This is a genomic window from Gordonia sp. 852002-50816_SCH5313054-c (assembly GCF_001665925.1).
GTDB classification, from domain to species: domain Bacteria; phylum Actinomycetota; class Actinomycetes; order Mycobacteriales; family Mycobacteriaceae; genus Gordonia; species Gordonia jacobaea.
The window spans coordinates 1-115343 of sequence record NZ_LZTE01000025.1 but is presented as its reverse complement, the minus strand read 5'-3'; the positions used below and the strand labels follow the sequence as shown (position 1 = coordinate 115343).

General features: G+C 65.4%; 98 protein-coding genes, 4 tRNA genes and 1 pseudogene (1 of these 103 running past the window's edge). 41 read left to right on the top strand and 62 right to left on the bottom strand.

Features of this window, described 5'->3' with window-relative positions; genetic code table 11:
* Both A5788_RS03470 and A5788_RS23780 read right to left on the bottom strand, forming a co-directional pair.
* Positions 1-74, bottom strand: partial view of a hypothetical protein gene (locus A5788_RS03470; protein WP_064864684.1) — the beginning only. 499 nt of this gene lie to the left of the window's left edge; the window shows 74 of its 573 coding nt (coding positions 1-74); it begins with the start codon at positions 72-74; its stop codon lies off the left edge, out of view.
* A complete protein-coding gene (locus A5788_RS23780) occupies positions 71-277 on the bottom strand; it encodes a hypothetical protein (protein WP_156525439.1) in 207 nt (68 codons plus the stop codon). The genes A5788_RS03470 and A5788_RS23780 overlap by 4 nt, the downstream gene beginning before the upstream one ends.
* 100 nt (positions 278-377) lie before the next feature.
* Here A5788_RS23780 and A5788_RS23775 point away from each other — a divergent pair, with 100 nt between their 5' ends.
* Positions 378-641: a hypothetical protein gene (locus tag A5788_RS23775; RefSeq protein ID WP_156525438.1), complete on the top strand. Its 264-nt coding sequence runs from the start codon at positions 378-380 to the stop codon at positions 639-641.
* Between the two features lie 53 nt (positions 642-694).
* Here the strand turns inward: A5788_RS23775 and A5788_RS03460 are convergent, their stop codons facing one another.
* Positions 695-883 (bottom strand): hypothetical protein, encoded by a 189-nt coding sequence (locus tag A5788_RS03460; RefSeq protein WP_064864691.1) that lies wholly within the window; start codon positions 881-883, stop codon positions 695-697.
* A gap of 111 nt (positions 884-994) precedes the next feature.
* Here A5788_RS03460 and A5788_RS03455 point away from each other — a divergent pair, with 111 nt between their 5' ends.
* Together A5788_RS03455 and A5788_RS03450 are read left to right on the top strand one after the other, a co-directional pair.
* Entirely contained in the window at positions 995-1525 is a 531-nt protein-coding gene (locus A5788_RS03455) for a helix-turn-helix domain-containing protein (protein ID WP_082938004.1), read from the top strand.
* Positions 1512-2618 (top strand): tyrosine-type recombinase/integrase, encoded by a 1107-nt coding sequence (locus A5788_RS03450; protein WP_064864695.1) that lies wholly within the window; start codon positions 1512-1514, stop codon positions 2616-2618. Before A5788_RS03455 ends, A5788_RS03450 begins: the two co-directional genes overlap by 14 nt.
* A gap of 58 nt (positions 2619-2676) precedes the next feature.
* On the opposite strand, the gene A5788_RS03445 is transcribed toward A5788_RS03450, so the two are convergent.
* The 4 genes from A5788_RS03445 to A5788_RS03430 all read right to left on the bottom strand — a co-directional run bounded on the left by A5788_RS03445 (position 2677) and on the right by A5788_RS03430 (position 4261).
* Positions 2677-2767: transfer RNA gene (locus tag A5788_RS03445), tRNA-Ser, on the bottom strand.
* A gap of 81 nt (positions 2768-2848) precedes the next feature.
* Complete coding sequence (locus A5788_RS03440) at positions 2849-3058, bottom strand: CsbD family protein (RefSeq protein WP_049700151.1); 210 nt, start codon at positions 3056-3058, stop codon at positions 2849-2851.
* 172 nt (positions 3059-3230) lie between these two features.
* Positions 3231-3500 (bottom strand): hypothetical protein, encoded by a 270-nt coding sequence (locus tag A5788_RS03435; protein WP_049700152.1) that lies wholly within the window; start codon positions 3498-3500, stop codon positions 3231-3233.
* Positions 3501-3622: 122 nt separating this feature from the next.
* Positions 3623-4261, bottom strand: a complete 639-nt coding sequence (locus A5788_RS03430; protein ID WP_049700153.1) for a TetR/AcrR family transcriptional regulator C-terminal domain-containing protein — start codon at positions 4259-4261, stop codon at positions 3623-3625.
* Here A5788_RS03430 and A5788_RS24480 point away from each other — a divergent pair.
* Positions 4182-4934, top strand: a pseudogene (locus tag A5788_RS24480) (hypothetical protein); the annotation flags it as partial. The gene A5788_RS03430 and the pseudogene A5788_RS24480 sit on opposite strands and share 80 nt — an antisense overlap.
* Before the next feature lie 481 nt (positions 4935-5415).
* On the opposite strand, the gene A5788_RS23415 reads toward A5788_RS24480, so the two are convergent.
* Positions 5416-5877 carry a nucleoside deaminase gene (locus tag A5788_RS23415; protein ID WP_082938012.1) on the bottom strand — a complete coding sequence of 154 codons (462 nt, stop codon included), beginning with the start codon at positions 5875-5877 and terminating at the stop codon, positions 5416-5418.
* Between the two features lie 50 nt (positions 5878-5927).
* Positions 5928-6470 (bottom strand): tRNA adenosine deaminase-associated protein, encoded by a 543-nt coding sequence (locus tag A5788_RS03415; RefSeq protein WP_005208124.1) that lies wholly within the window; start codon positions 6468-6470, stop codon positions 5928-5930.
* 115 nt (positions 6471-6585) lie between these two features.
* Here A5788_RS03415 and A5788_RS03410 point away from each other — a divergent pair, with 115 nt between their 5' ends.
* Positions 6586-7590 (top strand): prephenate dehydrogenase, encoded by a 1005-nt coding sequence (locus tag A5788_RS03410; protein WP_082938005.1) that lies wholly within the window; start codon positions 6586-6588, stop codon positions 7588-7590.
* Positions 7591-7594: 4 nt separating this feature from the next.
* Here A5788_RS03410 and A5788_RS03405 read toward each other — a convergent pair whose 3' ends face one another.
* From A5788_RS03405 to A5788_RS03385, 5 genes are all read right to left on the bottom strand, one after another.
* Complete coding sequence (locus A5788_RS03405; RefSeq protein ID WP_049700292.1) at positions 7595-8143, bottom strand: putative glycolipid-binding domain-containing protein; 549 nt, start codon at positions 8141-8143, stop codon at positions 7595-7597.
* Between the two features lie 151 nt (positions 8144-8294).
* A complete protein-coding gene (locus A5788_RS03400) occupies positions 8295-9044 on the bottom strand; it encodes a hypothetical protein (protein WP_049700293.1) in 750 nt (249 codons plus the stop codon).
* A gap of 134 nt (positions 9045-9178) precedes the next feature.
* Positions 9179-9940, bottom strand: coding sequence for an aquaporin Z (gene aqpZ, locus A5788_RS03395; protein WP_049700155.1), 762 nt, complete (start codon positions 9938-9940; stop codon positions 9179-9181).
* A 210-nt stretch (positions 9941-10150) separates the two neighbouring features.
* Positions 10151-10226, bottom strand: a tRNA-Arg gene (locus tag A5788_RS03390).
* Positions 10227-10266: 40 nt separating this feature from the next.
* A tRNA-Ser gene (locus tag A5788_RS03385) sits at positions 10267-10358 on the bottom strand.
* 189 nt (positions 10359-10547) lie between these two features.
* Between A5788_RS03385 and hisC the strand changes: the two genes are divergently transcribed.
* Positions 10548-11621 (top strand): histidinol-phosphate transaminase, encoded by a 1074-nt coding sequence (hisC, locus tag A5788_RS03380; protein WP_049700156.1) that lies wholly within the window; start codon positions 10548-10550, stop codon positions 11619-11621.
* 215 nt (positions 11622-11836) lie between these two features.
* Here the strand turns inward: hisC and A5788_RS03375 are convergent, their stop codons facing one another.
* On the bottom strand, positions 11837-12883 hold the full coding sequence (locus A5788_RS03375; RefSeq protein WP_231894224.1) for an alpha/beta hydrolase: 1047 nt from the start codon (positions 12881-12883) through the stop codon (positions 11837-11839).
* Positions 12884-13159: 276 nt separating this feature from the next.
* Here A5788_RS03375 and A5788_RS03370 point away from each other — a divergent pair, with 276 nt between their 5' ends.
* A complete protein-coding gene (locus tag A5788_RS03370) occupies positions 13160-13618 on the top strand; it encodes an acyl-CoA thioesterase (protein WP_049700158.1) in 459 nt (152 codons plus the stop codon).
* 11 nt (positions 13619-13629) lie between these two features.
* Here the strand turns inward: A5788_RS03370 and A5788_RS03365 are convergent, their stop codons facing one another.
* Together A5788_RS03365 and A5788_RS03360 are read right to left on the bottom strand one after the other, a co-directional pair.
* Positions 13630-14871, bottom strand: coding sequence for a hypothetical protein (locus tag A5788_RS03365; protein ID WP_049700159.1), 1242 nt, complete (start codon positions 14869-14871; stop codon positions 13630-13632).
* Between the two features lie 73 nt (positions 14872-14944).
* Complete coding sequence (locus A5788_RS03360) at positions 14945-16066, bottom strand: acyltransferase family protein (protein ID WP_049700160.1); 1122 nt, start codon at positions 16064-16066, stop codon at positions 14945-14947.
* Between the two features lie 70 nt (positions 16067-16136).
* Here A5788_RS03360 and A5788_RS03355 point away from each other — a divergent pair, with 70 nt between their 5' ends.
* Together A5788_RS03355 and A5788_RS03350 are read left to right on the top strand one after the other, a co-directional pair.
* Entirely contained in the window at positions 16137-17240 is a 1104-nt protein-coding gene (locus A5788_RS03355) for a magnesium transporter CorA family protein (protein ID WP_049700161.1), read from the top strand.
* A 99-nt stretch (positions 17241-17339) separates the two neighbouring features.
* Complete coding sequence (locus tag A5788_RS03350; protein WP_049700162.1) at positions 17340-17939, top strand: hypothetical protein; 600 nt, start codon at positions 17340-17342, stop codon at positions 17937-17939.
* Here A5788_RS03350 and A5788_RS03345 read toward each other — a convergent pair.
* Both A5788_RS03345 and A5788_RS03340 read right to left on the bottom strand, forming a co-directional pair.
* Positions 17915-18202: a hypothetical protein gene (locus tag A5788_RS03345; RefSeq protein ID WP_156525437.1), complete on the bottom strand. Its 288-nt coding sequence runs from the start codon at positions 18200-18202 to the stop codon at positions 17915-17917. The two genes, A5788_RS03350 and A5788_RS03345, sit on opposite strands and share 25 nt — an antisense overlap.
* A gap of 8 nt (positions 18203-18210) precedes the next feature.
* Complete coding sequence (locus tag A5788_RS03340; RefSeq protein ID WP_049700163.1) at positions 18211-18675, bottom strand: Rv2732c family membrane protein; 465 nt, start codon at positions 18673-18675, stop codon at positions 18211-18213.
* Positions 18676-18785: 110 nt separating this feature from the next.
* Here A5788_RS03340 and A5788_RS03335 point away from each other — a divergent pair, with 110 nt between their 5' ends.
* Both A5788_RS03335 and A5788_RS03330 read left to right on the top strand, forming a co-directional pair.
* On the top strand, positions 18786-19145 hold the full coding sequence (locus tag A5788_RS03335) for an ArsR/SmtB family transcription factor (RefSeq protein ID WP_197494539.1): 360 nt from the start codon (positions 18786-18788) through the stop codon (positions 19143-19145).
* 4 nt (positions 19146-19149) lie between these two features.
* Entirely contained in the window at positions 19150-19635 is a 486-nt protein-coding gene (locus tag A5788_RS03330; RefSeq protein ID WP_049700164.1) for an SRPBCC family protein, read from the top strand.
* A gap of 8 nt (positions 19636-19643) precedes the next feature.
* On the opposite strand, the gene A5788_RS03325 is transcribed toward A5788_RS03330, so the two are convergent.
* From A5788_RS03325 to A5788_RS03305, 5 genes are all read right to left on the bottom strand, one after another.
* Positions 19644-20000 carry a hypothetical protein gene (locus A5788_RS03325; RefSeq protein ID WP_231895423.1) on the bottom strand — a complete coding sequence of 119 codons (357 nt, stop codon included), beginning with the start codon at positions 19998-20000 and terminating at the stop codon, positions 19644-19646.
* A gap of 129 nt (positions 20001-20129) precedes the next feature.
* A tRNA-Ser gene (locus A5788_RS03320) sits at positions 20130-20214 on the bottom strand.
* A gap of 56 nt (positions 20215-20270) precedes the next feature.
* Positions 20271-21245, bottom strand: a complete 975-nt coding sequence (locus A5788_RS03315) for an NAD(P)H-quinone oxidoreductase (protein ID WP_049700165.1) — start codon at positions 21243-21245, stop codon at positions 20271-20273.
* 43 nt (positions 21246-21288) lie between these two features.
* Positions 21289-21759 (bottom strand): MarR family winged helix-turn-helix transcriptional regulator, encoded by a 471-nt coding sequence (locus A5788_RS03310; protein ID WP_049700166.1) that lies wholly within the window; start codon positions 21757-21759, stop codon positions 21289-21291.
* Positions 21760-21841: 82 nt separating this feature from the next.
* Entirely contained in the window at positions 21842-23038 is a 1197-nt protein-coding gene (locus A5788_RS03305; RefSeq protein WP_049700167.1) for a cysteine desulfurase-like protein, read from the bottom strand.
* A 138-nt stretch (positions 23039-23176) separates the two neighbouring features.
* Here A5788_RS03305 and A5788_RS03300 point away from each other — a divergent pair, with 138 nt between their 5' ends.
* The 5 genes from A5788_RS03300 (at position 23177) to A5788_RS03280 (ending at position 27540) form a co-directional block, all read left to right on the top strand.
* Positions 23177-23734, top strand: a complete 558-nt coding sequence (locus tag A5788_RS03300) for a bacterial proteasome activator family protein (protein WP_049700168.1) — start codon at positions 23177-23179, stop codon at positions 23732-23734.
* 76 nt (positions 23735-23810) lie between these two features.
* Entirely contained in the window at positions 23811-24680 is an 870-nt protein-coding gene (gene wzm, locus A5788_RS03295) for a galactan export ABC transporter permease subunit Wzm/RfbD (RefSeq protein WP_049700169.1), read from the top strand.
* 3 nt (positions 24681-24683) lie between these two features.
* Entirely contained in the window at positions 24684-25523 is an 840-nt protein-coding gene (gene wzt / locus A5788_RS03290; protein WP_049700170.1) for a galactan export ABC transporter ATP-binding subunit Wzt/RfbE, read from the top strand.
* A complete protein-coding gene (gene glfT1, locus A5788_RS03285) occupies positions 25520-26467 on the top strand; it encodes a galactofuranosyltransferase GlfT1 (protein ID WP_049700171.1) in 948 nt (315 codons plus the stop codon). The genes wzt and glfT1 overlap by 4 nt, the downstream gene beginning before the upstream one ends.
* 194 nt (positions 26468-26661) lie before the next feature.
* On the top strand, positions 26662-27540 hold the full coding sequence (locus A5788_RS03280; RefSeq protein ID WP_049700172.1) for a TIGR03619 family F420-dependent LLM class oxidoreductase: 879 nt from the start codon (positions 26662-26664) through the stop codon (positions 27538-27540).
* 127 nt (positions 27541-27667) lie between these two features.
* On the opposite strand, the gene A5788_RS03275 is transcribed toward A5788_RS03280, so the two are convergent.
* The 5 genes from A5788_RS03275 to A5788_RS03255 all read right to left on the bottom strand — a co-directional run bounded on the left by A5788_RS03275 (position 27668) and on the right by A5788_RS03255 (position 34166).
* Positions 27668-29224, bottom strand: coding sequence for a glycosyltransferase family 39 protein (locus tag A5788_RS03275; RefSeq protein ID WP_082938008.1), 1557 nt, complete (start codon positions 29222-29224; stop codon positions 27668-27670).
* Entirely contained in the window at positions 29211-31115 is a 1905-nt protein-coding gene (locus A5788_RS03270; protein WP_049700173.1) for a glycosyltransferase, read from the bottom strand. Before A5788_RS03270 ends, A5788_RS03275 begins: the two co-directional genes overlap by 14 nt.
* A gap of 248 nt (positions 31116-31363) precedes the next feature.
* A complete protein-coding gene (locus A5788_RS03265; RefSeq protein WP_049700174.1) occupies positions 31364-32791 on the bottom strand; it encodes a phytoene desaturase family protein in 1428 nt (475 codons plus the stop codon).
* 2 nt (positions 32792-32793) lie between these two features.
* On the bottom strand, positions 32794-33300 hold the full coding sequence (locus A5788_RS03260) for a GtrA family protein (protein WP_082938009.1): 507 nt from the start codon (positions 33298-33300) through the stop codon (positions 32794-32796).
* A 35-nt stretch (positions 33301-33335) separates the two neighbouring features.
* Positions 33336-34166 (bottom strand): aldo/keto reductase, encoded by an 831-nt coding sequence (locus A5788_RS03255; RefSeq protein WP_049700298.1) that lies wholly within the window; start codon positions 34164-34166, stop codon positions 33336-33338.
* A 167-nt stretch (positions 34167-34333) separates the two neighbouring features.
* On the opposite strand from A5788_RS03255, the gene A5788_RS03250 reads away from it, so the two are divergent.
* From A5788_RS03250 to A5788_RS03240, 3 genes are all read left to right on the top strand, one after another.
* The gene (locus A5788_RS03250; RefSeq protein WP_049700175.1) at positions 34334-36004 is read left to right on the top strand and encodes a phytoene desaturase family protein; all 1671 of its coding nucleotides are present in this window, start codon (positions 34334-34336) and stop codon (positions 36002-36004) included.
* 45 nt (positions 36005-36049) lie between these two features.
* Positions 36050-37495, top strand: coding sequence for an FAD-binding oxidoreductase (locus A5788_RS03245; RefSeq protein WP_049700176.1), 1446 nt, complete (start codon positions 36050-36052; stop codon positions 37493-37495).
* 99 nt (positions 37496-37594) lie between these two features.
* On the top strand, positions 37595-38356 hold the full coding sequence (locus A5788_RS03240) for a decaprenylphospho-beta-D-erythro-pentofuranosid-2-ulose 2-reductase (RefSeq protein WP_005208185.1): 762 nt from the start codon (positions 37595-37597) through the stop codon (positions 38354-38356).
* 27 nt (positions 38357-38383) lie between these two features.
* Here the strand turns inward: A5788_RS03240 and A5788_RS03235 are convergent, their stop codons facing one another.
* From A5788_RS03235 to A5788_RS03220, 4 genes are all read right to left on the bottom strand, one after another.
* Positions 38384-38800, bottom strand: a complete 417-nt coding sequence (locus A5788_RS03235) for a VOC family protein (RefSeq protein WP_049700177.1) — start codon at positions 38798-38800, stop codon at positions 38384-38386.
* A 66-nt stretch (positions 38801-38866) separates the two neighbouring features.
* Positions 38867-39223 carry a helix-turn-helix transcriptional regulator gene (locus A5788_RS03230; RefSeq protein WP_053117514.1) on the bottom strand — a complete coding sequence of 119 codons (357 nt, stop codon included), beginning with the start codon at positions 39221-39223 and terminating at the stop codon, positions 38867-38869.
* 59 nt (positions 39224-39282) lie between these two features.
* Positions 39283-40521: a glutaminase gene (locus tag A5788_RS03225; RefSeq protein WP_049700179.1), complete on the bottom strand. Its 1239-nt coding sequence runs from the start codon at positions 40519-40521 to the stop codon at positions 39283-39285.
* Between the two features lie 299 nt (positions 40522-40820).
* On the bottom strand, positions 40821-41516 hold the full coding sequence (locus A5788_RS03220) for a lysophospholipid acyltransferase family protein (protein ID WP_049700299.1): 696 nt from the start codon (positions 41514-41516) through the stop codon (positions 40821-40823).
* A gap of 36 nt (positions 41517-41552) precedes the next feature.
* Here A5788_RS03220 and A5788_RS03215 point away from each other — a divergent pair, with 36 nt between their 5' ends.
* From A5788_RS03215 to A5788_RS03200, 4 genes are all read left to right on the top strand, one after another.
* Positions 41553-42101: a TetR/AcrR family transcriptional regulator gene (locus A5788_RS03215; RefSeq protein WP_064864700.1), complete on the top strand. Its 549-nt coding sequence runs from the start codon at positions 41553-41555 to the stop codon at positions 42099-42101.
* Between the two features lie 52 nt (positions 42102-42153).
* Positions 42154-43860, top strand: a complete 1707-nt coding sequence (locus tag A5788_RS03210) for an HNH endonuclease signature motif containing protein (RefSeq protein ID WP_231894227.1) — start codon at positions 42154-42156, stop codon at positions 43858-43860.
* Positions 43861-43968: 108 nt separating this feature from the next.
* Complete coding sequence (locus A5788_RS03205; RefSeq protein ID WP_064864702.1) at positions 43969-45966, top strand: galactan 5-O-arabinofuranosyltransferase; 1998 nt, start codon at positions 43969-43971, stop codon at positions 45964-45966.
* Positions 45963-46715: an MBL fold metallo-hydrolase gene (locus tag A5788_RS03200; protein ID WP_049700182.1), complete on the top strand. Its 753-nt coding sequence runs from the start codon at positions 45963-45965 to the stop codon at positions 46713-46715. Before A5788_RS03205 ends, A5788_RS03200 begins: the two co-directional genes overlap by 4 nt.
* Before the next feature lie 67 nt (positions 46716-46782).
* Here A5788_RS03200 and A5788_RS03195 read toward each other — a convergent pair whose 3' ends face one another.
* Positions 46783-47643 (bottom strand): SAM-dependent methyltransferase, encoded by an 861-nt coding sequence (locus A5788_RS03195; RefSeq protein WP_049700183.1) that lies wholly within the window; start codon positions 47641-47643, stop codon positions 46783-46785.
* Positions 47643-48104 carry a type II 3-dehydroquinate dehydratase gene (gene aroQ / locus A5788_RS03190; RefSeq protein ID WP_049700301.1) on the bottom strand — a complete coding sequence of 154 codons (462 nt, stop codon included), beginning with the start codon at positions 48102-48104 and terminating at the stop codon, positions 47643-47645. Before aroQ ends, A5788_RS03195 begins: the two co-directional genes overlap by 1 nt.
* 128 nt (positions 48105-48232) lie before the next feature.
* Between aroQ and A5788_RS03185 the strand changes: the two genes are divergently transcribed.
* The 6 genes from A5788_RS03185 to A5788_RS03160 all read left to right on the top strand — a co-directional run bounded on the left by A5788_RS03185 (position 48233) and on the right by A5788_RS03160 (position 61384).
* Positions 48233-51598, top strand: a complete 3366-nt coding sequence (locus A5788_RS03185) for an arabinosyltransferase domain-containing protein (protein WP_049700184.1) — start codon at positions 48233-48235, stop codon at positions 51596-51598.
* Between the two features lie 63 nt (positions 51599-51661).
* A complete protein-coding gene (locus A5788_RS03180) occupies positions 51662-55027 on the top strand; it encodes an arabinosyltransferase domain-containing protein (RefSeq protein ID WP_082938013.1) in 3366 nt (1121 codons plus the stop codon).
* The gene (locus tag A5788_RS03175; RefSeq protein WP_197494540.1) at positions 55017-58385 is read left to right on the top strand and encodes an arabinosyltransferase domain-containing protein; all 3369 of its coding nucleotides are present in this window, start codon (positions 55017-55019) and stop codon (positions 58383-58385) included. Before A5788_RS03180 ends, A5788_RS03175 begins: the two co-directional genes overlap by 11 nt.
* A gap of 172 nt (positions 58386-58557) precedes the next feature.
* Positions 58558-59343: a VIT1/CCC1 transporter family protein gene (locus A5788_RS03170; RefSeq protein ID WP_049700185.1), complete on the top strand. Its 786-nt coding sequence runs from the start codon at positions 58558-58560 to the stop codon at positions 59341-59343.
* Between the two features lie 314 nt (positions 59344-59657).
* Entirely contained in the window at positions 59658-60098 is a 441-nt protein-coding gene (locus A5788_RS03165) for a hypothetical protein (protein ID WP_049700186.1), read from the top strand.
* A 119-nt stretch (positions 60099-60217) separates the two neighbouring features.
* Complete coding sequence (locus A5788_RS03160) at positions 60218-61384, top strand: DICT sensory domain-containing protein (protein WP_231894228.1); 1167 nt, start codon at positions 60218-60220, stop codon at positions 61382-61384.
* A 24-nt stretch (positions 61385-61408) separates the two neighbouring features.
* Here the strand turns inward: A5788_RS03160 and A5788_RS03155 are convergent, their stop codons facing one another.
* From A5788_RS03155 to glf, 13 genes are all read right to left on the bottom strand, one after another.
* A complete protein-coding gene (locus A5788_RS03155) occupies positions 61409-62959 on the bottom strand; it encodes an acyl-CoA carboxylase subunit beta (protein WP_049700188.1) in 1551 nt (516 codons plus the stop codon).
* A gap of 65 nt (positions 62960-63024) precedes the next feature.
* Entirely contained in the window at positions 63025-68403 is a 5379-nt protein-coding gene (gene pks13, locus A5788_RS03150) for a polyketide synthase Pks13 (protein WP_064864704.1), read from the bottom strand.
* Between the two features lie 204 nt (positions 68404-68607).
* Positions 68608-70527, bottom strand: coding sequence for a long-chain-fatty-acid--AMP ligase FadD32 (gene fadD32, locus A5788_RS03145; protein WP_064864706.1), 1920 nt, complete (start codon positions 70525-70527; stop codon positions 68608-68610).
* 274 nt (positions 70528-70801) lie between these two features.
* Positions 70802-71788, bottom strand: a complete 987-nt coding sequence (locus A5788_RS03140; protein WP_152930124.1) for an LLM class F420-dependent oxidoreductase — start codon at positions 71786-71788, stop codon at positions 70802-70804.
* Positions 71789-71998: 210 nt separating this feature from the next.
* Entirely contained in the window at positions 71999-73009 is a 1011-nt protein-coding gene (locus A5788_RS03135) for a cutinase family protein (RefSeq protein ID WP_049700192.1), read from the bottom strand.
* Positions 73010-73555 (bottom strand): DUF732 domain-containing protein, encoded by a 546-nt coding sequence (locus tag A5788_RS03130; RefSeq protein WP_049700304.1) that lies wholly within the window; start codon positions 73553-73555, stop codon positions 73010-73012.
* A gap of 202 nt (positions 73556-73757) precedes the next feature.
* The gene (locus A5788_RS03125; protein ID WP_420841307.1) at positions 73758-75281 is read right to left on the bottom strand and encodes an alpha/beta hydrolase-fold protein; all 1524 of its coding nucleotides are present in this window, start codon (positions 75279-75281) and stop codon (positions 73758-73760) included.
* 304 nt (positions 75282-75585) lie between these two features.
* Positions 75586-76602: an alpha/beta hydrolase gene (locus A5788_RS03120; RefSeq protein ID WP_049700194.1), complete on the bottom strand. Its 1017-nt coding sequence runs from the start codon at positions 76600-76602 to the stop codon at positions 75586-75588.
* 472 nt (positions 76603-77074) lie between these two features.
* Complete coding sequence (zomB, locus tag A5788_RS03115) at positions 77075-79426, bottom strand: flagellar motor control protein ZomB (RefSeq protein ID WP_053117511.1); 2352 nt, start codon at positions 79424-79426, stop codon at positions 77075-77077.
* Positions 79416-80333, bottom strand: coding sequence for a decaprenyl-phosphate phosphoribosyltransferase (locus A5788_RS03110; protein WP_049700195.1), 918 nt, complete (start codon positions 80331-80333; stop codon positions 79416-79418). The genes zomB and A5788_RS03110 overlap by 11 nt, the downstream gene beginning before the upstream one ends.
* Positions 80330-81070 (bottom strand): phosphatase PAP2 family protein, encoded by a 741-nt coding sequence (locus A5788_RS03105; RefSeq protein WP_049700196.1) that lies wholly within the window; start codon positions 81068-81070, stop codon positions 80330-80332. Before A5788_RS03105 ends, A5788_RS03110 begins: the two co-directional genes overlap by 4 nt.
* Positions 81051-83027 carry a glycosyltransferase gene (locus A5788_RS03100; RefSeq protein WP_231894229.1) on the bottom strand — a complete coding sequence of 659 codons (1977 nt, stop codon included), beginning with the start codon at positions 83025-83027 and terminating at the stop codon, positions 81051-81053. Before A5788_RS03100 ends, A5788_RS03105 begins: the two co-directional genes overlap by 20 nt.
* Positions 83028-84242: a UDP-galactopyranose mutase gene (glf, locus tag A5788_RS03095; protein ID WP_049700197.1), complete on the bottom strand. Its 1215-nt coding sequence runs from the start codon at positions 84240-84242 to the stop codon at positions 83028-83030. It lies immediately after the preceding gene.
* Positions 84243-84549: 307 nt separating this feature from the next.
* Here glf and A5788_RS03090 point away from each other — a divergent pair, with 307 nt between their 5' ends.
* Together A5788_RS03090 and A5788_RS03085 are read left to right on the top strand one after the other, a co-directional pair.
* Positions 84550-85389 carry a PIG-L deacetylase family protein gene (locus A5788_RS03090; RefSeq protein ID WP_049700198.1) on the top strand — a complete coding sequence of 280 codons (840 nt, stop codon included), beginning with the start codon at positions 84550-84552 and terminating at the stop codon, positions 85387-85389.
* An 86-nt stretch (positions 85390-85475) separates the two neighbouring features.
* On the top strand, positions 85476-86198 hold the full coding sequence (locus tag A5788_RS03085) for a GAF and ANTAR domain-containing protein (RefSeq protein ID WP_049700199.1): 723 nt from the start codon (positions 85476-85478) through the stop codon (positions 86196-86198).
* Positions 86199-86304: 106 nt separating this feature from the next.
* Here the strand turns inward: A5788_RS03085 and A5788_RS03080 are convergent, their stop codons facing one another.
* Positions 86305-87879 carry a SpoIID/LytB domain-containing protein gene (locus tag A5788_RS03080; protein ID WP_152930125.1) on the bottom strand — a complete coding sequence of 525 codons (1575 nt, stop codon included), beginning with the start codon at positions 87877-87879 and terminating at the stop codon, positions 86305-86307.
* A gap of 414 nt (positions 87880-88293) precedes the next feature.
* Here A5788_RS03080 and A5788_RS03075 point away from each other — a divergent pair, with 414 nt between their 5' ends.
* Positions 88294-88881, top strand: coding sequence for a peroxidase-related enzyme (locus A5788_RS03075; RefSeq protein WP_049700200.1), 588 nt, complete (start codon positions 88294-88296; stop codon positions 88879-88881).
* 78 nt (positions 88882-88959) lie between these two features.
* The gene (locus A5788_RS03070; RefSeq protein WP_049700201.1) at positions 88960-90129 is read left to right on the top strand and encodes an acyl-CoA dehydrogenase family protein; all 1170 of its coding nucleotides are present in this window, start codon (positions 88960-88962) and stop codon (positions 90127-90129) included.
* A 28-nt stretch (positions 90130-90157) separates the two neighbouring features.
* Here the strand turns inward: A5788_RS03070 and A5788_RS03065 are convergent, their stop codons facing one another.
* The 3 genes from A5788_RS03065 to A5788_RS03055 are packed head-to-tail and all read right to left on the bottom strand — an operon-like array spanning position 90158 to position 92655.
* Entirely contained in the window at positions 90158-91036 is an 879-nt protein-coding gene (locus A5788_RS03065) for an HAD family hydrolase (RefSeq protein WP_049700202.1), read from the bottom strand.
* On the bottom strand, positions 91026-91832 hold the full coding sequence (locus A5788_RS03060) for a lysophospholipid acyltransferase family protein (RefSeq protein ID WP_049700203.1): 807 nt from the start codon (positions 91830-91832) through the stop codon (positions 91026-91028). The genes A5788_RS03065 and A5788_RS03060 overlap by 11 nt, the downstream gene beginning before the upstream one ends.
* A gap of 55 nt (positions 91833-91887) precedes the next feature.
* The gene (locus A5788_RS03055; RefSeq protein ID WP_049700204.1) at positions 91888-92655 is read right to left on the bottom strand and encodes a lysophospholipid acyltransferase family protein; all 768 of its coding nucleotides are present in this window, start codon (positions 92653-92655) and stop codon (positions 91888-91890) included.
* 208 nt (positions 92656-92863) lie between these two features.
* Here A5788_RS03055 and A5788_RS03050 point away from each other — a divergent pair, with 208 nt between their 5' ends.
* From A5788_RS03050 to A5788_RS03040, 3 genes are all read left to right on the top strand, one after another.
* Positions 92864-94507: a Rieske 2Fe-2S domain-containing protein gene (locus tag A5788_RS03050; RefSeq protein WP_049700309.1), complete on the top strand. Its 1644-nt coding sequence runs from the start codon at positions 92864-92866 to the stop codon at positions 94505-94507.
* Positions 94508-94560: 53 nt separating this feature from the next.
* Positions 94561-95184, top strand: a complete 624-nt coding sequence (locus tag A5788_RS03045; protein WP_049700205.1) for a TetR/AcrR family transcriptional regulator — start codon at positions 94561-94563, stop codon at positions 95182-95184.
* A gap of 216 nt (positions 95185-95400) precedes the next feature.
* A complete protein-coding gene (locus A5788_RS03040) occupies positions 95401-96774 on the top strand; it encodes a lipase family protein (RefSeq protein ID WP_231894230.1) in 1374 nt (457 codons plus the stop codon).
* A 3-nt stretch (positions 96775-96777) separates the two neighbouring features.
* Here the strand turns inward: A5788_RS03040 and A5788_RS03035 are convergent, their stop codons facing one another.
* From A5788_RS03035 to A5788_RS03015, 5 genes are all read right to left on the bottom strand, one after another.
* Entirely contained in the window at positions 96778-98067 is a 1290-nt protein-coding gene (locus A5788_RS03035; protein ID WP_420841308.1) for a lipase family protein, read from the bottom strand.
* 56 nt (positions 98068-98123) lie between these two features.
* Positions 98124-98792, bottom strand: coding sequence for a hypothetical protein (locus A5788_RS03030; RefSeq protein ID WP_049700208.1), 669 nt, complete (start codon positions 98790-98792; stop codon positions 98124-98126).
* Between the two features lie 5 nt (positions 98793-98797).
* On the bottom strand, positions 98798-101383 hold the full coding sequence (locus A5788_RS03025; protein WP_049700209.1) for an ATP-dependent Clp protease ATP-binding subunit: 2586 nt from the start codon (positions 101381-101383) through the stop codon (positions 98798-98800).
* A 257-nt stretch (positions 101384-101640) separates the two neighbouring features.
* The gene (glpK, locus tag A5788_RS03020) at positions 101641-103146 is read right to left on the bottom strand and encodes a glycerol kinase GlpK (protein ID WP_082938011.1); all 1506 of its coding nucleotides are present in this window, start codon (positions 103144-103146) and stop codon (positions 101641-101643) included.
* On the bottom strand, positions 103143-103901 hold the full coding sequence (locus A5788_RS03015) for an IclR family transcriptional regulator (RefSeq protein ID WP_049700311.1): 759 nt from the start codon (positions 103899-103901) through the stop codon (positions 103143-103145). Before A5788_RS03015 ends, glpK (A5788_RS03020) begins: the two co-directional genes overlap by 4 nt.
* A 242-nt stretch (positions 103902-104143) precedes the next feature.
* On the opposite strand from A5788_RS03015, the gene A5788_RS03010 reads away from it, so the two are divergent.
* Together A5788_RS03010 and glpK (A5788_RS03005) are read left to right on the top strand one after the other, a co-directional pair.
* A complete protein-coding gene (locus tag A5788_RS03010) occupies positions 104144-104989 on the top strand; it encodes an MIP/aquaporin family protein (RefSeq protein ID WP_049700210.1) in 846 nt (281 codons plus the stop codon).
* Positions 104990-105039: 50 nt separating this feature from the next.
* Positions 105040-106557, top strand: coding sequence for a glycerol kinase GlpK (gene glpK / locus A5788_RS03005; RefSeq protein ID WP_049700211.1), 1518 nt, complete (start codon positions 105040-105042; stop codon positions 106555-106557).
* Between the two features lie 26 nt (positions 106558-106583).
* On the opposite strand, the gene A5788_RS03000 is transcribed toward glpK (A5788_RS03005), so the two are convergent.
* Positions 106584-107582 (bottom strand): sugar-binding transcriptional regulator, encoded by a 999-nt coding sequence (locus A5788_RS03000; protein ID WP_049700212.1) that lies wholly within the window; start codon positions 107580-107582, stop codon positions 106584-106586.
* 85 nt (positions 107583-107667) lie between these two features.
* Between A5788_RS03000 and A5788_RS02995 the strand changes: the two genes are divergently transcribed.
* Positions 107668-109395 (top strand): glycerol-3-phosphate dehydrogenase/oxidase, encoded by a 1728-nt coding sequence (locus A5788_RS02995; protein ID WP_049700213.1) that lies wholly within the window; start codon positions 107668-107670, stop codon positions 109393-109395.
* A gap of 510 nt (positions 109396-109905) precedes the next feature.
* On the opposite strand, the gene A5788_RS02990 is transcribed toward A5788_RS02995, so the two are convergent.
* From A5788_RS02990 to A5788_RS02975, 4 genes are all read right to left on the bottom strand, one after another.
* The gene (locus tag A5788_RS02990; protein ID WP_064864708.1) at positions 109906-110760 is read right to left on the bottom strand and encodes a DMT family transporter; all 855 of its coding nucleotides are present in this window, start codon (positions 110758-110760) and stop codon (positions 109906-109908) included.
* Positions 110761-110826: 66 nt separating this feature from the next.
* Entirely contained in the window at positions 110827-111741 is a 915-nt protein-coding gene (locus tag A5788_RS02985) for a hypothetical protein (RefSeq protein ID WP_064864710.1), read from the bottom strand.
* 56 nt (positions 111742-111797) lie between these two features.
* Positions 111798-113066 (bottom strand): serine--tRNA ligase, encoded by a 1269-nt coding sequence (gene serS / locus A5788_RS02980; protein WP_064864712.1) that lies wholly within the window; start codon positions 113064-113066, stop codon positions 111798-111800.
* A gap of 54 nt (positions 113067-113120) precedes the next feature.
* Positions 113121-113516: an ankyrin repeat domain-containing protein gene (locus tag A5788_RS02975; RefSeq protein ID WP_049700217.1), complete on the bottom strand. Its 396-nt coding sequence runs from the start codon at positions 113514-113516 to the stop codon at positions 113121-113123.
* A gap of 58 nt (positions 113517-113574) precedes the next feature.
* On the opposite strand from A5788_RS02975, the gene A5788_RS02970 reads away from it, so the two are divergent.
* Together A5788_RS02970 and A5788_RS02965 are read left to right on the top strand one after the other, a co-directional pair.
* Positions 113575-114876 carry a septum formation family protein gene (locus A5788_RS02970; RefSeq protein WP_420841309.1) on the top strand — a complete coding sequence of 434 codons (1302 nt, stop codon included), beginning with the start codon at positions 113575-113577 and terminating at the stop codon, positions 114874-114876.
* Positions 114877-114890: 14 nt separating this feature from the next.
* Positions 114891-115241: a metallopeptidase family protein gene (locus tag A5788_RS02965; protein ID WP_049700218.1), complete on the top strand. Its 351-nt coding sequence runs from the start codon at positions 114891-114893 to the stop codon at positions 115239-115241.
* Positions 115242-115343: the final 102 nt, after the last annotated feature.

The following is a 115343-nucleotide window of genomic DNA, read 5'->3' as shown; positions in this document are numbered from 1 at the left end:
ATCTGCGCTTCCTCGCCGCACTCTGCGCAGGTGAGGATCGTGGCGGCGCTGGTGTCCTTTGGCAGCGTGGTCATTCGGTCACCACCGTCTGCAGGACGAGACGGCCGTCGGCAATATCTCCGGCCAGTTCGGCGAGTGCCAGCAGATCCGTCACGTCGAAAGGCTCGATGTGCGCCATCGCGTCCAGCAGCGCGTCGCGGGCCAGATCGTCGTCGAGACCGAGCGGCATGGCTCGTCCCGTCGCTGTGAGGTGTCGCGGCAGGGGTGTAGCGTTCACGTCAGTTCTCCTCTTTCGTGGGGGTTGGAACGTCGCCCTCGGAGCCGGTGGCCGCCGGACCGGGGGCATCTTCTTGTCCGGGCCGATCAGCCCGAAGATCGTGGGATCGCGCGACATCGTCGGCGACATCCTTGGTGGCAAGAGCGAGGTCTCGCAGGCGACCGCGGTACTGGTCGGTCATGGGAGTCTCGAGCAGCACTTCGTGCAGCAGATCGGCCGCCCGCGTGAGCATCCCGACCCGGATCCGGATATCGAGGCGATCCTCGTCATCGCTGTGATCGGGACTTGCGAGCTGGGGCGCCGTCACAGCTACTCGACTCCGCTCCACCCTCTCGACCGGGCGCGTGAACCGGCGCATCTGTGATTCATCGGCACCGAGACCACAGTCTGAGTGCCCCTCGAACTGCTGGTAGCGATTCACGAAGCCGCCTGATCGGTGCGCTCGAGCGTGTTGGATGCAACCCACACGTCGATGTCCTCCTGGCGGTAGAACACCTTGCGGCCGACCTTCACGAACTTCGGCCCGTTGCCCTGAATACGGAGTTGTCCCCAGAAGCCGTCGGTCGTGCCGGGGAACCGCTCCTTCATTTCGCTCGCAGGAATCATGTCTGTTCAACTCTCCTCACCTGTGCGTGTTTCGTACCCACTTGTTTGGGTCTTGTTCAATCAGTACCGCACCACTCGACTGTTTACAAGTACCGAACTATTGTTTCGATCATGGCAACAAGACGGGTTGAGATCGGAGCTACAGGCGACACAGTGCGCCGCAACATCGCACGCATCAGAAATGACCAGCGACTGACACTGCGCCAACTCGCGGAACGACTGAACGAAACTGACCGACCACTGAGCTACACCACCCTCAGTCAGATCGAGAACGGAGCTCGCAGAGTCGACGTCGACGACCTCATGACACTGGCTGTGGCACTTGATGTTTCACCGGGCGCACTGCTAGTCAGCGAGTCCGACCAAACGACGTCGGCGACGGGACTGCCATCGGTGAGCAGCCGCGAACTCTGGCTGTTCCTCGAGGGCTACTGGTCGCCTCACGGAAGTGGCATCGACTTCGTACTCAGGTCAAGACCGGGCATGTTCCCCCGCATCAACCGATCGGTGTCCAGCACCGCGCGCAGTCTCGCTATCGAGCGGCGCGTACTCGTCGACCAGGACGCCGGGGTGCTCGAGAGCAACCGGATCGGCAATGCGGACTACATGCTCGAGGAGTGGGAGAACGATGGCGACGATTGAGGCGTACACGACGAAGGCCGGACGACGGTACCAAGTCCGTTACCGCACACCAGATCACACGCAAACGAAGAAGCGTGGATTCAAGACCAAGAGGCTCGCCGAGGCGTACGCCGCGACCGTCGAGGTCGAGAAGCTACGCGGTGAGTACATCTCGCCGACACTCGGGCGGATCACCGTAGGCGAACTCGCGCCGGCCTGGTTGTCACGCAAAGAATCCGACGTCGCGCCTTCGAACTACCGCACACTCGAATCTGCGTGGCGCACCCACGTCGAACCGCGATGGGGTCGTCGGCGCGTCACCGACATTGACGTCGGACAAGTCGAGCAGTGGATAGCCGACCTGAACCGAGATGGTTCCGGAGCGACGACAATCATTCGCGCCTACGGCGTTCTCGCCGCGATCCTCGATGACGCGGTGAAAGCGCGGCGCGTCGTAACCAATCCGGCCCGCGGCGTGGAGAACTTGCCACGCAAGACACGCAAACGACATATCTACTTGACCGCTGACGACGTCGCGCGTCTCGCCGAGGAGTCCGGCGATCACCGGGCAATCGTCCTGACCCTTGCCTACTGCGGACTGCGCTGGGGCGAACTCGTCGCGCTGCGGATCCGGGACGTCGAGTTCCTGCGGCGACGACTCACCGTCCACGACAACGCGGTACAGCTCGGTTCCGAACACGTCGTCGGCAGAACGAAGTCACGCAAAACCCGGTCGGTACCAGTCCCCCAGTTCGTTCTCGACGAACTCGCCGTCCAGTGCCGCGGACGCGATCTGACCGAACTCGTCTTCCCAGGGCCACGCGGCGGCTACCTCGCGCGACCGAAGTCAACGCGCGGATGGTTCGCCGGCGCGGTAAAGCGTTCAGGTGTCCAAACCATCACCCCGCACGACCTGCGACACACAACAGCAAGCCTCGCCGTATCAGCTGGCGTCAACGTCCTCGCGCTCGCACGGATGCTCGGACACACCTCCGCGAAGGTCACACTCGACGTCTACGCGGACCTGTTCGACGACGACCTCGACGCCGTGGCCTCAACATTGAACGCGCGTTACTCGCCGAGTGTGCCCAAAACGTGCCCACGCGAGGCCTGACAACTCCTATCCCAGGCAGCGAAACACCCCCTCATCTGCGTAGATGAGGGGGTGTTTCTGGCGGTGGCGGAGGGATTTGAACCCTCGGTACGGGGTTACCGCACACAGCATTTCGAGTGCTGCACCTTCGGCCGCTCGGACACGCCACCGCGGAAGACTGTACCGCAGCTGGCGTCTGACACTAAATCAGCAGGTCAGCGAAGCGCATGTCACTCACCGCGCCAAACGGCTCAGTGGCCGGTGAGCTTGTTCTTCAGGCCGTCGACGCCTTCTTTGACCTTGTCGGCAACCTCAGACACCTTCTGCTTGCCTTCGGCTACAGCCTGGTCGCCCTTGCCCTCATTCTTGAGGTCGTCGTTGTTTGTCAGGCTTCCGACAGCTTCCTTGCCCCGACCCTTGAGCTCTTCTGCCTTGTTCTGTGCATCATCAGTGGTTGCCATAGAACTCTCCTTCGCGTGTGCGAACCAGAGCGCGGTTTTCGCGTCTCCTGAAACCCACCGTACACACCGTCGAAGTACGCCTGTTAGATCGAAATCTGTCCGCGTCGAAGCCTGTCCGAATCACCCTCGCACACACCTGAACTCCGATGACGTTCTCGATCGAGGGCAGGTCTCACTTGCCGAGGAGCTTGTCCTTGATCTCGCCGAACTTCTCCTTCGCCGTGCCCACAGCGCCCTGAACTTTTTCGTTCTCGGTGAACTCGGTCAACTTCTCCTTCGCTGTGCCCACCGCATCCTGAACCTTCTCGTTCTCGGTGAACTCGGTCAACTTCTCCTTCGCTGTGCCCACCGCATCCTGAACCTTCTCGTTCTCCGTGAACTCGGTGATCTTGCCCTTGACCGACTCCACGGCCTCGTTGATCTTGTCGCTTGATTCACTCATGATGTCGACTCCTCGCCATGCAGAGCCCGATGCTCCACGCTCGGTTACCAACCTGCCACACCGCGGCGACTGTGTCTTTCGGTGAGAACCCTGGTTTGTGCACGTCTCGACACCCCCAGCGATCAGGTGGTAGCCCGCCGCAGCGCGTCGACGATGCCATCGAGGTTGCGCTCGAATCGCTGCTCACGATCGCCAAAGAGAACTCGACCGGCCTCCACGACCAGCGGGACGTCGTCCCCGAGCATCTCGGTCCGATCCGACAGTGAATAGCGCGGCTCCCCCGATTGAGCGCGCTCCTGCTCTTCGATGACGAATCCGACGACAAAAGCTGTCACGAATTCGACCGCGCTCACAGCCCTTTCCAGATCGACGCCCGACGCGACGAGTTGCTCGAGCCACGGTTCCTGCGCGCGCAGCACCTCCGGGTCGGTCAATCGCGTTCCGCTGAACGTGCGCGCTCCGTCGCGATGCGCGAGGTACTCGCGACGAAGTACGCGCGCGTAGGTCGCCACCGATTCGGGCCAAACCCCCATCGGTTGCGCACGGAGTTCGGCGATCACCCGACGTTGAATCTCGGTGCCCATCTCGTCGAGCAGCGCCTGCTTGTTCTCGACGTGCCAGTAGAGCGCGGGCGCCTTGACTCCGAGTCGGGTCGCCACGGCGCGGACCGTGACGGCGTCGATGCCCTTCTCGTCGAGGAGGTCCAACGCCGCTTGCACGATGTCGGCGCGGTTCAGCCCCTTGGGTCTTCCTGTTGGCACGGTTGACAGCTTAACAAAGTTAAGGGAGTCTGGATGCAGACCCGATTTAACAAAGTTAAGGAGACTCGTCATGAAGGCAGCAATCATCACCGACGCCGGACGGACCCCGGTGCCCGGAACATTCGACGAACCGCAGGTCGTCGCGGGAACCGAGCTCTTCGAGCTCGTGGGCGCAGGCCTGCACCAGATCGTCAGGTCATTGGCGGCGGGCCGCCACTACGGAAGTTCCGGCATATATCCCCAGGTACCCGGCATCGACGCCGTGGTGCGCGCAGCGGACGGTTCTCTGCGCTACACCGGACGCATCGCACCTCCGTGGGGCACGATGGCCGAGCGCATGGCGGCACAGGACGGATTTCCTGTTCCCGACGACGCCGACCCGCTCGCAGTGGCCGCAGGGGTCAATCCTGCGGGCTCCGGATGGCTTCCGCTGCACGCCCACCGCGACGCGCGCGGCAGTTTAGGGACCGTGCTGATCCTGGGCGCGACGGGGATGTCGGGTCGCCTGGCGGTTCAGAGCGCTCGGGCCCTGGGTGCCGAGCACATCATCGCCGCCGGCCGGAACCAGGCGGTGCTGCGCAGCCTGCGCGCGCCCGACGTCGACGTCGTCGAACTCGATGTCGACGATCCGGCAGGCGCGCTAGCTGAGGCCGTTGCCGCGTCGACGCCCGACCTCGTCCTCGACTACGTCTGGGGCCCGATCGCCGAGGCCACGTTCGCGGCACTCGGACGGCAGGGATTGCACGAAGACGACGCTCACATCTCGTACGTCCAGATCGGGTCGCTCGCCGGGGCGCATGCAGCCGTACCGTCGACGCTCCTGCGATCGCGGAACATCACCATCTCGGGCAGCGGGGCGGGTTCGGTGTCGGCCGAGCAGCAGATGCGCTCGATACCAGCGGTCATCGATGCGATCGCGTCCGGCGCCCTGCAGGTGCCCTACGCAGCGTTCGGGATCGACGACGTCGAGAAGGCGTGGAGCTACGACGGACCGGAGCGCGCCGTCGTCACGCCGGGACGGGAGCGGCCAGGGGCGCACCGTCGGCGGTCTCGAGCGCCCAGTCGACGGTCTCGAGCGCCCAGTCGACGGTCTCGAGCGCCCACTCGACGGTCTCGAGCGCCCAGTCGGCGGTCTCGAGCGCCCAGTCGACGGCTCAGCCCTCGCGACGCGTGTCGAAGAAGCCGACCATCAGCTCTCGACACTCCGCCTCCCGCACCCCGCCGCGGACCTGCGGGCGGTGGGCGAGGCGAGGGTCGCGGACGACGTCCCACAGCGACCCGACGGCGCCGGTCTTGGGTTCCCAAGCGCCGAAGACCAGTGAGTCGACGCGTGAGAGCGTGATCGCTCCGGCGCACATGGTGCATGGCTCGACGGTGACCGCGATTGTGCATCCGGGCAGCCGCCACCCGTCACCGAAGGCGCGCGCGGCGGCACGTAGCACGAGGATCTCGGCGTGGGCGGTCGGGTCGGCGTCGAGTTCACGGCGATTCCCGGCACGCGCGAGTTCGACGCCCGCCGGGTCGAAGACCACGGCTCCGATGGGGACGTCGTCGGGTCCGGAGGAGTCGACGGCAGCAGACAGCGCCTCACCGATCATCTGATCCCACAGGCTCATCTGATCCCGAACGCGCGACGCGTCACGCCCGCCGTTCACCTGCGGAGCCTTCAGTGTCCGAGCGAGTCGAGCACCTTCGACAGTTCGTCGGCGAATCCGAGTCGCGCGGCGATCATGCCGATCTGCTCGTCGGCGTAGAGGTCGGTATCGCCGACGATCACGCCCATCACCGCGTCGGGAAGTCCGAGGTCGGAGAGCACGCCGAGGTCGCCTTCCTCCCACGGGTCGATGTCGTCGAGCTCGTCGTCGTCGAGATCGGGGACGTCGACGTTGATGGCGTCGAGGACGTCGGCGGCGATGTCGTAGTCGATCGCGGCGGTCGCGTCGGAGATCAGCAGTCGCGCACCGCCGGGGGCCGGGCGGACGACGATGAAGAATTCGTCGTCGATGTCGAGGAGCCCGAACACGGCACCCGCTGCCCGCAGTTCACGCAATTGCGTCTCGGCGGCGGACAGGTCGGTCAGGGCAGACTCGTCGAGCGCCTTGACCTTCCAAGCGGCATCCTCGCGGACCACGGCTACCGCGAAACCCTCGATATCGTCGATCGCTTGCTGCTTGTTGGAGTCCGAAACCCCAGCGCCGGCACCTGCCATGACGCTCACGGTAGTCGAGAATCGACGCCCGCCCCAATCCCCTTCCGACTCAGGTCGCCTACACTCCGTCGCCACGCGCTCCGAGACCCGAGACCGATGTGCGAATCTGGACCTTGTGACCGAAGACAAGCAGGGCAGCCAACCGCAGACCGCGCAGGAATCACAGACGACGGCGACGACTCGACGACCGGTCTGCATCCTCGGCCTCGGACTGATCGGCGGGTCGTTCATGCAGGCCCTGGCGGCGGCCGGTCGTGACGTGTTCGGCTACAACCGCTCCGAGGCAACCGTCGACGCGGCGTCGAATTCTGGATACGACGCCTCGTCGGATCTGGTTGCGACGCTGCAACGCGCGGCAGCCGACGACGCGATCATCGTGCTGGCCACCCCGGTCACGACGATCGAGCCGCTGCTGAGTGCAATCGCCGAAACGGCACCGCGATGCCTGCTCACCGACGTCATCAGCGTCAAACAGGCTGTGGCGGAAAAGGTTTCGAGGCTTCATCCACACGCGCGCTACGTCGGAGGGCACCCGATGGCCGGGACGAGCCGGTCCGGATGGGACGCATGCGATCCGACGCTGTTCACCGATGCGATGTGGATGGTCACCACGTCCGACGACACGGACGCCGACGATTGGACCGCGGTGGCAGAGCTCGCGTTGGAGGTGTCAGCGGTTGTCGTCCCCGCGGCGCCGGACGCACACGACCGGGCCGTCGCGGCGATCTCGCACGTTCCACACCTGCTTGCCGCGGACACCGCCGCCGTCGGCGCGGGCGAGAGCAACCTTGCGTTACGCCTGGCAGCAGGCAGTTTCCGGGACGGGACGCGCGTTGCCGCGACCGAACCCACGCTGCAGCGCGCCATGATCGAGGCCAACGACATCGCCGTACTCAACGCACTCAGCGAGGCGATCGACCGTCTCGTCCAGGCACGCGACGAACTGCGCGACTCCGGCAGCGTTGCCGCTCTGATCGACGACGGACATCGCGCGCGCATGGCTTACGAGGAGATGGCGGCGCGGGGTCGGGAGCCGATTGTCGGGGTCAGCGTCGGCGCGCCCGGCTGGGCGTCGGACATGCGTAAACAGGCCCACGAGGGGCGAGTCTGGCTGGGGTGACCCCTCAGACGCGCTCGGCCAGTCCCGAGTAGTTCACGACGAAGCCGTTGTCGTCGACGGTGATCTTGGCCGTCGCGATCGGCGAGACGACGTCGATGCCGTCGGGTCCCGAGGTGTAGTGCATCTGCGCCGGCTTGACCTCGCCGGTCGGCAGGTAGACGTACGCCACCGGGATCTCGACGTCGGTCGGTGCTGTGTTCAGGCCGAATCGACGGATGGGCAGCGCGTTGAACATCGGCGACATGGCCAGGTCGACGTCCTGCGCGCCGTCGAAGTCACTGCGGATGGTGTCTCCGTTGGTGCGCACGAGCCAGAGGTTCTCGTCGTCGTGGGAGAGTCCGAGTTGGCTCTCGCCGCTCTCCCGGAGGAGGTGGATGGAGAGTCGCTTCGTCACGCCCGCGTCGTTGGTGATCAGCTCGTACGAGGCGGAAAACGCCTCCGAGTCGGCGGTAGCCGCCGAGATGATCCGACCGTATGCCTTGATGCGCAGCCCGGACACGTGCAGGCGTACCTGCTCGAGTCTGTCGACTCCGACACCACGCCAGGTGATCATCGTCTTGTACTCCCGAACCGGAGCGGTGTCGACCGATCCGCCGCTCGCTGCGGTGTCGTGATCAGGGGCTGGGGTTGTACTCACGCGTCTACGGTAGCGAGCGAGAGGCCGCTACACACATCGGATGCCGGTCTCCATCACTTCGTTACGGTCACGCGCGGCACGAAGCGGTCCGTCGGGCAGACCCTGCGTCGACCCGATCAATCGAGACGCTCTGGCCGTCGACCTTGATCTCACACGACGCCGAGCTGTTCTGTCCGGCGAGGACCAGCAGTCGTAGCGGCGCCGATCCCGCGGTGAACTCGAGGTGCCACGTGGGCGGTGGGGTGAACTCGCTGCGCAGGCCGACGTCGTCGACGTAGAGGATGGTCCCGCTGCCCTCGATGGTCGCGTCGTAGGTGACGGATCGGCCCGCGGTGTCGCTGTCGCGCGGTGCAGGCGTCGCGCCGGGCGGGAGCATCGGGTTGCCCGGCTGCTGTTGCTGGGTCGGGACGTCGGGAACGGTGGGGTCGACGATCGTCAGGGTCGCGGGCGCGTCCTGCGACTGTGCGCCGGATTGCCGTATCAGCGAGAATCCGTAGAAGACCAAACCGAGAACGACGGCTGCGACCAGCGCGAACACCACTCCCGTGCCGAACTTTCCCGGCGACTTCGGCTGACGCCGCTCGTCGTCGAAGTCCGTTGGGTCGGGTCCTGTTTCGTCGGGTGGGGGTCCACCGTGTGGGGGTGTCGCGCCTCCGGGCGCGGAGGTCTGGGGTCCGGCGGCAGTCTGCGAGGGCTGCTGGCCGGGCACGAACCGCGGCGTGCCGTCGGGGGCGAATCCGAGCGGCGGGTAGAGGCCAGGCATCAGCGGCGCGCGATAGAGGTCCTCGGGCCGCGGCCCCGCCTCCTGCTGTCCCATGCTGACGCTCCCGTCTCCACTGCCTGCCGACATCCCTGACGCCGCAATCCCTGATCCCGACGATACGGACCGCCACGACGACGCGACGGCCGGCCACGGGCATCGCGCCCGGGCCGGCCGTCGTGTGTGTTCGGTTAGACGGTGTTCTGCACGGGCGCGAACTTGAAGCGTCCGTCCTCGAACAGGAGCGGGTAGAGCAAGCCGCCGATGATGCCACCGACGAGCGGGGCAACCCAGAACACCCACAACTGTCCCGGTGCGCCGTTGCCGTTGAAGAAGGCGACGCCCGTCGAGCGTGCGGGGTTGACCGACGTGTTGGAGATCGGGATCGAGATGAGGTGGATGAGGGTCAGCGCCAAGCCGATTGCCAAGGCGCCCATACCCTTTGGTGCACGGACGTCCGTCGCGCCGAGCACGACGATCAGGAAGAACGCGGTCAGCAGGATCTCGGCCACGATGACCGCGACAAGCGTGTAGTTGCCGGGGCTGTGCTCGGCGTAGCCATTGGCAGCCATATTCCCCTCACGCGACCACCCCGGTTTGCCCGAGGCGATACCCCAGAGGGCGAGGCCCGCAAGCAGACCGCCGACGATCTGCGCGACCCAGTAGCCCGGCAGGTCGCGCCACGGAGTACGTCCGCCGACGCATGCACCGAGCGTGATGGCGGGATTGAAGTGGCCTCCGGAGATGTGACCGAGGGCGTACGCCATTGTGACCACGGTGAGACCGAAGGCGAGGGCGACGCCGAGGTAGCCGACACCCACCTGGATTCGGGTGCCGGTGTCGTCACCGACGGCCACCTCTTTCGCGGCAAAGATCGCGGTACCGCAACCGCCGAAGACCAGCCAGAACGTGCCGAACAACTCGGCAGTGATTTTTGCAATGGGCGAAGGCATAGAGTTCCTCTCGTCGTACGACTCGGGACCGGATGTCACATCAAGCACTTCTGCCACTTCAGTACATCACCGATGATTGCAGATTCTCAGTGTCCGATTCACAACAGTGACCTCGGCGAGACCATGTGCAGACCTGCGCTCCGGTCGACGCCGGACGCGATCCGTCGACGACAAACTCCCCGCCACCGAGTACCGGTGACGGGGAGTGTGTGGTGCGCCCGTAGGGATTCGAACCCCAAACCTTCTGATCCGTAGTCAGATGCTCTATCCGTTGAGCTACGGGCGCGTAGCGTTATTCAGTTCTCCGCGGTCGAGGCTGACTGCGGTGGCGGAGGCGAGAGGATTTGAACCTCCGGTCCCGTTTTAGCGAGACAACTCATTAGCAGTGAGTCCCATTCGGCCGCTCTGGCACGCCTCCTTGGCGGAGTCCTTTCGAACTGCCGAGTGGAAAGATTACACACGGTCATCAGTCCGAAGCAAACCGCGAGCTACGGGGCGCGACGACCTGCATGGACAGACCCTCGCAAAGGCGTCGTGGAGCACGGGCAGACGGCGTCTCGCATGAGCCGGTTTCGGCATGGGCACGCTCGCGTCCTACATTTGACGTGTGAGTTTCCGCCTTCGCCTTCACCTCGAAGAACTGCCCGTCTACGTGCCCGGTGCCACTTTTCCCGGCGCGATCAAACTCGCGAGCAACGAGGTGACGTTCGGGCCGCTGCCCAGCGTCGAGCAGGCCATCACCGACTCGCTGCAGACCATCAACCGCTACCCCGACAACGGCATGGTGGAGTTGACGGCCTCGCTCGCCAAGCGTCTGGGCGTGACCGAGGACGAGATCCAGGTCGGCTGCGGCTCGGTCAGCCTGTGCCAGAACCTCGTGACAATCACGTGCGAGCCGGGCGACGAGGTCTTGTTCGGGTGGCGGTCGTTCGAGACCTATCCCCTGGCGACCCGTCTCGTCGGAGCTGTGCCCGTGCAGATCCCACTGACCGACGAGCTCAGCTACGACCTCCCCGCGATGGCCGACGCGATCACCGACCGCACACGCCTGATCTTCGTCTGCAACCCGAACAACCCGACGGGGACCATCGTCGACGCCGACAGCCTGCGGACGTTCCTGGCGAAGGTTCCCAGCGACGTCGTCGTTGCTCTCGACGAGGCGTACTTCGAGTACATGCGACCGTCGCAGACGCAGGCGTACGACGCCATCGAACTGCACCGCGAGTATCCCAATCTGGTTGTGCTGCGGACATTCTCGAAGGCGTACGGACTCGCGGGGCTGCGCGTCGGATATGCGATCGCGCATCCCGAGGTCATCACCGCGCTCGGCAAGGCTCACGTACCGTTCTCCGTGAACTCGGTGGCCCAGGCCGCGGCCATCGCAAGCCTCGACGCCGACGACGAGCTGCTCGCGCGCACCGAGGCGATCGTCGAGGAGCGCACCAGAGTCGCAGAGCAATTGCGCGACATGGGATATCGCGTCCCGGCGACGCAGGCGAACTTCGTCTGGATCGAACTCGGCGACGCGACAACCGATTTCGCTGCCGCCGCGCGCGACGCAGGCGTGATCATCCGACCCTTCGCCGGCGACGGCGTGCGCGTGACCGTCACCGAGGCCGAGGATAACGACGCCTTCCTAACCTTCGCCACCCGCTGGGCCGAGGACCACTCGGCGGGATAAGGCGCACAGTCGACGGGATAAGACGCCCATTCGACGGTCTGGAGCGCCCAGTCGACGGTCCCGAGCGCACCGTCGACAGTCCCGAGCGCACAGTCGACGGGATAAGACGCCCAGTCGACGGTCCCGAGCGCCCAGTCGACCGTGCGGTCACCGTCGAGTGGGCGCCCCATACGGCCGAGTGGGCGCCTAAAACGGCCGAGTGGGCGCCGCGCGGCTCAGTACAGGCCGCGCGAGACGGTGCGCCAGGCGGCGGGGAGGTCTTGCTCCCAGTAGGCCCAGGTGTGCGTGCCGATCAGGCGGAAGCCGTCGGTGTAGCGCACGTTGTTGGCGCGCATCGTCGCGGCGAACTCCAGCGAGCAGCGGTAGGCCCCCAGCTCGAGCGCCGACGACGACGCCGTCACGGCCTCGGGTGGGCCCTCGTCGGGTTCGATCCGACGCTGCAGGTCGAGCGGGCCGATGGCGCCTGATCCGGCGGCCAAGAATATGTCCTTGCCGCGCAGTGCGTCGAGGTGCTTGGCCGGATCGTGAGCGTCCCAGCCTGCGGAGCCGAACGGGCCCCACATGTTCGTCGCGTCGCCGCCGTCGCGGCCGACCGTCGTGCGTACGTATGCCTCATTGGCAGCGCCGGAGACCGGCGGACAGCCCGACAGCGAGGCGAGTCCGCTGTAGGTCGACGGATGACGGATGGTGAGTGCGAAAGCCGCCTGGCCGCCCATCGACAGGCCGATGATCGCGTTGCGCCCATTGCCGTCGAATTTCTTGTCGACCAGCGGAGGGAGCTCCTTCGCCAGGAAGGTCTCCCACATGGGTTGTCCCACTTTGGGATCGCGCTTTTGCCAGTCGGTGTAGAAGCTGCCCTTACCGCCGGTCGGCAGCACCACGTTGACATTCTTGCCCGCGAAGAAGCGGCCCGCGTGGCCCTTGGTGATCCAGTCGCTCACGTCGCCCTCGGCTCCGGCGCCGTCGAGCATGTAGACGGTTGGTCGCGGACCCGACGCATTTGCGGGGGTCAGCACCGACAGCTTGATCTTCGTCTTCATCGACGGCGACGTGACCCAGACGTCGGTCCTGAGCGGTCCCAGCTTCTCAACCTTCGCGATCTTCGCGACGGGCACGGGTGCTGCGTCCGCCACGGCGGGAACGCCGGTGAGTAGCGCGGAGAATCCGACAAGCGCGGTCGCGAGCACGGCAGATCGTCGAATCACCGACCCACTACCTCCCGTGCGCCGACGCGCAGCCGTGATCCTCCAACGCCCACCCATGCAAGTGTCTCCTCGAACTCTTCGGAGTGCACCGACCATCCAGGTCGGGCACTCGCGATCGTGCGCATCTCATCGTCGTGCGCACATCTTGAAATGTCAGGACGGCCCGCATCAGTGGGTTCCCCTCCCACTGCGGCCGGTGTCGTCCACAGGGTACGTGTCGTTCCTGGCAACCAACATCCCCGAACCGTCTTCGCGCAACGTCGACATAAGGTTGTTATTGTGACGACACCAAAGGATCTGGATAGTTCGACGAAGTCCGCAGGTGAGCGCGGTATGGGTGTCGGAGATTTCGCATTCGTCGCCGAGGTCCCCGTGCGATGGTCGGACATGGATGCCTTTGGTCACATCAACCACGCGCGGATGGTCACCCTCATGGAGGAGGCCCGCATCCAATGGTTGGTCATGGCAACCACTCTGGCTGCTGAAGCCGACACACCGACCGGGTCCCAGGCGGAACTGATCAAGAGCGCGATGATCGTCCACGTCGAGATCAGATACCAGAGCCAACTACGGCACGACGATTCGCCGTTGCGGATTGGCATGTGGATCAAGGGTTTTCGATCGGTCGACTTCACCATCGGCTATGAGATCCGCGGCGCGCACGCCGAGGACGATTCCAAACCCGCCTGTGTCGCGAGCACCCAGATGGCCGTCGTCGACGTTGAGGCACACTCGCTTCGACGACTCACCGGCGTCGAAAAAGATCACCTGCGGTCCTGGTCACGCGCCTGAAGCGACGCGGGTCAGGACGGCTCGTAGCGGGCGGGTAGCTCCCGCGGCACGGCAGGCGAAATGCGTGCGATGTTGCCCTCGAGGACGTCGCGGTAGATACGCAACTGCTCCTCGCCGCTGCGCACCTGCTCGGTCAGACGTTTGGCGTTGTCGACGGAGATCTCCCGGTCGCCCGACCTGGCGATGAGCGCGTCGATCCGGTCGTCGATGGTTGCGGCCCTGTTGTATTCGGACAGGATCTGCAGTTCGACGGCGGCCGACTCGACGACGTACGCGACGTCGCCGAGCGCCTGCACACGGTCGATGAGCTCGGTCCAGACCGGCCGCAATACCGTTTCACGACGATCGATCTGGGCGGCGAACGAGGCGTCGAATCCGCCGTTTCGCTTGGCGCGGTCGAGGTCGATCCGCACCGAGCGCAGCGCGATGACGTCGGCGACGATCTCGGCGAGTTCGGCGTGCAGATTGACCTGCGTGCGCTGCACGGCGAAGTGGTCGGACCGCCACGCCGGATTGCGCATGATGCGGTCGTAGTAGTGGGCGGCGAGGAACATCAGCGTCTCGTAGCCGTCGACGAAGTTCGCCACACCGGACAGCGGTGAGGCGGGGTTTCTCGGCGAAGCGGGAGTTCCGTCGACGGCGGCGACGCGGTTAGCCCACTCCCCGGCCTGCGGATATCCCGAGCGGGCGGCGACCTGTCCGACGACGCCCGCGATCCGTTCGACAGCCGCCGTTCCCGCACGACGCATCGGGTTCGACGTGTTCACGTTCGGGGTCGGTGTGCAGAGCAGTCCGGCGAACAGGCGCTCCCGCTCTTCGATCTCGAGGTACACGTTCTCTCGACGTTCCCTACGGATGGCGCGCGTACTACCTGCGAAAACACCCTTCGCGGTCACGATCAGCTTGCGCGAGTCGTCGCGCCGACGCAGCAGCCCGTTGAGACGCCCGCGCATCAGCGTCACGACCATTCCGGGCACCATCGGGGCGTCGAGTTGGCTTTCGAGCTGGACGATCGCCCGCTGGAGTCGACGCAACTCACCGAAACCCGTGGGCAGCGTCGGTACAGGCAATCCGGAAGAGATTCGGCGGACCAGGATCGCCCGGCCTGCCGGGGTGAGATACCCCGACGCCACGAGCAGTGCGGCGGCATCGGAGAGTTCGGGGCGTTCACCGGCGACGGCCGATCGCTCACACCAGCTGCGGATCTGAGCACTGCTGTCGCCACCCCGCTGGGCCGCGCTCTTGTCGATCATCGTCGTAACGCCTTTGGTTCGGGACCGTCTTGCGGGCGAGAGTAGTCAGTTCACCCCGCCGCGTTCCCAGATTCTACCTGCGCAATTCGGGTGCCCGAGGCGTCGGCGCACGCCACAGCGGTCGGGTCGCGCGGTGCAGCGCCCACGCGACGGGGATGCTGATCGCGGTTGTCACCACGAACGCCACCACGACGTTGCCGCTGAACACGCGATAGTTCAGCAGGTCCATGACCACTTCGAGTACGAGTACGTGCACGAGGAAGAACTCGTAGGAGATCTCGCCGAGCCACACGACGGGACGGCTGCCGCACAGCCGAGCCCACGGCGACGACTGGTCGGTGGCGGTGAGCGGACCAACCATTCCGACGGCGATGACGAGGTAGAGCAGATGCTTGACGATGGTGGCCGACGCCGTGCTCGGCGTGATCGTCGGCTCTCCTGCCAGCGGCAGACCCGACACGAGGAACGCGACACCCGCGGCCGTGAGCCAGAACCAGGTGTTCCACTTGGCGACGAGCGGCGCACAGACCGCCAGGACCATGCCGGCGACGAACCATCCGAGGAAAGCAGGCGCCCAGAGTCGGGCTGTCGGATCGGCGTCGGGATTGCCGTCGACGAGCACCGACCACACCGGACTGACCAGCCCGATCACGAGCAGCCCACCGATGAGCAGATCGGGTCGCCAGCGACGTCGGCACACGACGACGATCAGCAGCCAGGCGATCACCGGCAGGAGCAGGTAGAACACGACTTCTGCTGCGAGACTCCACATCTGGGTCAGGCCGGCATGCAGGTGGCCGATGCCGTAGACCTGCGTCAGGGTCATGTTTCGCCAGAAACCCGACCAGCCAACGCCTGTCACCGCGGCCTCGCCACCCGGCGAATACCAGCCGTAGATGAGGTAGACCGCGATCACCGTGATCCAGTACGCGGGCAGGATTCGCCGTGCGCGATGCCAGAAGTAGCGTCGAGTCGACGGTGGGGCCGAGCCCTTCTGCAGCGGCCGAATCCACTCCGAGAACAGCAGAAACCCCGAGAGCACGAAGAAGATGGCGACGCCGACCTCGAACCGAGAGAAGAGGCGTCCGACGTAGTCGTCGGTGTAGTTGCCGGTCCAGAAGGCCGCATGTGTCAGGCAGACCGCGGCCGCAGCCAGCGCACGCACTCCGGTGAGAGACGGGATGCGGTGGGCCATGGGCCGATCCTGCCAGGTCGAGCGAGCGCGGCAGCGTCGAGGACCTCTCGTCGCGTGGCAGGATGACGTCATGGGAGACGAGCGCATCCAGGGCCAGATCTGGCGCGATGGCAAGAAGGTCGACGGATTCTCCCTCGAATCGGTCTCCGACCTCATCGGCGAGTCCGACACCGTCGTGTGGGCCGACCTGCAGTGCCCGACCCATGAGACGCTCTCTTCGCTCGCAGACGAACTCGGGTTGAACAAGTTCGCCATCGAAGACACGATCTCGGCCGCCGAGCGCGTCAAGACCGTCACCTACAGCGACCACACCTTCATCATGGTGTACGGCATCGAGATGAAAACGTCTGCGACACAGAATGTTCGACGCTCCGACAGCGATTCCGACGACGACGCTGACGACGACTCCGACGATCCACCACCTCCGAGGTCGGGGGTGGTCGCCAACAACGGGCAGAATCAGCGCGCCAAATCCTTTACATTGCACCGCATCTCGATCTTCATCAAGGACAACGCCGTCATCACGGTGCGTATGCATCCGGGCGACGGGATCAAGACCGTGGTGGAACGCTGCGAGGACACGAACGCCGCGTCGCTCGGGGTCGGCGGGTTGCTCTACGTGGTGCTCGACGTCGTGGTCGACGGCCACTTCGACGCGGTCCAGGTACTCGACGACCAGATCGAGGAGCTCGAGGACTATTTGTTCGACGAGTCCGTTCCCAACGTGAGTCTGCAACGTCGGACGTATGACCTGCGCAAGGATCTCGTGGTGCTGCGGCGGGTGGTGCTCCCGATGCGCGAGGTGGTCGGCACCATCCAGCGACACCGCTACCAGGATCGCGGAGAACACGCGGCCGAGCTCGACCCCAACTACTCCGACCTCTACGACCACGTGCTGCGCGCCGCCGAGTGGACCGAGTCACTGCGCGACATGCTCAGCAGCGTCTTCGAGACGAACCTCTCGTTGATGGACGCGCGGCTCAACACCGTGATGAAGAAGTTGACCGCGTGGGCCGCGATCATCGCTGTGCCGACCCTCATCACCGGCTACTACGGACAGAACGTGCTGTTCCCCGGATACAGCACGTCGTGGGGTGTCTGGGTCAGTGCGATCCTGATCGTCGGGTCTGTCATCGTGCTCTACATCAACTTCCGCAAGCGGGATTGGCTGTAGTCACGCGGGGTGTCGGTGTGCGACACGCTCGAATTGGAATCTGAAACCTCTTGTCCCGTATTGTTTTCGAACGTGCTCTCCAGAACTGCCGAAGCTGTCGTGACCGAAAACACTGCCACCCCGTGTGAGTGGTGCTCCTCCACCGATGACGTCGCGGACTTCCGTGACGAAGTGCGCTGCGGCAAGTGCCGCGAGCTCGAGGTGACGATCACCGAGGCGCGCAAGTTCTTGGGTTTCTACGGTCTGCGCCCGCTCGGCGGCTCCGTGGAATGCGACGACGAGGAGGAGCGCGAGCACCGTGTCGGCGCTCGCGACGCGTACACCGAGTTGAACCGGATCCGCACGAGCACCCCTGCTCCTCGACCCAAGCGATCCGCGTCGCGAACGTCTGCGGCCGCGGTGAAGTCGAGCGCTGTGAAGTCGGGCGCCGTGAAGAGCGCGGGCGACAAGGCGAGCACGGCAACCACGAGCCCGACACGACGCAACGACGTTTCGCGGCCCGACCGCGCGGAGCTTCTCAGCCGCGCCGAGGGTCTGCTGAACGAACTCACCGACATCGACGGGCGCCTGGCCGCCGCCGAGCAGGAATCGGGACTCTCCGCCAAGGCCCGCATCGCCGACCTGACCTCGCGTCGCGAATACGTACTACGCACCCTCGCCGCGCTCGAGAAGGCTCAGCGCGCCATGGCCCCGTCCTGACGACCGCCGGTACGTACACAACTCGTACCTGAGCGGACCGCCGAGGAGATTATTGTGATGGCGCCGCGCTCACGACCGAGTTGTGTAGGCGCCTCGCGCCGATCGAGCGGCCCCTCGCTGATCGAGCTCGTCGAGATCACCCCGCTGATCGAGCGCCCCTCGCTGATCGAGCGCCCTTCGCTGATCGAGCGCCCTTCGCTGAACGAGCCAAACCCGCCGATCGAGCGGCCCCTTCGCTGATCGAGCTTGTCGAGATCACCCACGGCCACAGCTACGAGGCGTGACCTCCGTTGTGCCCCGCCGGCGGGCGCACGCACTGCACCCAGTTGACCACGAGCGCGATGTGGCACAGCGCGGCCACCAACAGCCCAAGCGAAGTCTGTTGGCGCGCAGTCTGATCCGCCCAGTAGCCCAGAATCGAGATCGGCACCGCGACGGCGCTGACCGCTGCTGCGATCCAGCAGGGTGCGAAACGTCGAACAATCACCGCGACCATGGACAGCACCACGGCGGCGGCGCCGAAGATGACGGCGAGTTCCGAGAGCGGCGTCGACGTTCCGGTCAGGGCAGTCACGACGCTCATGCCCGCGAGTACCACGACGGCCACCCAGATGGCGGCGACCGCACGCCCGCGGAGCGGGACCTCTGCCATGACCCTGCGTTCGATTCCACGAAGGGAGTCCGCGAGCCGAGGGTCCAGTTCGTCGCGGTCTACACCTCTCCCGTCGTCGCGCATCCCACCAGTGTCCTCCGCTAGCGCTCGGGGCGCAGGACCCGGGGTGCGCAATACAGGCCAATTTCACGAAAGGGTAGACACGTACAACCAATCAGTTGTACGTTTGCATCGTGAGCACAACGGCAGAGGACCAGGCAGACGCACTGTTCCACGCACTTGCCGATCGAACCCGCCGCGACATCATGCGGCGCGTGCTCGCGCAGGAGCAGTCGGTGTCGACACTCGCCGCCGACTACGACATGAGCTTCGCCGCGGTACAGAAACACGTCGCCGTGCTCGAACGCTCCGGACTGCTGACAAAACGTCGCCGAGGGCGTGAACAACTTGCCTCCGGCGACGTCGAGGCCGTGCGCGCCGTGTCGGACCTACTCGACGAGCTCGAGCAGGTCTGGCGCGGCCGGATCGACCGAATCGACGCACTACTTGCTGTCGACGACACTCCGTCGACAGCTGCCGACAAAGAGGAGTAAGACAATGCCCGTCATCGACGTCACCAAGAATCTCGACGACCGATCCCTCACCATCACAGCCGAGTTCGCAGCTCCGGTTGAACGCGTCTGGCAGATCTACGCCGATCCGCGTCAGCTCGAGAAGGTCTGGGGCCCACCGGAATACCCCGCAACGTTCGTCGACCACAACCTGGCGCCGGGCGGGCGTGTCACGTACTACATGACCGGACCCGACGGCGAAAAGTACGCGGGCTACTGGCTCGTCGACTCCGTCGACAAGCCGTCGAACTTCAGCTTCCGCGACGGCTTCGCCGACGAAAACTTCACGCCGATCGATTCACTTCCGTTGTCGCACAGCACATACTCGTTCGCCGACAACGATGGCCGAACCATCGCCACCTACGTGAGTACGTACGAAACGGTTGAGGGACTGCAGAAGGTCCTCGACATGGGCATGGCCGAGGGCGCGACGCAGTCGCTCAACCAGATCGATCAGTTCCTGGCAGGTTGACCGCGCGCTCAGCGCTTGCGCGTCAGAACGAACTTGGCGATGACCTTGTTGCCCTGATACTGCGAGCCCGCATATCCGTTGCGCGTCTTGTACATCTTGAGTCCGTTGCCCTGGCCCATGTTGACGTACTCGTACTTGCCAACGGTTGTGATGGGGTAGCCACGGAAGCTTGGGGTGACCCCTAACCGGTGATTGCGAACCGTCATGTCCGAACACCACGGCACCGGAACGTGGAAACCCTGGAACTCGGTGTTGCAGTATCGATAGTTGCCAGGCGAGACGTCGGCGTGCGCCGCTCCGCCACCCACGAGAACTCCTGCGGCAGCGGCGCCGCCGATCATTACACTTGCTATCAGCTTCTTCACAGGCCGGAATTGTGCCATAAGGTCTCAGCGATTACTTGGACCCGTCGTTCGCCGAAATGAGGTTCAGTTGCGTGGGACGCAGGGGTACAAAAATGCCCCTCTGGATCCCACGCAACTCGGCCTCTTCTGCGGAAGCGGAGGGATTTGAACCCCCGGTGGTTTTACCCACGCTCGCTTTCAAGGCGAGTGCATTCGGCCGCTCTGCCACGCTTCCCTGCCGAAAAGGGTACGTGACCCGCAGCGCGAGACCACCATCAGCCCGTTCCCTCATCAACCAACGCGCAGCAGCACCTTGCCGATCGCGTCGCCGCTGTTGAGTCGCTCGTGGGCGGCCTGGGCGTCGGCGAGCTCGAAGACCGAGTCGGTCACCGGCACCACAGAGCCGGCCTCGATCAACGGCCAGGTTCGCGTGTAGGTCTTCTCGACGATCGACGCCTTGCCGTCGGCCCCGGTCACCGGCCTCGAGCGCAGCGCGGTGCCGTACACCGAGAGCCGCTTGGAAATCATTGCGCCGATGGGTAACTCACCCTTGACGCCGCCCTGCATGCCGATGATGACCAGGCGCCCTCCCGTGGCGAGAGCCTTGACGTTGCGCGGCAGATAGGCCGCGCCGATGATGTCGAGGATCACGTTGGCGCCACCGTGCCCGGAGATCACCTCGACGAAGTCCTCCGACGAGTAGTCGATGAGGATCTCGGCCCCGTACTCCGCCGAGCGCGCCAGCTTCTCCTTCGTCCGCGCCGTCACCGCGACCCTGGCTCCCAGCGCGCGACACAGCTGCGTCGCATGGGTGCCGATCCCGCTGGAGCCTCCATGAATGAGCACCAGCTCGTCAAGCTGCAGGTGCGCCGTGAGCAGCAGGTTCGAGACAACCGTGCACGCAACCTCCGGCAGTCCCGCTGCCTCGATCAGGTCCACATTCGACGGCTTCGGCAGCACCTGCACGGCCGGAACCACCACCAGCTCGGCGTACCCGCCGCCCGCGAGCAGGGCACACACCTCGTCGCCGACGGACCACTCCGTCACCTCTGGACCAAGTTCGACGATCCGGCCCGACACCTCGAGACCGAGAATCTCCGACGCCCCAGGCGGCGGTGGATACAGGCCCTGTTTCTGGAGTAGGTCGGCACGGTTCACGCCGGCTGCCGCGACCTCGATGAGCACCTCGCCGGGTCCCGGCGTCGGATCGGGTACTTCGGCGACAGACAATGTGGCGGTATCGGACTCGACGGTGATTGCACGCATGCCATCGATGCTGCCCGAAAGTGGCGTCGAACGGGCGTAACCGTCAGGACCAGGAGCCCCGGACCTTCCGCATGGCGAGGCAGATGGTGGTGAAGCCTTCCTCGCCCAGGACGTCGAAGACGTACTCGCGGATCACGCCGTTGCGCACCCGCGAGATCCGGGCCAACGTGCTGCGGCCGGTGTCGGTGATGCGGACGAGTCGGTGTCTGCCGTCGAGGTCCGAACGTACGCGGACGACGTCGCCGGTGTCGATCAGTCTGCCGATCTGACGGGACATGGTGCTGACGCCCATGTGCACGGTCGCCGCGAGTTCACTGATGCCGAACTGCTCACGCGTCGCGAGAACTTCGAGGATGCGCAGGTCGGTTGTAGTCCAGCCGTTTGCGCCGAACGTGCTGTTGACCTGAGCCATCAGCGCCCATCCGCCATCCACGAACGAGTTCCAGAGCGCGACCTGATCGGCGGTCAGCTCCGGTGTATCAGGCGCGGGAGGGCGGGGTTCGGGGTCGTTCACATTGGTCAACTTAGTATGCGTTGTAGCTAAATGCGAAACCGTGTGGATCGGTCGACCCACACGCAATACGCTGCGACGTTGCCTAACCGAGCGACCCGAGAGTTCTGACCAGATGGTCAACTTCGTACGGCGTCGAATAGGGTCCGAGACCGACGGTCACCGCGCCGCCGAAGTCGCTTGCACCCATGCGTGTCAGCGCTCGGCACGGGAGGTCGGCGAGCGCACAGATCCCGTTGTCGGAGAGGCGTCGAACCACCTTGTCCGCCGAGACCTGATCGAAGGTGAAGCTGAGCGTCGGGACGCGGTTACCAGGCGTCCCGACCACCGAGACCTGACTGAGCTGCTCCAGAGTCGTCGTGAGGTAGACCATCAGCCGGTCGAGATACTCGTTGACCGCGTCGAGGGAGGCGACAAGTCGTCGGCGCCGCTTGCCGATCGCGTCGGCGTCGAGCGAGGCGAGATGTTCGATCGACGCGACCAGCCCGGTCAGCAGTCCGCCCTGTAGCGGTTCGAGTTCGAGACGTGCGGGGCCGACCGCACGCGGGTCGACCGACATCGGGACGAGCCGATCGATGACCTTCGGATCCCGGAACACCATTGCCGCGACCCGCGGACCGCCCCACCGCTCGGCGGACACCACGAGCACATCCGCACCGAGTTCGGCGATGTCGAGCGGCATGTAGGGAGCAGCATTCGTCGCGTCGACGACGAGCATCGCACCACGTGCGTGTGCGAAGCGGGCGATCGCGGGGATATCGGTGATGGCACCGAGAGTCGACGACGCCAAGGTGACGGCGACGACTGCCGTTCGCGCACCGACGAGATTCTTGTACTGCCACGCGGGCAGCTCACCCGTCTCGATGTCGAGTTCGGCCCACCGCACAGAACCGCCATAGCGTCCGACGACCCGCAGCCACGGCACGATGTTCGGCTCGTCGTCGGCATGACTCACGACGACGTCGCCGCCGAGCCAGGTGTTGGGGGCGATCGACTCCGCCAGGGTCCACACGAGCGCCGATCGGGAGGGTCCCAGGACCACTCCCGCGGCCTGCGCGCCGACGAGATCGGCGACCGCTCGACGTGCGCCGTCGATGGCTTCGGTGGTGCGGACCGCACCCGGATAGACCCCGCCCGGCGCCGCGCCGAGCTGGCGGAATCCCGACGAGACCGCGCTGGCAACAGAGTCGGGGATGAGCATCCCGGCCTGCGCGTCGAAATGAATCCAGCCGTCGCCGAGCGAGGGGAACAGTCCTCGCACGGCGGCGACGTCGAGACTCATGCCAGCCACGATAGACGGCCCGCCCTCGACGAACGGACGGGTTGTCGCCGAACGCCGCGCGGCGACGGCGTCCCCTGGCGTCGGGAGCAATACCGACTACTGCTGACGGGTGTCGGCGGCTTTCGGCACAATGGGGACATGGCTAGCGAAGGCACATCGTCCGGAGCGTTTGATCCCCGCGGTTTCGGTTCTCCGGCAACCGCCGACGAGAACATCGTGGTTGTCGGGCCCGACGACCACGAGACCGGGAAAGACGCCGAATCCAAAGACAGTGTGGCCGACATGGTCGAGCAACCCGCCAAGGTCATGCGGATCGGCACGATGATCAAGCAGTTGCTCGAGGAAGTGCGGGCAGCTCCGCTCGACGAGGCGTCGCGCAACCGGCTCCGCGAGATCCACCAGACGTCGATCAGCGAACTGGAAGACGGCCTCGCCCCCGAGCTGCGTGAAGAGCTCGAACGCCTCGCACTCCCCTTCTCCGACGACTCGACGCCTTCCGATGCCGAACTGCGTATCGCGCAGGCACAGCTCGTCGGGTGGCTCGAAGGACTCTTCCACGGGATCCAGACAGCGCTGTTCGCCCAGCAGATGGCAGCGCGTGCGCAGCTCGAGCAGATGCGACAGGGCGCTCTGCCTCCCGGAATCGTGGGTCCAGGTGGTCCCGGCGGCGGACCGAGCACCGGTCAGTACCTCTGAGTATCGGGCCGCGGACTCCTCGCTCGACACCGCCCGTTCCGGATCGTCGAACTGCTCGCTTGTATGCTGAATCCCCGTGTCAGCGGTAGTCAACGAGCGGGAAGTTCCGCCACCACCCACGACGTCGGATTCGAGGTCGTTTCGGCGGGCGTTCAAGGACCTCTCGGACGGACTCCGCGCGAGGGAGCTCTGGGCGCTTCTCGGATGGCAGGACATCAAACAGCGGTATCGGCGTTCGGTGCTCGGACCGTTGTGGATCACGATCGCGACCGGCATCACGGCCGTGGCGATGGGTCTGCTGTATTCGCAGCTGTTCGACGAGGACATCACAACGTTCCTGCCGTACGTGACGCTCGGCTTCATCTTCTGGGGCTTCATCGAGGGATCGATTCTCGACGGCTCGGAGGTGTTCGCCAAGAACGAGGGGTTGATCAAGCAGATCCCGTCACCGCTGTCGGTGCATGTCTACCGACTCGCGTGGCGGCAGCTCATCATCTTCGCGCACAACATCGTCATCTACCTGGTGCTGCTGGCGATCTTCTGGAAGCACATCCACCTGAGCTGGACCGTCGTGCTGATCATCCCGGCGATGATCCTGTTCGTCATCAACAGCGTGTGGGTCGCGATGGTCTTCGGCATCCTGACCACCCGATTCCGCGACATCGGACAGCTACTCAGCACCGCCGTGCGCCTGGTGTTCTTCATGACGCCGATCATCTGGAGCGCGTCGTCGCTGCACAAGGTCACCGGAGAGGGCTCGTCGCGGGCACGGATCTTCGAGATCAACCCGATGTTCCACTATCTCGAGATCACGCGCGGTCCGCTGCTCGGCGAATCGGTCGCCTTCTATCACTGGGCGATCGTCATCGGCTGCACCGTCGCGGGATGCCTTCTCGCCCTGTTCATCATGCGCAATTACCGCGCCCGAGTTCCGTATTGGGTGTGAGTCGTGACCAGCTCCAGAGAACCTGAGATCAAGAACGACGCCGTCCGCGTCGACACCTGGGACGCCTGCGTCGACTTCCCCATCTTCGACGCCAAGACGCGGTCGCTGAAAAAGTCGGTGCTCGGTGCCGCGGGCGGCGTGATCGGCGCCAATGCGTCGAACGTGGTGGTTGTCGAAGCACTCAAGAACATCAACCTGCACCTCGAACACGGCGATCGCGTGGGGCTCGTCGGTCACAACGGTGCCGGTAAGTCGACGCTGCTGCGCTTGCTGTCGGGCATCTACGAACCGACGCGCGGCTCATGTCGGGTGAAGGGTCGCGTGGCCCCGGTCTTCGACCTCGGCGTCGGCATGGACCCGGAGATCTCCGGCTACGAGAACATCCTCATCCGCGGCATGTTCCTGGGCGTGAGCCGTAAGGAGATGCTGCGCAAGACCGACGAGATCGCGGAGTTCTCCGAGCTCGGCGACTACCTCAACATGCCGCTGCGCACCTACTCGACCGGTATGCGCGTGCGCCTCGCCCTGGGTGTGGTGACCAGCATCGATCCCGAGATCCTGATCCTCGACGAGGGCATCGGAGCCGTCGACGCGGAGTTCATGAAGAAGGCGCGTACGCGGCTGCAGTCGCTGGTCGAGCGCTCGGGAATCCTGGTTTTCGCCAGTCACTCCAACGAGTTCTTGGCCCAACTGTGCGACCGCGCGCTCTGGATCGACCACGGCGAGATCCGGATGGACGGCGGGATCGAGGAGGTGGTCGGCGCCTACGAGGGTCCGACCGCCGCAGCGCACGTGCGCGAAGTGCTCGACGAGATGCATCGGACCGACGGCAAGCCCGCATGAGCGACTCCACGGGCTCGACCTCGCGCGTCATTGCCTCGCGTGTCATTGCCGTTGTGGTGACCCATCGTCGAGCGGAGTTGCTCGCCGAGTCGCTTGCCGTGGTCTCCGCACAGTCCCGACCTGTCGACCACCTCGTCGTCGTCGACAACGGCAACGAACAACAGGTCGCCGACCTCGTTGCCGCACAACCCATTCCGACGACCTACGTGGGTTCGCAGCGCAACCTCGGGGGCGCGGGCGGGTTTGCGCTCGGCATGTTGACCGCGCTGTCACTCGGCGCCGACTGGGTGTGGTGCGCCGACGATGACGGACGCCCTGAGGACAGCGAAGTTTTGTCGACGCTGCTCGAGTGCGCCGCACGTCATCGGCTCGACGAGGTCTCACCCGTCGTCGTCAACATCGACGACCCCGACACCCTCGCCTTCCCGTTGCGCCGCGGCGTGGCGTGGCGGCGCAAGCGGTCGGAGTTGTTCGAGGGCGACGGCGAGCCCGACGGCGACGACGACCTGCTGCCGGGCATCGCGTCGCTGTTCAACGGCGCACTGTTCTCTGCGCACGCGCTCGACGTCGTCGGCGTCCCCGACCTCCGGCTGTTCTTCCGCGGCGACGAGGTCGAGGTGCACCGCCGCCTCGTGCGCTCCGGTTTACGTTTCGGCACGTGCCTGACCACGGCATATCTACACCCGTACGGCTCCGACGAGTTCCGCCCGATCCTCGGCGGCCGCATGCACACGCAGTATCCCGACAACTCGGTGAAGCGCTTCTTCACCTACCGCAACCGCGGCTTCCTCATGAACCAGCCCGGCATGCGCAAATTGCTCCCACAGGAGTACGCACGATTCGGCTGGTACTTCCTGGTGCAGCAGCGCGACGTCGCGGGCTTCCGCGAGTGGTTCCGGCTGCAGCAACTCGGCCGCCGCGAACGGTTCGTGCGGCCCGACTGACGTCGATTGGGCGCTTCGTCGCGTCGAGTGGGCGCTTCGTCGTGCCGAGTGGGCGCTCTAGCCTGCCGACAGTGCGCTTCGTCTCATCGACTGGGCGCTTCGTCGTGCCGAATGGGCGCAATTCGCCGACCACCCTCGCCGAAACTAGAACGTGTTCTACTCTGTGATCAGACACCGATCCACAGGGGAGACACATGCGGTTCACCTTCGCCGAGGCGATGACAGATCCCAGCTTCTACGCACCACTCGCCCAGGCGGCCGAGGAGGCCGGGTACGCGGGGTTCACGATTCCCGACTCGCTCGCGTACCCAGAGGAGTCCGACGCCACCTATCCGTACACGCCGGACGGCAATCGTGAGTTCCTCGACGGCAAGGCGTTCATCGAGACGTTCATCGAGGCCGCGGCGCTCGGTGCCGTCACGTCGACGATCCGCTTCACGCCGTTCGTTCTCAAACTCCCCGTGCGACCGCCGGCGCTGGTGGCCAAGCAGGCGAGTTCTGTTGCGTACCTGACAAACAACCGACTCGCACTAGGCGTCGGCACCAGCCCGTGGCCGGAGGACTATGAGTTCATGGGCGTCGACTTCGCGCGACGTGGCAAGCGCATGGACGAATGCATGGACATCTTCCGTGGCCTGACGTCGGGTGAATACTTCGAATTCCACGGCGAGTTCTACGACATTCCACGCATCAAGATGACCCCCGCACCCACAGAGCCGATCCCACTCCTCGTCGGAGGGCACGCCGACGCCGCGCTGCGTCGAGCCGTGATCCGAGGCGACGGATGGATGCACGGAGGCGGCCCCGCGGAGGAACTCGACGCCCTGCTCGACAAGATCACCGACATCCGCAAAGCGGAGGGAAAACTCAACGACCCCTTCGAGATCCACGTCATCTCACTCGACGCCTATACGGTCGACGGATGTAAGAGGTTGGAGGACAAGGGAATCACCGATGTGATCGTCGGCTTCCGCCTTCCGTACGTGATGGGCGACGACACCGAGCCGCTCGCGACCAAGATCGACCATCTGAACGCCTACGCCGAGAACGTGATCGCGAAGGTGAACGGCTGACGCACAGTCGGCACGCTGGAGCGCCCAGTCGGCACGACGTGACGCACGGTCGACGCGCTGGAGCGCCCACTCGACGGGATGAGGCGCCCAGTCGACGCGCTCAAGCGCCCAGTCGACACGCTCGACGTCAGCGGCGCATCTCGACGACCTGCGTGTTGTTGAAGGGAACCTGGCGCACGACGTGCAGTCCGGCGGCCGAAAGTTGTTGGTAGAGCGGCGTCGAGGTGAAGTGGCTGGGTGAGAACACCCAGTAGCCGATGGCGCCGGGGTAGGCGACGTAGCCGTGGTCGCGGTCCTTGTCGGTGATCACCCACATCACCTGGCACTGCTCGGCGAACCGTCGATAGACGGCGACGGGTTTGTCGCCGTCCCAGAGCACGTCCCCGTGGATCGCGTCGACCGAGGGGCCGACGTCGCGCAGTCCCACGAAGTCGTCGGGCTTGGCGCGCAGGACGACTCGCTGCGAGACCGGGCTCCACGTCGGCGCGGTGGAGAACGCGACGCAGTCGCCGGAATGTGCGTTCGAGCCGATGAAGTCGGCGGCCTCGGAGAAGTCGGTGCCGCCGAGTCGGCCGTACGCGCTGCGGTCGGCGAGGTACGTCGGCGTTGCGGCCGCGGCCAGAACCACGACGAGAAGCGCTGCCACCCACACACGGTCGCGAGCGATCTGACACACCGCCCACGCCAGGATCAGCGCCAGCCCACCGGCTGTGAAGATCAGGTAGCGGGGTGTGTAGACGGCGTCGACCAACCACGAGAACACGAACACCAGTGCCGCGGGCACGAAGACCCACAGCAGTCCGATGACCAGGGTCGACCATCGCCCGCGGGCACCGAGGACAGCAGCGGCGGCGAGTCCTGCCACCACGACGACAGCGCCGACGATGAGGAAAATGGTTGCGCCGTCGAAGAACTCGAATCGTGCATAGTTGCCGAGCGTCCGTGGCGACATCTGCTCGACCCACGAGATCTGCGCCCGTTGCGAGACGAAGACGCGCGCGAATGGCGCGACAAGTGCGCACACGATAATCGCGGAGATGACGAAAGCGCCTACCGTCCAGCGTAATCGCGACCTATCTCGCCCCCGACCCTTCATCAGCACGATCAGCAGGTGCACGGAGAGCAGCATGATGGTGAAGAAGAACCACACCACACCGACGACAGAGACCGCGACGTATGCCGCCCACCACCCCCAGCGTCGTCGCCGAGAGGCACCGTCGTCGACGTCGAGCGCGATAAGCAGGACCAGCGTCATGGCGATCCCGAAAGCGATTGTGCCGGCATAGGATCGGGCCTCAGAGCCCGCCCAGGTCGTGCGCGGCAGACACAGGAGCACCAGGCCGGCGATCACGCCAAAACGTGTGTCCCACAGTCGGGTACCGAGAACGACGAGCAGGCCTGCTGCGACACCGACCGCCAATGCGGACGGGAACCTCAGCGAGAACTCCGACAGCCCGAACACCTTGGTCCACACATGCATGCACAGGTAGTAGAGCGCGTGCACGGCATCGATCTGAGCGAGCAGATCCCACATCGCCGACAGTGGACGGTGCACCGCAGACACCGTCGCGGCCTCGTCGTACCAGAGCGACGGACGCCAGGAACCGTACGCGCACAACACCACTCCAAAGATCCCGACCACCAGTGCGGGTCGGGCGGAGCGGAGTCGTTCAGTCGCCGTCAAACAATCTCGTCCAGTTCTCGCGACTCGTCAGTTCGGGCATTGCCTGTCGCCACCCGTCGGCGACGTCGAGTCCGTCACGACGCAGTTCGAGGCACAACTGTGCGAGTTCTCGTCCGAGCCGGACCGCGATCTGCTTGTCGCGCCGCCTGACTCGTACACCCGTCTGCGACGAATCGGTGACGATGGCCGACGAGAAGAGCCCTACGTGCCACCACCGTCCGTCGTCGGCAGAAATGGAGACGGGTGCTGGCGATACCCGGCCGAGCCATTGCTGCACAGCACGTTTGACCAGCACGCGAGTCTCTTTGTCTTCGTCCGGCAGCGGTCCGCGGCGTGAGATCCTCGTGTTGGGATCGGCGTCGACGAACACGTCGGCGCTGTCGCGGATGACCGTGTCCGGATACTGCGCACGCAGTTCCTTCAACTCGGACAGCTTCGACATTCCGCCGTCGTCGAGGATCGACGGTCCGCGCAGGAAATCACGAACGGCCAGAAGGAAAGTCGCGGCGAGGCCGTAGCGCATGGAGACGATGTGCGCGCCGACCTCCTTGGCGATGACGGTCGCGAGGTGCTTCGGGTCGTACGGCCCGTGGATCGCCGCGACGATGAGCGCGTTACGCCAACTGAAGTAGCGCGACCAGTCGTCGTAGTCCTTGAGGTGGAAGTCGGCGTGCCAGACGCCCGCGTTGGGCAGCGTGACCGTCGGAAAACCGTTGCGGCGCGCGCGAATACCGAACTCGATGTCGTCCCACTGGAAGAACAGCGGCAGCGAGAGTCCAGCCGCATAGACAGCCTCGACCGGGAGCAGGCACGACCACCAACCGTTCCATCCGGCGTCGGTGCGCGCGTCCTGTTGCTTCTCGAGCGCGTTCAGTCCCTGCTTGCCGTACGCACCGGGACGTCCGGCCTTGAGCTCGTCGAGCGCTTCCCACTCGCCGGTCATGTGCACCCGGTAGGTCTCCGACGCCAGCAACATCTGCGAACCGACGAGCATCGGTCGCGCCGTGCTGTTGGCAAAGGAGGTCAGCCGGAGGATGGACTCGGGTTCGCACGTGATGTCGTCGTCCATCACGACGATGTCGGTGTCGTGGCTGCCGCCCTTGGTGACCTCGTGGATACCGCGGTTGAATCCTCCCGCGCCGCCGAGGTTGGGCTGAGTGATGTAGTGCAGACGGTCGCCGAGTACCGCGGTGACCTCGCTGAACCGCGCCTGGTCGGCGACACGGTCGGTGCCCTGGTCGACGACGTACACGGCGGCGACCCTCTCGAGCACGACGGGATCGGATGCGAGCGCCAACACTGTCGCCACCGCGTCGGCCGGACGGTTGTGCGTGCACATGACGACAGACACGGGCCGGTCACGGACCCGAGAGTCCACGCTCCACTCGACACCGGAGATGCTTGCCGGCCCGTCGATGGCGGTCAACTCGAACCAGAGGGCTCCACCGTCGATGAATCGCTTGACGTCGAGGTCGAAGCTCACATGGCCCTGTCCGGAGACCTCCGCGGTCTGCACCGGACGTTCGCGACCGCTGATGTCGGAGGCACGGATGTCGATCCGCAGCGTCGTGCCGGGTGCGCAGTCGTGGTCGAACTCGAGGCGGACGGACCGCACGCGGGTGTAGCTCTGCCAGAAGGCTGCGGGAAAACGTCCGAAGTAGGTGTTCGCCGACAGTCGCGCCCCGGGTCCGAGATGAGCTCTGCGGCGATCGAGTCGCACCCTGGAGAGGTCGGTGTCGGCGTACATCCCCGGCTCGATCCGGGTATCCGGACCGGTGAACAGCGTGCGCTGGACGAGCAGGCGGCCCGAAGGAGAATTGGTCATCTCGCGCAAATCAGACGGGTCCGTGTGCGGGGTATCGGTCGTGGTCGGCTGTGCTGCTGTCGACATTGCATCCCATTCATCTCTTCGGGGGCTCTCGCGCCACACGTGTCGGCCCCGACGGCCACAGTAACCCAAGGCCTGTGAACACCCTGTCACTGACACCTGAACACCACTGCTGCACAAGTCGGCGCCGTCGCAACGCATTCGGTCGAATCGGGCTGACCATCGCGACCGAACTCGCGTATCAGTTCTGTCGGGCCCTCGGACACACGCGTTACATGTCGTTCGTGCGACCGACAGCTACCGTCACGTCCTCAGCGGAGCCCGGCCAGCGCGGCCTGGGCGGCACCGAAGCCGCACATTCCATGCGCTCCACCACCGGGTGGCGTCGCGGCCGAGCACAGGTACACGCCGTCGGCTCCCGTCGAGTACGGCGACGGCGTGAGGCGTGGTCGGGCGACGAGGTGCACGAGGTCGTTGCGTCCGCCGCCGATGTCGCCGCCGGGATAGTTCGGATTCGACCGTTCCAGTTCGGCAGGCGTCGTCGCACGGACCGCGACGATCCTGTTGCGGAAGCCCGGAGCGAAGCGCTCGATCTGTGAGGTCACATACTCGGTCGCGTCGCCCGAATATCCCTGCGGCACATGGGCATAGGCCCACAGCGGCTTGAGACTCCCCGACGCTCGACTCTCGTCGGCGACCCACTGCTGCCCGACGAGGGTGAACGGACGACGAGGCATCCGTCCCGCGACGACGTCGACTTCGGCCTTCGCGATGTCCGACGCCTCGCCGCCGAGGTGCACGGTGCCCGCGCGAGCGCAGTCACGCGCCGTCCAGCCGACCTCGTCGTCGATCACGTAGTCGACCTTGAACGCCGCCGGGCCGCGCCGCCATCGCCGATACGACCGAGCGACGCGTGCGGGCTGGCGCGCACCGAGGATGTCGGCGGCTGAGCCCGGCATGACGTCGAGGATCACGATGTCGGCGGGGATCTGCGCAACGTCGGAGACGGTGTGTCCGGTCTCAATAGTGCCGCCGAGCGAGCGCAGCAGTCCGGCGAGCGCGGTCGTGATCGCCGACGACCCGCCGACCGCGACCGGCCAGCCACCGTGGTGGCCCGCTGCGGTCAGCATAAGTCCGGCAGCAGAGCTTCCCGGAAGGTCGAGGCGGGTGAAACCGTGCGCGGCCATGCCGGTGAACAGAGCGCCCGCATGCGGACCGAGGAAGCGGGCAAGGGCCGTCGCAGGCATCAGCGCGGGCAACCCGAAACGCGCCAGCAGCAGCGGGTGCTGCGGCAGCGCCAGCATCGGCGATAGCACGTCGTCGGCGACCTCGGGGAAGTGCGTCGAGACCTTGCCGAGCAGCCCGATCCATCGGTCGCCCGCCCCGGGGAATCCCGCGGCGGCGAAACCGGCGGCGGTGCGCTCGATGTCGCGGAACAGAAGTGCAGCGCTGCCGTCGTCGCGCGGGTGCGCACAGTCGATGTCGGGCCAGGACCAGCGCAGTCCGTGCTCGGCGAGGGGCAGGGTGCGCAGATAGGGCGACGACGTCCCCAGCGGATGGAACGCAGAGCAATGGTCGACGATGACCTCGGGAAACTCGTCGTCGAACGGACCCGACCGCGTGCCGCCGCCTATCGTGTCTGCACCCTCGAGGACCGTGACGTCGAGCCCCGCCTGCGCGAGTCGGACCGCTGCCGACAACCCGTTCGGGCCTGCGCCGACGACAACCGCGGTCGGCATGACTATGTGACTCGGAAGATGACGGTGCGCTGCACCACGAAGTTGATGACCGTCGCCGTGCCCTGCGCGATCACATAGGCAATGAGGCTGTTGAGGAACGTGTGCTCCCAGACGTGCGCCAGCCAGGTGTAGATGCCGACGTTGACGAAGAACGTGCAGCAGTAGAGCAGTGCGACCGCGATGAACCGAGCCGCACTCGGCGATGCGCGGAATGTCCAGCGACGGTTGATGATGTACGCACAGGTGGTGCCGCAGATGAAGCCGACGGCCTTCGACACCACGGGCGGCAACCCGAAACCGAACTGCAGGATCGTGGTCAGCCCGAAGTCGAGGATGCCGGAGATCACGCCGCTGATGACGAACCGAAGTATCTGGGTCTTCAGCGAAACGTCGGTCGAGGCCTCCGCATCGTCGACGGGTAGTTCGATCGGCGTCGGCGCGTGGCGCGTCTTGAAGTCTTCGTGCCGCGACTTGTGGTCGTGCCCGTCGTCGGAGGTTGCGTCTTGCACCCTGCCACCCTAGACGGTGCCCGGCAGGCTCTGTTTCAGAACTCCTCTTCGACGTCTGAGTCGCGGGCCGCCTTCTCGCCACGGTCGAGCGTTGCCAGTTCTGCCAGGTCGGCGGCGTCGAAGGAGAAGTCGAAGAGGTCGGCGTTCTCGAGTTGCCGACCGCGATGCGACGACTTGGGTACCACCGAGATGCCCTGCTGCACCGACCAGCGCAGCGCGATCTGCGTCGGCGACTTGCCGTACTTGCGTGCGAGTCTGATGATCACGGCGTCGCCGAGCATGCCTTCCTTGCGGCCCGTCGGGTGCCACGCCTGCGCGACGATTCCACGCTCGGACATGAACTCGCGCAACTCATCTCGTGCGAGTGCAGGTGAGCACTGGATCTGGTTGACCTGCGGCCAGACGCCCGTTTCGTCGTAGAGCATCTGCAGTTGATGCGCCTTGAAGTTCGACACACCTGGCACGGTGATGAACCCCTCGTCCGCGAGGGTCAGCAGCGCCTTCCAGGAGTCGACGGTTCGACCGAGGCTCGGGCAAGGCCAATGAATCAGGTAGATGTCGATGTGCGCGACACCGAGCCGTCGAGCGCTCTCCTTGGCCGCGTTGATCGCCTCGTCGAATCCCTGGTCGCCACCGCCGAGTTTGGTCTGCACGGCGACCTCGTCGCGCGCGACGCCCGATTCACGCAACCCCATCCCGACGCTGAGTTCGTTGGAGTACCTCGACGCGGTGTCGAGCAGGCGATATCCGGACCGGAGTGCGTCGGACACGGCATCGACGCAGGGCATGCCGAGCATGTCGTAGGTTCCGAGGCCGACGAGAGGTAACCGGAATCCAGACGAGAGTTCGACCGAGGGGATGTCCACGTCCACAAGGATATGGTCGCGACGACCGATCGTGCCCGGTGAACAACCCCCGTCGTTGACGCATCGTGACCATGACGTATCCGAAGTGCCCGACCCGACACCGCGTAGCGACCGGTCGGGTACCTCGACCCTCGACAACACGTCACGACGGTGGTCATGCTCGATGCATGGAACGCTTCGACGACATCATCATCGGCGCGGGTCACAACGGACTGACGGCTGCCGCGTACCTCGCGCGTGCGGGACGTCGAGTGCTGGTGCTCGAGCGTGCAGACCACGTCGGCGGTGCCACCGTCTCCGCGACGCCGTTTCCCGGTGTGCCCGCACATCTTTCGCGTTACTCGTATCTGGTGTCGTTGCTGCCGCGCGAGATCATCACCGACCTGGACCTGGACATTTCGCTGATTCGACGCCGCTACTCGTCGTACACGCCCATGCCCACCGACCCCACTCGTGGCCTGCTCGTCGACAACGCAGACGAGTCTGCGACCGCCGAATCGTTTCGACGCATCACCGGCGACGACACGGAGTTCGCGTCGTGGCAATGGTTTTACGGCCGGATGGGTGAAATCGCACGTCGCGTCTTCCCGACGCTGATCGAACCGCTGCGCAGCCGCGAGGAACTGCGAGACCTGGTAGCAGGCGCGACGCGTCCTGCCGGCCTCGACACCTCACTCGCCGAACTCTGGGAGATGCTCACCGAACGTCCACTCGGCGAACTCATCGAGCGCTACTTTGCCGACGACGTGGTGCGCGGTGTCGTCGCCACCGACGCGCTGATCGGCACCTTTGCCGACCTCCACGACGCCCGACTGCGCCAGAACATCTGCTTCCTCTACCACCTGATCGGTGGCGGCACCGGCGACTGGGACGTCCCGGTCGGCGGGATGGGCGCCGTGTCGGGCGCACTCTACGAGGCCGCCGTCGCCGCGGGCGCACGCATCGTGACCGGCGCGCGGATCACGGGCATCGACCCGGCCGATGGCACTGTCGAGTACGCGCGCTCCGCGCAGGCCGCGAGCAGCCCGTCCCCGCTGGTCGAGCCGGCCGATCCGGCCGCGAGCCGCTCCTCCCCGCTGGTCGAGCCGGCCGCGAGCGCAGCGAGCAGCCGAGTCGAGACCACCCTCCGCGCCTCGATGCTCTACGTCGCGTGTGCGCCGCAGTCGATCAACGACTGCCTCGATGTTCCGCTCGACGTCGAATCCGACACCGCCGGAGCACAATTGAAGATCAACATGCTGCTCAATCGGTTGCCGGCGCTACGTGATGGATCAGTGCTCCCCGACGCGGCGTTCTCCGGGACGTTCCACATCAACGAGTCATACGGCCAACTGCATGCGGCGTGGCAGCAGGCGAGCATCGACAAGGTCCCGAGCGTCCCGCCGTGTGAAATCTACTGTCACACACTGTCCGACAGGTCAATTCTCGGACCAGAGCTCGCCGGATGCCACACGCTGACGCTCTTCGGACTCCAGATGCCTCCGGCGGTTTTCGACGCGCCGTCGGCAACCAGCAGGGCCGTCGAAGCCACTCTGGACTCGTTGAATTCTGTTCTTGCAGAACCCATTCAGTCTGTGATCTGCACCGACGCCCACGGCAATCCATGTCTCGAGGCCAAGACGCCGCAGGATCTCGAGGCCGCACTCGGGCTGCCCGGCGGCAACATCTTCCATCGGAGCCTGCAGTGGCCGTGGGCGCCAGACCGGGACGCCGTCGGGCAATGGGGTGTCGAGACGCGGCACCCCCGCATGTTGCTTGCTGGTGCGGCGGCGCGTCGTGGCGGTGGTGTCAGTGGCATACCCGGACACAACGCGGCGGCGTTGGTGCTCGAAGGCTGACAAGCTGCGTCGGGCGTATCTGCCGTCGCGGTAAGATCCCTAACGATGTCTACTGAAGAGCTCCTGCCGATCACCACGCGCACGCTGGCCGGATGGTCACGTACCACCCCGATCACCGGGCATGTCCTGTCGACGCCATACCCCGAGGTCATCGCCGATGCGGTGGCTCGGGTCGCCGACGACAACGCGGACAAACCGGACTACCTCAAGCGTGGGGTCATCGCCCGTGGACTTGGCCGCTCGTACAACGAGTCGGCGCAGAATTCCGGTGGCCTGACCGTCGACATGACGCCGCTGACCAGGATCTATTCGCTCGACGAAGAGACCGGCATCGTCGACGTCGACGCAGGCCTCTCGATCGACCACCTGATGAAGGTCGTCGTGCCCCGCGGCTTCTGGGTGCCGGTGATGCCCGGTACGCGACAGGTCACGATCGGTGGCGCAATCGCGCACGACATCCACGGCAAGAACCACCACGCGACCGGCGCGTTCGGCGATCACGTCACCGAGATGCAACTGCTTGTTGCAGACGGTCGGATTCTCACCCTGACTCCCGACGGCTCGCCCGACGACCCCGACGGCTCGCTGTTCTGGTGCACGGTGGCGGGTATCGGCCTCACGGGCATCGTGCTGCGGGTGAAGATCAAGCTCAAGCGCACCGAGACGGCCTACTTCAAGGCAGACACCTTCACCACCAACAACCTCGACGAGACCATCGCGCTGCACCTCGAGGACAACTACGAGGACGGCTACGAGTACGCGTCCGGCTGGTTCGACACGATGAGCGCCGCCCCGAAGCTCGGTCGCGGTTCGTTCAGCCGCGGCAACCTGGCAACGTTTGACGAACTGCCGGACAAGCTCAAGAAGGATCCGCTCAAGTTCAACCCGAAGCCGCTGATCACGCTGCCGAACATCTTCCCGCGTGGACTCGACAACAAATTCGACTTCGGACTCATCGGCGAGCTCTACTACCGGGCCGGATCGAACAAGCGCGACGTCATCGAGAGTCTGCCGCAGTTCTATCACCCGCTCGATCTGATCGGGAACTGGAACAACGCCTACGGGCGCCCCGTCGCGTACGGCAAGGGCGGCGGATTCACGCAGTACCAGTTCATCGTTCCCAAGGGCAACGAGGACGAGTTCAAGAAGATCATCACCGACATCCAGGCGTCGGGTCACATCAGCTTCCTCAACGTGATCAAGCTGTTCGGCAAGGGCAATCCCAAAGCGCCGCTGTCGTTCCCGTTCGAGGGGTGGAACGTCTGCCTCGACTTCCCGCTGCGCGCAGGGCTCGCAGAGTTTCTAAACGACATGGACCGTCGGGTCATGGAGATCGGCGGAAGGCTGTACACCGCAAAGGATTCGCGCACGTCTGCCGAGCACTTCCACAAGATGTACCCGGAGATCGACAAGTGGATCGCCAAGCGTCGCGAGATCGATCCGACCGGCGTGTTCCTGTCCGACATGGGCCGACGACTTGAGCTCAACTGACGTGAACTCGGCTCGCCTGTACTGAATTGCGTTGCGGCCGAATTCGGTTGCCCGTTCAGACCACCATCTACTTCCCAACACCCGAGGAGACACCAACCAATGTTCAACGCCGTCGATTCGCCGCAGTCGATCCTGATCCTCGGTGGCAGTTCCGAGATCGGACTCGCCATTGCCAGCGAGTTCCTCGTTCGTGGACCCGCCCGCGTCATTCTCGCCGTCGTGCCCGGTGATCCGACGGCCGACGCCGCGGCCGACACCATGCGCAAGGCGGGTGCGACGTCGGTCGAGCTCATCGACTACGACGCGACGAAGCCCGAGACGCACCCCGAGACCATCGAGAAGGCTTTTGCCGGAGGCGATGTCGACCTCGCGATCGTCGCGGCCGGTGTGCAGTTCGACGACGAAGAGGTCTGGCAGGACCAGCGCAAGGCCGTCACCGAGGTGACCATCAACTACACCGCCGCGGTCAGCGTTGGCGTGCTGCTCGGCGACAAGATGAAGCATCAGGGTCGTGCGCAGATCGTCGCGATGAGTTCGGTTGCGGGCGAGCGTGTTCGACGCAGCAACTTTGTGTACGGGTCGTCGAAGGCAGGTCTCGACGGCTTCTACCTCGGCCTCGGCGAGGCGCTGGCCGACGACGGCGTGCACGTTCTCGTCGTGCGTCCCGGCCAGGTGCGGACCCGACTGTCGGCAAACGTCAAGGAAGCGCCGCTCACCGTCAACAAGGACGTCGTCGCCAAGGCCGTCATCAAGGCCGTCGACGACAACAAGGAAATCGTCTGGGTGCCTGGCACTTTCCGGTTCATCATGACCGTGCTGCGCCACATCCCGCGCAAGGTCTTCCGCAAGCTGCCGGTCTAGACGCACCCGAAGTCACGCTCGCGACACTCAGGGGCGAGACTTCATCTGTCCGATGCGGATTCGGTTGCCGAACGGATCGCGGATACCGAAATCGATGCCGTAGTCACGATCGGTCGGTTCATCGGTGAAGTCGACACCCTTGGCCAGAAGTGCGTCTGCGGTCGCATAGGCATCATCGGTTGACATCGAAAACCAGCCACCGCCAGCACCTTTCGTCAATAGGTCGCGGACCTGGGCTGCGGTCTCCGGGCTCAAAGACGGCGGCCCGGGGATCTCCAACATGAGTTGGCGGTCGGGGTCGGACGGCAGATTGATGGTGAGCCATCGCATGAAACCCATGTCGACATCGGAGTGCACCTCGAAGCCGAGGTTGCCGACGTAGAAGTCGAGGGCTTCATCGTGGTCGAGTACGTAGATCTGGGACAGGATGATCGTGTTGGGCATGGCGGGAACGCTACCGACGCTGCCCCGGTCTCACTTGTCCAAAACTGCTCTGTTCGTGACAGATGCTCACGCCGGCCGACGTAGCGCCTTGACCGCGCAGATCGGCGCACCGTGGTCCCCGGCGTGACGGCGATGCGCGGTGGGTGTCTCGCCCATGATCTGCCCGAAGGTCCTGGTGAAGGTCGCGAAACTGCTGAACCCGACTGCGGTGCTGATGTCGCTGATCGACAGCTGCGTCTCGCGCAGCATTGACGACGCTCGCTCAATCCGTCGTCGTTGGAGGTAGCGGTGCGGCGTTTCGCCGAAGGTCGCCTTGAACACGCGGCTGAAGTGCGACTCCGACACGTGCGCAATCGCCGCCAGCGCAGCAAGGTCCAGGGGTTCAGCGAACCGGCAATCCATCGCATCACGCGCGCGCAGCATTCGCCGATTCGTGTCCTCGGTGTGGTTCGTCCGCGCGCGTGCCTGCCGCGCATCACCAGTCATGATCTGTCCGGATAGCTTCCGTCGCCCAGATCGGGATCGGGCAGAGTGTCGTCGGGATCAATCAATACGACGCGGCGCCCGTCCTCGCGGACACGACGCATGCCCTCCAAGATCATCCGACGCCCGACGTCGGCGAAGTGGCTGACCTGACTGACGTCGAAAACCACAGTCGGGGTGCCTGTTTCGTCGGCAGCCAGATTGTCGAGGACGTACTCCGCGCCGCTGAACTGGATGACTCCCTGTAGTTCGAAGGTCGTCGAATCGTCGGAGGTTCGGACGTCGCGCAGCACGGTGGTTCCGTAGGGCTCGGCGTCGACCATGTGCATGTTCATGTCGGTCGACAGCCGGCGGAACGTCAACACGCCGCGCGTGCTGTTGCCGTGTTCGTCAAGCCGCGGCGAGAAGACCGCGATGCCGCATTGGCCGGGCAGCGTTCCCAGAAGTCCGCCCGCCACACCGCTTTTCGCCGGAATACCGACGGTGGTCAACCACTCGCCCGCGCCGTCGTACATGCCGCAGCCTGCCATCACCGACATCACCTGACGCGCGATCCGTCGACTCATCACCCGCTCGCCGGTGACGGGGTGCACGCCGCCGTTGGCAAAGCACGCTCCGATCACAGCAAGATCCTTGGCGGTCACCATGATTGAGCATTGTTGGATGTATCCGTCGACGATGTCGTGCGGCGCGTCGTCGACGATTCCGTAGTTGCGCAGCATGTGCGCGATCGCAAGATTGCGGTCGGCCGAGTCCATCTCGGACTTGTGTAGCGCTTGATCGACGGTCAGTTCGCGTCCGGCCAGCGTGGAGAAGAAGCTGCGCGCCCGCTCGACGCGCGACTCGACGTCGGCATCGTCGTCGACGAGCAGCCCGTGGGTGGTGATCGCGCCGGCGTTGATCATCGGGTTGCGCGGCCGGCAGGTACCGCTCTCGAGTGAGAGCTCGTTGAACGCCTCGCCCGACGGTTCGACGCCCACCTTCTCCAGCACAGTGTCGAATCCGCGGTCGGCCAGAGCTGCCGCGTAGGCGAGCGGCTTGGAGATCGACTGGATGGAGAACTCGACCTCGTCGTCGCCGACGCAGTACGTTCGGCCGTCGACGGTGGTGACTGCGATCGCGAACAGATCGGGGTTGGCCTCGGCCAGGTCCGGGATGTAGTCGGCGACGGCTCCGCCGCGCTCGGCATCGAGCGAATCGAGGACCTCGGTCAGATAATCGCGGACGGGTGACTGCATACAGGTAGACGCCTCCTTGCGCTTTGCTGTCCACGGTACCGACGACCGCGCCGCGGCTGATCCGTATGACAGTCGGCCCCGATTTTGGGGGTAAACGTCATACGGATCGCTGGGCGGTCGAGCACCACGCCGACCCGCCGCAGCGCTGCAGATCCGTATGACAATAGGCACCCATTTCCGGCGTCTACGTCATACAGATCGCCAAGCCGTCTAGCACCACGCCAACCTGACGCAGCGCTGCAGACTGCAGAACCCGGGGCCGACAACTCGACCGCGCGAGCCGCGCACGCGGACAACCATCACGCTGCGTCAGACTCTTCCACATGCGACTTCCACTCTCGCGCATACCTATTGACGCATGACTGCCCGGTCTGCGTCGAGATCCTGCGCATCAACTCGTCAGTCGCCGCCCTGATGCCAGCCGCTCCTTCGACGCGATACGGATCGAGTTCCAGTGGCTCGAGAATGTGAATAGAGACCCGCTGCTGCCACCAGCGCACCGCAGATCCCGGTCTCGTTCCCGTGATCGCGACTGGTATCAGTGGTGCGCCCGTGTCCATTGCGACTCGAACAGCACCGGTTCGGCCTCTATAGAGCCGACCGTCCGGCGAGCGTGTGCCCTCGGGATGAATGCCCCACGCCCCTCCGTGCGCGAGGATCGTCGTCGCGGCTCGCAGCGACGCCGACGACGCGCTACCCCCTCGCCGGTCGACGCCGATCTGCCCCATTGCCGCAAAGAACCATCGTTGCGTCCGGCCGAAAAGCCCTGGCTTATCGAAGTATTCGCGCTTCGCCAGAAACGTCACATGTCGCCTCGCAGCGAGTGTCAGATAGAACGAGTCCAGCACGGCGAGGTGGTTGGCCGCCAAGATCACCGGCCCGCATCGTGGGATGTGCTCGCGGCCCATGACCTTCGGCCGCCCGAAGACGTACAGCATTGGCCCGATCACAAGATGTCGGCACACGCGATAAACAAGTGCAGTCCACAAGCGCATAGACAGTGCCTACACGAGATAGGAGACACTGTCTACGTGACCGTCGAAGACACCAGATCCGCACTCGTACATGCGGGCATCGAATTGTTGGAGGAGACAGGCTCTGCCGACGTCGGATTGCGGGCGATCGCGAGGCGCGCCGGCGTGTCTCACGGAGCGCCCCGACGCTGGTTTCCGACGCACCGGAGCCTGCTTGCAGGAATCGCCGAAGTGGGCCTGCACGATCTAGCTGAAGCACTCAAAACTGCAGACCTGGCATCCGACCACGACCTCGTGGAGATCGGACTCGCCTACGTCGACTTCGCGCAACGCAGACCTGCGATGTTCACGCTCATCTTCCGTCACGACCTACTCGAGGGGTCGGGCGCTGAGCTTCGAAACGCGTCGCGCCCGCTGTACGAGTGGCTGGTGTCCGTCATTCGGGAGAGCGGTCGGACAACAGATCCCGAAAGAGTCGCAGCCTCACTGTGGGTCGCGCTACACGGGATAGCGGTCCTGTCGTCAACGGGCGCCCTCGAACTGACCATACCGGGATCGAACGTCGTCGAGATGATTCGTCACACCGTCCGAAACACCGGCTGCTAACGCTTTCACCTGGTCGGACAGAATTGTCAGACCTCGAATGTATGTTCTGACTATGGCATCGGAGAACCCCGACGGCACCGGCCCGCTGACACCCGACGAATCACCCGTCGTGCCCGCGGCCAACAGTCATGCGCATACGCCAGCAGTTGACGCACCGACCTCCGACGTCGAGACACAGCTGACACAGCTCGCCGACGACGAACGCCTCTACTCACGTGAACTCGTCGAGGTGCTTTTCCACACCAACGCGATCAAGGCGTGCGCCGACTATCGCATGCTGCAAGCCGCAATCCTGCTGTACGAAGAACGCGAGGCCGAATACCTCCAGCGCATCGACGCTGAAATCGGAACCGGCGAACACGCCGTCCCCGACGGCTGTACCGACCCCGAACAACTCGCCGCGCTCCTGACGCAGAACAACCAGAACCCGCTGGCCCGCTTCGGCCCCGATGGCCTGACCACAGCCATCGCCGAGCTCGGCGCCACCCTCTGCCTCACACCCGGCCAAGCCAAGAAGATGATCGAGACCGGCGCAGCCCTGCGCTACCGCATACCCCGAACCGCAGAACTGTTGGCAACCGGCCGTATCGACCTACCCCGCTTCCACGAAGTCGTTGCCCGCACCGACAACGTCGACGACGCGCATCTCACCGCGGTCGATACCGCACTCGCCGCAGCAATCAGCGCACGAGAACCCATGTCCATGACCAGGTTTCGCACCATGATCGACGCCACCGTCGAACGCGTCGATCCCGACGGCGCCGCCCGCCGCCGCGATACCGCCACCAGCCGCCGCTACCTCCGCATCCGCCCCCACCGCGACGAGCCCGGTCAGTCCAGAATCGACGGCCAAATCCCTGCCACCGCGGCAGCGATCCTCGATACCCGGCTCGAAGCGATGATCGCCGACATCCACCCCGACGACCCCCGCACGCACACCCAACAACGCGCCGACGCACTCACCGCCCTCGCGCAGGGCCACCAGACCCTCCCCTGCACCTGCCCCGACTGCGCCACCGTGTCCGATACTCCGCGCAGCGACAACGTCGACGACAAGCAGAACCCCGCAACCACAACCGTCACGAACCCGGTCGCAGCAACTCAGAGCTCCACCGCCCTCGCACCCCGGCCGATGTTCCACATCGTGGTCAACCTCTCGACTCTGCTCGGCCACGACAACAACCCCGCGTTCCTCGACGGCCATGGGCTCATCGACGCCGACACCGCCCGCCGACTACTCGCCGACGCCACCCGGAACTACATCCATCCCAACCGCGTCACCCCCAACAACAAAGCCGCCTACCGCTATCCCATCCCCGAGAAACTGCGAGTCCTGGTCAAGGCAGGCGAACTCTGCTGCACTTTCCCCGGCTGCACCAACAAAGTTGCCACCGCCGACGTCGACCATGCCAAGCCGTTCAACCACGGCAATCCGAAAGCCGGCGGACTCACCGAGCGCACCAACCTGCGCCCCTTGTGCCGCTTCCACCACCGCCACAAAACCTTCGCCGTCGGCTGGCGCGACCATCAGACACCCATGGGCCGCGCCATCTTCCGGTCCCCGGGCGGCTACCACTTCGTCGGCAACGCGTACAACGGTCGCGACCTCTTCCCCGACCTCGACGAACCCGATCGCCCAGACCGACGCATCCCCGGACGGCTCGCCTCCGCTCATAGCGCGCGCATCGGACAACACCGCGCCGACACCCGCGCCTGGCGGCTCGCCAACGACCCCAACACCGGCGACCCGCCCTTCTGACCCACGCCCGCGCGAGCGCCAGCCCCCAGACACGGTCTCGGGGGCCGCGCGCCGTCGAGCTGCGGCGTCCGGCGTGGGTCAGTACGGCCCCCTGCTAGAAATAGACGCGTGACGTCAACGCAGAGCCCGACCACCGACGACTCCAGTCCTCAGGTTGCTGCGACCCCTCAGCGTCGAGCCAATCGCCATGTCCGCACCCTGATCGACCTGGTCATCGCGGTGGTTGTCGGGGCGATCGTGGCATTCGTCGGCCTCAAGGCCATCGACTCGGTGCAATGGCCCGCGTTCAACTCGTCGAATGTCACCCGCTCGCTGACCACGGCGGGCCAGGTGGTGGCCGTGGCGATCCTGGTGATCGCGGCACTGCTGTACCGCTACGGCAAAGCGCGATGGCTGGTCACTCTGCTGTCGGCGGCGGGCATTTCCGGGCTGGTCACCGTCACGCTCGGTATGCCACTCGGGGCGACGCGCCTTTACCTCTTCGGCCTCTCCGCCGACCAGCAGTTCCGCACCGAGTACCTGACCCGGCTCACCAGCAGTCCGCACCTGGCGGACATGACCTATCTGCACCTCGCTCCCTACTATCCGGCTGGATGGTTCTGGGGCGGAGGCCGCTATGCGTCGTTGATGGGTCTGCCCGGGTGGGAGGCGTTCAAACCGTGGGCGATCCTCTCGATGGCGGTCGCCGCAGCGATCGGAGTAGTGCTCTGGGCTCGCATGGTACGCGCCGACCGCGGCATCGCGACAGCGCTCGCGGTCACCGTGGTGACGCTGATGTACGCGGGTCCCGAGCCGTATGCGGCGGTACTGATCATGGTCGGCGTCCCGATGCTGATCCCGATGCTCTACGGCCTGCGCGGTCGCTCACGCCACGCCGACGGCCCGACCGCCTCGCTCCGCTCCGGCACGAGCTGGGCGGCGGTAGTGGCGACCGGCCTCTTCCTCGGTCTGAGCGCAACCTTCTACACGCTCTACACGGGACTGTTCGCGGGCGTCGCGATCCTGATGGCATTGGCGCTCATCGTTCACGGCTGGGTCAACGCCTCCAACAAAGCGCTACCCAGCGACGAAGTATCGAAAATTCGACGCGGCGTCGTGCTGGCGGTAGTCGGGCGGCTGGTGGTGATGGGCGTCATCTCCGGCCTCATCGCATTGACCGTGTGGGCGCCCTATCTCCTGGCTCGAGCGCGCAGTGAGCCCGCGAGTGGCGGCACCGCCGAACACTATCTGCCAGAACGTGGTTCGTTCTTGCCGTGGCCGATGTTCCACCTCAGCCTCGTCGGTGCGATCACATTCATCGGACTCATCTGGATTCTGCTCCGGTTCCGTCAACGCACCATCGCCGCAGCCCTGGGCATCACGGTCGTCGGCATCTACCTGATGAGTCTGCTCTCGATGCTGGTCACCGCCGCGGGTACGACGCTGCTCGGTTTCCGACTCGAACCCATCCTCGTCGCGGTGCTCGCGGCGGCCGGAGTGTTCGGAGTCGTCGAGCTCGCCCACTGGGCAGTCGGCAGGTTCGGTGACGTGCGCGTCGTGGTCGGCGTACTCGCAGCGCTCGCGGCAATCGCTGTGGCACAGAGCATTCCGGCCTATCTCTCCAACGAGATCACGACCGCCTACACCGACACCGACGGCTATGGAGACCGCGCCGACAAGCGACCACCCGGCGCCGAGTCGTACTACCCGCAGATCGACAAGCTCATCGGCGAGAAGACCGGACGCCCGGCCACCGACAACGTCGTACTCACCGCGGACTACGGATTCCTCTCCGTCTATCCGTACTGGGGCTTCCAAGGGCTCACCTCGCACTACGCAAACCCGTTGGCGGAGTTCGACAAACGAGCAGCCACGATCGAGACCTGGTCCAAGGCGACATCGGCCGACGACTTCGTCCGCCAACTCGACGCCGCGCCATGGACACCGCCGAACGTCTTCTTGTTCCGCTACTCTGCGGACGGCTACGCACTGCGCCTCGCCGCAGACGTCTACCCGAACGATCCAAACGTCAAGCGCTACACGGTGACCTTCGACCCGAACCTCTTCAACGACCCACGTTTCGAGGTCACCGACGTCGGACCATTCGTCCTTGTGGTGCGCAAGTGAGCTCCTTCGAGATCACCGAGGTCGGCGCCGCGTCGTCGACGGCGTATCTGGTGCACACGGCCGCGGTGAATTGGGTTCTGCTGCGCGATGATTCGCGCATCACGCTGATCGACGGTGGATATCCGGGCAACGCCGACGACGTGGTGGCCTCGATCGAATCGATCGGCGCACACCCCACCGACATCAGAGCAGCACTGCTCACCCACGCTCACGTCGACCACATCGGAGGACTCGCGAAGCTGGTGGACCGCTTCGGCTTCCCGGTCTTCGTCGACCCCGCCGAAGTGGCACACGCACACCGCGACCTCCTGCAGCAGGCGGGCCCACTCGACATCGCTGCGGTCGCGTGGCAGCCACGCGCGTGGCGGTGGCTGGCGCTGGTCACACCTCTCGGCGTGCTCAACCGGGCCGGAATCGCCACCGCGCAACCCTTTTCGACCGACGGCACCCTTGACCTTCCCGGGCGACCACGGCCGGTCATTGCTCACGGCCACACGGATGGGCACAGCGCCTTCCTCGTCGCCGACGGCGCGGTACTCGTCTCGGGCGACGCTCTGATCAGTGGCCACCCGCTCTCCGGACACGAAGGGCCGCAGCTACTCCCGCGCTTCTTCAACCACGACGCTGCCGCGACCCGACGCAGCGTCGAATCGTTCACCGACCTCGACGCGACAGTGCTCTTCCCGGGACACGGACGTCGCCTCGACGGCCCAGTCGCCGAGCTGGCCCGAGAAGCCCTGGCTCGATAACACCCGACACGACAAGCCTCGGCACGATGAACCCAGCGCGAAAACTGCCGCCGCGCTGAAGAATCCGTCAGGAGCGGTCGATAGTCCCGTGGCCGCGTTGGCGTCGAACACCCGACAGCAGCGTCGCGGACTCTTGCGCGCCGGCGGCCTCGGACAGCGAACGCCCATGAGCGGCAAGCACTTCGCGCGTATCCGAAAGCTCACAGTCCCACCCGGCGGCGTCGACGTGCTGAGCGACGTCAACATCGCTGCGCCACAACTTCCGCACATCAGCGAACGGGTCAGCAGCAGAATCGTCGACAACCGACGACGCGGCGCGGCGCACGGTCACCCCGATCCGTGAGCCGGACTCGGATGCCGCGGTGATGCCCTCGATCACGCGCAGACCGAGCCCGTCGGGTAGGTACACGAACAGCCCCTCGGCGAGCCACGCCGACGGCAGGTCGGCCCGAAAACCCTTGCCCTGCAGGGCGCGCAGCCAGTCGTCGGCCAGATCGGAAGCCACCACACGACGTTCGACGGTCGGAGCAAGACCCGACTGCGCGACGAGATCCTCCTTGACCTCGACCACCGACGGCCTGTCGACCTCGAAAAGCTTTGCTCCCGAACCGAAATCGAGTCGAAATCCCCGACCGTCCAGCCCCGACCCGAGAATCACGAACTGCGTGATGCCGGCGGCGACTGCGGCCGCGAACACCTCGTCGAGAAACACCGTGCGCGCGACGATCCAGTCGTACATCGCTCGGATCTTGGCCGAACCACGTTCATCGGTGCCATCATCTCCGCCGAACTCGGAGCCGCGGGGCCGGATTCGCGCAATCGCCTCGGCCAGCGGGTCGTCGAACAATGCGTCGTCCCTCGACGATTCGGCGGCTCGCGCCCACGCGACACCCAGCGCCGTCAGTCCGAGATCGTCGAGATCGGCCATCAGCCCAGGACCTCCACGAGGCGTCGAATCGCGAACTCGTAGCCGCGGATGCCGTAACCGATGATCACACCCGAGGCCAGCGGCGACACGAACGAGTGGTGTCGGAACTCCTCCCGCTTGTGCACATTGCTGATGTGCACCTCCATGATCGGAACGTCGGGGATCACAAGCGCATCCGCGAGCGCGACTGAGGTGTGCGTCCACGCGGCCGGGTTGATGACGATCCCGCTGATGTTGCCGCGCGCCTCGTGCAGCCAGTCGATCATCTCGCCCTCGTGGTTGGTCTGCGCCGCACGCAGGCCGTAGCCGAGTTCACCAGCGGTGCGTTCGGCGAGTTCGACGACGTCGGCAAGCGTCGCCGAGCCGTACACCTCGGGCTGTCGAATCCCGAGCGTGTTCAGGTTGGGCCCGTTCAGCAGCAGGATCGGCAGCGGTTCGGTATCCGTGGCGTCGGTCGACATGGTTGCAAGCCTATCCACCGGCACCGGGCCCGCGTCCATACTCTCCGGCGTCCACACCCACGAGCCCGTCAGACCCACGAGCGACCGAGAGTTCGCGACGTCGCATCCGGCCGTTAGGATCACTGCTTGTGCAATCGCAGACCGTGAGACGAGCGAAACTCATCGCCATCGTCACCGGCCTGCTCGGAGTAGTCCTCGCGCTGGCCACGCCATTGATGCCGGTCAAGCAGACCACGGCGGAGATCAACTGGCCCTCCACCGGCAGCGTCGGATCCAGCGAGATCGGGTCGGTCTCGGCACCCCTCATTTCCTATGTCCCGATCGACCTCGACGTCTCGGTTCCGTGTTCGGCAGCCGAGCGGCTCGGCACCGACGATTCGGTCTTGCTGTCGACGACCCCCAAGCAGGCTGCCAAGTCGGCCGAGCGCGGCCTGTTCATCCGCCGCACCGGCAACCCTGCCGACTCTCCGGACAAGCAGAGCATCGAAGTCGTCGTCCGTAACGTGCCACTCGTCTCGGCCACGCTTGCCGACATGCGCTCGCAGGGGTGCCGCGACATCGTCGTCCACGCCGATTCCGAAGCCGTGACCGCCGAGTTCGTCGGCATGACCGCACCCGCCGACTCTTCCGAATCCGGCAACACCACGCTGATGGGGACCACCAAGGGACGCGAGTCGCAGAGTTACAGCTCCGACCAGCGCCCACAGGTGACAGGACTGTTCACCGACCTGTCCGGAGCGGCGTCGGAACTGCCCGGTCTACGCGCACACGTGACCATCGACTCGCGCTATTCGACGGCCCCGACAATCCTGAAATGGCTCGTCCTGATCGTCGGCATCGTGTGCACGCTGCTGTCGCTGTCGGCACTTGCCGTTCTCGATTCGACGGACGGCCGCAAGCACCGTCGAATCTTCCCTGCGAAGTGGTGGCGACTCAACGCACGCGACTATGTGGTGATCGGCGCCCTGATCGTCTGGCATTTCATCGGACCCAACACGTCCGACGACGGCTACCTGCTGACGATGTCGCGGGTGGCACAGAACAGTGAGTACACGGCCAACTACTTCCGTTGGTTCGGTGCACCCGAGGCGCCCTTCGGCTGGTACTACGAGGTCTTCGGCCTGATGAGCCACATCTCGCTCGCCAGCCCGTGGGTGCGTATACCGGCTCTGCTGTGCGGTATCGCGTCGTGGTTGATCGTCAGCCACGAGGTGCTGCCACGGCTCGGCCGTGCCGCGATCAGCCGACCGGTCGTCGGCTGGACGGCAGCCTTCGTCTTCCTCGCGTCGTGGTTCCCTTTCGACAACGGCCTGCGACCGGAGCCGATCATCGCGCTGGGCGCGCTACTGACCTGGTGTTCGGTCGAACGCGCAATCGCGACCGGACGGATCCTGCCCGCCGCGATCGCGTGTCTCATCGGCGCGTTCAGTCTCGCCGCCGGCCCAACGGGCCTACTCGCCGTCGCCGCGCTCATCGCGGGAGCGAGACCGATCATCTTGGCCCTGATCAAACGTGCTCGGGCGATCGGCGGCGGATTCTGGTCGTACGCAGCACTGCTCGCACCGGTTCTCGCCTCCGGTACGTTCGTCATCTTCGTCGTCTTCTCGAACCTGACCCTGCGCGCGTTCTCCGACTCGTCGAAGATGAAGACCGCACTGGGGCCGTCGGCGCACTGGTACAACGAGATCGATCGGTACTCGTCGCTGTTCGCGTTCTCTGCCGACGGTTCGATCGCACGACGCTTCGCCGTCCTCGCGATGATCCTGGGCATGGTGGTCTCGGCAGCGGTACTGATCCGCAAGTCGCGCATCCCCGGCACGGCCGTCGGCCCTGCTCGACGCATCGTAGGCATCACATTCGCATCGCTGGTCTTCCTGATGTTCACGCCGACCAAGTGGACGCACCACTTCGGCGTGTTCGCCGGACTCGCCGCGGCATTGGCTGCCATCGCCGCCATCGCCGCGAGCAACAAGGCCATGCATTCACGGCGCAACCGCACACTCTTCGCCGCACTCGTGCTCTTCATCGCGGGTCTGGCGTTCACGGCACCCAACTCGTATTACTACGCGTCGGCGTGGGGCATGCCGTGGGGCGTCGGCCAGGTCAGCTTCGGATTCTCGGTGAGCAATGCGCTGCTCTACGTCTCGCTGCTGCTGTTGTTGGTCGCGCTGTGGTTCCACTTCCGCGAACCGTTCACCGGAACCGACCCCCAGGACACGACGCTCGAAGAGACCGACACCGGACAGCGCTGGTATCGCAGGGCGATCGACTCCGTCGCGGGTGCACCGCTCGCATATGTGGCCGCCGCCGTGGTGATCTTCGAACTCGTCACCGCGGGATTCGCAGCGGTCAACCAGTCGTCGTCGTTCTCGGTTCCGCGGTCGAACATCGAGGCTCTCGCGGGCAAACAGTGCGGCATGGCCGACAAGGTGTGGGTGGAACGCAACCCCAACGACCACATGCTCTCGCCCGTCGACCCGACCCTGACCGACCCCCTCGCGGGTCCGTCGACCGTGGACCCGAACGCATCCCGGCCGCCGACAACCGGATTCACGTCGAACAGCGTTCCCGAAGACCTCACCACGCAGGCGAGCGCGGGTTCGCTCGGCGTGCTCGCAGGCAACGCGACGTCGACCAACGACGTCCTCACCGCCAACAGCGGCGGAACCGGCGGTGGAGAACTCTCGACGGCCGGGGTCAACGGCAGCCGCGCACGTCTGCCGTTCATGCTCGACCCGGCCCGCACACCTGTCGAGGGCAGCTACTCGACGACCGATCAGGTTCCCGCGCGTCTGACCTCCGGCTGGTACGCACTGCCTCGCGACTACAAGAAGCAGCCGTTGCTGACCTTCTCGGTCGCCGGACGCTACGACAATCCGAACCTCTTGCTGGAGTACACAACCGACCCCGTCGGGTCGTCGACCCGCGACGCCGACCTCAAGCCGACCGGCGAGACCGAGATGATCGACCCGGGGCCGCAACCGTCGTGGCGCAACGTCCGCATCACCACGTCGTCACTCCCCGACGACCTCACCGCGGTGCGGATCGTCGCCAACGACGACAATCTCTCGGCGGATCGGTTCATCGTGGTGACCCCACCGCGACTGCCCCACATGGAGACGCTGCAAGAGGTCGTCGGAAGCGAAGACCCGGTACACGTCGACTGGACGTCGGGTCTGGTCTTCCCCTGCCAGCGGCCGTTCACCCATCACTACGGCGTCGCGGAGATCCCGAAGTGGCGCATCAGGCCCGGCGCCGACCTCGCCGCGGCCGTCTCGGCGTGGCAGGACTCCTATGGTGGCGGTCCGCTGGGGTGGCTCGAGGTGTCGCAGCAGCCCGAGACCGTCGCGACCTACCTGCAGGGCGACATCGGCCGGGATTGGGGAGCTCTCGAGCGCTACGAGCCCTACGGAGACGTGACGACCCTCGCTCCCATCACCACGGGCACCGCAACGCGCAGCGGGTTGTGGAGCCCGGCCCCGATCAGGCACTGACCCGCAACCGCTGATCGCGGCACCGGGCGGGCGGCGCGACGTAATCGCCTAACATCAGTGACCGTGCCTGCGACAGCCCCGCCAGCCGAGTCCGATGCTTCGCCACCGGCCGACAATTCGACGATCGGCTCACGTCGCACCGTCGGGCTGGTCGCCACCGTCTCCGGACTACTCGGTGCCGTGCTGTGCGTGCTGATCGGATTCCTACCCGTACACAGCACCGACGCGTCGTTCTCCTGGCCGCAGGGTCAACAACTCGCGTCGACGACGTCGTCGGTGACCGCCCCGCTGATCGCGCAGACCTCGCAATCGCTGGACGTCCGCATCCCGTGCCGCGTCCTCGCCGACGTACCGGCGGGCAAGTCGACGCTCATCATGTCGACGATGGCCGTCTCCGCACAGGACTCCAAGGCCTCGGCCCTCTACGTGACCGCGGGCGACACCGTCACCGCGACCTTCCGCAACTCCGTCGCGGCGTCGGCGCCGAGAGCCGATCTGGGTCGCTGTAGCGAGTTGCACGTCTGGTCGTCGCCGGACGGACCCGGCGCGCAGTTCGTCGGCCTCGGTGCCGCCACAACCCTCGACCCCGACAAGCGCCCGCAGATCGACGGCGTGTTCAGCGACCTGACGCCCGACCAGGCTCGAGCAGCCGCCGACGCGGGGATGCGGGTCGACATCCGCATCGACAATCGCTACGAGAGCTCGCCGACGACACTCAAGACCGTCCTCATGGTTCTGGCAGTGCTCGCGGTGATCGTCTCGCTCGTCGCACTCTTCCTGCTCGACCGAATGAGCGACGACGTGCGGCACCGAGCCCGACGCCGCGCCGGGTGGCTGCGCATCCTGCGTCCCCGCGCCACCGATCTGACGGTCACCGCGGTACTGGTGATCTGGTTGTTCCTCGGGGCGGGCAGTCCCGACGACGGGTACATCCTCAACATGGGACGCACAGCGTCGTCGTTCGGCTATCTCGCCAACTACTACCGCTGGTACGGAATCCCCGAGGCTCCGTTCGACTGGTACTACTCGTTCCTCGCCCACTGGTCGTCGATCTCGCCGTCGATTCTGTGGATGCACATCCCCGCGCTGATCGCCGGACTCGCCTCGTGGTTCGTGCTGAGTCGAATCCTGTTGCCCCGACTGGGTTCTGCTATTCGAGGCAGCGGCTGGGCGCAATGGTCGGCGGCACTGGTCTTCACCGCGTTCTGGCTGCCGTTCTGCTCCGGTCTGCGTCCCGAGGGAATCATCGTGTTGGGCTCACTGCTCACGTGGTGGGCGGCCGAGCACACACTGGCGACCCGCAAACTGTTCCCCGGAGCCATCGCAGCGGGTCTCGCGGCATTCACTCTTGCCCTTGCGCCACAGGGCATCATCGGCGTCGCGATCCTCATCGCCTCCTCCCGCGCACTGCTGCACGTGCTGCTCGTGCGCAGACGCTCCGACGGTCTGCTCCCCCTGGTCGCACCAACCATCGCCGCCGGACTTCTCGTGTTGGTCGTCGTGTTCCGCGACCAGACGATTGCCGCGGTGATCGAGGCGATCCGCGTCCGCTACGTCGTCGGACCCGTCATCGGTTGGTATCAGGAGTATCTGCGCTACTACTTCATCTCAGTCGTGACCGACGACGGAGCGCTCACCCGCCGCGTCCCCGTACTGCTGCTGTTGGCGGGAATGGTCGTCACCGTCGCAGTGATGTTGCGGCGCGGACGAATTGCCGGTGTCCACGCCGGCCCGACATGGCGACTGATCGGCGCCGTCGGCGTGACCCTCGTGCTGTTCGCCTTCATCCCGACGAAGTGGACGATTCAGTTCGGGGTGTTCGCCGGACTCGCCGCCGCGATCGCAGCGATCGCGACTCTGGCTGTCGCGCAATCGGCCGCACGCTCGGCACGGAATCTGACGGTCTTCGTCTCGGGACTGTTCTTCGCCCTCGCCGCCGCAATGGCCGGCTACAACGCCTGGCCATTCGCCTACGAATACGGCATCTCGTGGTTCGACCGCGCCCCGATCATCGCGGGCAGACCGGTGTCGACCCTGTTCCTGATCCTGGCCGTGATCGCCGCCGGAATCGCGGTGTGGCAGCACCTGCGACTCGACTACGTTGAGAACAAAGGACTTTCGCATACGACGGACGGCCCCGGCGAGACGCGGGCTGATCGTCGACGACTCTTCCTCGCGTCGTCGCCCATCGCGCTCATCGCCGGACTCATGGTGATCGCGGAGCTGCTGGTGTTCGCCAAAGGGGCGGTATCGCGCTATCCGGCGACCACCGTGTTCGCCGAGAACGTGAACACGCTGCGCGGCAACAACTGTGGCATGGCCGACGACGTGCTCGTCGAATCCGATCCCAACACCGGCATGCTGCGACCCGCCGACGGACGCACGGCGACGCAGGCACTCTCGGGAGCGACAAGTGGACCGGACGCGGCAGTCGGATTCTCCCCCAACGGAATTCCCGATGATCTCTCCCCCGAGCCCGGCAGTCAACGGCCCGGCCAGATGAACGTGGCGGCAAGTCCCGCACGACCGTTCTCGATCACGGGCGGATTGGGCGCGGGCACCACGGGCGGCCGCGGACCCGAAACCGTCAACGGTTCGACCGTCGCACTTCCGTACGGACTCGACCCCGCGACGACGCCCGTCCTCGGCAGCTACGGCTACGCGGGCGAAGCCCGCCTGACCACCGACTGGTACGACCTACCCGCCGATCGCGCGAAGACCCCGCTGCTCGTGGTCTCGGCCGCGGGTGCGATCTCGACGGTCGACACCTTCGGGGTGACCAACTTCGGACAGAAACTGGTCGTGCAGTTCGGCACCAGGGGACCCGACGGGTCGTTCACCCAGATCGGGCCAGACATCCTCCCGATCGACCCCGGACCGGTCATCTCCAACCGGCCGTGGCGCAACCTGCGCGTACCCATGAGTGCGGCGCCACCGAGAGCATCGGCGATGCGAATGTCGCTGTTGGACAACAACCTCGGGCAGTACCAGTTCATCGGCATCACCCCGCCACGAGCGCCGCAACTGCAGACACTCCAGCAGGTCGTGGGATCACAGACTCCCACACTGATCGACTTCATGGTTGCCGCCCACTTCCCGTGCCAGCAGCCGATGCGGGTGACCAACGGGGTCGCGGAGATCCCGCGCTGGCGCATCCTGCCCGACTATCCCTTCGCCAACTCCCAGTCGAAGACCTGGCAGGCGGGGGTCGACGGTGGCCTGCTCGGCATCTCGGAGACAACGACGGCCGCCCAGGCCGTCCCGACCTATCTCAAGGACGATTGGACACGGGAATGGGGTGCGCTGGAACGACTTTCACCACTGACCCCGGACGCGCCGTCAGCACAGCTACAGACGTCACAGACCACCCGCTGGGGTTGGTCACACGATGGTTCGATCAGGGTGGAGCCGCAGTCCGATGACAACTGATCCGACACCGCAGCCGCCGACCCAGAGCACGGAACGCGACGAACCAACCACCGGGGCGCCACGCAACTACCGCCGAGCGCAGATCATCGCTGCCGTCGCGGGAGTGCTCGGTGTCCTTCTCGCGGTTGCCACTCCGCTGCTGCCGGTCACACAGTCGACAGCGGCCCTGTCGTGGCCGCAGGGTGAGGGCGTCGGCAACGTCGCCGCACCGCTCGTCTCGTTCGTTCCCGTCGACATGGATCTGCGGGTTCCGTGCTCACTCGCCCGTGACCTGCCCGCGTCGGGTGGAGTCCTGATGTCGACGACGCCCGCGGGCGGTCAGGACGCCAGCGCGCGCGGATTGTTCGTCCGCGCCGACGCGTCGACGATCACCGTCACCGACCGCGACGTCGTGATTCTCTCGACCGAACGCGCAGCCGCTCAGGACAATTCGTCGTGTGCGGTGGTGTTCCACGCCGACGAGCGCGGGGTGAACGCGAAGATCGACGGCACGTCGGCAGGTGCGGGCAGCCCGTTGACGTACTCGACTCCCGACCACGAGATGCGCCCGCAGATCGTCGGGGTCTACACCGACCTTCCCGGGTCTGCGTCGCGCGACGGCCTGTCGATGCACGCCACGATCGACACCAGATACGTGAGTTCGCCGACGCCGCTCAAACTGGCCGCGATCATCGTCGGCATCATCATGACGTTGCTGTCCCTGGTCGCACTCGGCGTGCTCGACTCGCGAGATGGCAGGGGCCACAGACGATTCCTGCCCGCCGGCTGGTTCACCATCCGCGGCCCCGACCTCGCGGTACTCGCCATACTGGCGTTCTGGTGGTTGGCGGGGGCCAACACATCCGACGACGGCTACAACTTCATCGTCGGACGCATCACCGGCGATGCCGGCTACGCCGACAACTACTTCCGCTATTTCGGTGTGCCGCAGGACCCCTTCGGCTGGCACTTCCAGGTGATCTCCGCGATGACGCACGTCAGTCTCGCCACACCGTGGATGCGCCTGCCCGCCTTCCTACTCGGACTTCTCGGATGGTGGCTCATCTCCCGCGAGGTGATCCCGCGGCTGGGACGAGCGGTGCGCACGAGCACTCCGGCCGTGTGGTCGGCGGCATTCGTCTATCTCGCACTCTGGTTGCCCTACAACAACGGTCTGCGGCCCGAACCAGCGGAAGCGGTCGGCGCACTCCTGACGTGGTGCTGCGTCGAACGTGCCATCGCCACACGCAGATTGCTGCCGTACGCGGTCGCCGTCGCCGTCGCCGCGTTCACCCTTGCACTCGCTCCCGGTGGTCTCATGGCCGTGGCCGCCCTGCTCGCGGGTGTCCGTCCCATCGTGCGCACCATCGTGACCCGACGTCGGCGCGACGGACTGCTCCCCATGCTCGCGCCGATCTTCGCGGCCGGAACCCTTGTGCTGTACGAGATCTTCGCCGACCAGCCACTCGCGCCGCTGATCGCGGGCAACAAGGTTGCCACCGACGTCGGTCCGACGCTCGAGTGGTGGCAGGAGCCGATTCGCTACTACTACCTCATCCTGCCCACCGCCGACGGCACGCTCGCACGCCGCTACGGCGTGCTGATCATGATCCTGTGCCTCGTCGTCGTACTCCTGCGACTGCTGCGTAAGCAGCATCCCAACGGCATTGCGCGCGCACCGATCTGGCGGCTGATCGCGGTCACGCTCGGCACGATGTTCTTCATCGCTTTCACACCCACCAAGTGGACTCATCACTTCGGCGTCTACGCCGGAATCGCAGGCGGACTCGCCGCCGCCGCGGGCGCAATGATGGCGCCGACCATTCTGCGTTCACGCCGCAACCGCGCGTTCTTCGCAGCGGCGGTACTCGCGGTCACCGGAATCTCGTTCGCGGGCACCAACGGTTGGTGGTTCGTCGGCAGCTACGGCATCCCCTGGTGGGACAGGCAGCCGTCGATCGGCGGTGTGAGCCTCTGGTGGGTATTCCTGATCGCAGCGGTTCTCACTGCGGCGGCAGGTCTGTGGTTCCACCTGCGCGACGACTACACCGACGAACAGACGCGAACCGGCCACTCCGATCACTGGTACAGCAAGCTGAAATTCTCTCCGCTGCCGGTCATCTCGATCTTCATGGTGCTGTTCATGGTGGCCTCGTTCGCAAAAGCCGCCTACGTGCAACGTGATTCGTGGTCGTGGCTGAACTCCAACGCCCGCGCTCTCACCGGCAACGAGTGCGGCCTCGCCAATGACGTCCTCGTCGAGGCCGACGTCAACACGGGCATGCTCGCACCCGCTGCCGTCGACGGCCGCCCCGCGCCGAGCATCTCCGACGCTCTCGCAGGCGCTGGGCAGGGCTCTTCGGCTGTCGGATTCACCCCGAACGGTGTGGCCAACAAGCTGTCGGTCGACGCGACCGAGGACACGGACTCGTCGGGATCGTCGGGCGCCGTGAGTTCGGCGCCCACCAACTCTGCACCGACGGGCGCGGGTTCCGACGATCGCGACCAGACAACCGACGCCTCGCAGGGCGGCACCGAGGGTGGGCAGGGCGCGCGCGGCGTCAACGGCTCCACTGTGCGACTGCCCTTCGGACTCGACCCCGCGACCACCCCGGTACTCGGCTCCTACGGCGCGCCGTCGGGAACCGGTTCGGTGACAACCGACTGGTACCAGGTACCCCAACGCAGCGCCGACAAGCCGCTGCTCACGATCGCCGTCGCGGGCTCGGTCGACGCCGTCGACGGTGACGGACTGCGCAGCGACGGTCAGGACGTGACCGTCGAATTCGGACGCGTCGGCGCCGGCGGCACCGTGCAGCGTCTGGGCACGATGTCGCCGCTCGACGTCGGAACGGCTCCGACGTGGCGCAACCTCCGATTCCCCCTCGCCGATGCACCGGCACAGGCGACGCTCGCGCGGGTCGTCGTGCGTGACACATCCGGAGCACCGTCGGAATGGGTCGCAGTCACCCCGCCACGGGTTCCGGCCCTGCGGACGCTCAACGAGGTCGTCGGAACCACAGATCCGGTCTTCATCGACTGGGTGTCGGGACTCGTCTTCCCGTGCCAGCAGCCGATGAAGGTGCGCAACGGTGTGATGCAGGTACCGCGTTGGCGCATCATGCCCGACGCCGAGGCCACCCAGAAGAACAGCCAGACCTGGATGTCGGGGACCGCGGGCGGGCCGCTCGGTATCACCGAGGCCATGCTCATCCCCACCTTGCTCCCCACATACCTGCGCAACAACTGGGGCCGCGACTGGGGCGGACTGCAGCGGTTCACCGAGGTCGACCCCGCGCCACCGGCACAGCTCGAACTCGGCACCGCGCGCCGATCGGGACTCTGGGACCCGGGTCCCATTCGCTCGAGCGGGTACTGACCGGGCGCCGGCGCGGCGTCGTAGAAACACGTGTTTCTGACAGACGCGAGCAAAGCTTCGCGTGCATGTGTCAGAAACACGTGTATTTGCGGCTCGGGTCGAGCCGTCCAGCGTGGTGAGGACATGATCACCTTGCTTGCGCCAACGGCGTGGGCGCGCATCATTGGTGCTCATGAGCGTCGACGATTCTTCGCCCGCGGAACCCGCAGAACCCCCACGGCGCGCAGAGCACGCGGAGGAGCCAGGACACAGCCACGGTCACGGCGACGAGCCGCACGCGGGGTCGCTCGCGAATCGGCTGAACTGGTTGCGGGCTGGCGTGCTCGGGGCCAACGACGGCATCGTCTCGACGGCGGGCATCGTCGTCGGCGTTGCCGCCGCGACCACTGATCGTGCCCCGATCTTCACCGCGGGAATCGCGGGGTTGGCCGCAGGAGCGGTGTCGATGGCGCTCGGCGAGTATGTCTCGGTCAGCACCCAGCGCGACACCGAACGCGCACTGCTCGACAAAGAGGCCCGGGAACTGGCCGAGCAACCCGAAGCCGAGTTCGACGAGCTGGTGGGCCTTTACGAAGCGAAGGGACTGACACATTCGACGGCGTGTCAGGTCGCGCGCGAGTTGACCGAGCATGATGCCTTCGACGCGCACGTCGAAGCCGAACTGGGCATCGATCCGCACGAGCTCACCAACCCCTGGCAGGCGGCAGTCTCGTCGGCGGTGTCGTTCACGACGGGAGCAGTCCTACCCCTGATCGCAATCCTCGCGCCGCCCGCATCGATTCGGATTCCGGTCACATTTGTCGTTGTCCTGATCGCACTGGCGATAACCGGAGCCCTCGGCGCGATCCTCGGCGGCTCGAAACCGTGGAGACCAATGATTCGGGTCGTGATCGGTGGCGCAATCGCGATGGCCGTGACATTCGGCATTGGTCACTTGGTAGGCCATACCGTTACTTGACAGTCACCTACGACTACCTGTGCGGCGCTTGTGAGTGATACGAAAATGGACTTCTACCAGCAAGTTCAGGCTTACCTTGCTTGCCGATGACGCACCCCGAGACACGCACGCGATCCGATTCCGAAGTGGTCACATTTCAATTAACAAGGATTTGGTTCGCATACCGCAAGGATTCTCGTGGCCTACCGTTGAGTATGTAAAGAAACCGCGAGAAACCGCAACAGAAAAGGCTTGTACGTCCAGCGAACCGAATTCTGCTGAACCGCTTCCGCAGTGGACCTCCGACAAGGGTTCACCCTCCCATTGGAGCGACGATGAGCATCCTGGATCACACCTCACACGACCTCTCCCCGCGCGAGCACGGCTACGAGACAAACGACTTCGGCGAGATCGTCGGGTTCGAGCACGCGGAGCTCGAAAAGACCGCTCCTGAGCACTATTTCGATCCGTTCGTCGAGCAAGCAGACACCGGCGACTTCCCCTCGCTACGTGCCGACGCCTCTCCGGTTTCGACCTCTGGTACCGACCCAAAGGTGGGTCGCGAGTCCACCACTGGAACCGTGCCCGCCCCCGACAACCACGAGGAACACAGCACCCTCCTCATCGCCGGACTCCTCCCCATCGGCTGTCTGTGGATCGGCATCACCGTCGACAGCCTCTTTGATTCCGTTGCGCTCACCGCCTCCATCGTCGCAGTGTTTGCTACTCTCACGCTCGGAGTGCTCGTCGCATCAGCACTTCACGACAGCGAATAGCGCGGTCCGACCGCGCCGTAGATGTCGGGGCGACATCGACGCTCCGTCAGAGAGCGTGAGGGATGAGCCAAGGTCTGACGAGTACCAGGGGCGGGGACGCAGCGTCGATCTTCCAGGGTATGGAGTTGAGGCTTCAGTTCAGCCCGGTCTTCGAACTGTCGGGCGGGAGCCTGGTCGGGGCAAGTCTCGAGCTCAGCGGCCCGAAGGGCACCAATTTCGACTCCCCGCGCGCTCTGCGTCGAACCGCGACGCTCATGGAACAGCGCACGGTCCTCGATTCGCGGAAGTTCGCATTCGCCGACTCCGCGGCGGCCAGACGCGTCTCCGCGGCTCTTCCGCTCTTCCTCGCCGTCGACATCGACCTCTACGATCCGGAGCGCACCTACTCAGATGGTGAGACCCTTGCGTTGCTGATCGAACCGCGTAGCGTCTTGCGGCGTCCGCAGTCGCGGCTCGCCCAGGTCGCACGGGCACGGCGAGACGGACGACTGATCGCCGTCGAAGGGGTCAGCGCGGATCGTAGGACGGCGACATTACTCACGCTCGTCGAACCCGACGTCGTGCTACTGCACCCCGACATCCTCGCGCCGATTCCGACACCCGAAACCGCGCACCTCGCACACACACTCGCCGCACACACCGAACGCACCGGCGCGATCGTCATCGCAACGGGAGTCGACACCGAGGCCGATCGGCGGACCGCTCAGACCCTCGGCGCCCGATACGGGTTGGGCGCCCTGCACCCGCCGGTGTCGGATGCCGACGACCGTGTGCTCGGCTCGATCTCCGAACTCCCTCCGCTGCCTGCACGCACAACGCCGTCCACCGACGAGAAGACACCGTTCGCCATCGCATCGAAGTCGGGTGCGCCACGTCTCGCCGACGAACGACTGCTGCTCGAGATGAGCAAGGACCTCGAGCGGACCGCGACCGAGGCGAGCGTCGCGGTGGTGCTCGGCACCTTCCAGGATCAACACCGCTTCGCACCGTCGACGTCGCAACGGTGGCGTGCACTCTCGGAAAAGGTGGGCCTCGTCGGCGTGTACGGCGAGGGAATCCGGCCCATGAGCGAGGGCAACATCCATTACGCACCACTGAGTTCCGACGACGCTCTCGTGGAGGAATGGAACGTCGCCGTCCTCGGAATGCACTTCGCCGCACTGCTTTCCGCACGCGAAATCCATGGGCGACGCCCCAGCGGTCGTCGCGAGTTCATGTTTGTCCAGAGCTACGATCGGACGATCGTGACGCAGGCGGTGCGAGTGATCTTGTCCCGCTTCACCTGACGCCCTACCTCTCTGCGAGCGAACTCAGATCGGCATCAGCAGATGCTTACGCGGAGTGCGCATCGTCTGCTTGTCACGCAACTGCGCCAACGCTTTTCGAAGCTGCAGTCTCGTCTGGGCGGGCTCGATGACGGCGTCGATGTAGCCACGCTCTGCGGCGAGATACGGCGTGGCCATCATCGTGTTGTAGAAGTCGATGAAGTCGCGTCGCACCTTGTCGGCGTCGTGCGCCGACATGCCCTCGGTCTGCCTACGAGTCAGCACCGCCGCCGCCGACTCTGCGCCCATCACAGCGATTTTCGCCGTCGGCCACGCGAAGTTGAGGTCGGCACCGAGCTGCTTGGAACCCATCACCGCGTACGCGCCGCCGTACGCCTTGCGCAGGACGACGGTGACCTTCGGAACGTCGGCTTCGACGTAGGCGAACAAGAACTTGCCCGAGCGTCGAATGGTGCCCTTCTGCTCCTCGACGAGTCCCGGCAGGATTCCCGGGGTGTCGACGAGGAATACGAGCGGGATGCGGAAGGCGTTGCAGATGCGCACGAATCGCGTTGCCTTCTCGGATGAGTCGGTGTCGAGCGTCCCCGCCATCACGCTCGGCTGGTTGGCGACGACGCCGACGCTGTGCCCGTCGACGCGCGCGTAACCGGTGAGGATGTTGGGCGCGAACAATTCGCCGACCTCGTGGAACGCGCCGTCGTCGAAGAGCTTCACGATGATGTCGCGCATGTCGTACGCGGCGTTGTCGCTGTCGGGCATGAAATCGTTGAGCGCCAAGTCGGACTCGGTGATCTCGGGCTCGAGGCCCGGATTGATGACCGGCGGCTCTTCGAAGCTGGTCGACGGCATGTACTGCAGGTACTCGCGTACCCACTCGAATGCCTGCTTCTCGTCCGGCGCGATGTGATGGATGTTGCCCCACCGCGCCTGGTTGTGAGCGCTACCGAGGTCTTCTGCCGAAATCTCCTCGCCCGTGGTCTGTTTGATGACGTCGGGGCCGGTGACGAACATGTACGACTTGTCCTCGACCGCGACGAGGATGTCGGTGTTCGCGGGCGTGTACACCGCGCCGCCCGCACACTTTCCGAGGATCACCGACACCTGCGGCGACAGACCGGAGAGCAGATCGTTTCGTCGCCCCATCTCGGCGTACCAAGCCAGTGAGGTCACCGCGTCCTGGATGCGCGCACCGGCCGAATCGTTGATGCCGACCATCGGGCAGCCGATCTTGCCTGCCCACTCCATGAGCGCAGAAACCTTGCGGCCGAACATCTCTCCGACGGTGCCGCCGAAGACGGTCTGGTCGTGGCTGAAGGCAGCGACAGGACGGCCGTGCACCAGTCCGTGTCCCGTCACGACGCCGTCGCCGTAGCCCGTGTGTGCTGCCCCGGGCATCTTGGCGAGCGCACCGATCTCGACGAAGGTCCCGGGATCGAACAGCATATCGAGACGCTCACGCGGAGAACAGATTCCCTTACGCTCGCGCTTCTCGATCGCCTTCTCGCCACCGGGTTCACGCGCCTGCTCCAACCGGACGCGTAGATCGGCGAGTTTGGCTGCGGTCGTGTCGGTCACGTGATTCTTCTTCCTCGATGTCAGTGCTGCGCCGGCCCGCTTCGCGTTCCGTCGCGATGTCGGTGCTAGTTGGTCGCCTTCGCCTCCACGGCGGCCAGACGCTTCGTCAGGTCGGCGCCGATCTTGGCGATGTACGGCTCGTCGACGATCGACAGGTGATCGCCGCCGATATGGATGATCTCCAGGTCGTCGACGACCTCGCCCCACCGACCATCCTCGTCGATCTCCGCCCACTGGGGCTCGAGTTCGATTGCGCCGTCGTGCATCTTGTCGGCGCGGTAGAGGATCACCTTGCCGCTATAGGGCTGCGGCGCGATGTTGGTCAGCGCGCGGTTGTCGACAAACGACGTCCGCTGATGCTCGATGATGCCGCCGGGGATCTTGGTGCCAGACATCGAGACCATCTCCATGATGATCGCGAACTGGCCCTCGTCGTCGGCGTCGACGAGTCGGTCCATCGGGATCGGGACGTCGGGGTCGAGATCGTAGTTGCGGATCGCGAAGTCTTTCCAGCGTTCGAGCCGTGCCCGCTTGTTCTCGGGGGTGTCGGGCACATCGTGGCGCGGTCGGACCACGTCGATCAGTCCGACGAACGCGACTTCTTCGCCCTCGTCACGCAAGACCTTGGCGCAGCCGTACGCGAGCGCGCCGCCGAGCGACCACCCGATCAGCACATACGGGCCGTGCGGTTGGACCTCACGCAACCGAGGCAGGTACTGCGCGACCCGTTCCTCGATGGTGCCCTCGACGCGGTCGAAACCGATCACCGGCTGATCGTCGGGAAGCCGCTTGAGCAGTGCCTCGTACGCCGACGTGTTACCGCCCGCGGGGTGGAACAGCAAGGCGGGCACCGGATCTCCCGCGGTGGGGTCGTAAGACTTCTTGCCGCTCGGCACCAGACGCAGGTAGCGGATGAAGCCGTCGGTGTCGGCCGCGGCGTCGAGGAACTTGCGGACGTAGTCCGACATCTCCTCGATCGTCTCCGAATCGAGAATGTCCTCGACATCGATGTCACCACCGGTGCGCTCGTTGAGCTTGTCGGTCAGCTTCTGTGCGACGTCCTCTTCGAGCACGGGCAGCTTGTTGAAGATGCCCCCGGCCGACTTGCCCGTGATGACCGCGTACACGCCGAACGTCAAGCGCTCCGCGGCATCTCGCGGCGGAACGTCGGAACCCGCCGCCTCTGCGACGGCCTGCTGGCTCGTGAGGTCCGGCGCTGCTGCAGGTGTCGTAACCCGCTGATCGAGCTTGTCGAGATCACCCCGCTGATCGAGCGCCCCCTGCTGATCGAGCTTGTCGAGATCACCCCCCTGATCGGCAGCCTCCCGCTGATCGAGCTTGTCGAGATCATCCTTCGCGAGTTGCTCGTCGATGTAGGAGTTGAGCGCTGCGGTGTCGAGTTCACCTTCGCCGGCGGCCTTGCCTGCGAGGTCGTCGAGTTGGTCGCGGTGGGTGACCGCGAACGCGACGAACTTCTCGACGTCGGACAGGTTTGCCTGACGCATCGCCTGCAGTTGCAGTTGCGGAATGTCGAATTCGTACTCGACACGGTTCTTGATGCGCACCGCCATGAGTGAGTCGAGTCCGAGTTCGATCAGCGGGATCTCGCGCGGTAGATCCTCGGGGTCGTAGCCCATCGACTCACCGACGATGATCGCGAGTCGATCACCAACGGACTCACCCGATTCCGGGTCCCACTTGTTGCCGATGTCGTCGACGACCTCGTCCTCGACCGTCAGCGACGTGTCGGTGTAGCCGACCTTCGCCGGGTCTATGGCACCGTCTGCGCGCTCGGCAGCGCCGTCGGCAGGTTCCGCGCTGCCGCCGCCAGCTTCTGTGGTGCCCGTGACGACCGCCTCGAACAGGAGGTGGAAGTTCTTGTCCCGCTTGGTGTGCACCGTCACCGACGCACCGCCAGGATGCGGACTCAGTGTGGTGGTCAACGAGCCGGTCTTCGGGAACTCGCCGTGCGTAGCTGCAGCGCCGACGCGCGCGTCGTCGAATACCTCTGCGGCCGCGGCACGAACCAACTCACGCGGATCGGTCACCGCAGCAGCATTGACCTCCCACGCGTGGCGGCCATCGGGAAGCGCGACGTGCGAACCGGGAATCCGCCCTGCCGTACCACCACTGGAGATCTGCGCGGTGAGCCAGAATGGCTTGCGGTCGAAACGGGTTCGCGGGATGTCGGCGTAATCGCCTGTGCCGAACAGTGATCCGACGTCGACGGGATGTCCGTGGACGTACAGCTTCATCAGCGCGTTGACGACACCGAAGCTCTCGTCCTCCTTGCGGCGCAGCGTCTCGATCAGCTCGGCGTCGTGCAAGCCTGCCGAAAAGGTCACTGCGGCAACGGAGATCAGCACCGCCGGGTTCGGCGAGAGCTCGAGGAAGGTCCGGTGGCCGTTCTCGACCGACTTCGAGATCGCCTGGCTGAACCACACGCTGTGGCGCAGGCCCTTGAGGAAGTAGTCGATGGTGTGCACGGGCTCGTGTCCAGCGCGGTAGAAGGCCTCGCGATCGACCGAACTGTAGAAGCCGGTTTCGAGGCGCTTCGGCTCGATTCCGGTGAGCTCGTAAGACAATTCGCCGAGCAACGGGTCCATCTGCGACGTGTGGCTCGCACCCTTGGTCTGCAGTTTGCGACCCAACTTGCCCTCGGCCTCGGCGCGCGCGACGATCGCGTCGACCTGAGGCTCGGGTCCACCGATGACGGTGTGCGTCGGTGCCGCGTAGACGCAGATCTCGAGGTCGGGGAAGTCGACGAGGACGTCATTGATGTCGTCCGCGCTGTACTCGACGAGCGCCATCAGGCGGATGTCGTCGCCGGAGAGCGTCGCCTCGCCCTCGCCCATGAGCCGCGAGCGCTGGCAGATGACACGTGTGGCGTCTTCGAGCGAGAGCCCCCCACTGATGTACGCGGCCGACGCCTCGCCCATCGAATGCGGCACCAGCACACCGGGTTCGGCGCCGTGGTGACGCAGGAGGTCGGCAAGGGCAACCTGGATCGTGTAGATACCGACCTGGGCGGTCTCGATGCCGTAGGTCTGCTCGTCGTCGACGAACATCTCCGCGATGGAGTATCCGAGTTCGTTCTGCACGTACTCGTCGACGCGGTCGACGTACTTCTTGAAGATCGGATTCTCGAGGTAGAGCTGCTTGGCCATCTTGCGATGCTGCGAGCCGAAGCCCGAGAGCAGCCAGACCGCCGTTGCGGCGTCGGGCGAATCAGCCGAGTACACAAGAGGATTGGCTTTGCCCTCCGCGACGGCGCGCACACCCTTGACTGCGTCTTCGTGGGTGCGGGCCATGACGACCGACCGCGAACGACCGTGGTTGCGGTGCGCGAGCGCGCGTCCGATGTCGGCGAGGGGCGTCGACGCACCCTCGTCGGACTCGAGCCACTCGAGCAGGTCGGCGGCAGCCTTACGACGCCGCGACGGCAGGAATCCCGAAAGCACCAGCGGCACAACCGATCCCTCGACGGCGCACGGGGCAAAGCCGTCGGCGGGGTCGGCTTCGACGACCTCGGCGGGCGCGTCGTCCTTCTTCGCCTGCGCGGCCAGGACGGCGCGCTCGGCGTCGGTGAGGAAGTCCTCGTCGTCATCGTCGGTGGTTTCGACAAGCTCAACCAGCGAGGACGGCTCAACCAGCGGGGACGGCTCAACCAACGAGGAGGACTCAGCGTCTCCGGTGGTCGGGGTGTCTCCGCTGGTCGAGCTTGTCGAGACCACGCCCGACAGATCACTCGGCAGCGCCTCACGCACGACGACGTGCGCGTTGGTGCCACCGAAGCCGAAGCCCGACACACCCGCGACAGCATGGCCCGAGTAGCGCGGCCAGTCCGTCGGCTCCTCGACCACCTTGAGGTGTCCGGCGTCGAACTGAATGTAGGGGTTGGGGCCGGAGTAGTTGAGCGATGCAGGCAGCTTGTTGTGCTGCATAGCGAGAACCACCTTGGCGAGCGCACCTGCGCCCGCGGCGGACTCCATATGCCCGAAGTTCGTCTTGGCGGAACCGAGGAGTGCAGGCGCGTCGGCCTGTCGACCGCGCCCGACGACGCGCCCGAGGGCGTCGGCTTCGATGGGATCGCCGAGCACCGTGCCGGTTCCGTGCGCTTCGATGTAGTCGACGCCGCGCGGATCGACAGCGGCGTCGGTGTACGCCGAGCGCAGCACCTCGACCTGGGCCTCGGGATTCGGAGCGGGCAGGCCGTTGGAGCGGCCGTCGGAGTTGACCGCCGAACCCGCGACAACTGCGAGCACGGTGTCGCCGTCGCGTCGGGCGTCGGCGATGCGCTTGAGTACGAACAGTCCGCCACCCTCGGCGCGGATCATGCCGTCGGCGTCGGCCGAGAACGCCTTGATGTGGCCGTCCTTGGCCTGCGCGCCGATGCTGTCGAAGCCGAGCGTCGCCGCGGGCGTGATGATCATGTTGACGCCACCGGCGAGCGCGACGTCGGATTCACCCGAGCGCAGGCTGCGTACGGCCTGATGCACGGCGACCAACGACGACGAGCACGCGGTGTCCATCGCGACCGACGGACCGTGGAAGTCGAAGAAGTAGGAGACGCGGTTGGCGACGATCGACGTCGACGTTCCGGTCAGCGCGTAGGCGGCGGTGTCGTGAGCGCCGTCGTCGAGGCCCATGGCCGCGAGAAGCTGGTAGTCGTTGGTCGACGTGCCGATGAAGACACCGACCGGCGCGCCCTTGAGGTCGCTGGCCGGAATGTGGGCGTCTTCGAGTGCCTCCCATGCCAGTTCGAGTGCGAGGCGCTGCTGCGGGTCGACCATCTCGACCTCGCGCGGACTCATCTGGAAGAAGTCGGCGTCGAAGCTCTTGACGTCGTCGAGGTAGCCGCCCTTGACGTTGGACTCGTCGATCACCTTCGCGAGGCGCGGGTCGGATTTGAACTCGGCCCAGCGGTCGTCGGGAAGGTCGGAGATGCCGTCGCGGCCGGAGATCAGGGCTTCCCAGGTGGAGTCAGGGGTCTGCCCGGCCTTGGGGAAGCGTGTCGAGAGGCCGACGATCGCGATGTCGTCGTCGGCGTTGCGCTCGCGAATCCAGAAGGTCTCGGCGTCGAGGTCGAGGCCCTCGTCGGGGTCGCCTTCGATGATGCGCTTGGCCAGCATCGCGATGGTGGGGTGGTTGTAGGCGACCGTCGCGGTCAGTACGACGCCGGTCTTGTCCTCGATGTCGGCGGCAAGCGCCACCGCATCGCGCGACGACAGGCCGAACTCCTCCATCGGACGGTCGTCGGAGATCTGCTCCGCGGAGATTCCGGTCGACGTCGCGACCCACTCCCGCAGCCAGTCGCGCAGTTCGGAAACCGTCAGCCCACCGGCGGTCTCGCCGTCGGTGCTCTCGCTGTTGACGCTGTCGGTGTCGGGGCTGTCGGCGTCGGCCGCAGGCTCGATGTTCGGCTCGTTGTTCAGTTCAGACATCGGTCACCAGACTACTTGGCGGCGCAGCCAGGGCTGCGCGGGTTGTGGGCAGAAGTGGTCTCGACAAGCTCGACCAGCGGGGCGGGGGCTCGACCAGCGGCGGGCACTCGACCAGCGGGTGGTCTCGACAAGCTCGACCAGCGGTGGCCGCTCGACCACCCCGACGACGCCGCCTCCGACGAAGAGCTGCGCCGCGGGCCCCAATCACACCGAATCGGGAAACGCATCCTGCTTGTATCCGCCGCGGAGTCGGCCGTCGACATATGCGGTCTTGGTGGCGCGGCGTGCGATCTTGCCGCTGCTGGTGCGGGGAATCGAGCCTGCGGGCACGAGCAGTACGTCGCGGGCCATCACGCCGTGGCGCTGGGCCACCGCGGCGCGGACGGTGTCGGCGATCTCCTGCGGATCGGTCTTCTTGCCCGGTCCACGCTCGGCCACGATGACCAGCTGCTCCGACGCGTCGTCGGCGTCGAATTTCAGTCCGCTGGCGGCGTTCTCGAAGACGACGCTCGGCAGCTGGTTGGCGGGGACGGCGAAGGCGGCGACAAAGCCGGGGCGCAGCGCGGTGCTGGCCTCCTGTGCGCTGAACTCGAGGTCTTGCGGGTAGTGATTGCGGCCGTCGACGATCACGAGGTCTTTGACGCGACCGGTGATGTAGAGCTCGCCGTCGAGCCAGACGCCGTAGTCGCCTGTGCGCATCCACTGTGCGTCTGCGGGCGCGCCGTCGGTGTGGCTGCCCTGTTCGAGCGGCGTGTCGACGGTGTTGTGGAACGTCGCCTCGCTCTCGTCGGCCTTGTTCCAGTAGCCGGCTCCGATGTTGAGGCCGTGCAGCCAGATCTCGCCGACCTCGCCGTCGGCTTTCTCGACGGCCTTTCCGGTCTCGTCGTATTCAGCGGCGTCGACGATCGTGGCCCACTGGCTCAGCGCGACCTGTCCACACGAGACCTGTGCGACCGCGTTGGGTGCGTGCTGGTCGACGACCTTCATGTGTCCGGCGTTGAGTTCGTCGCGGTCGACGTAGACGATCTTGGCCTCGTTGTTGCGCTGCGTCGCGGAGACGAACAGCGTTGCCTCGGCCATGCCGTAGCAGGGCTTGATCGCGGTCTTGGGCAGGCCGTACGGACCGAATGCGTCGTTGAACTTCTTCATCGAGCTGACGGTGACGGGCTCGGAGCCGTTGATCAGGCCGATCACGTTCGACAGGTCGAGGTGCTCGCCGTCCTTGGGCAGACCGCGTGCTGCGGCGTGCTCGTAGGCGAAGTTCGGGGCTGCCGCGTATGTCTCGGCGCCGTCGCTTGCCGCTGCGAGTTCCTTGATCCAGCGGCCCGGCCTGCGGACGAATGCCTGCGGGCTCATGATCGTGATGTAGCGGCCGCCGAGCGCAGGAAGGATCACCGTGAGCAGACCCATGTCGTGGAACATCGGCAGCCAGGTGACGCCGCGCGCGTTGCGGTCGATCTCGATGCAGTCGTAGATCTGCAGGCAGTTGGCCGCGACAGCCTCGTAGGTGATCTCGACGCCTGCGGGCACGCGGGTGGAGCCTGACGTGTACTGGAGGTACGCGACGGTGTCGCGGTTGTGGTCCTTACCCGCGACCGGTGCGACCCAGCTCGATCCGACGGAGTCGGGGACTGCGTCGACGGCGATCACGCGGGGACGTTCCTTGGCGGGCACGCCGGCGAAGAAGTCGCGTACGGCCTCGGCCGACTTGGTCGAGGTGAGGATTGCCGTCGGCTTGCAGTCGGCGAGCACCGCGGTCAGGCGATCGGTGTGGCCCGGCTCGTCGGGGCTGAAGAGCGGAACGGCGATATTGCTCGCGTAGAGCGCCGCGAAGAAACCGATCACGTACTCCAGCGATTGCGGAGCAAGAATCGCGACTCGATCACCGGGCTTGGTGACCTGCTGCAGCCGTGCGGCGACCGCGCGCAGTCGCTTACCGAACTGCGCCCAGGTGAGGTCTTGCGCCTCGCCGTCGCGTTCGCGGCTGTAGTCGATGAAGCGGTACGCCAGCGTGTCAGCCTGATCGCGCACGTTCCGTTCGACATAGTCGACCAGCGTCGCGTCCTCGTTGAAATGCAGGTTGCCGCTCTCATCGAGGAACTGCTCAAATTCTGTGTTCAGCATCCATTACTCCTGTGGCCCCCTTGTGGGACGCCACGTCCGTGCGCCTCGTCGGCGCGGTGTCGTGGCACTCCCCGCAGGTACCACGTCTTTTGGGCGTCGCGTCCGCATCTATAACGCGTGACACGGTAGCCCACACTCGGCTACTCACCCGAATTCTTGGCTTTTGGTGGATTGCACCTTTACGACGTCGGAATTCCGACACATCCCGAGAGTCATTCGCAGGCGAATTCACGTCAGCCCATTCCGACGAATGCGAAATGGGCCGTCGATGATGTTACTCCCCCTTCAATTGTGCAAGCACAGGCGCAAACGCATCCATCTGAGTGGGGAAGACGCCCACGTACGACATCGTCGTGCGTCGACGCACCTCGCGGATCTGGTCGGCGATCTCCTCGAACGATCCGATCGCGATATAGGGCGACGTCAACACGTCGTCGACGGTGAACTCGGTGTCGTGGGCAATGTTAGGCGGGTACCCCTGCGCAAGCGCCTTGAGTGCCATTTCCGCAGTGGCCTCGCGGTCGTCGGTGATGACGATGACCGCGATGGTCCAGTTGAGCTCGATGTCGGCGAACCGGTCGCCCGCGACCTCGCGGATGCGGTCGACGCGCGCCGCCGTCCTCTCGATCGTCATGTCCGACAGCTTCATCTTGCCGTCGGGCGTGGTGCCCGGGGCGACGGAGATGATGTCGGCGTGCTTGGCGGCCAGGGCGAGCATCTTCGGTCCGCCGCCGCCGACTGCGATCGGCGGTCGCGGTCCCTGACGAGGCCGAGGACTGCCCTCGAGGCCGTGGATCTGATAGAACTCGCCGTCGAAGTCGACGGTCTCGCCGCGCATCAGCTTGTCCAGGATGGTCAGCGATTCGTCGAGCTTCCTGATGCGCACACCCGGCGACTCGAACTCGATCCCCGCCTTGTCGAACTCTTCCTTCATCCATCCCGCGCCGATGCCGAGCTCGAGTCGGCCCTTGCTCAGGACGTCGATCGTGTTGGCCTCCTTGGCCAGGATCGCCGGATGACGGAAGCCGTTGGCGAGCACGGAGGTTCCGAGACGGATGGTGCTCGTCGCCTGGCTGAGCGCTCCGAGGGCTGCGAGCGGTCCGACCTGGTTGCCCAGGTGGTCGGGTACCGCGAACGTGTCGTAGCCGTACTCTTCCGCGGTCTGCGCCAGCTTCACGAACTTGCGGGCTCCGCCCTCGTCCTTGTTGCCCTCGCCGCCGGCTCCGAACCGGAACTTGCGCAGTTCACCGGGGTCACTCATCGTCGCCTGCTTCTCCTCACGCATCACTGCGGTTACCGGTCGCGTTGCCGGTTGGTCTGGTGGGCGTATATGCCCGACCGTCCAACGGTAATGCAGGTCGACGGCGCTGCCCAAACACGGCTCGACGGGACATACGACCTAGTCGAGCGCGGGCATGACTGCGAACGCGACGATCCGACGCCGCGTGACGGGCGCGACGTCGGATCTACGTCAGTTGTGTGCGGGACGCGGGGCGTCGGCGATCACTTTGTTCGACCAGCCGTACATCCACTGCGTGGCGCTGACGCCGTCGAGCTGCCAGTAGCGCTTGGTCGCGTACATGGCGTGAACGGGATTGTTGATCGCGCCCGCGAGCTGACCGACCGCAGCGACCGGATTGGCGACGGTCGGCGAATCGCAGATGAGATCGCCTGGCGCACAGATAGATTGGACGCGGTCTCGGAGATCGCCGAACCCACCGCTTCGCGGTCCGGTCATCGTGATCCCCGGCACGAGCTTGCCTATCCCGCTGAGCGCGACCTCGGCACCTACACCGTCGGGTGCGGGGCCGATGTCGTTCTGCTGCCCCTTCTCGCGTCGGCCGTCGGCGATGAGCCCGACGCCGAGCACCAGGTCCTGATCCGACGCGGCGATCGGGCCGCGACCGTTGCCGATGTTGCTCGCGAGGTCGCCTCCGATGACCGCACCTTGCGAGAAGCCCATGATCACGTAGCGCGTCAGCGGACACTTCTTGTTGGTGTCACGCAGTTTTGCCGCAGCGCGGTTGTAGCCCTGCTGTCGGGACACGTTGTAGTCGACCTGGCGGTCGTTGAGATTGGTCGGGTTACGGAATTGCGCGATGTAGGGAACGGTGTAGACCTCGGTGCGCGAGGTCGGGTACTCGTTCTGCAGCGCCGTGGACACCCGTCGCATCAGCGACGCCTTGTTGGCCGTCGGATTCATCGGGTCGTCGTCGGCCGACGATTCCCACGTACCCGGTATGACCAGCGTCAACACGTCCGGACAGTCGGCGGACTGCGCCTCCGGACGTCCGGGCGACGGTGGAGCGCTGGTCGACGGCCCCTCGCCGCCGGGAATACTCGGCGGTCCGGGTTTGAGCAGAGTGATCACCAAGATCACGATCAACACGATCGCGATGACGGCGAGAAGGGCTAGGAGCAGTGCAATACGACCGAGTCGACGACCCTTACGTCGACCGGTGGCACCTCGCTTGGCCGTCACCTAGCAGTAATTGTCACGTGCGGCTTTGATGACCTTGTCCGCCTTCGAGTTCGCCTCTGCGACGTTCTTCGAACTCGGGCCGATCATCGCGGTCACGAAAGCCTTCACGGTCGTCGGATCGGCTCCCTTGGACTGCTGCGCACAGACGTACTCGGCGCTGTTGAGCGCGACGGAGTTGTCGGAGTCGCCTGCGAAGCTGATGTTCTGGTCCTTGAGCGCCTGCAGGTACTTCTTGCCCTTGTTGCTCACCGGCTCGCCGCCGGGGCCGGGAAAGTTCTCCGGCACCTTGGTGCCGCTGTTCGGTGCGGTCGCGGGCAGCGTCGTCGAACCCGACACCTTGGTGCCGTCCGACGCGGCTTTCGACGACTCGATCTCTGATTCCGACGACTTCGCGGCCGACGACGACGGAGACGAGTACATCGACGTCGTCGTGACGGGGTCACTCGTGATCGGAGCACTTGCTGTCGAGTCGTCCGAGCACGCGGTCAATCCGCCTGCCAGAGCGAGTCCCGCCACCATCACACCCAACCCGAAGAACTTCCTCATCATCACTTCCTCATCACAACCCGACCGGTCGTTGTCGGCACCGTGCCAGGCTACTCCGAACGCAAGACGTCACAGACCACCACAACGACGTCACCTGCGAAAACGCCGCGATTCCTCAGCGAGATCTCAGCGCACCCACACCCGGCGCCGAGGCTGTGCCGATCAATCGAACACACTCGGCACCGGGTGAGGCTGCGCGCGGTCATTTACCGATGACCGTCCCGCCATTGGCGGTCCAGGAAATCTTGCCGCGCTCGAACGTGTTGAAGCGTCCCTTGCCGTCCCTGGTTGGCAGTTCGTCGCTGGTCGGCAGACCCAGTTTGCCGCCGGGACCGCCGATCGAGGCGTATGCCCCACCGATCGCGCCCGCGACCTCCTTGGGCCCCTTGGGACCCGTGATCACGCGACCCTTGTAGAAGTCCTGTGCGCGTCCACCCGGTACCGCGTACTCGGGGGTGAGGCAGCCGCCCAGTTTGTTGGCGTCTGCGACCTTCTTGAACGCCGCCGACGCACGGCACGCGACCTTGTCGCCGCCGAGTCCGAGCGCCGCCGCAGCCTGCGGCCACGCCTGCGCCATCTCGAACTCCCAGTAGGCCCAGGTGTGGGTTCCGGACGGTCGGTACACCGCCTGCCCCGGGATGCCGAGCTGGTTGAGCTTGATCGCGAACTGTTGCGACGTGACGCGGCTGAGCAGTTCCAGACCGACGCCCGAGTAGTTCGTGGCGAGCAGCGGGATATCCGACGGCTTGTCGTGTGGTCCGACGAGTCCGTTGCCCGACGAGACGTAGAGGCTCGTTCCGCGAAGCTTGTCGGCGATCAGGAACGGGTCGTGCTCCTTCCATGCCGGATCGCTCGGCGGTCCGAACATGTTCATCGAGTTGTAGCCACCGCCATCGCGCTGAGCGAACTGGATTGCCTGCGGCATACCCGTCGACGTCAACTGCAGAATGCCCGAGAACGACGCCGCGAACTTGTAGAAGCCCGGATTGCGCGCGGCCAGCATCATCGCGCCGGTGCCACCCATGGAGAGGCCCTCGATGCCGCGGACGTCCGTCGAACGCCAGTCGCCTTCGATGATCGGGGGCAGCTCGTGGATGAGGAATGTCTCCCACTTGTAGGTCTTGCCGCGGTCGGGCTGCTTCCAGTCGGTGTAGAAGCTCGACTCACCGCCGATGGGGAGAACGACGTTGACGTTCTTGTCCTTGTAGAAGTCGACGATGTTGGTGTTCAGGACCCACCCACTCTGGTCGTCCTGCGCACGCAGGCCGTCGAGCATCGTCAGTTGCGGGAACTTGGCGTCCGGGCGCGCCCACCAGTCACGCGCCAGCAGGATCTGCACCTGGATGTCGGTGTTCATCGCGGGCGAGTGCACCCACAGCGCGACGCGGCGGTCGGTGTACCAGAACACTTTCGTGACGCGTGCGGGCTGAGCGGGCGCCGCTGCAGGCTGCGCGGGTGCTGCCGCGGGCGGCGCAGGCTGAGCGGGCGCCGGCGCTGCGGGTTGGGCTGGCGCTGCGGGTTGAGCCGGCGCTGCCGGGTTGGCAGGGGGCGCGGCGGGCGGATCAGCAGGCGCCGACGCCTGGCCCGCCATCGTCACACCGACTGCCACGGCGATCGTCGCCGACACCGTGGCTGCGAAACGCGTGATCCGACGTCCTCGTCGCCACCCCTGCTCGTTCGTCACCCGATCCCCCTTCGCGCGATCAGCGCGTACCGCTCGACGCATTCGATTCCCACTCCTTCGCACCGGTGGGGCGGAACTCCGCTGTGTACGCGTCTACGCACACCTCAGAAATCACACACATCCCACTAGCCACATTTTGCCTCAGGTGTTTCTTACCCTGTCCCGACGATGAATCCACGCGCGACGCGCTGAGGCGGATGAGATTTCTGTGACTTGTGATGCAGATGGGGTCAGTCGACGTGGCGCTATCGAGGTCGGCCACAAATTCGAGGTCGGCCACAAACGACGCGACCCCGACCGGGAGTCCCGGTCGGGGTCGCGTACGAGTAGAGCGTTACTGATCAGATCAGCGGAAGAAGCCTCGCTGGTAGGCGCTCCACACCATGTCCTGCCAGTAGCCCCACGCGTGGGTGCCATTGGCGTCGTAGGTCATCAGGTTGATGCCCTGCGTGAAGGCTGCGACCTCGAATGCCTTGCGCTGTGCCAGCGCCAGCACCTCGAGCGTCGAACCCTTGAACAGGTCGTCGAAGACGTTCGGCAGCGCGTTGTAGCGGCCGAAGAGTCCGTTGCCCGATCCGGTGAAGACCTTGAGGTGATGCATGCGGTTGATCAGCATGAACGGGTCGTTGTCGTACCAACGCTGATCCCACGGGGGACCCCACATGGCGTCGACGTTCCACGGCTTGGGATCGACGTCGAGCATGGCCAGTCGAAGCATGGTGTGCATGCCCGGCGCGCTCAGGAAGTCGTAGCCCGAGAGCGAGCCTGCCGCGTAGTAGAGATCGGGGCGCTTGGCAGCGAGAACCAGAGCCGCGTTACCACCGGACGAGATGCCCATGATGGCGTACTTGCCGCCCTTGCCCTTGAAGCCCTTCTGGCGCAGAGCCGGCGCGAGGCGGTTCTGGATCACGCACTCCCACATGTAACGACGCTGCTGGCCGTTGAAGTTACTCGGCGCGTTCCAGTTGGTGTAGAAGCTGGCAGGTCCGCCGATCGGCTCGACGACGTTGACGCCGCGGTTGACCAGCTCCTGGACGTTGGTGTTGATTTCCCAGCCCGAGAAGTCGTACTGGGCGCGCATCCCGTCGAGAAGGATCACGGTGCGGGTGTTGCCCGGCTTGAACCAGGAGCGCACCTTGACCTTGCCGGGAGCCATCGACTTGTTGCCGAAGGCACCGTTGGTCGGCATGCCGCAGGCGTCGATCCACCACTCGCTCTTGCCTGCGGGGGTTCCGTTGACACGTGCATCTGCGGTACCTGCGCCCGTGATGACCGACGCGAGACCCGCGATCGTCATCAGCGCGACTGTCACCGCAACCAACCGGCTACGCATCCGGAATCCACCGCGTTTCCCGGGCGTCATCGCTCCCGACCTCACCGCTACTCCCATCGACCAAACTCTCCTCTGTTACCAGTCCCCATGCGCCCCACAGGACACACCAGGCACCAGATCGTTACGTGCGCGATATCAACCCGACCGGCTTGGCTACCCCTGGACTACGTTCCCACCCGTCACATGCGGCCTCCGCACGACCTGTGCGAGACACACTCTGCGAGTGCAATACACACCGAATCCGGTGCAATGCACAACGACTCGGGAGCCTATTGCATAGTCCAACACACTGACAATCAGTGTGACCGTCGCCACATGGACCGTCTTACGACGTCGACGTGGTGCCGATCGACCAATACCGCTCGGTCTTATCTCTCATCGCTTTATCAGGCTCCGACGTTACCTATCCGATACATAACAGGACAAATCTGTCATGCACTTAGCCACCCTTAAGGTGTCTGACCTGCACAGATCGTTGGGTGATTTGTCCAGATTGTGACGCTCATCTCGGGTGCATGCGGGGCGGAACGGGCAGTCCGCAGCGCTGGAGTTCGTACTCCGGGTTGCGCTGAATGCGGTAGTCGGAGAAGCCGAACGACTGCGGCAAATTCTTCTTGAAACGCTCGAAGGACCACGTGTCCTTATACGACTCGATCCGATCGACGGTCTGCGAACACGTCAGCGCTTCCTTCGCCTGCGCAACCATGTCCTCGTCGAGGAAGCCCGGCAGCACCGGCCATTTGGGATAGGCGCCGGACTCCGCGATGACCCACTCGGCGGGCAGGTTCTTGTCGTGCCCGATGCGACCGTCCTCGAGGCGTTCGGTGTGTGCGGCGATCGGGTACGCGAGTCCCATCTGATCGATCACGCGGACGTCGAGCGGAGCGTTCATGCTCGTCATCCCGAGATTGAGGAAGTAGACGGTCGCCTTGCGCTCTGACTGCGGGGTGTTGTCCGGCAGCTTGGCCACGTACCACTCGTCGTAGTTGTTCGACGGCAGGATCACTCCACCCTGCGTCCGGTACTCGTCGATCCGCTCGACCATGGCACGCATGCGTGGGTAGTCGAGGTAGTCGGCTGCGGTGACCGGGTTTTCGTTGCCCATGTTGGTGACGTAGAACCGACGCTCGTCGACGATGCCGCTGCGTCCGATGTCGATGCCGGCGTTGGGCAGCACCTTCTCATGGCAGACGATCGCCCAGACGAGCGTCGTGATCCACAGCGCAGCCATCACGGTCGCACCGCCGAGTTGCACCATCACGCGTCGGCGCCGACCCCGGTCCTTCACCGCGTCGACGCCGCGTCCGAAGGCCGCGCGGACATCGGCAACAGCGGGCAGCGAGAGCGGTATGACCATGACCGGGAGCAGGATCGTGAACATCGGCGTCAGCAACACACGGCCGTGCATGAAGTCGCCACCCTGGCGCAGCCAGTAGACGCCGACCACGAATCCCGCGACCACGATGGCCACCGTGACGGTCGTCGGAGTCTGCAGATTGCGCGACCATCGTGACAGTCGCTCGCGGACCGTCGGGCGTTCTGTGTCCTTCGACGTGTCCTTTGACGACGCCGCGGCGCTCGAGTCGTCTCGTGTGGCCGTGCGGTTCATCCGGATGCCCACGACGATCAGGACTCCCGCAACGATCGCGAGGACGACCGGAAGGACAAGCGTGTACGGCCCGAAGAGGTTGCCGAGATAGACGAAACCCTGATGCCACTTGGACCCGCTCGCATCCTTCGCGACGGCAGGGTTGGGAATGAGCAGTGCGTAGTAGCCCATCCGGAAGATCTGATAGCCAACCGGCAACACCGCGGCACACAGCACAACGCCGACACGCATCTTCCACGTCAGCGGCGCCAGGAAGACCAACAGCAAGGCGATTCCGCCGACCACGGCGAGTTCTGGCCGGATCAGCGGCGCGAGACCCGCCCAGAACGCGAGGAACAGCGTCGCCGCTGCTCCTCGGTATCCCGCGTTTCTCTGCGCGCCCTCCGGAGCGGCACCACCGGACCGTCTTCGGGACCAGGCGATCAGCAGACACCAGAGCACCGCGACCCAGAAGATGCACAGCCCGTTTTCCAGGCCGCTCGTGGCAAAGTCACGCGCGGGTGGGATCGCGATATAGATGATCGCTCCCAGCGGCAGCAGCAGCGTGATCCCGGTTGCAGCGGGACCGGTGATGCGCGGTCCGAGCAGTCGCGCCGTGCCGTACATCGCGATCGGGATCGCAGATACCGAGAGCACCAGTGCGACCCACAGGGCGACGTACTCGAGCTGACCGTCGGTCACCCATGCCCAGAACCACAGCAGGTAGGTCCACGCCGTCGACGTGTTCGCCTCGACTCGCTCGCCCGCATTGAACACCGGTCCGTTGCCTGCGAAGAGGTTTCGCAGCGTGCGCAGCACGATCAGACCGTCGTCGGCGATCCAGCGACGCTGCCACGCACCGATCGCGAAGAAGGTTGCGACCCCGATGGCCCCGATCAGGAAACTGACCGTCGCCGTCCACTCACGCGGCCCCCACGACGACAGAAATCGCCGACGCCCCGCTCCCGGCGGGGGGCCGGCGGCCGCACCGTCGACGGCCTTGTCACTCTCGTCGTCGACCTTGTCGTCAGTGCGGACGTCATCGGGGCCGACGTCATCAGAGCCGACATCAGCTCCGGTGTCCTCGCCGACGGGACCGGTTTCCGGATCGGCGGCACCAGACCGCTCACCGATGACGGGGATCACCATCGTGACGTCGGTGCCCACGGCTCGGTCGGCGTCGTCATAGGAGTCCGCGGTGCCGGGGATCTCTCGAAGTCTGTGTCGCCCCGCGCGAGCGGGCTCGTCACGAACGTCAGACGACATAGACCGCGACACCAACACAGACGATCCATGCCAGCGCCAGGATCTGCAGAATGCGGTCGCCGAAGGCGATCTCTTCGGGTTCGCCCGCGGTACCGCCGTCGACGACGACGGCATAGCGCAGAATCGCGATGGTGAACGGCACCATCGAGATGGCGTACCACACGTTGGTGTCGTGCCCGGAGTTCTTGTCGAACGCCCACAGGCCGTAGAACGCGACGACGAGCGTCGCCGACAGCGTCCACACGAAACGCAGGTAACTCGTGGTGTAGTACTGCAGCGATTTGCGGATCTTTGCGCCGGTTCGCTCGGCGAGAACCAGCTCGGCGTAACGCTTGCCCGCTGCCATGAACAGCGATCCGAAGGCCATGACCAGCAGGAACCACTGCGACAGTTTGATGTCGGTCGCGGTACCACCGGCGATCGCGCGCAGCAGGAAGCCGGACGAGACGATGCAGATGTCGATGACCGGCTGGTTCTTGAGCCCGAAACAGTAACCGAGCTGGATCACCAGGTAGATCGCGATGACCACCGCGGTCTGCCAGTTCGCCGAATAGGCGATCAGCAGCGACGCCACACCGAGCACCACCGCGAGTACGTACGCGAGCTTGACCGGCACCACGCCGGCGGCGATCGGCCGATAACGCTTGGTCGGGTGGTTGCGATCGGATTCGACGTCGATCGCGTCGTTGATCAGGTAGATGCACGACGCCGCGAGACAGAACGCCACGAAGGCGATACCCGCGCGGCCGAGCACGTGTGCATCGGTGATGCTGCCCGCGGCGAGCGGAGCTGCCAGCACCAGGACGTTCTTCACCCACTGGCGTGGGCGGAGCGCCTTGATCAGGCCGTCGACCCGGTTCTTCGGCGGGCCGACCTTCTTGCCGTGCTCGATGGGCTCCTCGCTCATGCCTCTCCTCGGTTCCTGATCGCCCACGCGGCAGCGGTCCGTGCGGTCTGCCCGGGCACCAGTGCAAGTGCACCCGCTCGGGCCGCCACACGCGCGGTGCGCGTGGCACGCGGATGCCCTGCAGCCGTGCGTGATGCCTGCTCGAACAGCGTGTCAGCACCGATGACGGCTCCAGCACCCAGCGCGCCGAGTGCGGCTCCCGCGGCGACGTCGCTCGGATAGTGAACCCCGAGCACAAGCCGCGAGGTGAGCATAGGTGGCACCAGAAGTGCCGGTAGCAGGTAGGGCGGCAAACCGGCGGCCCGACCGATCAGAATCGACGCCGCAGTTGTCGACGTCGCGTGCGACGACGGGAAGCTCAACTTGCTCGGCGTCGACACCCCGATCCGGATTCTGGGGTCGTGCGGCCGGGGGCGTCGGACGATGCGTTTGATGATCACCGACGCCGCGTGCGTCCCGAATGCTCCGACTCCGGCCTCGACCCATCGACGTTGCGCCGTGGCGTCGCCCCGACGACGAGCGGCGGCGTACCCGAGTCCCGAGATGGCCAGCCAACCGAGCGAATGCTCTCCGAAATGCGAGAGAGCCCGCGCTGTCGGGAGCACACCGGGTCGGTCGTAGAGCGCATCCTGGATGGCGATCAGCGCGTCGACCTCGCGGCTCTCGCCGCGACTGACTGCATCGTTCGACGACTCGTCGCGTTCCGCGACGTCCCGATCATTCGATTCCGAAGACACCCGCCCAGCTCTCCTTACTGGTCAAGTCCTGATGAGCGGCGCGGTAGCGCTGCGCCATCTCAGGAAACCTCTCGTTGAGTTCACGCACCAGGGCAGCGGATTCGCGTGCGAGCGCGATCATCTTGTCGCGGTCTCGCTGGCGATACACCACTCCCCGACCATCCGCCGTGGTGACCGTGACACCGTCGACCCGCCCGAGCGAGAACCACCGCGCCTCGATGGGCGGGTAGTTGGCTTGCGGCACCTCGTGATGACGAGGGTCTGCCGGGCGCAGGTTGTTGACCACCGACGCCGCGAGCGCCTTGATCTTGCTCACCGGATTGGTCGGCACATTGACACCGAGATGCGTTGCCTCCCCGCTGGTTCGAGGCAGTTCGGTCGCCGAGGGCAACACGACCGCGTCGGGGTACTGCTTACGCATCTCCGCGATCTTGGGAAGCGCTGTCGGCAACAGGTCGCGGATGTGATCCGGTCCCGCGAGGAAGTCGCGGATCGCTTCGTTCTGAATCGCCACCGTCGAATATTCAAGGCTCAGAAGATGTTTGGCAGTCGCCTTGACCATCGACTGCAGAATCCCCTTGATCGGACCGTCGTGGTGGATCGAGGCGACGACGAGCCGGTTGCGAAGGTGGAAGTACGCCTGCCAGTCGATGGCGTCGTCCTTGTCACTCCAGGCCATGTGCCAGATGGCGATTCCCGGGATCGTCGCCGTCGGGTAGCCCGCTTTCGCGGCACGCAGGGCGTACTCCCAGTCGTCCCACTTGATGAACAACGGCATCGGTAGGCCGATCTGCTCCGCGCATTCACGCGGGATCATGCACATCCACCAGCCGTTGCCCTCGACGTCGATCCGACGATGCAGGTTCTTGGAATTCTCCCTGTCGCGCAACGGGTACTGCGCGAAGTCGTGGTCGTACTCGACGAAGGGCGCGGCCGTCCACATGAAGTTGTGGTGATTGATCACCTCACCCATCGAGTGCAGGTGACTGCGGTCCTGCAGGTTGAGCATCTGACCGCCAACGAGCATGGGCGACTTGGCAAATCGCGACATCGCGAGCGCGCGCAGGATGGAATCCGGCTCGATCGCGATGTCGTCGTCCATGTAGAGGATGTACGGGCTGTCGGTGAGCCGCAGCGCCTCGTACATGATGCGCGCGTAGCCGCCCGAGCCGCCGAGGTTGCCCTGGTCGAAGATGTGCAACCGATCGCCGAGCGCTGCGGAAGCTTCCTCGTAGCCGGGCTCGTCGACGACGTTGCGCGTGCCCTGGTCGGGCATGAGCACGGCGTCGATCACCGCGTCCACCAACGGATCCGACGTGAGCGCGGCCAGTGCATTGACCGCGTCCGTCGGCCGGTTGAAGGTCGGGATGCCGACGGTGACGCGCTTGGTCTCCGGGCCTGTAGCCGCTGCAACCGCCGAATACCAACCCGCCGAGACGATTTCGGTGTCGGTGTCGGTGGTGACGTCGAACCAGATCCATCCGCCGTCCTCGAATGGCCCGAGGTCGAGCTCGAATTCGATGACGCCGTAACCATGTTCGTCGGTGGGCACCAGGTCGCCGCCGATTCCAATGCGCGAACCGTCGACCTTGGAGCGGTAGAGGTCCACGCGGCACGTGCCGCGGACCTCGACGCGCAGCACAACCGACTTCAGGACCGACCAGCGTCGCCAATACGACGCCGCGAACGCGTTGAAGTAGGTCTCGAAGCTGACCTCCGACTCGCCTGCGAGAAGCACAGACGTCCTGGTCGGCGCGTGGGCACGACGAGTGTTGTTGTCGGACTCCACCTGATAGAGCGAGCGCACGTCGATGGGCTCACCCGGCCGCGGGAAGATGACCCGCTGCAGTAGTTCGACGGCCTTCGACTCGGGAACGCTCGGCGCCGTCGCCGGCTGCGCCCCGGTGGTCTCGATCGTCTCGACAGACGTCGTTTCGTTGGAAACAGTCACACTCATCTACTCCGCCTCCGCCAGCGGCGCACCGTCACTCAGGTGCGGCGCCAGCGTGTTCTCGAACATGGTGAGCGCACTCGCGATCGCCATGTGCATGTCCAGGTATTGGTAGGTGCCCAACCGGCCGCCGAACAACACCTTGGCGTCTGCGGTCTCGGTCTTGGCAAGCTCCCGGTAGGCGGCGAGCTTGTCGCGGTCCTCCGGGGTGTTGATGGGGTAGTACGGCTCGTCGTCGTCGTTGGCGAATCGGCTGAACTCGCGCATGATGACGGTCTTGTCCGTCGGATAGTTCTTGCGCTCGGGGTGGAAGTGGCGGAACTCGTGGATACGCGTGAACGGGACGTCGGCGTCGTTGTAGTTCATCACCGGGGTGCCCTGGAAGTCGCCGGTTGCCAGCACCTCGGTCTCGAAGTCGAGGGTGCGCCATCCCAGGCGTCCCGCCGAGTAGTCGAAGTACCGGTCGAGCGGGCCGGTGTAGACGACCGGTGCGTCGGGGTTGGCGGCGCGGATCTCGTCGCGGATGGCGAACCAGTCGGTGTCGGTGCGCACCTCGATGCGCTCGTCGGCCGCCATGTTCTCCAGCCACGCGGTGTACCCGTCGACCGGCAACCCTTCGTAGGTGTCGTTGAAGTAGCGGTTGTCGAAGGTGTAGCGCACGGGCAGCCGCGTGATGTTCGACGCGGGCAGGTTCTTGGGGTCGGTCTGCCACTGCTTGGCCGTGTACGCCTTGATGAACGCCTCGTAGAGCGGGCGCCCGATCAGGCTGATCGCCTTCTCCTCGAGGTTCTTGGCGTCCTTCGTGTCGATCTCGCTGGACTGCTCGGCGATCAGCGCGCGCGCCTCATCGGGGCTGTAGTACCGGCCGAAGAACTGCGACACCAGGCCCAGTCCCATCGGGAACTGGTACGCCTGGCCGTCGTGCAGCGCGAACACCCGGTGCTGGTAGCCCGTGAAGTCGGTGAACTGATTGACGTAGTCCCACACCTTCTTGTTCGACGTGTGGAACAGGTGGGCGCCGTATTTGTGCACCTCGATACCGGTTTCGGGCTCGGCCTCCGAATAAGCGTTCCCGCCGATGTGCGACCTGCGCTCGACCACCAGAACCCGCTTGTCGAGCTGGGTCGCCGCGCGCTCGGCGATGGTGAGACCGAAGAACCCGGATCCGACGATGATCAGATCGAAGGCGGAGTTCGACACGACGGTGCTATTGGTGGCCACGGGTGTTCAGGGTAACGGACCCGACAACGGTGCTATCCACACACGCAGGGGAGTCGTCCACACACGCGGGGGCAGCGTCGTCGACGCACGCAGGGTCGAGGTGGTCGACACGCGCGAACACCCTGAGACGACGTCGCGAGTCCCCTATTCGGACGTGATGTGCCCCGAGCACACAATTAAGGCTGGCCAGGGCCGGTATAATCAATACATCGGGCTGTAGAAAACGGCTCACCGAAGACTGTGCGACGCAGTTTGTGTACCGCTGTTCGAGTACCGCGGATTGCGCAACTCCCCGAGGAGTCCGCCAATGACCTCCCAGCACATCACCCCACCAGTCTCTCTGCGTAGTTCTTCGACGTCTGACGTCCCGATTCCGCCCCGCACGCCGATGACCCGGTTCTTTCCCGCGCCGACGCACAGTCAGCCACCGCAGTCGTTCGGCACCCCGGAACCGGAGTGGCTGACCTGGCTGGCTTCGCAGAGCTGGCCACAGGTTGCCTTCGACATCGATCGCCTCGTCGTCGTCGCAGCTCATCCCGACGACGAGATCCTGGGGGCCGGTGGCCTCGTGCATGCCGCGGCGGCGAACGGCATCGAGGTGGTCACGATCTGCGCCTCCGACGGCCATGCGACCCACCCCGGATCGCCGGAGCAACTGGCAAACCGTCGACACCTCGAACTCGATGCCGCGTCGATGCTGCTCGGCCTTGACCTCCCGCGGTGGGGCGGCCTCCACTCGGGAACCCTCGAGCAGTACCCCGACCGGCTCGACGCGATGATCACCGACGCCCTCGACGACCGGCCGGGCGCCCGAAACGGCCTCTTGGCCGTCTGGGATCACGACGGCGAGGCCGATCACGAAGCCGTCGGCCAGGCCGCCATGCGTGTCGCAAAACCACGCGGTATCCAACTGTGGATGTACCCGATCTGGCTCTGGTACTGGGCACATCCCGGCGACGCGAATGTGCCGTGGCACCGTGTGCAAACCATCGGCGTCTCGCCGATCGTGATGGCCGTGAAGAATGCCGCTGCGCGATCCTTCGCGGAGCAGAAGCGTCCCCGCAACGCGGACGACAACCCACAGCCCATTCTCGGCAGCTCGATCACGTCGCATCTCCTCCGGGGTACGGAGTATGTTTTCGGCTGAAAGGTCGCGGCCAAACGTCTCCGCACAGCACCAAATGTGCGCCTGTGACGAAGTGCTGTGTGGATGCCTTGCCGAAGGAGTAACCGTTGACTGACCTCACCTCGCGGACAGACGCACCGACCACGTGGACGGGCACTGAGATCGCACAGAAGAGTTCGGAGATCGCTCGCATTGTCGCGCAACTGCAGTCGGAGAGCACCGACAGCGACATGCTGCTGCGCCTGTTCACCAAGGCCGCCGCCGAGGCGATCGGCTCGGACTACGCCAGCATCACCATCGTCACCGAAGGCCGGATCGAGACGCCGGTGATGATCGGCGAGATCGCGGCACAATCGGACGCGCTTCAACAGGAACTCGGCGAGGGACCGTGCATCCGCTCGGCCACCGACGACACCACGATCTGGATCGACGACATGCGTCGAGAAACGCGTTGGCCGACGTTCTGCGCAGCGGCCGCCGACCTCGGCATCGGGTCGATGGCGTGCTTCTGCCTCTACATCGCGGGCGAAGAACGCGGCGCACTCAACCTGCACAGCACTGTTCCGAACGCCTTCGACGACGAGGCGCGGGCCCTCGGCCAGTTGTTCGCCGCCCACACCGCGACTGCGTTCTCGGCGGTGCGCGAGAAGGAGCAGCTCCGCACGGCGCTCAGTTCACGCGACCTGATCGGCCAGGCCAAGGGCATGCTGATGGAACGGTACCGACTCAGCCCCGACCAGGCGTTCAGCCTCCTCGCGCGGCTCTCCCAGGACTCGAACACCAAACTCGTCGACATCGCCGCCCAGGTCGTCGACGCCGGCCCGGAGTAGTCGGGCCGGGTCGTCGGCTCGGGGGTCGTCGGCTCGGGCGGTTGGCTCGACGCCACAGCGATCGGGCCGCCGCACTGATTGACCGCGGCCGGCCCGACCCGACCGCTCAGCGCAGCCGGTCGGCGCGCGGGAAGCCGAGCACGGGGACGCCGCCGCGCTGCTGGAAGTCGGCCAGCCCTTTGCCCGCGAGCGCGTGGGCGCCGGTCGGCTGGCTGAAGAACATCATGCCCTTCTGGAAGAGCTGCGTGACCCCGGCGCCGTCGGGCGTCAGCGTCGGGACGCCGACCGCCTGGCCGAGCGGCCCGGTGACGCCACCGAGATCGCCGAGCTTGCCGTTGAGCGCGTCGGTCGCGATGCCCAGGAGCTTCGACGACCCGGGCACGAGGTTGTCGGCCAGTCCGGTCAGCGAGTCGGGGATCAGCGAGCCGAGATCAGCAGAACCCAACCCGGCGCCAGCACCCGGCCCCGTCGGCGGGGTCACGATCTTCGGCTTACTCGTCTGGCCCTTCACCGAGAACCACGACGACTTGAGCTGAAGCTTGGTCCGAACGTCCTCGCCGGTCGCCTCGACGGTGCCGCCCGAGCCGGAGACGCGGACCCGCAAGGCGCGACCGTTCTCCGGCCCGAGCCCGTTGGCCTCGATCACCTCGAAACTACGCAGCGCACCGACCCCGAAAGCGGACGCGATGCTCGACCCACTCACGTTGGCAGTCCAATTGTGTTCCGGCGCAATCGAATCGCCCTCGTCGACGACGGCCGGGAAACGTCCACCCGCGGTGTAACCACCGGTCGACGCGGAGAATTCCGTGAACGCCGGCTGGCCGTTCTGCCGCAGGATCTGTCCCGCGGTCGCGTCGGCCGCACGATTGGTGCGCGGGTCCTCACCCGCGACTCCGCCGTACATCTGGGAGTTCTGCGTGTCGTCGATCTTCTTGCCGCCCGCGATGGCCGAGAGCGCGTAGCTCCGCGCGACGACGGCCTGCGCCTTGAGCGCTTCCATGCCGCCCGAGTCGCCCCAGCTCGGAATGCTCTCCTTGGCGATCACACCCTTGACGTAGTCGTCGAGGTTCAGTTTGTTGACCACGCGTCCGCCGTCGAGCCCGAGCGAACCGCGATACGCCGCGTTCGATCCGCAGAACTTCAGCAACTCGCCACCGGGGCGATTGGTCGCCGGGTTGATCGGATCGACGAAGGTCGCGGGCACCGATTGCACCGCGCCGCCGCCACAGCCGTTGGTGATGGTCGCGGTTCCACCCGAGATGCTGACAGCCTGCCCCGGCTGCACCTGCACACTGCCCACACGCGCACCTGCGTCAGCGCGGACGTTGACCGCGGACTGTTTGCTCAGCCCGACGGTGATGTCGGGGCGGTCGGCCTTGCTCAGCGTCGTCCCGCCGTAGAAGTGCTGCAGGATCTTCGACGACGACCAGCCCTTCTTGGCGTACCCGTATGCACCCCACTGGCCCATGCCACGGCCGTGACCGTGCCCGTGTCCGATCAGGACCACGCCGGGGTCGGCCACGAGACCGATGTCGGATCGCGCAGAGAAGCCGTCGCCCGCGATGACCCCTCCCACCAGCAGCGCAGGGGCAACGGCACAGACGACCGCAGACGATGTTCGACGACGTCGACTCCCCGGACGCGCCCGGGAGACGAACGGATTCGACAGTCGGAGTTTCACGGCTGTCCGCACCTCCAGCGCGCAGTTGGTCAGACTCTCCCCATCGAGGCCTGTTACAGATGTGACTAATGGGACGTATGTGACCATAGTGATTCTTCTTCCAAATACCAACCTCAGGGCATAACAACCGCGTCACGAGTTGGACGGCCTCCTCGCCCCGACCACGCGCGCATCCACGCCGCCTGGGCGCTCCGTACGGCCGACTGGGCGTTCCGTACGGCCGACTGGGCGCTCCGTAAAGCCCACTGGGCGTGCCCAACTTTCGGATCGCCGCAGTTCTTAACCTGTCGGTCGCTCGCGACGCTTCCTATCGTTCGACGCACCACCGCGGGCCCGTCTGCCGCACGGCATCACGCAGATCGACGATTCACCGGCATCAGAACCGCACCGACTTCCACCTTCAGGGGACACCTCATGACAAACACGCTCGACGTCGCTCCCGAGACCCAGATCTCGCGCCTCACGGTGCCCGAGATCGACGACCTGCCCGACGATCTTCAACGCCAGATCCGTTCCATCGAGCGTCAATTGGGCTACATCCCCAACTGGGTGCGCGCGTTCGCGCTCGGTGGCGCACACGCCGCGCGGTTCAACGAATACATCCTCGGACTGCTCGACCCCAACGCCGGCCTGCTCCCCTACGCCGACCGTGAACTGATCGCCACAGTCAGTTCTGCCGAAAACGGTTGCTCCTATTGCCGTCTCAATCACGCCGTGAGCCTCGGCGATGCACTCGGCGACAAGAAGCTCGGCACCCGAATCGCCGTCGACTACCGCGAGGTCCGTGAACTCACCGCCCGCCAGCGCACACTCGCCGACTTCGCGGCCACGCTCTCGGTCCGCCCGGGGGAAGTCTCCGACGACGACCTCGACGCGCTGCGCGACCTCGGACTCGACGACGCCGCAATCTACGAGGCGATCCAGGTCGTCGCAGCCTTCGCCGCGGCGAACCGGTTCAGCATCGCGCTGCAGGTACGCCCCGACGACCAGTTCTTCGACTGACACCCACCGCCCAACACCGCCACAGCGGAAACTCCACCGCCGAAAACACAACAGCCGCAACTCCATAAGGGAAACGCCATGACAGAGACAACAATTCAACCGACCACCACCGAATGGGTGATCCCCGAGGACACCCTCGAACGCTTCCGCGAGCGCGCCGTCGCCCATGATCGCGACAACACCTTCTTCGCCGACGACCTCGCCGACCTCTCCGAACTCGGCTACCTGCGCGCAACGCTGCCGGTCGAACGCGGCGGCCTCGGCCTGACGCTGCACCAGCTCAACGCCGAGCAGCGCCGCCTGGCCACGTTCGCACCTGCCACCGCGCTCGGGATCAACATGCACCTGTACTGGGTCGGCCCGATCACCGATCAACTGGCACAGGGCAATTCGGATGTCTCCTGGCTTGCCGACGAGGTCGCGGCGGGCAAGGTCATCGCCGCCGGACACGGCGAACCCGGCAACGACCTCGTCATCGACGATTCGACGACCATCGCGACTCCGGTCGAGGGTGGTTACCGCATCACCGGCCGAAAGATCTTCACCTCGCTGTCACCGGCGTGGGATTGGCTCGGCGTGCACGCCCGCGACAACTCCGACCCCGAACACCCAAAGATCGTGCACACCTTCATTCCTCGCGGAGAAGGCGTCACCACCGTCGAGACCTGGGACACCCTGAGTGTGCGGGCAACAGCAAGCCACGACACTCTGCTCGACAACGTCTTCGTTCCGCACGAACGCACCGTCGGCGTCGTCGAACTCGGCGAGCAACCCACCGGATACGTCGCGGGCATCTTCCCGTGGGTACTTCCGGCACTCGGCAACATCTACGTCGGAATCGCCCGCCGCGCACTCGATCTCGCGATCGCCTCGGCGACGTCGCGCAGCGCGCTCAGCCTCGACGGTGAAACCGTCGCCCACAAGCCGTTCACGCAGTATCACGTCGCGGAGGCCGAACTGGCACTCGAAGCCGTGACCGGCGCACTGGACGACCTCACCAAGTCGCTCACCGCCGGTGAGGATCTCGGCGACCGTGCCCTCCTACGGCTGTTCGCCGCAAAGGAGAACAGCACCCGGGTCGGCCGACAAGTCACCGACCTTGCGCTCGAGATCGCGGGAGCCGGTGCGCTGCATCGTCGTAACGAGTTGGAGCGGCTCTACCGCGACGTACGCGCGGGCAGCTTCCACCCACCGAACTCCGACGCGGTGCGCGCTTTCGTAGGGGCGTTCGCGCTCGGACTCGCCTGACCCCTCGACCTCAGCTTGCGCGGTGGTTCTACCCGAACCACCGCGCGAGCACCCGCGCGACGCCGTCCTCGTTGTTGCCGACCGTGACTTCGTCGGCGGCGGCGATCGCAGCCGGATGCGCGTGTCCCATCGCAACCCCGTGCCCGGCCCAGGTGAGCATCTCGACGTCGTTCGGCATGTCACCGAACGCCACGGTGCGCTCGCCCGAAAGCCCTGCGAGGTCGATCAGTTTGTCGAGACCCGACGCCTTGTGCGTGTCGGGCACCGAGAGCTCGATCAGTCCGTTGTCGGTGGAGAAGGTGACCTGCGCGATGCCGTCGACCTCCGGCAGAAGTCGCCGCGCCATCTCACCACTGGCCAGATCGGGCTGTCGCACAAGCAGTTTCACCACCGGCTCCGAGTAGACCTCGTCGTCGCCTACCTCGATGTGGTCGGGGTTGAGCCACGCGTGTCGATAACCCGCGGTCGCCACGAAGGGCGGTGTCGCAGCGTCGAATTCCGACGAGCCGACCCGTTCTCCGGCAACCCCGGCGTCGGGAAGACACCGCGCGATCACCTCGCGGAGCACCGCGAGCCGATCGGTTTGCAGCAGAGCCGAATACACGATCTTGTCGTTCGCGATGTCGTAGATGATCGCACCGTTGGCGCATACCGCATATCGCACGTTGACCGCGGAACCCGGGAATTGGTCGGTGATCTCGGCGATCCAACGAGGTGGCCTGCCCGTCGCCAGGACGAACTCGGTGCCGGCATCACACGCTGCCCCGAGTACGCCGATCGTGAAGGGCGACACCGTGTTCTGGTCGTCGATCAGGGTGCCGTCGACGTCGCTGGCAATCAGTGTCGGCGGGCCGTCGAATCCGACTGTGCTCTCGCCGGTCGACGCTGCGGATGCGTCACTCACCATTGGCCTTTCGCTCGCGGGCAGCAGCCTTGCGCTCGGCTTCGTCCTTCTCGATGACCGCAGCCTCCTCGGGTGTGGGTGCCGAACCACCGAGTCGGTGGGGCACCCAGAACTCACCCTCCGGGTGCGATCCGTAATCGTGCTGAACACGCAGGAGTTGCTCGCGCATCACGTCTCGTAATCGCGATGTCTCCTGCTCCGGATTACTCGCGGCCGCAACCGTTATCGGACTGCCGTAGCGCACGCGCACCGGAATCCGACTGCGCCCCATGTCACGTGTGCCACCCTTGGTCCACTGTCGCTGCGCTCCCCAGACGATGGTCGGAATCAACGGCACTCCTGCCTCTGCGGCCATGCGCACCGCACCGGTCTTGAAGTCCTTGAGCTCAAAGCTGCGACTGATCGTCGCCTCCGGATACACCGCGACGATCCGACCCTCTCGCAGCGACGAGACCGCGCCCCGAAAGGCTTCGACACCTTGCGATCGATCAACGGGCACGGAGCGGGTGAGGGTGATCAAGAACCGCATGATGGCGATATCCATCATCTCGGACTTGATCATGAACCGCGTTCGACGCCCCGCCTGGTACACGCCGTACGCCGCGGGCAGGAAGTCGACGTAGCTCGTGTGGTTGATCACCAGGACCGCACCGCCGTCGGCGGGGATGTTGTCGAGACCGTCGAATCGGAGGTCCATCTTCTGGCCGCGGACGATTCCGGTGGCGATCAGTTCGAGAACACGGAAGACCGGCTCCCGACGCGACGAGTCGCCGTTGTCACCTCTCGACTCAGAACTCACCCGTCCAGCCTATCGGGCAGGCCGCCGCCCACCTGAGGGCAACCACTCGGGGTGCCTACTCCGGCGACGACTCGTCACGCGCCGCCCTGCGCGCGTCCCGGGCAGCCTTCTCCTCGGCGTCCAGGCGGTTGGCTTCCTCCAGCGTCGGCGCCGAACCTCCCAGTCGCGCGGGCACCCAGAACTCGCCCTTGGGGTGCTCACCGTAGGCGTCCTGTAGTTCGAGCAGCTTCTCGCCCATCGACTTGTGCAACTGCGCGGTCAAGGTGTCAGGGTCGCCGACGGGCTCGATCGGCTCGGCCACGCCGACCATGATCTTGTAGCCCGTGCGGCCCAGTTGCTTGGGGTATCCCTTGGTCCAGACGCGCTGCGCCCCCCAGATCACCGTCGGGAGCAGCGGCGCCCCGGACTCGAGTGCCATGCGCGCGGCACCGTTCTTGAAGTCCTTGAGCTCGAAACTCCGGCTGATCGTCGCCTCCGGATATACCCCGACCAGCTCGCCCTGCTTGAGGTACTCGACTGCCTGGTGATAGCTGTCGGCGCCATTGGCCCGGTCGACCGGGATGTGCTTGAGCGCCCGCATGATCGGCCCCGAGACCTTGTTGTCGAAGACCTCTTTCTTCGCCATGAACCGCACGTACCGCTTGCCCTGGAGATACGCCGGGATGCCCGCGTAGGTGAAGTCCATGTAGCCCGTGTGATTGAGCGCAACCACGCCCGGCCCGCTCTTCGGGACGTTCTCGACGCCGGAGATCTCGAACTTCAGGCCTTCGGCCAGCCACAACAGTCGCGCGGTTGTGATCACAGAGGCGTACACGGGTTCCATGTGTCGAGCTTAGCCAGTGCCGCAACACCTGAGCGTGACTCATCTACACCCGCGGGCACATACGAGGAAGTGCGCCCTGTCACAGCGATCGAGAACGGTACCGAAGCCCCATGACGCGAGTTGCACGCAGTCGATAGATTGGATGGTCGAGAGCTCCACCGCGCGACCCGTAGAACTTCAGCCCCCGCGCGAACACGAAAGGCCCCACGTGCAGATCACCAGTATCGGACACGCCGGTTTCCACCTCCAGACCAACGCAGGCTCGATCCTCTGCGATCCCTGGACCAACCCGACGTACTTCGCGTCGTGGGTGCCGTTCCCCGACAACTCCGAACTCGACTGGAAAGCGCTCGGCCAGTGCGACTACCTCTACGTCTCGCACCTGCACCTCGACCATTTCGACGAGCGCAACCTGCGTGAGAACGTCAGCAAGGACGCGACGGTCCTGCTCCCCGACTACCCGGTCCCCGACCTCAAGCGCGAGCTCGAGAAGCTCGGGTTCACCAAGTTCGTCGAGACGACCGACTCGGTCAAGACCACGGTCAGCGGCCCCAAGGGCGACCTCGACATCATGATCATCGCGTTGCGCGCACCCGCCGACGGCCCGATCGGCGACTCCGGCCTCGTCGTCTCCGACGGCGAGACCACCGCGTTCAACATGAACGACGCCCGACCGATCGACCTCGACGTCATCGCCGAGCAGTTCGGCCACGTCGACGTCCACATGCTGCAGTACTCGGGCGCCATCTGGTACCCGATGGTCTACGACATCCCGAAGCGCTCCAAGGCCAACTTCGCCGCGCAAAAGCGTCAGCGCGGCATGGACCGCGCCCGCTCCTACATCGAGCAGGTCGGGGCGACGTGGGTCATCCCGACAGCAGGCCCACCGATGTTCCTCGACGACGACCTGTTCGAGCTGAACGACTTCGGCTCCGGGATCGACGATCCCTCCCAGAACGCACGGCCGGGCGACGTGACGTCGATCTTCCCCGACCAGGAGACCTTTCTCGAGCAGATGGTCATCCACGGCACCGACGACGGCGAGCATCACCGCGGCCTGATGATGGTGTCGGGATCGACGGCCCGCTTCACCGGTTCGACGCTCGACGAGGTCAGCCACCCGTACGCCCCGCACGACGTGTTCGGCGAGAACAAGCAGGCGTACCTCGAGCAGATGAAGGAGAAGTTCGCACCGGTCATCGCCGCACAGAAGGAAACCTGGGCAGTCGACGACGGCGAGTCGCTCCTCGAACCTCTCCGCGAGTTGTTCGAGCCGATCATGGTGCAGTCGGACCTGATCTGCGACGGCATCGGGTACCCGGTCGGCCTGGTCATCACCCCGGATTTCCGTAGCAAGGACGGCGCCGACCACCCGCAGGCACAAACCGTCGTCCTCGACTTCCCCAACCGCATCGTGCGCGAGCCGAAAGAGGGAGAAGGCAAGTACCGCTACGGTTTCCGCATCGCCCCCGAACTGGTGCGCACGGTGCTGCGCGATCAAGAGCCCGACTGGGTCAACACCATCTTCTTGTCGACGCGGTTCACCACGTGGCGCATCGGCGGCTACAACGAGTACCTCTACACCTTCTTCAAATGCCTCACCGACGAGCGAATCGCATACGCCGACGGCTGGTTCTCCGAAGCGCACGACGACTCGGCGTCGATCGTCAAGGACGGCTGGGAAATTCAACGCCGCTGCCCGCACCTCAAGGCCGACCTCTCCAAGTTCGGTGTGATCGAGGGCGAGAAGCTCACGTGCAATCTGCACGGCTGGCAGTGGGACCTTCCGTCGGGGCGCTGCCTGACGTCGAAGGGACATGAGTTGCGCTCCAAGCACATTGACGCAATGTGACAGTCCTGAGCGTGACAACTCAACCGTGACATACGAACCGTGACAACAGAACTGTGACAACCGAACCGGGCCAGCGCACGTACGCCGGGCGTCCTGTCGCCGACCGGCTGGCAGAGAGGCGTCGACGCTTTTTCGACGCGGCACTGGGCGAATTCGCCTCCGTCGGCTACGCCAAGTCGTCGGTGACGTCGATCTGCCGAGAAGCAGGTCTGTCGCGTCGACAGTTCTACGAGCTGTTCTCCGACCGCGAAGAACTCCTCGTCGCGCTCTACGACGAAATCCAGGGTGCCGCCCGAGATGCCGTCGCAACCGCGTTGTCGGAGAGCACTTCTCGTGACACGCACGTCTTGGCAACCGCTGCGATGCGCGCCTACATGCGCTCTGTGGGCACCGACCCCCGGCGTGCCGAGGTGTCGTTCGCACAGATCGTCGGAGTCAGTCCGCGCGTCGAACAGCACAGACTCGACGGCCGCGACGAGTGGGTGTCGTACTTCGTGGCCGCGATGTCGACCTTCGCGGGGAGGCCCACCGACTCACGCACCGATCAGCTCGGAATCGCCTTCGTCGGCGCACTCACCGCGATCGTGCACCGCTGGAGCCTCTCCCCCGATCCCGAGTCGATCGACGACGTCGTTGAACTTCTCGCCGACGTCCTCCTGGCGTTCGCCGAAATCTGACTCCTCTGAGGATCCGACCAGCCTGTCGAGACCTGACCGACGCTGTCGAGATCTGACCAACTCCGCGCCGATCTTGTGTGCCACACCACACTGGAGTAGCTTCTCCCCACAGTGAGACGTCGGTGTCTCACTCATTGGCAGCGAGGAGTCATCCAGGTGAGTCGGGGAACAGGTCACGCAGTCAGACGTGTGTGGACGGTCGAGGTTGCGGCACTGATGGCGCTCGGATTGATTGCGGGAGCGTTGATATCCGGCGCAGGGCAGGCGTCGGCGGTGCCGGTCGCGCCGGCGCTCCCCTTCCCCGTACCGCCGGCGATCCCCGAGTTCGACAAGAGTTTCTACTCGCCACCCGCGCAGACCGTGGCCACCAAGCAGCCCGGCGAACTCATCGCAGCTCGACGGGTCAACCTGGCCGCGCTCTCGATCTTTCCGTTGAACGTCGACAGTTGGCAGTACTCCTTCCGCTCGACCAACACTCGCGGCGAGCCCATCGCCTCCGTCGCCACCGTGCTCAAACCCCGCGGCAAGGCGAAACCCGGTCCGTCCAAGCTGATCTCGTGGCAGTCGGCCGAGGACTCGACGGCGCAGTACTGCGCGCCGTCGTATGCATTGCAGCAGGCCTCGATTCCGGGAACCCTGACCGGCTCGGTCGATTCCACATTTGAACTACTCCAGATCACGTCGCTTGTCGCGGCCGGCTACTCGGTGGTGATCCCCGACCATCAGGGACCCGATTCCGCTTTCGCCGCAGGCCCTCTCGCCGGGCGTATCACCCTTGATGCGATTCGGGGTGCACGGAACTTCACGCCGTTGGGACTAAAGCGCGACCTGCGAGTTGGTTTGATGGGCTACTCCGGTGGTGCGATCGCGACCGGCTGGGCGTCGGAGCTTCACGAGTCCTATGCTCCCGAGCTGCCGATCGTCGGGGCAGCCGAAGGTGGTGTGCCCGCGAACATCCGCGCGCTCGTCGACCTCGCCAACAACAACGCGGCGTCCGGCCTCATCCTCGCCGGCGTGATCGGTGTCAGTCGCGAGTACCCAGAGCTCGCGGCTTTCCTACGCGCACATACCAACCCGCTGGGCAAGGCGCTCATCGAGGGCAAGAATCCGCTGTGCCTCTCCTACCAGGCGGCGCTCGCCCCGTTCCTCAACATCAAGGGATTGATCGATGTCCCCGGCGACCCACTGGACTACCCGGCACCACGAAAAGTGCTGAACGAGTTGAAGATGGGGCGCAACACTCCGACCTTCCCGATGTTCATCTACCAATCGAATCCCGACTGGATAGCCCCGGTCGGTCCGGTCAACACCCTCGTGAAGACCTACTGCGCAACGCCGGGAGCCGACATACAGTACACGCGCGACCACTTCAGCGAGCACATCACGCTGGCCGTCGAGGGCTTCGCTCCTGCAGTCGTCTGGATGGCAGATCGCCTGGACGGCAAGCCCGTTCGACGCGGATGTTCTACGAGCGACCAGGGAACGATGGCACTCAACCCCGACACCTGGCCCGCTTTCGTCAACCTCGTCGGCAACAACCTCGCGGCGCTCGTGGGGCAGCAACTCGGCCGAAACCCGGTGCACCCCTGACCGTCAGCAGCGCGGCGCCGGCCGACCGGCGAACCTGTCGTTGAGGTAGGCCAACGCGTCGCCGGTCCACGGCGCGAGCGCCTCGGCGTGGTCGAGTCCCTGGTACACATGGATCGACGTGGAAAGTCCACGCGCACAGTAGCTTCTGCTCAGCCCGACCACATCGGCGGTGAGCATCACCCCGTCACCTCGACCGTCCTTGTCTCCGACGCCGAGCATCATCGGTGTTCGAGGTGTGCCGAGGGAACCCATCACGTTCGCCTTGATCGCTGCGGGGATACCCGGAACGTCGAGGAGCGAAGGATACTGCGGGAGCAGCAACGACGAATCGGTCAGATTCGGGTACTTGCCGAGGAAGTTGTTGATGCACTCACCACGAATGTCGCCGAGAACCTGAACACCCTTCGGCGACAGGTACTTATCGATACCGATGCCGTACGTCTCGTCGTAGACGCTCATGAGTGCGGGGATCACCGCCGACCACCGCGTGGTCCCGTTCACATAGGCGAGGTTGTGTGCCGGGTTGACCAGCACGCCGCCGGCCGTCGCACCGACCAGGTTCAACTCAGGTGCATACGACGGTGCGATCTCAGCACCGAATCCTGTGGGGATCGAACCACCCGAGTAGCCGTAGAGGCCGACCGGCGTCGAGGCCGGGGCGCGCAGAAACCGTTGTGCCGCACGGATTCCGTCGAGCGCGGCGTGCGCCGACTCCTTTCCGATGGTCCACCGCATGTTGGGACCCTCGTAGTCGGGAACCACCACCGTGTAGCCTGCCGAGACCATCGACGCGATCATCGTGACATCGACCGCACTCGACGATGACTTGCCACCGCGCAGCGTGTACGACGGATCGCACTGGCTGCCGAGCGCGTCGTAGAACTCGTGATACGAGATCATGCGTCGCGGCGTTCCCGGCCTGCTGCCCGGCGGCGAGATGATCGTGGTGACCGTCGACGACGGCGCCCCGAAGGCATCGTTGGTCCGGTACAGCAGTTGTGTGCCCGTCGCGGGCAGGCTCGTGCCGTTCGTGCCGAGCGTCACCACACGCGACGAGATCACCGCGCCGGGCCGCAGCCCACCGATCGGCTCGCTCGGGGTGTAGAACGGGTCGTTCGCAGGCGTAACCGTTGGCGCCGGAGCGGGACTCGCGGCCTGCCCGGTCGACGGGGGTGCCGCCGACGCCGAACCCGCCGAATACCCCGAGTACCCCAGCAGCGACAATGACAACAAAAGCGCGACGACGACCGCTCGTACCAACACCGACCGTCGACTCACATCTACTCTGCGCACCCGCTCAAACTAGAACAGCGCCACCATCCGCGCAGCACGATCCACCAAGACGCCGATCAGACGACGCCCCCGCGGGTCACTTCGATTGCGCGTTGCTCGATATCGGCGTCGGTCGCAGCGGACAGGTCGATCGCAGCTACGCCCAGAATGCGGTCATAGACAGACTTGTCGTGTTCTGCCAACCACTTCGAGAACTGCTCCGCGACGTCGGCCTTGCCCTTCCCGTGCCCGAGGAGAACGAACGAACGGTCTTTCAGATCGAGCTTGATCGATCCGGACAATTCCTTGAAGAAGGCGTCGAGCTCCTTCTCGTCGTCGCGGCCGGTTGCGCGTTCGACGGTCCGCAGGTGACGCGCGACGGACTGCTTGTCGCGCACCTGTTCCGCGGCGTCGGTGACCTTCACCTCGTCGAGGTCGTAGGACAGAATCCGCGCTCCCTTGGCGTCGACGGTGACCACGGCCAGATCTCCCTCACCCTGGTCCTCCGGCTTGGCAGCCAGCAGGTGGCGAGCGAGCTCGATGTCCTCGATCGACACGCGCCCGTCGTGCGGGCGGTGAAAGACTTCGCGATGCCCGTTGAGCGATACCGACAGACGGTCGCCGTGCTCCTGCTCGACCTCGTCCGCGACGTCCTCCCACATGTTGATGAACTGCGTCCACTCGATGTCGCGCGGAGCGGGATGTCCGAGGATCGCGTCGCGTGTCTTGCGGTTGTGAGCGTTCACGTGTGTCAGTTCTCCTGTGCCGCACCGGATGCGGCTGGTTGTTGGGATTCCTTGGTAGCGGACGTATCAGTCGTCGCCGGTTCTGCGGACGGCGCGGGCGCCTCAGCGAGCTCGTCGGCAGGCGTCTGAGCCGCCGCATCCTTCTTCACCGACAGGGTGAGCCTCGGCTCTCCCGCGTCGACGACGACGGTGTCGCCGGGTTCGACCGCACCCTTGAGCACGAGGTTCGACAGCTCGTTGTCGAGCTGCTTCTGAATCAACCTGCGCAGAGGGCGCGCACCGAACTCCGGTTGGTAACCCTCTTCGGCGAGTTGATCTTTCGCGGCGTCGGTCACGTCGAGCCCGATGCTCTGCGACTTGAGCATGCGTCGTGTCCCGTCGAGAGTCAGGTCGACGATCTGGCGTAGTTGCGTCTTGTCGAGTCGATCGAACACGACGGTCTCGTCGATCCGGTTGAGGAACTCGGGACGGAATCGTTGCCGCAGCAGATCCATCACGTCGGGGACCACCTTCTCCACGTCACCGTCGGGTGCGTTGAGGATGAGATCCGAACCGATGTTGCTCGTCATGATCACCAGAGTGTTCTTGAAATCGACTGTGCGACCCTGACCGTCGGTCACCCGGCCGTCGTCGAGCAACTGCAGCAACACGTTGAACACGTCCGGGTGCGCCTTCTCGATCTCGTCGAACAGGATCACCGAATACGGCTGGCGGCGAACCTTGTCGGTGAGCTGACCGGCGTCGTCGTATCCGACATATCCGGGAGGCGCACCGACGAGTCGTGCGACGTTGTGCTTCTCCTGGAACTCGCTCATGTCGAAGCGGATCATCCGGTCCTCGTCGCCGAAGACCGCTGCGGCAAGGGCTTTCGCGAGTTCCGTCTTGCCGACGCCGGTCGGGCCGAGGAAGAGGAACGATCCGATCGGCCGGTTGGGATCGGAGAGTCCAGCCCGCGCCCGGCGCACCGCCTCGGCCACCGCGGTCACCGCCTTGTCCTGGCCGATCACCCTGTCGTGCAGTGTGTTCTCGAGGCCGAGCAACTTCTCGCGCTCCTCGGTGGTCAACTCCGACACCGGGATTCCGGTCTGCCTCGACACCACCTCGGCGATGTCCATGACGGTCACCTCCGGCGTCGGCGACTGACCCGCGGCACCGGCATTCGCGCGCTTCTCGTCGATCTCGGTCTTGAGTTGGTTCGCGCGCTCGTAGTCTTCGTTGGCGACGGCCGATTCCTTCTCGCGTTCGAGGCGAGCGACCTCCTCCTCGAACTCTCGCGTCTCGGGGTCGGGAGTCTTGGTACGCAACCGGACTCGCGCACCCGCCTGGTCGATCACGTCGATCGCTTTGTCGGGCATGAACCTGTCGGTGACGTAGCGGTCGGTCAATTCGGCTGCGGCGACGAGGGATTCCTTCGTGTACCGCACCTGATGGTGTTCTTCGTAGACGTCGGCGAGGCCCTCGAGGATCTGGATCGTGTCGTCCACGGACGGTTCGGAGATCATCACCGGCTGGAAGCGACGTTCGAGCGCCGCATCCTTCTCGATGTACTTGCGGTACTCGTCGATCGTGGTCGCGCCGATGGTGTGCAACTCGCCCCGGGCGAGGGCAGGCTTGAGCATGTTGCCCGCATCCATCGAACCCTCGCCGCCGGATCCGGCGCCGACAATGGTGTGCAGTTCGTCGATGAACAGGACGAGTTCGTCGGAGTGCTCCCGCACCTCGTCGAGCACCTTGGTCAGCCGCTCCTCGAACTCGCCGCGATACTTGGCGCCCGCGACCATCGAACTCATGTCGAGCGCGATCACGCGTCGCCCCGCGAGCGTCGACGGGACGTCGCCGTTGACGATGCGTTGCGCGAGACCTTCGACGATCGCCGTTTTTCCGACGCCGGGATCGCCGATCAGCACCGGGTTGTTCTTCCGACGCCGCGAGAGGATCTCGATGGTCTCCTCGATCTCGTCGTTGCGGCCAACCACGGGGTCGACGTTGCCCTCCCTGGCCTGTTCAGTGAGATCGCGCCCGTACTCGTCGAGTGTCGGGGTGTCCGACTGTGCTGCAGGCTTGGCCTCGGCCTTGCGTCCCTCCTCGATTCCCGCCCCGCCCTTCAACACTCGCGCAGCCGGGATGTCCGACGGCAACATCGCGATACCGAGGAGCACGTGCTCCGGCCCCACGTAGCCGACGTTCGCACGAGCCGCCTGCTGCTGCGCATTGCGCAGCGCCTGCCGCGCCGCGGGACTCAGACCGGGACTCTCGTCGCTGGTGCCGCCGCCGTCGACCGACGAGATCGCCTGCATCTGTGAGGCGACGGTTTCCGGGTCGAGGCCGGTTTGCTCGATGATCGAACGCGACGGCTCGACCTGCGTGGCGCCGTACAGGAGGTGCTCGGGGGTGATCTCGGCGTTGCCCCATTCGACGGCTGCCTGCGCGGCCACCGAGACCAGTCGCTTGGTGTCGTCGCTGAACAATCGGTTGACGTCGACGCGCTGTACCTGCGGACGGGTTCCGCTGCTGCCGAAGAACCTGTTGAAGATGTCGCCGAAGGCGTCGTTGCTGCTGAAAGGGTCGCTACCAAACCATGATTCGGACAAAGCTTCCTCACTTCACTCGGGCGCGACTTCACTGAGCACGAATTCAGGAGGGCACGCGCAGTTTTCGTGTAGCCATGCGGATGTCTCGGCAGCAGCGACGTGGCCGGAGCCGACACAACGGAACTCCCGGGACGTCGATCGCCCGTCCCGGTCACGCGAAGAGGAACCTCTGTTTCGACGTTAGCCGCTATGTCGAAGCTTTGCCACGAGATCTGCAATGCACCCGACACCGCCGCATCTCGATCGCGTCTCGGCGCTCAGACGTCGGCGAGCGCTCGACGCACCGCCGACTGCCAGCCCGCGGCTTCCCGACGCCTGCGCTGCGGGTCCATCGACGGCGTCCACGACGCCGCGACGTGGCGGTTCTCCCGCAGCGAATCGAGATCGTCCCAGTACCCGACGGCCAGTCCCGCGGCGTATGCCGCCCCCAGCGACACCGTCTCGGAGACGAATGGCCTGATGACAGGAACGTCGAGGACGTCGGCGACGTGCTGCATGAGCAGGTTGTTCGCCGTCATCCCACCGTCGACGGCCAGCCGCTGCAGTTGTATCCCAGCGACGTCGCGCATCGCTTCGACGACGTCGGCCGTCTGCCACGCGGTGGCCTCGAGCACCGCGCGGGCGAGATGACCCTTCGTCACATACGACGTCAGCCCGGTCACGATCCCTCGCGCTTCCGAATTCCAGTGCGGCGCATACAGTCCGGAGAAGGCGGGTACCACGTAGCAGCCGCCGTTGTCGTCGACGGTGCGCGCGAGCGTCTCGATCTCCGGCGCGGTATCGATCAGACCGAGTTGGTCTCGGCACCAGTTCACCAACGAGCCCGTCATCGCGATCGGACCCTCGAGTGCGTACACCGGAGCCTCGCCCGGCAGGCTGTAGGCGATGGTGGGCACGAGGCCACGCGCCGACGGGACAATCGACGTTCCCACGTTCATCAGCACGAAAGCGCCTGTGCCATAGGTACATTTGACGTCACCGGGAGCGAAGCACGTCTGGCCGAACAATGCCGACTGCTGATCTCCGAGGGCACTGGCAATCGGCACGCCGGGCAGGACGCGGGCACATTTGGCATACACCTCGCTACTGCCGACGACCCGCGGCATCATCGCCTCGGGGATGTCGAGGAGACGAAGCATTCGTGAACTCCAGTCGCGTCGTCGAAGATCGAGCAACAGGGTGCGACTGGCGTTGGTGACGTCGGTGATGTGGATGCCGCCCTTGGGGCCACCGGTCAGGTTCCAGATGAGCCAGGTCTCCAGCGTCCCGAACAAGACCTCGCCGTGCTGGGCCGACGCTTCCGCGCCGCCGATGTTGTCGAGCAGCCAGCGCAGACGTGGCGCGGCAAAGTAGGTCGCCGGGTCGAGTCCTGTCACGTCGCGGATCTCGCTGGCATGTTCGCCGAGTTGGTCGACCATCGGCCCGGTACGCGTGTCCTGCCAGGTGATCGCGGGGGCGAGCGGGCGGCCGGTACGGCGATCCCAGATGACCGTCGTCTCGCGTTGGTTGGCAACGCCGAGCGCCACGACGTCCGACGGGGTCCGGCCGGCGAGGGCCAGCGCCTTGGGTACGACCTTCTGCACGTTGACCCACAGCTCGTGCGCGTTCTGCTCCACCCAACCGGGCCGCGGGAACGACTGCTTCTGCTCGAGTTGGGCGATCGAGACCATGCGGCCGTGCCTATCGAAGAGCATGCAGCGCGACGACGTCGTGCCGACATCGATCGCGGCGACGACCGAGCCGTCGTTGGCCTTCACGCTCACCGCGCAGCACCCAACTCCCGGTCGATCGACGTCGCGGCCTGTCGCATCTGATCGATCACGACGTTGCGCGGCAGCGTGCCCGACCGGAAGATCGTCGACGGCGGTCCGACGACGACGAGCGCGCCGATCTCACCGGGCCTGCGACCGTGTACGGGGACGGCCGTCGCCGCGCTGCCGCGTTCGTATTCGCCGTGTTCGGTGGCCAGTCCGGTTTGACGCACGGTGGCGATTTCGGTTGCGAGCTCGGTGCGGGAGACGACCGTGTCCGAGGTGAACCTGTCCAGAATCATGTTGCGCAACAACCGATCCCGATTCTGCGAGTACGCAAGAAGTAACTTGCCGCCAGCCGATGCGTGCAGCGGCACGCGCTCGCCGACGCGCATCCGCTGGGGCGAGTCGTCGGGCCTGAAGACGTGATGCACGACGACAGCGGCGTCGGTGTCGAGCACCTCGAGCCAGACCTGCATGTCGAGCATCGCCGCCAGGGTGTCGCACCACCCCATCGCCGCCGACCGCAACACGTTGCCGTCGAGATTCGACGGCGAGCCGTTGTGGTGCACGCCCGTGAGGTAGGAGCCGTCCTCGTCCTGATCGACATAGCCGATATCGAGAAGGGTGCCGAGGATGCCGTGCACCGTCGCCTTCGGTAGGCCCAACTCGGCCGCGATCTCACGGAGCGACAACGACCGCGGACTGCGCTCGAGCAGGTCGAGCGCGGCAGCGGCGCGCTGGATCGACTGGATTGGTCCCGGCACCTTGCCTCCTCCCTGGAGTCCCACTGGTCCTACAACTGGTCCCGTGAGCCTTGTGAACGTGCTCCGTTTGCTCGACTTTACGGCCGCTTACACTCCTCGCGATCAAGAATGGCCGACCTTCGTTCGACATTGTCGAACGACAATCATTGATCTGGGTCACAGTCTCGGCTTACTTTTTCCTCCATCCGGCTGGTACCGACAACACCATCAGGACATCGAGCCGGTCACAAAGGAGTGAAACCATGACGAAGAAAACCCCGCTGGTGGGTGAACTCTCCGCAGAATGCATCGGCACGATGATCCTCATCTTGTTCGGCTGCGGTGTGGTAGCCCAGGTCGTCTGCGGAGGCTTCCCCAAGACGCTCGGTGCGGGCGACCACAACTCGATCGCATTCGCGTGGGGCTTCGGCGTCGCGCTTGCCGTCTATGTCGCGGGTCGCCTCAGCGGCGCGCACCTCAACCCCGCCGTCACCATCGCCCTGGCCGCGTTCAAGGGCTTCGACCGCCGCAAGGTCGCACCGTTCATCGCTGCGCAGATGGTCGGCGCGTTCATCGGAGCCCTGATCGTCCGCTACACCTACGCCGACCAGATCAGGGCGATCGACCCCGACCACACCAAGGCGACTCAGGGAATCTTCTCGACGTCCCCGGGCAGCGGCGTCTCGCTGACCACCGCATTCATCGATCAGATCGTCGGCACCGCGATCCTCGTCGCCGTCATCTTTGCCCTGACCTGCGTGGTCAACAATCCTCCGCTCGGCAACATGGCGCCGCTGATCATCGGCATCCTCGTCGTCGCGATCGGTATGGCATGGGGCACCAACGCCGGCTACGCCATCAACCCTGCCCGTGACTTCGGTCCACGACTTGCGTCGCTGATCACCGGATACGGCGACGCGATGTACTCCGCGAACGGTCCGGAACTCTACTTCTGGATACCGATCGTCGCGCCTATCATCGGTGGACTACTCGGCGGGGCGATCTTCGTCTTCGGCATCGAACGCTTCCTCCCGACAGAGGGCGACGACAGCCAGGAGATCGGTGTTTCCGAACCCACCGAACCCGAGCACATCAGCGCGCGACACTGAACACACTCATCACCTGACACCTGACTTCATCGAGAACGAGAGATACACCCATGCCAGATTTCGTCGGTTCCGTCGACCAGGGAACCACCAGCACCCGATTCATGATCTTCGACCACGCCGGTAACGAGGTCGCCCGCCACCAACTCGAACACGAGCAGATCCTCCCCCGCGCCGGCTGGGTCGAGCACAACCCGGTCGAGATCTGGGAGCGGACATCGGCCGTCATCCAGACTGCACTCGGCAAAGCCGGACTGACCTCGAGCGACCTTGCCGCCCTCGGCATCACCAACCAGCGCGAGACCACCGTCGTCTGGGACCGTCGAACGGGACGCCCGTACTACAACGCGATCGTGTGGCAGGACACCCGCACCGACAAGATCGCCAGCGCACTGGAACGAAACGGACACGGCGACACCATCCGCCACAAGGCGGGACTTCCGCCCGCCACCTACTTCGCAGGCGGCAAGATCCAGTGGATCCTCGAGAACGTGCCGGGCGTCCGTGAGGCAGCAGAAAGTGGCGACGCCATCTTCGGCACCACCGACACCTGGCTCACCTGGCATCTCACCGGCGGCTATCGCGGCGGCGAACACGTCACCGACGTGACCAACGCGAGCCGCACCATGCTGATGAACCTCGAGACCCTCGACTGGGACGACGAACTGCTGTCCCTGTTCAACATTCCGCGCGCGATGCTTCCCGACATCCTGCCGTCGTCGAGCCCCAAGGCCTTCGGTGTCACCGAGTCGACCGGACCGCTCGCAGGCGAGGTTCCCATCACCGGCGTGCTCGGCGACCAGCAGGCGGCGACCGTCGGCCAGGTCTGCTTCGCCCCCGGTGAGGCCAAAAACACCTACGGCACAGGCAATTTCATGTTGCTCAACACCGGCACCGACATCGTGCGGAGCAAGTCGGGATTGTTGACCACCGTCGCCTATCAGCTCGGCGAGGAGAAGCCCGTCTACGCACTCGAGGGCTCGATCGCGGTGACCGGCTCCGCCGTCCAGTGGCTGCGCGATCAGCTCGGAATCATCAGTGGCGCATCACAATCCGAGGCACTTGCCCGCCAGGTCGACGACAACGGCGGCGTCTACTTCGTGCCTGCCTTCTCCGGCTTGTTCGCTCCGTACTGGCGGTCGGATGCGCGCGGCGCGATCGTTGGACTCTCGCGGTTCAACACCAACGCGCACCTCGCGCGTGCCACCCTGGAGTCGATCTGCTACCAGACGCGCGACGTCACCGAGGCGATGACCGCCGATTCCGGTGTGACGCTTGATGTTCTGAAGGTCGACGGCGGCGTCACCGCCAACGAACTGTGTATGCAGATCCAGGCCGATGTGCTCGGCGTTCCGGTCAGCCGACCGGTCGTGGCCGAGACAACGGCACTCGGCGCGGCGTACGCTGCCGGGCTGGCCGTCGGGGTCTGGAAGAACACGGACGAACTACGCGAGAACTGGAATGAAGCCCGACGGTGGGAGCCGGAGTGGGACGAGAACCAGCGCGAAGCCGGTTACAAGCAGTGGCGCAAGGCCGTTGAGCGCACCCTCGACTGGGTCGATGTGGACTGACGATGTCACCGTTGCCCGGCTGCCATTCACCCGCCACGTCGCACATGGTGCGTCGTGTCGCGGTGGATGAGCAGTCGGGCGAGGTTTTCGTCGAGCACGATGTCCGTGATCAGTCCCGCTGCGAAAGCACCTTCTGTCGCAGCGGCTTTCGACTCTCCCGACACCACACAGATACGACGGGGGACGGCCCGGATCACGTCCAGGTCCGGGCCGGACGACCGCTTGTTCAACTCGATCCCCGCGTCGCTGCCGTCGTGTCGGTAGAACACCGTCGCGACGTCGCCGACGACTCGCTCGGAGCGCAGCGACGCAAAGTCGGCGGGCTCGAGGTAGCCGCCGGTGTAGACGTGGCTGGGGACGTCGGCGTCGGGGGCACCGAGCCCGAAGAGCGCGACGTTCATCGTCTGCTGGACGTCGAGGACTCGCTTGGTACTGCGCTCGTGCCACAGCGCGACTTTGGTGTTCGGGTCGTCGAAGAACGCGGGCACCGGGAACTGTTCCACGCGAGCCGAATACGCCGTGGCAAATCTGCGGAGGATCTCGCTGGCGTAGTCGATTCCCGAACTCGTCGGGTTACCCGCACCGTTGAGCTGCACGATCTGCGTGTTCCACAGTTCCTTTGGCACAACATGTCTGCTGACGACGCTGATCGTGGCGCCCCAGGCGATACCGAGCGTCGTATTGGCCTCCAACATCCTGCCCAGCGATCGCGCGGCTTCCTGCCCGACGCGCTCGAGTCGGTCGGCGTCGGACATCTGCGCGGTCGTCGGCACGACCGAGGCGTTCACACCAAAGCGTCGGCCGAACTCGTCGGCAACCTCGCCGGTTCTACCCGCCGGCGCGTGGATCGTGATGTCGACGAGGCCGGTCGCGCGGGCGAAGCTCAGCAGTCGCGACACCGACGACCGGCTCATCCCCAGCTCGCGACCGATGGCTGCCATGTCGAGGTCTTGCATGTAGTACAGATGCGCCGCACGCACTGCGAGCGCACTGCGCTTCGGATCGTCGGCCGCGACTCTTTCCACCCCACACGTTCTACCAGCAAAACCCACCCGTGCACATATGTGCAGAAGTATTGCTCTTATGTGCAGAGACCATCAGGATGGAATCATGACCGAAAACACCACCTCGACCGCACCGCTCCGGCCAAGCGTCGCGACGCTCACCGAGCGCCCGTCGGCACAGGTCCTCATCATCGGTGGCGGCATCAACGGCATCTCCACCTTCCGCGACCTCGCACTGCAGGGCATCGACGTCGTGCTCGTCGAGCGCGACGACTGGGTCAGTGGCGCGTCGTCGGCGTCGAGCCACATGATCCACGGCGGTATCCGCTATCTGGAGAACGGCGAGTTCCGGCTCGTCCGTGAGTCGGTGCACGAGCGCAACGGCCTGCTCGAGATCGCACCCCACTACGTGAAGCCCCTCGAGACCACCGTCCCCATCTTCTCGACGTTCAGCGGAATCCTGAACGCGCCGAGGCGTTTTCTCACGCACAACACCGGCAAGCCCAACGAGCGCGGCGCGGCGTTGATCAAGGCCGGACTGGTCATGTACGACGCCTTCTCCGGCGCCGGTAAGCGCCGGGTGCCACGTCACAAGTTCCGCGCAGGCGACAAGGCTCGCGCCGACATGCCCCGACTTAACTCCGGCATTCGTTATACCGCAACCTATTTCGACGCCTCAGTGCACGATCCCGAGCGTCTAGCACTCGACGTCCTCAAGGATGGCCTGGCCACCGGCCCGCACGCCCGTGCGACCAACCACGTCGAAGCCATCGCGATTCGCGACGGCGAGGTGGTGCTCGCCGATCGTGTCAGCGGTGAACAGTTCACCGTGTCTGCCGAGGTCATCGTGAACGCGAGTGGTCCGTGGACCGACCTCACCAACGACGCGCTCGGCGGCGACACCCGGTACATGGGCGGCACCAAGGGATCTCACATCGTTCTCGATCACCCCGACCTCGTCGAGGCCACTCGTGGGCGCGAGATCTTCTTCGAGCACTCCGACGGTCGCATCGTGCTGATCTACCCGCTCAAGGACCGAGTCCTGGTGGGCACCACCGACATCGACGCAGACCCGAGCACGCCGACGCGGTGCACCGACGACGAGATCGACTACTTCTTCGATCTCATCAAGCATGTGTTCCCGGATATCGCCGTCTCCCGCGATGACATCGTGTACTCGTTCTCCGGCATCCGCCCGCTGCCCCGCCACGACGACACGACGCCGGGCTTCGTCTCGCGCGACTACAACGTCGAACGTACTGAGCTGCCCGGGGTTTCGGTTCCGGTGCTCAGCTTGGTCGGCGGTAAGTGGACCACGTTCCGCGCCCTCGGCGAGCAGTTGTCGGATCGCATCATGGAGCTGCTCGGCGCTGCCCGACAGGTCTCGACCGTCGGACTGCCCATCGGCGGCGGCCGCGACTACCCGACCACCGACGCGCAGCGTCGAGCATGGGTCGCTAGCCGACGCGGCGACGTACCCGCCGACCGCGCCGATGAGCTGCTCACCCGCTACGGCACCCGCGCCAGCGAGGTCATCGCAGCGATCACCACCGGCCCCGACGCCCCGCTGCCCGCCAGCGGACTCTCGACCGCCGAGCTGCGCTACATGATCGAGACCGAGCAGGCCGTGCACATCAGCGACATCCTGCTGCGCAGAACCGATCTGGCCTTCGTCGGCGGAGTGACCGCAGCCGTACTCACCGAGCTCGGCGACGCCATGGCCGAGATCCTCGGCTGGGACGGCCAGCAGCGCGCCGCCGAAATCGAGGCCGCCGTCGAGAATCTCAACGACGCCCACCGCGTGCAGGTGACCGCCAGCACGGCCAGCGTCTGAGCGCTGGGTGATCTCGACAAGCTCGATCAGCGGTGGTCAGCCCGATCAGCGGTGAGCAGCTCGATCAGCGGTGGTGCCCCTCCGCTGGTTGAGCGGGCGTGCCCCCCGCTGGTTGAGCGGGCGTGAGCGCAGCGAACACCCGAGTCGAAACCACACCCAGCGCAGCGAGCGATCTCGACAAGCTCGATCAGCGGTGGTTGGCCCCTCCGCTGGTTGAGCGGGCGTGAGCGCAGCGAACACCCAAGTCGAAACCACCCCCACCGCGGCAGGTGATCTCGACAAGCTCGATCAGCGGTAGTCAGCCCGATCAGCGGTGGCCAACCCGATCAGCGGTGCTGGCCCTCGCTGGTTGAGCGGGCGTGAGCGCAGCGAACACCCGAGTCGAAACCACTCGCCGCGGCAGGTGATCTCGACAAGCTCGATCAGCGGGTTGGCTCGATCAGCGGCGTGCCCCCCGCTGGTTGAGCGGGCGTGAGCGCAGCGAACACCCGAGTCGAAACCACTCCCGAGTCACACCGCGGACTCCGTCGCCTCGACGGCAGACGACGTCGCGACGACGATCGCTCCGCTCACCGCGGCGGCGAACGCGATCAGCGTCGGCACCGCCCAGCCGGGACGGGTGCTGTCGCCGAGCAGAGCAATTCCCAGCGCGCTGGGGACCACCGTCTCGCCGACCACGATCGACGCCGCCGCGGCGCTGACCGCCCCGGTCTGCAGCGCGACGGTGAACAGATAGAACCCGCCCACCCCGCAGATCGCCACCGCGTACGCGGCCGGGTCCGTGAGGATCGCGCCGACGTCGAACGGGTCGACGCCGTCGAGAATTCTGATCGCCACGGCCATCAGACCGAACAGCGCACCGCCGCCGAGTCCCGCGACAACGGCGACTCCCCTCGGAATCACTCTGGTCACGGCGGTGACCGCCACGAAGAGCCCGACACCCACCCCGAGCAGTGCCCAGTGCAGCCAATTGTGGTCGCGGTGGCCCTCCTCGCCCGCACCGATACCGAGCACGACGAGCGCGATCACCACGACGGCCACCGCGGTCCACTCTCGACGACTGAGCCGAGCGTCGAGGACCAACGTCGCCAACACCGCGGTGACAACCAGGTTCGCACTCACGATGGGTTGCGCGAGGAAGAGCGGAATGAGCCTGTCCGCAACCAGGTTTCCCGCGAAGCCGATCCCGTCGAGCGCCAGCCCGAGCAGGAATGACACCGTGAGCATGGCGGTGACCGTCGAACGCAACGACGGCGCGGCCCCGACCGTGCCATCCTCGACGCTCTGCGCACCTCGCGCCTGCAGCACCGACGCCGTGCCGTACGCCAACGCCGCGAGAATCGCGGCAACGATGCCGATGACCATGCGGTTCAGTATTCATCATCCGCGTGGCGAGAACGCGACGTCACGGCAACGCGACAGCCGAACGTATCAGCTGCCGTGCCCGTAGCCGGCCGGGAGGTTGACCGACTCGGCCTTCTCGACGGCCGTCACAGCGCCCGACGATGCCAGGATCACGCCGCCGACGACAGCGGCCACGAACGCGACGATCGCGGCAGGCCCCCACCCGGAGCGCGTGACGTCGCCGAGAAAGATGATGCCAACGGCACCCGGAAGCACCGTTTGTCCGACGACGAGTGCCGCGGCCGCGCCGTTGACCGACCCCGTCTGCAGCGCAACCGTGAACAGATAAAAGCCGCCGATGCCACTGATGAGGAGCGCATAGAGCGCGGGATCGGTGAACAGCACTCCCGGCTGCAACGGTGAAACACCCGTCAGCACACGGGAAGCCACGGCCATGACCCCGAAGATCGCGCCCGCGATGAGTCCCGCGAATGCCGCGATTCGGCGCTTGAGCACTCGAGCTCCCACGATGCCGATCACGATCAGCAACGGTCCGGCGACGAGCGTCGCCCAGCCCATCCAGGCGTCGTAGTCGGAGCCCTCGCGCCCGGCAGATATCGCGAGCAGGATCAGCGAGAGGATGACCACCGCCCCCGAAACCCATTCTCTCCAGGTGAGACTCACCTTCAGCACGATCGCGGCGAGTACCGCGGTCGCGACCATGCGCGCAGAGATAATGGTCTGCGAGAGGAACAGCGGGATCAGTCGCGCGGACACGATCGTCGCGATGAAACCGACGATGTCAAACGCGAACCCGATGAGGAACGGCACTGTCAGCATCGTCGCAGCGGTGGAGCGCAGCGTCGGATGTGGTGTGTTCGAACGCAATTCGGTCCTGTGCTGAGCACGCTGCGCCACCCGCTCCGCGCCGAGCGCCTGTAAGACAGATGCCGCCGCGAACGAGAGCGCGCCGATCACCGCGACGATGATTCCGAATGTCATTGCGACACCAGCACACACCGCGAACAGGTCGCCGTCACACCACGCGTCATGCGGCGCTACTGAGTCTTGGCGTTGGGCTTGAGTACGTCGGTACCGACGAACCGCGCGAGTTCTTCGGGCAACACAACCGAACCGTCGGCCTGCTGATGGTTCTCCAGGATCGCGACGAGCCACCGCGTGGTGGCGAGCGTTCCGTTCAAGGTCGCGGCGACCTGCGGCTTACCCGACTCGTCGCGGTACCGGATAGAAAGGCGACGCGCCTGGAACGTCGTGCAATTCGACGTCGAGGTCAGCTCGCGGTACGTCTGCTGGGTGGGAACCCATGCCTCACAGTCGAATTTGCGCGCGGCTGACGACCCGAGGTCGCCTCCGGCAACGTCGATGACCCGATACGGGACGTCGATCGCGGCGAGCATCTCCTTCTCCCAGCCGAGGAGCTTCTGGTGTTCGGCCGCGGCGTCTTCGGGCTTGCAGTAGACGAAGCCCTCGACCTTGTCGAACTGGTGCACGCGGATGATGCCGCGTGTGTCCTTGCCGTAGCTACCCGCTTCGCGTCGGAAGCACGTCGACCATCCGGCGTAGCGCTTCGGGCCGTCGGAGAGGTCGATGATCTCGTCCATGTGGTAGCCGGCGAGCGGCACCTCCGACGTTCCGACGAGGTAGAGATCGTCGTCCTTGTCGAGGTGGTAGACCTCGTCGGCGTGTGCGCCGAGGAAGCCGGTTCCGCCCATCACTTCCGGCCGGACCAGCACCGGCGGGATCATCAGCGTGAACCCGTTGGCCGTGGCCTTCTGCGCAGCCATCGTGAGCAGTCCGAGCTGCAGCATCGCGCCCTGACCGGTCAGGAAGTAGAACCGCGAGCCGGAGACCTTCGCGCCGCGCTCCATGTCGATGAGGCCGAGTGACTCACCGAGTTCGAGGTGGTCCTTGGGATTCTCGATCTCGCGCGGCTGACCGACGTGCTCGAGAACGACGTAGTCGTCCTCGCCTCCGGGGGGCGCACCCTCGACGATGTTGGAGATCGCGCGCTGCGCGTTCGACGCGGCCTCGTCGGCCTCGTTCTGCCGCGCGACAGCAGCCTTGACCTGATCGGCGAGCTCTTTGCCCTTGGCCAGCAGCGCTGCCTTCTCGTCGCCGGATGCTTTGCCGACCTGCTTACCGAGAGCCTTCTGCTCGGAGCGCAGCGAGTCGGCTTCGACGATGGCTGATCGACGCGTCGAGTCGGCGTCGAGTAGAACGTCGACGAGGCCGGGGTCTTCTCCGCGCACGCGCTGCGAGGCGCGGACGAGGTTGGGGTCGTCGCGGACGATTTTGAGGTCGATCACGCCTGTCAACGATACTGGAGCGCCCGGCGGGCGGATCGGCGGACGTTGCCGCGGTTACTGCCAGTGCTCGCGGTAGTCGGCTCGGCCGAACATCGACGCCGCGTCGTCGGCGCTCGGGGTTCCCGCGAAAGGGTCGGCTCCGGCCTTCACCAATGCCGCGACGACGTCGTCGAATCCCTTGAACACGGCACCAGCGAGCGGTGTCTGGCCCTTGTCGTTGGCGAGGTCGACGTCGGCGCCGCGCTCGGTGAGAGCCGTCACCGCCTCGACGTTGCCGTGGTACGCGGCGAGCATCAGCAACGAGTCGCCCGACTGATTGCGCAGGTCAACGGGCACGCCGGCGTCGAGGTAGGCGGCGAGGGATGGGGCGTCGCCCGAGCGGGCCATGTCGAAGAGTCGTCCGGCCAATTCCTGGACGTCGGCACTCGGTTCGGGGTCTTCTGCGCTCACCCGTCCGAGTCTAAGCACAGGTATCGGCGCACCCGGACGCTCGGAAAGTGCATGATGGATGCCGATGAACGACGATCCCGACAAGGTGTCCGACGACGAGACGCCCGACCCCTCGGCGACCGACCACGTCGAACCGGTCACCGAGCAGTTCGAGCCGGTCACCGAAGAGTTCGAGCCCATCGGTGCAGAAGAGGGCGTTGAGGCTGGGGCGGAAGAGAGCGACGAGCCGGAGACCGAGCGACCCGTCGTCGATGACGAAGCAGCCACCGCAGAACCGGCGCGTCGACGCGGGGTGAGTGGAGTACTCGCCGCGAATCCGATGCGGGTGGTGCTGGCGGCGATCGTGATCGGTGCGATCGTCGCGGGTGGCATCGCGTTTGCTCTCGGCTCGTTCACCGACAACGGGAACGTCGGAAGCACCGACATCGGCGAGAACGAACGTTTGACACAGAACGCGTTCACGCGATCGGTCGCCGGCGACTGCCTCGACTGGCCCGACGGGCAGCCCGGCCAGCCGTCGAAGGTCGCGTGCGATCAGTTGCATCGCTTCGAGGTGGCGGGTCCGCTCAACACCGCGCTTCTTCCCGGATCGGAATTCGGCGACTCCGCGGCGTGGCCTGGGGCCGAGCGATTCGCCGCGATTCGCGACGAGCAGTGCCCGGTCATCGTCGACGACTATTTGCAGGGCAAGCTCGACCCGCAGGGGCGCTTCTCCGTCGGGATGATGTATCCCTCACAGGCGCAGTGGGACAAGGGTGCTCGCGAACTGCGCTGCGGATTGCAACAGACGGGCAAGGGCGGCCAGCCAGACCAGGTGGCGGGACGCGTCATCGACAACGACCAATCGTTCTCGTGGCCACCCGGCACATGCATCGGTATCGATCAGCAGACTCGACGCCCCACGGTGCCCGCCACCGTCGTCGGCTGCAGTGAACCGCACGCGTTCCAGACGACCGGCATCGTCGACCTTTCTGCGCGCTTCGGAAATCGGACGTCGGGTAAGCCGTGGCCGCAGATCGATGACCAGAACAAGTTCTTGGCCGGGATCTGCCCGGCGCAGGCGCAGCGATTCCTCGGCGGCAAGGAGAAGCTCGACGCCACCACACTCAACACTCAGTGGTCCGTCATCAGCGAGCCGAGCTGGCTCGCGGGCAGCCGCAAGGTGGTCTGCTACATCGGGCTACCCGATCGCGGTGGATTCGCGACGCTCGTCGGCGACGCGCGACAGACACTCCTGATCAACGGCAAGCTCCCGGCACCGCCCCCGCAGGCGCCACCCGGCCGCGTGCTGCCCACGCCCGTCCCACTACCGCCCGGCATCCAACCGAACCCCGAAGAGGTCCCCGCTCCGGCGGGCTGATCAGGAGTACACCCATGCCCGTCGCCATGTCCGACGACGAGTTCGAGGGCCTGGTGTCCGATGCACTCGACACCATCCCGAAGGAACTGACCGACGCCATCGACAACGTGGTGATCCTCGTCGAGCCGAACAACCCCGAGTCGCCGCACATCCTCGGGCTGTACTCGGGCGTCGCACTCACCAGCCGCGACCACGACTACGGCGGCTTCTTACCCGACACCATCACCATCTACCGCGAGCCGATCCTCTGGATGTGCCACACCCGCGAGCAGGTCGTCCACGAGGTCGCCGTCACGGTCATCCACGAGATCGCCCACCACTTCGGCATCGACGACGCCTGGCTCCACGCGCACGGCTGGGGCTGAGGCTGTCTCTTATACACATCTGACTCTGCCGACGATCGCATAAGTGTAGATCTCGGTGGTAGCCGTATCATTAAAAAAAAAAGGGGGGGGGGGGGGGGGGGG

Coding starts and splice junctions, on each gene's coding strand:
- A5788_RS03460 (WP_064864691.1), bottom strand. CDS start 883: ATGATTCCTGCGAGCGAAATGAAGGAGCGGTTCCCCGGCACGACCGAC.
- A5788_RS03455 (WP_082938004.1), top strand. CDS start 995: ATGGCAACAAGACGGGTTGAGATCGGAGCTACAGGCGACACAGTGCGC.
- A5788_RS03450 (WP_064864695.1), top strand. CDS start 1,512: ATGGCGACGATTGAGGCGTACACGACGAAGGCCGGACGACGGTACCAA.
- A5788_RS03440 (WP_049700151.1), bottom strand. CDS start 3,058: ATGGCAACCACTGATGATGCACAGAACAAGGCAGAAGAGCTCAAGGGT.
- A5788_RS03435 (WP_049700152.1), bottom strand. CDS start 3,500: ATGAGTGAATCAAGCGACAAGATCAACGAGGCCGTGGAGTCGGTCAAG.
- A5788_RS23415 (WP_082938012.1), bottom strand. CDS start 5,877: ATGAGCCTGTGGGATCAGATGATCGGTGAGGCGCTGTCTGCTGCCGTC.
- A5788_RS03415 (WP_005208124.1), bottom strand. CDS start 6,470: ATGGCAGGTGCCGGCGCTGGGGTTTCGGACTCCAACAAGCAGCAAGCG.
- A5788_RS03405 (WP_049700292.1), bottom strand. CDS start 8,143: ATGATCACCTGGCGTGGTGTCGGAGTCGACAGACTCGAGCAGGTACGC.
- A5788_RS03400 (WP_049700293.1), bottom strand. CDS start 9,044: ATGGGACAGCAGGAGGCGGGGCCGCGGCCCGAGGACCTCTATCGCGCG.
- aqpZ (WP_049700155.1), bottom strand. CDS start 9,940: ATGCCTTCGCCCATTGCAAAAATCACTGCCGAGTTGTTCGGCACGTTC.
- A5788_RS03375 (WP_231894224.1), bottom strand. CDS start 12,883: ATGGGTGGGCGTTGGAGGATCACGGCTGCGCGTCGGCGCACGGGAGGT.
- A5788_RS03370 (WP_049700158.1), top strand. CDS start 13,160: ATGGGTGTCGGAGATTTCGCATTCGTCGCCGAGGTCCCCGTGCGATGG.
- A5788_RS03365 (WP_049700159.1), bottom strand. CDS start 14,871: ATGATCGACAAGAGCGCGGCCCAGCGGGGTGGCGACAGCAGTGCTCAG.
- A5788_RS03360 (WP_049700160.1), bottom strand. CDS start 16,066: ATGGCCCACCGCATCCCGTCTCTCACCGGAGTGCGTGCGCTGGCTGCG.
- A5788_RS03355 (WP_049700161.1), top strand. CDS start 16,137: ATGGGAGACGAGCGCATCCAGGGCCAGATCTGGCGCGATGGCAAGAAG.
- A5788_RS03340 (WP_049700163.1), bottom strand. CDS start 18,675: ATGCGCGACGACGGGAGAGGTGTAGACCGCGACGAACTGGACCCTCGG.
- A5788_RS03330 (WP_049700164.1), top strand. CDS start 19,150: ATGCCCGTCATCGACGTCACCAAGAATCTCGACGACCGATCCCTCACC.
- A5788_RS03315 (WP_049700165.1), bottom strand. CDS start 21,245: ATGCGTGCAATCACCGTCGAGTCCGATACCGCCACATTGTCTGTCGCC.
- A5788_RS03305 (WP_049700167.1), bottom strand. CDS start 23,038: ATGAGTCTCGACGTCGCCGCCGTGCGAGGACTGTTCCCCTCGCTCGGC.
- A5788_RS03300 (WP_049700168.1), top strand. CDS start 23,177: ATGGCTAGCGAAGGCACATCGTCCGGAGCGTTTGATCCCCGCGGTTTC.
- glfT1 (WP_049700171.1), top strand. CDS start 25,520: ATGAGCGACTCCACGGGCTCGACCTCGCGCGTCATTGCCTCGCGTGTC.
- A5788_RS03280 (WP_049700172.1), top strand. CDS start 26,662: ATGCGGTTCACCTTCGCCGAGGCGATGACAGATCCCAGCTTCTACGCA.
- A5788_RS03270 (WP_049700173.1), bottom strand. CDS start 31,115: ATGTCGACAGCAGCACAGCCGACCACGACCGATACCCCGCACACGGAC.
- A5788_RS03265 (WP_049700174.1), bottom strand. CDS start 32,791: ATGCCGACCGCGGTTGTCGTCGGCGCAGGCCCGAACGGGTTGTCGGCA.
- A5788_RS03250 (WP_049700175.1), top strand. CDS start 34,334: ATGGAACGCTTCGACGACATCATCATCGGCGCGGGTCACAACGGACTG.
- A5788_RS03245 (WP_049700176.1), top strand. CDS start 36,050: ATGTCTACTGAAGAGCTCCTGCCGATCACCACGCGCACGCTGGCCGGA.
- A5788_RS03240 (WP_005208185.1), top strand. CDS start 37,595: ATGTTCAACGCCGTCGATTCGCCGCAGTCGATCCTGATCCTCGGTGGC.
- A5788_RS03235 (WP_049700177.1), bottom strand. CDS start 38,800: ATGCCCAACACGATCATCCTGTCCCAGATCTACGTACTCGACCACGAT.
- A5788_RS03230 (WP_053117514.1), bottom strand. CDS start 39,223: ATGCTGCGCGCGCGTGATGCGATGGATTGCCGGTTCGCTGAACCCCTG.
- A5788_RS03225 (WP_049700179.1), bottom strand. CDS start 40,521: ATGCAGTCACCCGTCCGCGATTATCTGACCGAGGTCCTCGATTCGCTC.
- A5788_RS03220 (WP_049700299.1), bottom strand. CDS start 41,516: ATGCGCTTGTGGACTGCACTTGTTTATCGCGTGTGCCGACATCTTGTG.
- A5788_RS03210 (WP_231894227.1), top strand. CDS start 42,154: ATGGCATCGGAGAACCCCGACGGCACCGGCCCGCTGACACCCGACGAA.
- A5788_RS03195 (WP_049700183.1), bottom strand. CDS start 47,643: ATGGCCGATCTCGACGATCTCGGACTGACGGCGCTGGGTGTCGCGTGG.
- aroQ (WP_049700301.1), bottom strand. CDS start 48,104: ATGTCGACCGACGCCACGGATACCGAACCGCTGCCGATCCTGCTGCTG.
- A5788_RS03175 (WP_197494540.1), top strand. CDS start 55,017: ATGACAACTGATCCGACACCGCAGCCGCCGACCCAGAGCACGGAACGC.
- A5788_RS03170 (WP_049700185.1), top strand. CDS start 58,558: ATGAGCGTCGACGATTCTTCGCCCGCGGAACCCGCAGAACCCCCACGG.
- A5788_RS03165 (WP_049700186.1), top strand. CDS start 59,658: ATGAGCATCCTGGATCACACCTCACACGACCTCTCCCCGCGCGAGCAC.
- A5788_RS03160 (WP_231894228.1), top strand. CDS start 60,218: ATGGAGTTGAGGCTTCAGTTCAGCCCGGTCTTCGAACTGTCGGGCGGG.
- pks13 (WP_064864704.1), bottom strand. CDS start 68,403: ATGTCTGAACTGAACAACGAGCCGAACATCGAGCCTGCGGCCGACGCC.
- fadD32 (WP_064864706.1), bottom strand. CDS start 70,527: ATGCTGAACACAGAATTTGAGCAGTTCCTCGATGAGAGCGGCAACCTG.
- A5788_RS03140 (WP_152930124.1), bottom strand. CDS start 71,788: ATGAGTGACCCCGGTGAACTGCGCAAGTTCCGGTTCGGAGCCGGCGGC.
- A5788_RS03130 (WP_049700304.1), bottom strand. CDS start 73,555: ATGAGGAAGTTCTTCGGGTTGGGTGTGATGGTGGCGGGACTCGCTCTG.
- A5788_RS03125 (WP_420841307.1), bottom strand. CDS start 75,281: ATGCGTCGAGCGGTACGCGCTGATCGCGCGAAGGGGGATCGGGTGACG.
- A5788_RS03120 (WP_049700194.1), bottom strand. CDS start 76,602: ATGACGCCCGGGAAACGCGGTGGATTCCGGATGCGTAGCCGGTTGGTT.
- zomB (WP_053117511.1), bottom strand. CDS start 79,426: ATGTCGTCTGACGTTCGTGACGAGCCCGCTCGCGCGGGGCGACACAGA.
- A5788_RS03110 (WP_049700195.1), bottom strand. CDS start 80,333: ATGAGCGAGGAGCCCATCGAGCACGGCAAGAAGGTCGGCCCGCCGAAG.
- A5788_RS03100 (WP_231894229.1), bottom strand. CDS start 83,027: ATGAGTGTGACTGTTTCCAACGAAACGACGTCTGTCGAGACGATCGAG.
- A5788_RS03090 (WP_049700198.1), top strand. CDS start 84,550: ATGACCTCCCAGCACATCACCCCACCAGTCTCTCTGCGTAGTTCTTCG.
- A5788_RS03075 (WP_049700200.1), top strand. CDS start 88,294: ATGACAAACACGCTCGACGTCGCTCCCGAGACCCAGATCTCGCGCCTC.
- A5788_RS03070 (WP_049700201.1), top strand. CDS start 88,960: ATGACAGAGACAACAATTCAACCGACCACCACCGAATGGGTGATCCCC.
- A5788_RS03065 (WP_049700202.1), bottom strand. CDS start 91,036: ATGGTGAGTGACGCATCCGCAGCGTCGACCGGCGAGAGCACAGTCGGA.
- A5788_RS03055 (WP_049700204.1), bottom strand. CDS start 92,655: ATGGAACCCGTGTACGCCTCTGTGATCACAACCGCGCGACTGTTGTGG.
- A5788_RS03040 (WP_231894230.1), top strand. CDS start 95,401: ATGGCGCTCGGATTGATTGCGGGAGCGTTGATATCCGGCGCAGGGCAG.
- A5788_RS03010 (WP_049700210.1), top strand. CDS start 104,144: ATGACGAAGAAAACCCCGCTGGTGGGTGAACTCTCCGCAGAATGCATC.
- glpK (WP_049700211.1), top strand. CDS start 105,040: ATGCCAGATTTCGTCGGTTCCGTCGACCAGGGAACCACCAGCACCCGA.
- A5788_RS02995 (WP_049700213.1), top strand. CDS start 107,668: ATGACCGAAAACACCACCTCGACCGCACCGCTCCGGCCAAGCGTCGCG.
- A5788_RS02990 (WP_064864708.1), bottom strand. CDS start 110,760: ATGGTCATCGGCATCGTTGCCGCGATTCTCGCGGCGTTGGCGTACGGC.
- A5788_RS02985 (WP_064864710.1), bottom strand. CDS start 111,741: ATGACATTCGGAATCATCGTCGCGGTGATCGGCGCGCTCTCGTTCGCG.
- A5788_RS02970 (WP_420841309.1), top strand. CDS start 113,575: ATGCCGATGAACGACGATCCCGACAAGGTGTCCGACGACGAGACGCCC.
- A5788_RS02965 (WP_049700218.1), top strand. CDS start 114,891: ATGCCCGTCGCCATGTCCGACGACGAGTTCGAGGGCCTGGTGTCCGAT.